The 112,160-nt window shown below is 73.3% G+C and carries 101 protein-coding genes, 1 tRNA gene and 1 pseudogene (2 of these 103 running past the window's edge); 49 read left to right on the top strand and 54 right to left on the bottom strand.

The genetic code is table 11. From position 1 onward, the window contains the following. Positions 1-1,051: the 5' portion of an MFS transporter gene (locus ACFVQZ_RS14470; RefSeq protein ID WP_383622140.1), read on the bottom strand. It extends 395 nt beyond the left edge of the window; 1,051 of the gene's 1,446 nt are visible here — the first part of the coding sequence; its start codon is at positions 1,049-1,051; its stop codon lies off the left edge, out of view. Positions 1,052-1,163: 112 nt separating this feature from the next. On the opposite strand from ACFVQZ_RS14470, the gene ACFVQZ_RS14465 reads away from it, so the two are divergent. Together ACFVQZ_RS14465 and ACFVQZ_RS14460 are read left to right on the top strand one after the other, a co-directional pair. After that, positions 1,164-1,607 (top strand): MarR family transcriptional regulator, encoded by a 444-nt coding sequence (locus ACFVQZ_RS14465; protein WP_051787672.1) that lies wholly within the window; start codon positions 1,164-1,166, stop codon positions 1,605-1,607. A 5-nt stretch (positions 1,608-1,612) separates the two neighbouring features. Next, a complete protein-coding gene (locus ACFVQZ_RS14460; RefSeq protein ID WP_036414321.1) occupies positions 1,613-2,395 on the top strand; it encodes a phosphatase in 783 nt (260 codons plus the stop codon). Here ACFVQZ_RS14460 and ACFVQZ_RS14455 read toward each other — a convergent pair. From ACFVQZ_RS14455 to ACFVQZ_RS14440, 4 genes are all read right to left on the bottom strand, one after another. Further along, complete coding sequence (locus ACFVQZ_RS14455; protein WP_383622135.1) at positions 2,392-3,351, bottom strand: cation diffusion facilitator family transporter; 960 nt, start codon at positions 3,349-3,351, stop codon at positions 2,392-2,394. The two genes, ACFVQZ_RS14460 and ACFVQZ_RS14455, sit on opposite strands and share 4 nt — an antisense overlap. Positions 3,352-3,371: 20 nt before the next feature. Continuing rightward, on the bottom strand, positions 3,372-4,283 hold the full coding sequence (locus ACFVQZ_RS14450) for an acyl-CoA thioesterase II (RefSeq protein WP_030493945.1): 912 nt from the start codon (positions 4,281-4,283) through the stop codon (positions 3,372-3,374). Next, complete coding sequence (locus tag ACFVQZ_RS14445; protein ID WP_030493946.1) at positions 4,284-5,441, bottom strand: acyl-CoA dehydrogenase family protein; 1,158 nt, start codon at positions 5,439-5,441, stop codon at positions 4,284-4,286. 71 nt (positions 5,442-5,512) lie between these two features. Next, positions 5,513-6,616, bottom strand: a complete 1,104-nt coding sequence (locus ACFVQZ_RS14440) for a helix-turn-helix domain-containing protein (protein ID WP_383622131.1) — start codon at positions 6,614-6,616, stop codon at positions 5,513-5,515. A 167-nt stretch (positions 6,617-6,783) separates the two neighbouring features. Here ACFVQZ_RS14440 and ACFVQZ_RS14435 point away from each other — a divergent pair, with 167 nt between their 5' ends. Continuing rightward, positions 6,784-7,389: a hypothetical protein gene (locus ACFVQZ_RS14435; protein WP_030493948.1), complete on the top strand. Its 606-nt coding sequence runs from the start codon at positions 6,784-6,786 to the stop codon at positions 7,387-7,389. A gap of 21 nt (positions 7,390-7,410) precedes the next feature. On the opposite strand, the gene ACFVQZ_RS14430 is transcribed toward ACFVQZ_RS14435, so the two are convergent. Continuing rightward, positions 7,411-8,850 (bottom strand): PucR family transcriptional regulator, encoded by a 1,440-nt coding sequence (locus tag ACFVQZ_RS14430; RefSeq protein WP_383622127.1) that lies wholly within the window; start codon positions 8,848-8,850, stop codon positions 7,411-7,413. A gap of 181 nt (positions 8,851-9,031) precedes the next feature. Between ACFVQZ_RS14430 and ACFVQZ_RS14425 the strand changes: the two genes are divergently transcribed. The 3 genes from ACFVQZ_RS14425 (at position 9,032) to ACFVQZ_RS14415 (ending at position 13,337) form a co-directional block, all read left to right on the top strand. Continuing rightward, entirely contained in the window at positions 9,032-10,507 is a 1,476-nt protein-coding gene (locus tag ACFVQZ_RS14425) for a sodium:solute symporter (RefSeq protein WP_383622124.1), read from the top strand. A 71-nt stretch (positions 10,508-10,578) separates the two neighbouring features. Continuing rightward, a complete protein-coding gene (gene speB / locus ACFVQZ_RS14420) occupies positions 10,579-11,553 on the top strand; it encodes an agmatinase (RefSeq protein WP_030493955.1) in 975 nt (324 codons plus the stop codon). A gap of 101 nt (positions 11,554-11,654) precedes the next feature. Next, positions 11,655-13,337 carry a thiamine pyrophosphate-binding protein gene (locus ACFVQZ_RS14415; RefSeq protein WP_030493956.1) on the top strand — a complete coding sequence of 561 codons (1,683 nt, stop codon included), beginning with the start codon at positions 11,655-11,657 and terminating at the stop codon, positions 13,335-13,337. A 21-nt stretch (positions 13,338-13,358) separates the two neighbouring features. Here ACFVQZ_RS14415 and ACFVQZ_RS14410 read toward each other — a convergent pair whose 3' ends face one another. Further along, on the bottom strand, positions 13,359-13,733 hold the full coding sequence (locus tag ACFVQZ_RS14410; protein ID WP_030493957.1) for a hypothetical protein: 375 nt from the start codon (positions 13,731-13,733) through the stop codon (positions 13,359-13,361). 169 nt (positions 13,734-13,902) lie between these two features. Between ACFVQZ_RS14410 and ACFVQZ_RS14405 the strand changes: the two genes are divergently transcribed. The 4 genes from ACFVQZ_RS14405 (at position 13,903) to ACFVQZ_RS14390 (ending at position 20,227) form a co-directional block, all read left to right on the top strand. Continuing rightward, positions 13,903-17,637: an ABC transporter ATP-binding protein gene (locus tag ACFVQZ_RS14405; protein ID WP_383622264.1), complete on the top strand. Its 3,735-nt coding sequence runs from the start codon at positions 13,903-13,905 to the stop codon at positions 17,635-17,637. Positions 17,638-17,722: 85 nt separating this feature from the next. Continuing rightward, positions 17,723-18,091: a hypothetical protein gene (locus ACFVQZ_RS14400; protein WP_030493959.1), complete on the top strand. Its 369-nt coding sequence runs from the start codon at positions 17,723-17,725 to the stop codon at positions 18,089-18,091. Between the two features lie 85 nt (positions 18,092-18,176). Then, positions 18,177-18,692 (top strand): hypothetical protein, encoded by a 516-nt coding sequence (locus ACFVQZ_RS14395; protein WP_321192630.1) that lies wholly within the window; start codon positions 18,177-18,179, stop codon positions 18,690-18,692. A gap of 86 nt (positions 18,693-18,778) precedes the next feature. After that, the gene (locus ACFVQZ_RS14390; protein WP_383622118.1) at positions 18,779-20,227 is read left to right on the top strand and encodes an aminopeptidase; all 1,449 of its coding nucleotides are present in this window, start codon (positions 18,779-18,781) and stop codon (positions 20,225-20,227) included. 45 nt (positions 20,228-20,272) lie between these two features. Here the strand turns inward: ACFVQZ_RS14390 and ACFVQZ_RS14385 are convergent, their stop codons facing one another. Both ACFVQZ_RS14385 and ACFVQZ_RS14380 read right to left on the bottom strand, forming a co-directional pair. Then, positions 20,273-22,066 carry a glycoside hydrolase family 3 protein gene (locus tag ACFVQZ_RS14385; protein WP_383622261.1) on the bottom strand — a complete coding sequence of 598 codons (1,794 nt, stop codon included), beginning with the start codon at positions 22,064-22,066 and terminating at the stop codon, positions 20,273-20,275. Between the two features lie 293 nt (positions 22,067-22,359). After that, positions 22,360-23,271, bottom strand: a complete 912-nt coding sequence (locus ACFVQZ_RS14380) for a LysR family transcriptional regulator (RefSeq protein WP_030493963.1) — start codon at positions 23,269-23,271, stop codon at positions 22,360-22,362. Between the two features lie 100 nt (positions 23,272-23,371). Here ACFVQZ_RS14380 and ACFVQZ_RS14375 point away from each other — a divergent pair, with 100 nt between their 5' ends. Beyond that, a complete protein-coding gene (locus ACFVQZ_RS14375) occupies positions 23,372-24,379 on the top strand; it encodes an EamA family transporter (protein WP_383622113.1) in 1,008 nt (335 codons plus the stop codon). Then, positions 24,376-24,945 (top strand): AAA family ATPase, encoded by a 570-nt coding sequence (locus ACFVQZ_RS14370; protein WP_030493965.1) that lies wholly within the window; start codon positions 24,376-24,378, stop codon positions 24,943-24,945. Before ACFVQZ_RS14375 ends, ACFVQZ_RS14370 begins: the two co-directional genes overlap by 4 nt. Positions 24,946-25,083: 138 nt before the next feature. On the opposite strand, the gene ACFVQZ_RS14365 is transcribed toward ACFVQZ_RS14370, so the two are convergent. Further along, positions 25,084-26,130, bottom strand: a complete 1,047-nt coding sequence (locus tag ACFVQZ_RS14365; protein ID WP_383622109.1) for a LacI family DNA-binding transcriptional regulator — start codon at positions 26,128-26,130, stop codon at positions 25,084-25,086. Between the two features lie 210 nt (positions 26,131-26,340). Here ACFVQZ_RS14365 and ACFVQZ_RS14360 point away from each other — a divergent pair, with 210 nt between their 5' ends. Together ACFVQZ_RS14360 and ACFVQZ_RS14355 are read left to right on the top strand one after the other, a co-directional pair. Further along, positions 26,341-27,492: a Gfo/Idh/MocA family protein gene (locus ACFVQZ_RS14360; RefSeq protein WP_383622106.1), complete on the top strand. Its 1,152-nt coding sequence runs from the start codon at positions 26,341-26,343 to the stop codon at positions 27,490-27,492. Beyond that, positions 27,489-28,658 (top strand): dihydrodipicolinate synthase family protein, encoded by a 1,170-nt coding sequence (locus tag ACFVQZ_RS14355; protein WP_030493968.1) that lies wholly within the window; start codon positions 27,489-27,491, stop codon positions 28,656-28,658. Before ACFVQZ_RS14360 ends, ACFVQZ_RS14355 begins: the two co-directional genes overlap by 4 nt. A gap of 89 nt (positions 28,659-28,747) precedes the next feature. On the opposite strand, the pseudogene ACFVQZ_RS14350 reads toward ACFVQZ_RS14355, so the two are convergent. After that, positions 28,748-29,904: pseudogene (locus tag ACFVQZ_RS14350) on the bottom strand (RNA-guided endonuclease InsQ/TnpB family protein). Positions 29,905-30,076: 172 nt separating this feature from the next. Here ACFVQZ_RS14350 and ACFVQZ_RS14345 point away from each other — a divergent pair. After that, complete coding sequence (locus ACFVQZ_RS14345; protein ID WP_383622258.1) at positions 30,077-30,850, top strand: sugar phosphate isomerase/epimerase family protein; 774 nt, start codon at positions 30,077-30,079, stop codon at positions 30,848-30,850. 77 nt (positions 30,851-30,927) lie between these two features. Here the strand turns inward: ACFVQZ_RS14345 and ACFVQZ_RS14340 are convergent, their stop codons facing one another. Beyond that, positions 30,928-31,392 (bottom strand): DUF937 domain-containing protein, encoded by a 465-nt coding sequence (locus ACFVQZ_RS14340; RefSeq protein WP_036414325.1) that lies wholly within the window; start codon positions 31,390-31,392, stop codon positions 30,928-30,930. Between the two features lie 99 nt (positions 31,393-31,491). Here ACFVQZ_RS14340 and ACFVQZ_RS14335 point away from each other — a divergent pair, with 99 nt between their 5' ends. Together ACFVQZ_RS14335 and ACFVQZ_RS14330 are read left to right on the top strand one after the other, a co-directional pair. Continuing rightward, the gene (locus ACFVQZ_RS14335) at positions 31,492-33,723 is read left to right on the top strand and encodes an ATP-dependent RecD-like DNA helicase (RefSeq protein WP_383622100.1); all 2,232 of its coding nucleotides are present in this window, start codon (positions 31,492-31,494) and stop codon (positions 33,721-33,723) included. Positions 33,724-33,901: 178 nt separating this feature from the next. After that, positions 33,902-35,191 (top strand): citrate synthase, encoded by a 1,290-nt coding sequence (locus ACFVQZ_RS14330; protein WP_030493973.1) that lies wholly within the window; start codon positions 33,902-33,904, stop codon positions 35,189-35,191. A gap of 553 nt (positions 35,192-35,744) precedes the next feature. On the opposite strand, the gene ACFVQZ_RS14325 is transcribed toward ACFVQZ_RS14330, so the two are convergent. The 3 genes from ACFVQZ_RS14325 to ACFVQZ_RS14315 form a co-directional block, all read right to left on the bottom strand. After that, positions 35,745-37,955, bottom strand: a complete 2,211-nt coding sequence (locus ACFVQZ_RS14325; protein ID WP_383622095.1) for a heavy metal translocating P-type ATPase — start codon at positions 37,953-37,955, stop codon at positions 35,745-35,747. 72 nt (positions 37,956-38,027) lie between these two features. Further along, positions 38,028-38,252 carry a heavy-metal-associated domain-containing protein gene (locus ACFVQZ_RS14320; RefSeq protein ID WP_030493974.1) on the bottom strand — a complete coding sequence of 75 codons (225 nt, stop codon included), beginning with the start codon at positions 38,250-38,252 and terminating at the stop codon, positions 38,028-38,030. A gap of 50 nt (positions 38,253-38,302) precedes the next feature. Beyond that, complete coding sequence (locus ACFVQZ_RS14315) at positions 38,303-39,250, bottom strand: PrsW family intramembrane metalloprotease (protein WP_383622091.1); 948 nt, start codon at positions 39,248-39,250, stop codon at positions 38,303-38,305. 64 nt (positions 39,251-39,314) lie between these two features. On the opposite strand from ACFVQZ_RS14315, the gene ACFVQZ_RS14310 reads away from it, so the two are divergent. Continuing rightward, positions 39,315-40,526 carry a cation:proton antiporter gene (locus tag ACFVQZ_RS14310; RefSeq protein WP_030493976.1) on the top strand — a complete coding sequence of 404 codons (1,212 nt, stop codon included), beginning with the start codon at positions 39,315-39,317 and terminating at the stop codon, positions 40,524-40,526. On the opposite strand, the gene ACFVQZ_RS14305 is transcribed toward ACFVQZ_RS14310, so the two are convergent. Then, the gene (locus ACFVQZ_RS14305) at positions 40,501-41,181 is read right to left on the bottom strand and encodes a TetR/AcrR family transcriptional regulator (RefSeq protein ID WP_383622088.1); all 681 of its coding nucleotides are present in this window, start codon (positions 41,179-41,181) and stop codon (positions 40,501-40,503) included. The genes ACFVQZ_RS14310 and ACFVQZ_RS14305 overlap by 26 nt on opposite strands. A gap of 165 nt (positions 41,182-41,346) precedes the next feature. On the opposite strand from ACFVQZ_RS14305, the gene ACFVQZ_RS14300 reads away from it, so the two are divergent. Next, positions 41,347-43,677: an MMPL family transporter gene (locus ACFVQZ_RS14300; protein WP_383622085.1), complete on the top strand. Its 2,331-nt coding sequence runs from the start codon at positions 41,347-41,349 to the stop codon at positions 43,675-43,677. Positions 43,678-43,790: 113 nt separating this feature from the next. On the opposite strand, the gene ACFVQZ_RS14295 is transcribed toward ACFVQZ_RS14300, so the two are convergent. Then, a complete protein-coding gene (locus ACFVQZ_RS14295; RefSeq protein ID WP_030493979.1) occupies positions 43,791-43,988 on the bottom strand; it encodes a MerR family transcriptional regulator in 198 nt (65 codons plus the stop codon). A 276-nt stretch (positions 43,989-44,264) separates the two neighbouring features. After that, a complete protein-coding gene (locus tag ACFVQZ_RS14290) occupies positions 44,265-45,188 on the bottom strand; it encodes a TIM barrel protein (protein ID WP_030493980.1) in 924 nt (307 codons plus the stop codon). 179 nt (positions 45,189-45,367) lie between these two features. On the opposite strand from ACFVQZ_RS14290, the gene iolC reads away from it, so the two are divergent. The 4 genes from iolC (at position 45,368) to mmsA (ending at position 50,660) form a co-directional block, all read left to right on the top strand. Beyond that, positions 45,368-46,363 (top strand): 5-dehydro-2-deoxygluconokinase, encoded by a 996-nt coding sequence (gene iolC / locus ACFVQZ_RS14285; protein WP_383622255.1) that lies wholly within the window; start codon positions 45,368-45,370, stop codon positions 46,361-46,363. A gap of 84 nt (positions 46,364-46,447) precedes the next feature. After that, positions 46,448-47,266, top strand: coding sequence for a 5-deoxy-glucuronate isomerase (gene iolB, locus ACFVQZ_RS14280; protein WP_383622080.1), 819 nt, complete (start codon positions 46,448-46,450; stop codon positions 47,264-47,266). Continuing rightward, complete coding sequence (iolD, locus tag ACFVQZ_RS14275; RefSeq protein ID WP_383622251.1) at positions 47,257-49,125, top strand: 3D-(3,5/4)-trihydroxycyclohexane-1,2-dione acylhydrolase (decyclizing); 1,869 nt, start codon at positions 47,257-47,259, stop codon at positions 49,123-49,125. The genes iolB and iolD overlap by 10 nt, the downstream gene beginning before the upstream one ends. Positions 49,126-49,157: 32 nt before the next feature. After that, positions 49,158-50,660: a CoA-acylating methylmalonate-semialdehyde dehydrogenase gene (gene mmsA / locus ACFVQZ_RS14270; protein WP_030493984.1), complete on the top strand. Its 1,503-nt coding sequence runs from the start codon at positions 49,158-49,160 to the stop codon at positions 50,658-50,660. 66 nt (positions 50,661-50,726) lie between these two features. Here mmsA and ACFVQZ_RS14265 read toward each other — a convergent pair whose 3' ends face one another. Beyond that, positions 50,727-50,903, bottom strand: coding sequence for a hypothetical protein (locus ACFVQZ_RS14265; RefSeq protein WP_321192633.1), 177 nt, complete (start codon positions 50,901-50,903; stop codon positions 50,727-50,729). 214 nt (positions 50,904-51,117) lie between these two features. Here ACFVQZ_RS14265 and ACFVQZ_RS14260 point away from each other — a divergent pair, with 214 nt between their 5' ends. Both ACFVQZ_RS14260 and ACFVQZ_RS14255 read left to right on the top strand, forming a co-directional pair. Then, positions 51,118-53,763 carry an alpha/beta fold hydrolase gene (locus tag ACFVQZ_RS14260; RefSeq protein WP_383622075.1) on the top strand — a complete coding sequence of 882 codons (2,646 nt, stop codon included), beginning with the start codon at positions 51,118-51,120 and terminating at the stop codon, positions 53,761-53,763. Beyond that, positions 53,760-54,629: an ABC transporter permease gene (locus ACFVQZ_RS14255; RefSeq protein ID WP_383622072.1), complete on the top strand. Its 870-nt coding sequence runs from the start codon at positions 53,760-53,762 to the stop codon at positions 54,627-54,629. Before ACFVQZ_RS14260 ends, ACFVQZ_RS14255 begins: the two co-directional genes overlap by 4 nt. Positions 54,630-54,647: 18 nt before the next feature. Here ACFVQZ_RS14255 and ACFVQZ_RS14250 read toward each other — a convergent pair whose 3' ends face one another. Then, positions 54,648-55,364, bottom strand: coding sequence for a hypothetical protein (locus tag ACFVQZ_RS14250; protein WP_030493987.1), 717 nt, complete (start codon positions 55,362-55,364; stop codon positions 54,648-54,650). A 290-nt stretch (positions 55,365-55,654) separates the two neighbouring features. Between ACFVQZ_RS14250 and ACFVQZ_RS14245 the strand changes: the two genes are divergently transcribed. The 4 genes from ACFVQZ_RS14245 to ACFVQZ_RS14230 all read left to right on the top strand — a co-directional run bounded on the left by ACFVQZ_RS14245 (position 55,655) and on the right by ACFVQZ_RS14230 (position 61,407). Continuing rightward, complete coding sequence (locus tag ACFVQZ_RS14245; RefSeq protein ID WP_383622068.1) at positions 55,655-57,229, top strand: von Willebrand factor type A domain-containing protein; 1,575 nt, start codon at positions 55,655-55,657, stop codon at positions 57,227-57,229. 86 nt (positions 57,230-57,315) lie between these two features. After that, the gene (locus tag ACFVQZ_RS14240; RefSeq protein WP_383622065.1) at positions 57,316-57,783 is read left to right on the top strand and encodes a DUF1772 domain-containing protein; all 468 of its coding nucleotides are present in this window, start codon (positions 57,316-57,318) and stop codon (positions 57,781-57,783) included. 368 nt (positions 57,784-58,151) lie between these two features. Continuing rightward, positions 58,152-59,195, top strand: coding sequence for an AfsR/SARP family transcriptional regulator (locus tag ACFVQZ_RS14235; protein WP_081958980.1), 1,044 nt, complete (start codon positions 58,152-58,154; stop codon positions 59,193-59,195). Between the two features lie 169 nt (positions 59,196-59,364). Further along, the gene (locus tag ACFVQZ_RS14230) at positions 59,365-61,407 is read left to right on the top strand and encodes a GAF domain-containing protein (protein ID WP_030493991.1); all 2,043 of its coding nucleotides are present in this window, start codon (positions 59,365-59,367) and stop codon (positions 61,405-61,407) included. A gap of 119 nt (positions 61,408-61,526) precedes the next feature. Here the strand turns inward: ACFVQZ_RS14230 and ACFVQZ_RS14225 are convergent, their stop codons facing one another. After that, entirely contained in the window at positions 61,527-62,798 is a 1,272-nt protein-coding gene (locus ACFVQZ_RS14225; RefSeq protein WP_383622060.1) for an IS701 family transposase, read from the bottom strand. Between the two features lie 490 nt (positions 62,799-63,288). Between ACFVQZ_RS14225 and crcB (ACFVQZ_RS14220) the strand changes: the two genes are divergently transcribed. Together crcB (ACFVQZ_RS14220) and crcB (ACFVQZ_RS14215) are read left to right on the top strand one after the other, a co-directional pair. Then, positions 63,289-63,705, top strand: a complete 417-nt coding sequence (gene crcB / locus ACFVQZ_RS14220; protein ID WP_030493993.1) for a fluoride efflux transporter CrcB — start codon at positions 63,289-63,291, stop codon at positions 63,703-63,705. Continuing rightward, positions 63,702-64,055 carry a fluoride efflux transporter CrcB gene (crcB, locus tag ACFVQZ_RS14215; protein ID WP_383622057.1) on the top strand — a complete coding sequence of 118 codons (354 nt, stop codon included), beginning with the start codon at positions 63,702-63,704 and terminating at the stop codon, positions 64,053-64,055. The genes crcB (ACFVQZ_RS14220) and crcB (ACFVQZ_RS14215) overlap by 4 nt, the downstream gene beginning before the upstream one ends. 29 nt (positions 64,056-64,084) lie before the next feature. On the opposite strand, the gene pucL is transcribed toward crcB (ACFVQZ_RS14215), so the two are convergent. From pucL to ACFVQZ_RS14200, 3 genes are all read right to left on the bottom strand, one after another. Next, positions 64,085-65,005, bottom strand: coding sequence for a factor-independent urate hydroxylase (pucL, locus tag ACFVQZ_RS14210; protein ID WP_383622054.1), 921 nt, complete (start codon positions 65,003-65,005; stop codon positions 64,085-64,087). Between the two features lie 202 nt (positions 65,006-65,207). Further along, a complete protein-coding gene (locus tag ACFVQZ_RS14205; RefSeq protein WP_383622051.1) occupies positions 65,208-66,380 on the bottom strand; it encodes a winged helix DNA-binding domain-containing protein in 1,173 nt (390 codons plus the stop codon). 89 nt (positions 66,381-66,469) lie between these two features. Next, positions 66,470-68,056, bottom strand: a complete 1,587-nt coding sequence (locus tag ACFVQZ_RS14200) for an MFS transporter (protein WP_030493997.1) — start codon at positions 68,054-68,056, stop codon at positions 66,470-66,472. 167 nt (positions 68,057-68,223) lie between these two features. On the opposite strand from ACFVQZ_RS14200, the gene ACFVQZ_RS14195 reads away from it, so the two are divergent. Continuing rightward, positions 68,224-68,556 (top strand): helix-turn-helix domain-containing protein, encoded by a 333-nt coding sequence (locus ACFVQZ_RS14195; protein WP_030493998.1) that lies wholly within the window; start codon positions 68,224-68,226, stop codon positions 68,554-68,556. 204 nt (positions 68,557-68,760) lie between these two features. Here the strand turns inward: ACFVQZ_RS14195 and ACFVQZ_RS14190 are convergent, their stop codons facing one another. After that, positions 68,761-70,806 (bottom strand): heavy metal translocating P-type ATPase, encoded by a 2,046-nt coding sequence (locus ACFVQZ_RS14190; RefSeq protein ID WP_383622047.1) that lies wholly within the window; start codon positions 70,804-70,806, stop codon positions 68,761-68,763. A 94-nt stretch (positions 70,807-70,900) separates the two neighbouring features. On the opposite strand from ACFVQZ_RS14190, the gene ACFVQZ_RS14185 reads away from it, so the two are divergent. Then, positions 70,901-71,275, top strand: coding sequence for a winged helix-turn-helix domain-containing protein (locus ACFVQZ_RS14185; protein ID WP_030494000.1), 375 nt, complete (start codon positions 70,901-70,903; stop codon positions 71,273-71,275). Positions 71,276-71,393: 118 nt separating this feature from the next. Next, positions 71,394-72,506 carry an ABC transporter substrate-binding protein gene (locus ACFVQZ_RS14180; protein WP_383622043.1) on the top strand — a complete coding sequence of 371 codons (1,113 nt, stop codon included), beginning with the start codon at positions 71,394-71,396 and terminating at the stop codon, positions 72,504-72,506. Here the strand turns inward: ACFVQZ_RS14180 and ACFVQZ_RS14175 are convergent. From ACFVQZ_RS14175 to ACFVQZ_RS14165, 3 genes are all read right to left on the bottom strand, one after another. Further along, complete coding sequence (locus ACFVQZ_RS14175) at positions 72,487-73,548, bottom strand: ArsO family NAD(P)H-dependent flavin-containing monooxygenase (protein WP_383622040.1); 1,062 nt, start codon at positions 73,546-73,548, stop codon at positions 72,487-72,489. The two genes, ACFVQZ_RS14180 and ACFVQZ_RS14175, sit on opposite strands and share 20 nt — an antisense overlap. A gap of 84 nt (positions 73,549-73,632) precedes the next feature. Beyond that, a complete protein-coding gene (arsB, locus tag ACFVQZ_RS14170; protein ID WP_383622037.1) occupies positions 73,633-74,718 on the bottom strand; it encodes an ACR3 family arsenite efflux transporter in 1,086 nt (361 codons plus the stop codon). Next, complete coding sequence (locus ACFVQZ_RS14165) at positions 74,715-75,023, bottom strand: ArsR/SmtB family transcription factor (RefSeq protein WP_383622034.1); 309 nt, start codon at positions 75,021-75,023, stop codon at positions 74,715-74,717. The genes arsB and ACFVQZ_RS14165 overlap by 4 nt, the downstream gene beginning before the upstream one ends. Positions 75,024-75,097: 74 nt before the next feature. Here ACFVQZ_RS14165 and ACFVQZ_RS14160 point away from each other — a divergent pair, with 74 nt between their 5' ends. Both ACFVQZ_RS14160 and trxB read left to right on the top strand, forming a co-directional pair. Next, positions 75,098-75,529 carry an arsenate reductase ArsC gene (locus ACFVQZ_RS14160; protein WP_383622031.1) on the top strand — a complete coding sequence of 144 codons (432 nt, stop codon included), beginning with the start codon at positions 75,098-75,100 and terminating at the stop codon, positions 75,527-75,529. 7 nt (positions 75,530-75,536) lie between these two features. Continuing rightward, positions 75,537-76,538 (top strand): thioredoxin-disulfide reductase, encoded by a 1,002-nt coding sequence (gene trxB, locus ACFVQZ_RS14155; RefSeq protein WP_383622028.1) that lies wholly within the window; start codon positions 75,537-75,539, stop codon positions 76,536-76,538. A gap of 56 nt (positions 76,539-76,594) precedes the next feature. Here the strand turns inward: trxB and ACFVQZ_RS14150 are convergent, their stop codons facing one another. From ACFVQZ_RS14150 to ACFVQZ_RS14140, 3 genes are read right to left on the bottom strand one after another with little or no spacing between them, the layout of a single operon-like run. Further along, entirely contained in the window at positions 76,595-77,308 is a 714-nt protein-coding gene (locus ACFVQZ_RS14150) for an ATP-binding cassette domain-containing protein (protein ID WP_308436596.1), read from the bottom strand. Next, the gene (gene pstC / locus ACFVQZ_RS14145; protein ID WP_383622022.1) at positions 77,296-79,128 is read right to left on the bottom strand and encodes a phosphate ABC transporter permease subunit PstC; all 1,833 of its coding nucleotides are present in this window, start codon (positions 79,126-79,128) and stop codon (positions 77,296-77,298) included. The genes ACFVQZ_RS14150 and pstC overlap by 13 nt, the downstream gene beginning before the upstream one ends. Before the next feature lie 3 nt (positions 79,129-79,131). Then, positions 79,132-80,049 (bottom strand): phosphate ABC transporter substrate-binding protein, encoded by a 918-nt coding sequence (locus ACFVQZ_RS14140; protein ID WP_081959328.1) that lies wholly within the window; start codon positions 80,047-80,049, stop codon positions 79,132-79,134. Between the two features lie 141 nt (positions 80,050-80,190). Between ACFVQZ_RS14140 and ACFVQZ_RS14135 the strand changes: the two genes are divergently transcribed. After that, complete coding sequence (locus tag ACFVQZ_RS14135) at positions 80,191-80,580, top strand: ArsR/SmtB family transcription factor (RefSeq protein WP_383622018.1); 390 nt, start codon at positions 80,191-80,193, stop codon at positions 80,578-80,580. Positions 80,581-80,604: 24 nt separating this feature from the next. Here ACFVQZ_RS14135 and ACFVQZ_RS14130 read toward each other — a convergent pair whose 3' ends face one another. The 5 genes from ACFVQZ_RS14130 to ACFVQZ_RS14110 are packed head-to-tail and all read right to left on the bottom strand — an operon-like array spanning position 80,605 to position 85,033. Continuing rightward, complete coding sequence (locus tag ACFVQZ_RS14130) at positions 80,605-81,312, bottom strand: hypothetical protein (protein ID WP_383622015.1); 708 nt, start codon at positions 81,310-81,312, stop codon at positions 80,605-80,607. Beyond that, the gene (locus tag ACFVQZ_RS14125; RefSeq protein ID WP_383622012.1) at positions 81,309-81,662 is read right to left on the bottom strand and encodes a hypothetical protein; all 354 of its coding nucleotides are present in this window, start codon (positions 81,660-81,662) and stop codon (positions 81,309-81,311) included. The genes ACFVQZ_RS14130 and ACFVQZ_RS14125 overlap by 4 nt, the downstream gene beginning before the upstream one ends. Then, positions 81,659-83,191, bottom strand: coding sequence for a 2,3-bisphosphoglycerate-independent phosphoglycerate mutase (gene gpmI, locus ACFVQZ_RS14120; protein WP_383622009.1), 1,533 nt, complete (start codon positions 83,189-83,191; stop codon positions 81,659-81,661). Before gpmI ends, ACFVQZ_RS14125 begins: the two co-directional genes overlap by 4 nt. Then, positions 83,188-84,489 (bottom strand): 3-phosphoshikimate 1-carboxyvinyltransferase, encoded by a 1,302-nt coding sequence (gene aroA, locus ACFVQZ_RS14115; RefSeq protein WP_383622006.1) that lies wholly within the window; start codon positions 84,487-84,489, stop codon positions 83,188-83,190. The genes gpmI and aroA overlap by 4 nt, the downstream gene beginning before the upstream one ends. Positions 84,490-84,523: 34 nt before the next feature. Continuing rightward, positions 84,524-85,033, bottom strand: a complete 510-nt coding sequence (locus ACFVQZ_RS14110) for a hypothetical protein (RefSeq protein WP_383622003.1) — start codon at positions 85,031-85,033, stop codon at positions 84,524-84,526. 350 nt (positions 85,034-85,383) lie between these two features. Between ACFVQZ_RS14110 and ACFVQZ_RS14105 the strand changes: the two genes are divergently transcribed. Then, a complete protein-coding gene (locus tag ACFVQZ_RS14105) occupies positions 85,384-86,355 on the top strand; it encodes a helix-turn-helix transcriptional regulator (protein ID WP_383622000.1) in 972 nt (323 codons plus the stop codon). A 117-nt stretch (positions 86,356-86,472) separates the two neighbouring features. Here ACFVQZ_RS14105 and ACFVQZ_RS14100 read toward each other — a convergent pair whose 3' ends face one another. From ACFVQZ_RS14100 to ACFVQZ_RS14090, 3 genes are all read right to left on the bottom strand, one after another. Further along, a complete protein-coding gene (locus tag ACFVQZ_RS14100) occupies positions 86,473-88,077 on the bottom strand; it encodes a GNAT family N-acetyltransferase (RefSeq protein ID WP_383621997.1) in 1,605 nt (534 codons plus the stop codon). Between the two features lie 79 nt (positions 88,078-88,156). Then, positions 88,157-88,507 (bottom strand): hypothetical protein, encoded by a 351-nt coding sequence (locus ACFVQZ_RS14095; protein WP_383621994.1) that lies wholly within the window; start codon positions 88,505-88,507, stop codon positions 88,157-88,159. A 250-nt stretch (positions 88,508-88,757) separates the two neighbouring features. Further along, complete coding sequence (locus ACFVQZ_RS14090; RefSeq protein WP_321193066.1) at positions 88,758-89,132, bottom strand: metalloregulator ArsR/SmtB family transcription factor; 375 nt, start codon at positions 89,130-89,132, stop codon at positions 88,758-88,760. A gap of 93 nt (positions 89,133-89,225) precedes the next feature. Between ACFVQZ_RS14090 and ACFVQZ_RS14085 the strand changes: the two genes are divergently transcribed. After that, a complete protein-coding gene (locus tag ACFVQZ_RS14085; protein ID WP_081959314.1) occupies positions 89,226-90,290 on the top strand; it encodes a permease in 1,065 nt (354 codons plus the stop codon). 111 nt (positions 90,291-90,401) lie between these two features. Here ACFVQZ_RS14085 and ACFVQZ_RS14080 read toward each other — a convergent pair whose 3' ends face one another. Beyond that, positions 90,402-90,767 (bottom strand): helix-turn-helix transcriptional regulator, encoded by a 366-nt coding sequence (locus ACFVQZ_RS14080; RefSeq protein WP_063835347.1) that lies wholly within the window; start codon positions 90,765-90,767, stop codon positions 90,402-90,404. Between the two features lie 142 nt (positions 90,768-90,909). On the opposite strand from ACFVQZ_RS14080, the gene ACFVQZ_RS14075 reads away from it, so the two are divergent. Then, positions 90,910-91,083 carry a hypothetical protein gene (locus tag ACFVQZ_RS14075; protein ID WP_321193065.1) on the top strand — a complete coding sequence of 58 codons (174 nt, stop codon included), beginning with the start codon at positions 90,910-90,912 and terminating at the stop codon, positions 91,081-91,083. A gap of 16 nt (positions 91,084-91,099) precedes the next feature. Beyond that, on the top strand, positions 91,100-92,305 hold the full coding sequence (locus tag ACFVQZ_RS14070; protein WP_383621987.1) for a pyridoxal phosphate-dependent aminotransferase: 1,206 nt from the start codon (positions 91,100-91,102) through the stop codon (positions 92,303-92,305). A 55-nt stretch (positions 92,306-92,360) separates the two neighbouring features. Here the strand turns inward: ACFVQZ_RS14070 and ACFVQZ_RS14065 are convergent, their stop codons facing one another. From ACFVQZ_RS14065 to ACFVQZ_RS14055, 3 genes are read right to left on the bottom strand one after another with little or no spacing between them, the layout of a single operon-like run. Next, positions 92,361-93,098 (bottom strand): TIGR02391 family protein, encoded by a 738-nt coding sequence (locus ACFVQZ_RS14065; protein ID WP_383621984.1) that lies wholly within the window; start codon positions 93,096-93,098, stop codon positions 92,361-92,363. A gap of 45 nt (positions 93,099-93,143) precedes the next feature. Continuing rightward, on the bottom strand, positions 93,144-93,509 hold the full coding sequence (locus tag ACFVQZ_RS14060) for a helix-turn-helix transcriptional regulator (RefSeq protein WP_030496237.1): 366 nt from the start codon (positions 93,507-93,509) through the stop codon (positions 93,144-93,146). A 39-nt stretch (positions 93,510-93,548) separates the two neighbouring features. Continuing rightward, entirely contained in the window at positions 93,549-94,604 is a 1,056-nt protein-coding gene (locus ACFVQZ_RS14055; protein WP_383621980.1) for a flavin-containing monooxygenase, read from the bottom strand. A gap of 106 nt (positions 94,605-94,710) precedes the next feature. On the opposite strand from ACFVQZ_RS14055, the gene ACFVQZ_RS14050 reads away from it, so the two are divergent. Beyond that, positions 94,711-96,111, top strand: coding sequence for an NAD(P)-binding domain-containing protein (locus ACFVQZ_RS14050; RefSeq protein WP_383621976.1), 1,401 nt, complete (start codon positions 94,711-94,713; stop codon positions 96,109-96,111). Then, a complete protein-coding gene (locus ACFVQZ_RS14045; protein WP_383621973.1) occupies positions 96,108-97,358 on the top strand; it encodes an MFS transporter in 1,251 nt (416 codons plus the stop codon). The genes ACFVQZ_RS14050 and ACFVQZ_RS14045 overlap by 4 nt, the downstream gene beginning before the upstream one ends. A 159-nt stretch (positions 97,359-97,517) precedes the next feature. Here ACFVQZ_RS14045 and ACFVQZ_RS14040 read toward each other — a convergent pair whose 3' ends face one another. The 7 genes from ACFVQZ_RS14040 to ACFVQZ_RS14010 form a co-directional block, all read right to left on the bottom strand. Continuing rightward, positions 97,518-97,871: a hypothetical protein gene (locus tag ACFVQZ_RS14040; RefSeq protein WP_383621970.1), complete on the bottom strand. Its 354-nt coding sequence runs from the start codon at positions 97,869-97,871 to the stop codon at positions 97,518-97,520. Between the two features lie 20 nt (positions 97,872-97,891). Then, complete coding sequence (locus ACFVQZ_RS14035) at positions 97,892-98,272, bottom strand: hypothetical protein (protein WP_383621967.1); 381 nt, start codon at positions 98,270-98,272, stop codon at positions 97,892-97,894. 102 nt (positions 98,273-98,374) lie between these two features. After that, positions 98,375-100,090 (bottom strand): relaxase/mobilization nuclease domain-containing protein, encoded by a 1,716-nt coding sequence (locus ACFVQZ_RS14030; RefSeq protein ID WP_383621964.1) that lies wholly within the window; start codon positions 100,088-100,090, stop codon positions 98,375-98,377. Then, the gene (locus tag ACFVQZ_RS14025) at positions 100,087-100,731 is read right to left on the bottom strand and encodes a MobC family plasmid mobilization relaxosome protein (RefSeq protein ID WP_383621961.1); all 645 of its coding nucleotides are present in this window, start codon (positions 100,729-100,731) and stop codon (positions 100,087-100,089) included. Before ACFVQZ_RS14025 ends, ACFVQZ_RS14030 begins: the two co-directional genes overlap by 4 nt. Positions 100,732-100,882: 151 nt before the next feature. Beyond that, positions 100,883-101,704: a DUF2637 domain-containing protein gene (locus tag ACFVQZ_RS14020; protein ID WP_036415680.1), complete on the bottom strand. Its 822-nt coding sequence runs from the start codon at positions 101,702-101,704 to the stop codon at positions 100,883-100,885. Between the two features lie 92 nt (positions 101,705-101,796). Then, on the bottom strand, positions 101,797-102,498 hold the full coding sequence (locus tag ACFVQZ_RS14015; protein WP_383622249.1) for an ATP-binding protein: 702 nt from the start codon (positions 102,496-102,498) through the stop codon (positions 101,797-101,799). After that, positions 102,495-103,388: a hypothetical protein gene (locus ACFVQZ_RS14010; protein WP_383622246.1), complete on the bottom strand. Its 894-nt coding sequence runs from the start codon at positions 103,386-103,388 to the stop codon at positions 102,495-102,497. The genes ACFVQZ_RS14015 and ACFVQZ_RS14010 overlap by 4 nt, the downstream gene beginning before the upstream one ends. Before the next feature lie 269 nt (positions 103,389-103,657). Between ACFVQZ_RS14010 and ACFVQZ_RS14005 the strand changes: the two genes are divergently transcribed. From ACFVQZ_RS14005 to ACFVQZ_RS13995, 3 genes are all read left to right on the top strand, one after another. Further along, positions 103,658-103,942 (top strand): helix-turn-helix domain-containing protein, encoded by a 285-nt coding sequence (locus tag ACFVQZ_RS14005; protein ID WP_383621958.1) that lies wholly within the window; start codon positions 103,658-103,660, stop codon positions 103,940-103,942. 111 nt (positions 103,943-104,053) lie between these two features. Further along, the gene (locus ACFVQZ_RS14000; RefSeq protein ID WP_383621955.1) at positions 104,054-104,266 is read left to right on the top strand and encodes a helix-turn-helix transcriptional regulator; all 213 of its coding nucleotides are present in this window, start codon (positions 104,054-104,056) and stop codon (positions 104,264-104,266) included. After that, positions 104,263-105,696: a tyrosine-type recombinase/integrase gene (locus ACFVQZ_RS13995; RefSeq protein ID WP_383621952.1), complete on the top strand. Its 1,434-nt coding sequence runs from the start codon at positions 104,263-104,265 to the stop codon at positions 105,694-105,696. Before ACFVQZ_RS14000 ends, ACFVQZ_RS13995 begins: the two co-directional genes overlap by 4 nt. 79 nt (positions 105,697-105,775) lie before the next feature. On the opposite strand, the gene ACFVQZ_RS13990 is transcribed toward ACFVQZ_RS13995, so the two are convergent. From ACFVQZ_RS13990 to ACFVQZ_RS13980, 3 genes are all read right to left on the bottom strand, one after another. Next, positions 105,776-106,312, bottom strand: coding sequence for a hypothetical protein (locus ACFVQZ_RS13990; protein ID WP_383621949.1), 537 nt, complete (start codon positions 106,310-106,312; stop codon positions 105,776-105,778). Between the two features lie 40 nt (positions 106,313-106,352). Beyond that, positions 106,353-106,841: an Imm21 family immunity protein gene (locus ACFVQZ_RS13985; protein WP_383621946.1), complete on the bottom strand. Its 489-nt coding sequence runs from the start codon at positions 106,839-106,841 to the stop codon at positions 106,353-106,355. Between the two features lie 217 nt (positions 106,842-107,058). Next, positions 107,059-108,270, bottom strand: a complete 1,212-nt coding sequence (locus ACFVQZ_RS13980) for a hypothetical protein (RefSeq protein WP_383621943.1) — start codon at positions 108,268-108,270, stop codon at positions 107,059-107,061. Positions 108,271-108,580: 310 nt separating this feature from the next. On the opposite strand from ACFVQZ_RS13980, the gene ACFVQZ_RS13975 reads away from it, so the two are divergent. Continuing rightward, on the top strand, positions 108,581-109,336 hold the full coding sequence (locus ACFVQZ_RS13975) for a DUF317 domain-containing protein (RefSeq protein WP_383622243.1): 756 nt from the start codon (positions 108,581-108,583) through the stop codon (positions 109,334-109,336). A gap of 189 nt (positions 109,337-109,525) precedes the next feature. On the opposite strand, the gene ACFVQZ_RS13970 is transcribed toward ACFVQZ_RS13975, so the two are convergent. After that, positions 109,526-109,598 (bottom strand) — tRNA-Arg (locus tag ACFVQZ_RS13970). 299 nt (positions 109,599-109,897) lie between these two features. Between ACFVQZ_RS13970 and ACFVQZ_RS13965 the strand changes: the two genes are divergently transcribed. Next, positions 109,898-111,514 (top strand): dynamin family protein, encoded by a 1,617-nt coding sequence (locus ACFVQZ_RS13965; protein WP_383621940.1) that lies wholly within the window; start codon positions 109,898-109,900, stop codon positions 111,512-111,514. A 55-nt stretch (positions 111,515-111,569) separates the two neighbouring features. After that, positions 111,570-112,160: the beginning of a GTPase gene (locus ACFVQZ_RS13960; protein ID WP_383621937.1), read on the top strand. 1,239 nt of this gene lie beyond the right edge of the window; only the first 591 of its 1,830 coding nucleotides appear in the window; it begins with the start codon at positions 111,570-111,572; its stop codon lies off the right edge, out of view.

Genomic DNA, 112,160 nt, shown 5'->3' with positions numbered 1-112,160 from the left:
CGCACCCGAGCGCGTACGTCCCGCCGGGGCCGAGCCGTCCGGCGAGGGCGGGCACGGCCGCGGCCGCGCCGAGCGCCGCGAGGCCCATGGGCAGCAGGGAGAGGCCGGCGGCGAAGGCGCTCATGCCGTGGACCCGCTGGAAGGACTGGCTGGCGAGGTACGAGCTGCTGATCATCACGGCGGCGACCAGCACCAGCCCCGCGCAGGCCAGCGCGTAGCCGGGCCTGCGCAGCAGGTGCAGCGGGAGCAGCGGGTCCGCCGCGCCCAGCTCCCTGCGGGCGACCAGCGTGAGGAGCCCCGCGGCGGCGCCGAGGGCGAGCCAGGCGACGGCGTCGCCGAACCCTTCGTGCAGACGGAGCAGGCCGAAGGAGAGCGCGGCCAGGCCGGCCGTGGCGACGGCCGCGGACGGGAGGCGGAGCCGGCGTCCCGCCCCGGTGCGGAGCGGCGGGGTGGCGCGCAGCGCGCCGGCGAAGGCGGCGGCGCAGACCGGCAGGTTGATGAGGAAGGCCCAGCGCCAGCCGGCCGCGGTGACGATCAGCCCGCCGAAAACGACGCCGAGCGTGGCCCCCACGACGCCGAGTCCGCTCCAGGTGGTCAGCGCGATCCCGCGCCGCTCGCCGTCCCGGTAGACCTCCAGGAGGATCGAGAGGGCGCCCGCGGAGAGCAGGGCCGCGCCGGCCCCCTGGGCGGCGCGGCCGGCGATCAGCGTGCCCGGACCGGCCGCGAGGCCGCAGAGCGCGGAGGCGGCGGCGAAGAGGGCGAGGCCGGAGAGGAAGGTGCGGCGCCGGCCGAAGACGTCCGACATCCGCCCGCCGAGGAGGAGCAGGCTGCCGAACGGCAGCAGATAGGCGCTGATCGTCCACTGGAGGGCCGTCCGGTCCGCGGGCAGGTCCGCTCCGATGGAGGGGAGAGCCACGTTCACGACGGTCGAGTCGAGCATCACCATCAGCTGGGCGACGCCGACCACGACCAGCGGGGTCCAGGGCGGCTGGGCGGGGGCGGCGGGGGGCGGGGCCGGGGGTGCCGGCGTCCGCTGGTTCATGTGGTTCATGGGAGACCCTTCCGTCGGGATATCCATCCATGCGCATGCATGGAATTCGGCCGAACGCTACATCCATGCGCATGCATGGACAAGGGGTGGAGGGGAAGCCTAGGATCGGGGCGTGACCGCTGCACCCCTCACCGACCGCTGGATGGCCACGGTCCGCGCCGGCGCGCAGATCGTCCAGGCCGCGGAACGCCGCCTCTCCGACGCGTACGGCCTGTGCGTCAGCGCCTTCGAGATCATGGACGTCATGGACCGGGAGGGCGACTGGCTCCGGGCCGGCGAGCTGAGCGCGCGCGTCTCCCGGAGCCAGCCCCAGGTCTCCCGGCTGCTCGCGCAGATGGTCGGTGCCGGATACGTCGAGCGCCGGCCCTGCGCCACCGACCGGCGGGGCTTTGACGTGCGGCTCAGCCCTGCCGGGCGGGAGGTCTTCGCCGCCTCCACCGCGACCGTGGAGGAACTGCTGGGCGAACTGGCCGGCGCCGTGCCGGAGGTGCGCGGACTGCTCGCGGCCCGGACTTCCGGCGGCGCCCCCGGGGCGGGGTCCGGCCCGGCAGAATGAGCGGCATGCCGATACTCAGCCGTGACGCCCTCGTCGAGCACCTCGTCCGCAGCCGGATCGCGGGCGACGTCGCCACGCCCCGCGAGAACAACCTCGACCACTACCGGAAGCTCGCCAACGGCGACCGGCACTACTGGCTCGGTCTGGAGCTCGGCGACCGGTGGGCGGACGAGCAGGACGTGCTGGCCGTGATGGCGGAGCGGTGCGGGGTCGTCGACGATCCCGCCCACCGCGCCGGCCAGGACACCATCGACCCCGAGCTGACCGTGGACGCCCTGGACCGGATGGCCGTCCGGCTGAAGCAGGCCGCCGCCGGGCGGGAGCGGGTGCTCTTCGCGACGGGGCACCCGGGCGCGCTGATCGACGCGCACAGCCGGGTCGCCGCCGCCCTCCGGGCGCAGGGCTGCGACATCGTGCGGATCCCGGGCGGGCTGGTCGCCGACGAGGGGTACGTCGTGCAGTTCGCGGACGTCGCCGTCTTCGAGCGCGGCGCCAGCCTCTGGCACACCCACTCGCCCGAGCCCATGAACGCGATCCTCGACGGCCTCCAGGTGCTCGGCGAGCCCGCGCCCGACCTCGTCGTCGCCGACCACGGCTGGGCCGGCCGCGCCGCGCAGCGCGGCATCGACTCCGTCGGCTACGCGGACTGCAACGACCCCGCCCTCTTCCTCGCCGAGGCCGAGGGGACGATGAAGGTGACCGTCCCGCTCGACGACCACGTCGTCGACCCCCGCTTCTACGAGCCGCTGACGGCCTACCTGCTCAACGCCGCCGGGCTGCTCGGCTAGACCGGCCCCCGCGTCGGGCCCGGCGTCGGGCCCGGCGCCGGACCCGGCGTCGGGTCCAGGTACACCCGGCGCACCGAGGGGACGCGGGCCCGCAGCCGCGCCTCGGCCTGTTCGCAGGCCCGCTCGACCTCGGCCGCCGTCACCACGTCCCGGAAGTCGATCTTCGCGGCGATCATGACCTCGCCGGGCCCCTGGATCAGGGTGATCAGGTCCAGCACGTCCACCACGTGCGGGACGGCGAGCAGTTCCGCCCGCACCTCGGCCCGCAGGGACCGGGGGAGCGGGCGGCCGATGAGGAGCTGGGCGTTGGAGCGGCCCAGCACCCAGGCCACGTACACCAGCAGACAGCCGATCAGGATCGAGGCGACGCCGTCCCACACGCCGGAGCCGGTGAGCTGGCCGCCGAGCAGGCCGCCGGCGGCGAGCAGCAGGCCGGCGAGGGCGGCGGAGTCCTCCAGCACGACCGCCTTGACGGTGGTGTCGGGGGTGAGCCGCAGGTAGCGGGCGAACGGCGCCCTCATCCGTTCCGCCTCCGCCTTCACCTGCCGGACACCGGTCCGCAGCGAGAACGCCTCCAGGACGAAGGAGACGCCGAGGACGACGTACGAGACGAGCGGGTCGCCCAGCTCCTCGCCGTGGGTGAGGGTGTGGATCCCGTCGTACACCGAGAAGACGGCGCCGCCGACGAAGGTGGCGACGGCGGCGAGCATCGCCCACACGTACCGCTCGCCCGCGTGCCCGACCGGATGGTCCTCGTCGGCGGGCTTCTCGCTCCGCTTGAGCGCGGTGAGCAGCATGACCTCGGTGACCGTGTCGGCGACCGAGTGGGCCGCCTCCGACAGCATCGCGCTCGATCCGCTGATGACGCCGGCGACGGCCTTGGCCGCCGCGATCCCGAGGTTGGCGCCGGCCGCCACGACCACCGTGACGGTGCTCTCGCCGTTCTGCTGCTCCATGCACCGGACGGTATGTCCGCTCAGCGGCGCGGAACGCGAACGACACCCTCCTGGATGACGGAGATCGCCAGCCGCCCGTCCCGGGTCCAGATCCGGGCCTGGCCGAGGCCGCGCCCGCCGGAGGCGGACGGCGACTCCTGGTCGTAGAGCAGCCATTCGTCGGCCCGGAAGGGCCGGTGGAACCACATGGCGTGGTCGAGCGAGGCGCCGACCACGTCGCCGACGGCCCAGCCGCCGCGCCCGTGGGCGAGCAGCACCGAGTCGAGCAGCGTCATGTCGGAGACGTACGTGGCGAGCACGACGTGCAGCAGGGGGTCGTCCGCGAGCTTGCCGTGGGTGCGGAACCACACCTGCGAGCGCGGTTCGCGCGGCTCCCCGACGGAACCCCACGGCGGGGTCTCCGCGTACCGCAGGTCTACGGCCGCGCGGGCCTCGATCAGCCGCCGGGCCACGTCCTCCGGCAGGTGCCGGGGCAGCATCTCCTCGGCGGTCGGCAGCGTCTCCGGGTCGGGCGCGGCCGGCATCTCCGCCTGGTGGTCGAGCCCGTCCTCGTCCGTCTGGAAGGAGGCGGAGAGGTGGAAGATCGGCTGCCCGTGCTGGATCGCGACGACCCGGCGGGTGGTGAAGGACCGCCCGTCCCGGATCCGGTCGACCTCGTAGACGATCGGCGCGCCTGGGTCGCCCGGCACCAGGAAGTACGCGTGCAGGGAGTGGGCGTGGGGGCCCCTCCCTGCTCGAGCGGAGCCGAGAGCTCGGGGGAGGTGGGCGGGGACGGTCCGGCCCGCCGCCACCAGCGCCTGGGCGGCCACCTGGCCGCCGAAGACGCGGGGGACGAGCGCGGACCGGGACTGCCCCCGGAAGATGTCCTGCTCGATCCGCTCCAGGTCGAGCAGGGCGAGCAGGTCATCCAGTGCGGTGGGGGCTTCGGGCACTTACAGGCCCATCGACTTGGCGATGATGGACTTCATGATCTCGCTGGTGCCGCCGTAGATGCGGTTGACGCGGTTGTCGGCGTACAGGCGGGCGATCGGGTACTCGTTCATGTAGCCGTAGCCGCCGTGCAGCTGGAGGCAGCGGTCGATGACGCGGTGCGCGACCTCGGTGCAGAAGAGCTTGGCGGAGGCGGCCTCGGCCGGGGTCAGCTCGCCGGCGTCCAGGGCCTCCAGGGCGCGGTCGGCGACGGCCTCGGCGGCGTCCACCTCGGCCTGGCAGGCGGCCAGCTCGAACTTGGTGTTCTGGAAGTGGGCGACCGGCTTGCCGAAGACGGTGCGCTCCTGCACGTACTGCTGGGCGAACCGGACGGCGGCCTTGGCCTGCGCGTAGGCGCCGAAGGCGATGCCCCAGCGCTCGGAGGCGAGGTTGTGGCCGAGGTAGGAGAAGCCCTTGCCCTCCTCGCCGAGCAGGTCCTCGACGGGGACCTTGACGTCGACGAAGGCGAGCTCGGCGGTGTCGGAGGTCTTCAGGCCGAGCTTGTCGAGCTTGCGGCCGATCGAGTAGCCCTCGGACTTGGTGTCGACGGCGAAGAGGGAGATGCCGAAGCGGCGGTCGTCCTCGGACGGGGCGGAGGTGCGGGCGCAGACGATGACGCGGTCGGCGTGGACGCCGCCGGTGATGAAGGTCTTGGCGCCGTTGAGGACGTAGTGGGTGCCGTCCTCGGAGAGCTTGGCGGTGGTCTTCATGCCCGCGACGTCGGAGCCGGTGCCCGGCTCGGTCATCGCGAGGGCCCACATCTCCTCGCCGGTGACGAACTTCGGCAGGTAGCGCTTCTTCTGGTCCTCGGTGGCGAGCATCTTGATGTACGGCAGGGCGAGCAGCACGTGCACGCCGGAGCCGCCGAACTGCACGCCCGCGCGGGAGGTCTCCTCGTACAGGACGGCCTCGAACTTGTGGGTGTCGAGGCCGGCGCCCCCGAACTCCTCCGGCACGTTGATGCCGAAGATGCCCAGCTCGCCGAGCTTGTAGTAGAAGTCGCGCGGCGCCTGGCCGGCCGCGAACCACTCGTCGTAGACCGGGACGACCTCGGCCTCGATGAAGGCCCGGATGGTCTCCCGGAAGGCCTCGTGGTCCTCGTTGAATACGGTACGGCGCACGAGCCGCCTCCTTCGTCGCTGCCGGTTTTCTAAGCGCTTGCTCAGCCTGTCCGATCGAAGTTACCCAGCGGTCACCCGCCCTGTCCAGACTCCCCGCCTGTGATCCAGGCCCGTCCCACGGAGTCGTACCCGTGGACCGGCCTTCCCCGCACCCCGCTGGTCCGAAAGGGTCGCCCGTCCTCGTCCCCGATCCGGACCGTGCCCCGGCGCCCCTCCGCGCTCCACTCCAGCTCCAGGTACCAGCGGCAGTCGCAGTCCGCCGTCCGCGCCGCCACCAGCAGCTCCTCCGGATCGGCGGCGGTGACCGCGTACGGGAAGGAGACGGCGGGGAGCGTCCGGCCCTCCTCGCCGGAGGCGTCGTACCCGTCCCGGGGCCGGGCGACCGGGCGCGGCCGGTCCAGGTCCACCTCGAAGCGGCGCGGCGTCACCGCCCCGCCGCACCCGTCGTCCGTCCGGTACGCCGGCCACGGCAGCGGCTCCGCCCGCCCCACCACGCGCACGTGCAGCCCCTGGAGCACGACCGCCGCCGCGCCCTTCCCCTGCACCGACACCCGCACCAGCGTCTCCCCGCCGTGCACCGCCCCCCGCGCCTCCGCCCACCGGCGCGCGTCGGCCGGCTCCGGCGGGGGCGGCGGCGTCCGCTCCACGAGATAGGTGTGCCCGCACCCGTTCGCCCACACGTGGGAGGCGACGGTCCAGGTCAACGGCTCAGGCACCGGAGCCTCGGGTCGTCCGGGCAGGAGTACGGCTCCGAGCGTCACCGCCGCCACGACCGCGACCGCCCCGCCGACCAGGCCCACCCACCCCCACCGCCGCCACCCCGGCACGGACGGGAGGACCGGCGGGGGAGCGGGGACGGGCGCGGGCCCGGGAGCCGGCTCCGGGACGGGTTCCGGGGCGGGTTCCGGCGCGGGCGCCGGCGCCCGGCGGGCCCGGTCGGCGCGGGTCCAGGCGTCCTCCAGCGCGCGGCGCTCCTCCTCGTCCGCGCCGCACAGCACGGCCAGCCGGGCGACGACGCCGAAGTCCTCCGGGACGGTCGCGCCGGTGCAGTAGCGGTGCAGCGAGGAGGCGCTGACGTTCAGGCGCCGGCCCAGCGCCTCGTAACTCCGCCCGTCCCGCGCCTTCAGCGCGCGCACCCGCGCCGCGAACTCCTCGACGGCCCCGTCCTTCGCCATCCCGACCCCCGGTCCTCGGCGTCCCACCCCTGTACATCTTCCCACGTCACCGGGGGTGGGATGGTTCCGGGACGGCGGGCGGGCGCGTCACCGTTGCCCCCGGCGGGCGGCGGCCCGACGCTGGTGTCAGCACCTGACCGAACGACCCACCGGGGGAACGAACCGCCATGACCGAGCTCCGTACCGCACTCGCCGCCACCGCCGCCGCAGCCCTGGGCCTCGCGGCCCTCGCCGCCGCCCCGGCGCAGGCCGCCGCCCAGCCCGCCTTCCTCGCCGCCTCCCAGATGCCGCCGTCGTCGACGCCGTGGACCGCCACGCCCGTCTTCAGCGGCGTCCCGGAGAACGGCGGCGTCCTGTGCGCCCCGTACAAGATCCCGGCGCAGAACACCCGCTACCGCGAGTTCAGCACCGAGCTCGACACCAACGGGGTGCAGGTCACCACCGTCGCCCGCACGGAGGCCGACGCCGTGAAGCTGGTCGACACCCTCCGCAAGGCCCTCGCCGGCTGCGGCCCGCTGCTGGAGCGGCAGAACCCGGGCCTGAAGGCCGTCAGCGCCTTCCACGGCAAGCTCGCCGTGGAGGAGGGCGCCTGGGTCTACAGCCTGGACACCGCCGACCCGCAGATCGGCACCACCGACATCCACCTGTTCTCCGTCGGCCGCGACGGCCGCACCGTCACCCTCGTCCGCTGGGGCCAGATGGGCGACTTCAAGGACGCCCCGCTGACCGCCTTCCGCACCACGACGAAGACCGCCGTCAACAAGCTGTACTGACCCGCGGGCTCGCCGGAGGGCTCACCGCAGCGCGAACCACAGCTCCATCCGCACGTCCGGATCGTCCAGGTCGCGGCCGAGGAGGACCGCGCAGCGGGCGATCCGCTGCCGGACCGTGTTGCGGTGCACGCCCAGCGCGGCGGCCGTGCGGTCCCAGCTGCCGTGCAGGGACAGCCAGGTCCGCAGGGTCTCCGCCTGCGGCTCGCTGAGCGGGGCGAGCAGCACGCGCGCGTGCGCGGCGGCCTCGTCCGGGTCCACCAGCCCGGCGAGGCCGTTCGCGCGGTGCCGCGCCAGCGGGGTGCGGGTCGCCTCCGCGCGGCGCAGCGCCCGCGCGGCCTGGGCGTCCGCCCCGGGCAGGGCGTCGGGGGCGGCGGGGGCGCTCACGCCGAGCGTCCAGCCGGGCTGGGCGGTGACCGCCGCGCCCGGCGGCACCAGGAGCCGTACCGCCGGGGCCCCGGCCGTGTCCACCAGGTCCGTGCCGAGCGCCGCCGCCAGCGTCGCCGCCGCGAACGGCGTGCCGTCGCCGCCCCGGGCGTGCACCACCGTCCACGGGCCGGGGGAGAGGGACGCCGCCGCCTCCGCCGGGGACGCGCCGAGCAGCAGCCGGGTCAGGGCCCCGTCCCGCGCCGACACGTCGGCCGCCCGGTGCGAGGCCGTCAGCAGGGACAGCAGCACCACCGCGACCCCGGCGACCGTGTGGTCGCCGGGGTCGCGCCGCTCCGTCGCCACCCCGAGGACCAGCCCGTCGCCGCCACCGAGCGCGTACGCCGCGAGCCGCAGCCCGCCGCCCTCGCCGCTCGCCGACGCCGGACCGCCCGGCCGGGGCCCCACCACGCCCGCCAGGTCCGCGAGCGCCCGGGCGGCCTCCGGCGGGACACCGCGGCCCGCCGACGCCGACTCCGTGCCGTCCGCGCCGAAGAGGACCGCCCGGCCGCCGAGCCGGGAGGCGAGCGCCCCGAGGACCGCCGGGACCGGCGCCGGACGGGCGGCGGCGGCCGCCAGCGACTGCTGGGCCTCGGTGACCCGGCGCAGCTCGTGCAGCCGGGCCTCCGCCATCAGCCGCCACAGCGCCCGCGCCACCGCCGTGAACGGCGTCCCGGGCGGCACCTCGATCAGCGGCAGCCCCAGCCGCGCGCACGCCGCCACCAGCTCCGCCGGCACCGTGTCGTACACCGGCGTCACGCCGAAGCCGAGCGCCGCGGCGCCCGCCTCCACCACCCGTTCCGCGTACCGCGCCGGGTCCCGCAGCTGCACGCCCGCCGTCATCAGCAGCTCACCGCCGAGCAGGTACGGGTACGGGTCCTCCATCTCCGAGGTGTGCACCCAGTGCAGCGCCACGTCGTCGGGGCCGGTGAGCAGCCGCAGGCCCAGCTCGCGGCGGGCGAGCAGCGCGGCCAGGGTGACCCGGGGGACCGGAGGGGTCGAGGAGGGCTCCCGCGACGCGTCCCGTACAGCGCTCATGGCATGGACCCTTCGCACATCCCCCGCCCCTGCAGTGGAGGAAACGTACACTTCATCGTCGCTTTCCGGCCACCTACTGTCGAGGGATCCAGGGTCACGGGTACGGGCGGATGTCCCCGCGAACAGCTCCTGGGCACATTCCCCGCACGACACGCCACCGAGGTGCGCGAAGGAGGGCCCCATGGCCGTCGACTACACAGTGATCGTCCTGTACTTGGCCGGCATGCTCGCGATGGGCTGGTGGGGCATGCGCCGCGCCAAGTCCAAGAGCGAGTTCCTCGTCGCCGGACGCCGCCTCGGGCCCTGGATGTACTCCGGCACCATGGCGGCGATCGTCCTCGGCGGCGCCTCCACCATCGGCGGCGTCGGCCTCGGCTATAAGTACGGCCTCTCCGGCGCCTGGATGGTCGTCACCATCGGCCTCGGCCTGCTCGCCCTCAGCGTCTTCTTCTCCGCCCGCATCGCGCGGCTGAAGGTCTACACCGTCTCCGAGATGCTGGACCTCCGCTACGGCGGCCGGGCGGGCATGATCTCCGGCGTCGTCATGTGGGCGTACACCCTGATGCTCGCCGTCACCTCGACGATCGCCTACGCCACCATCTTCGACGTCCTCTTCGACCTGCCCCGCACGGTCGCCATCGTCCTCGGCGGCACCATCGTCGTCGCCTACTCGACGCTCGGCGGCATGTGGTCGATCACCATCACCGACATGGTGCAGTTCGTGGTGAAGACCATCGGCGTGCTGCTCCTGCTGCTGCCGATCGCCGTCGTCAAGGCCGGCGGCTTCGCCGAGATGAAGGCCGCGCTGCCCACCTCGTACTTCGAGCCCCTCGGCATCGGCGGCGAGACGATCTTCACCTACGTGCTGATCTACACCTTCGGCATGCTCATCGGGCAGGACATCTGGCAGCGGGTCTTCACCGCCCGCACCGACAAGACCGCCAAGTGGGGCGGCACCGTCGCCGGCACCTACTGCCTCGCGTACGCCGTCGCCGGCGCGGTCATCGGCACCGCCGCCAAGGTCATGTACCCGAACCTGCCGTCCGCCGACGACGCCTTCGCCACCATCGTCAAGGACGAGCTGCCCATGGGCGTGCGCGGCCTGGTCCTCGCCGCCGCGCTCGCCGCCGTCATGTCGACGTCCTCCGGCGCCCTCATCGCCTGCGCCACCGTCGCCAACAACGACATCTGGTCCCGGCTGCGCGGGCTGACCAAGGCCGCCGCGGCCGAGGGCGAGCGGGACGACCACGACGAGGTCAAGGGCAACCGCGCCTTCATCCTCGTCATGGGCGTCGGCGTCATCCTCATCGCCATCGCCCTCAACGACGTCGTCCAGGCCCTCACCGTCGCCTACAACCTGCTCGTCGGCGGCCTCCTCGTGCCCATCCTCGGCGGCCTGCTGTGGAAGCGCGGCACCGTCCAGGGCGCCCTCGCGGCCATCGCCGCCGGCGGCCTCACCGTCGTCGGCCTGATGGCGGCCTTCGGGATCCTCGCGAACGAGCCGATCTACTACGGCCTCCTCGCCTCCCTCGCCGCCTATGTGATCGTCTCCCTGGCGACCCGCCCCACCGACGCCGCGATCCTCGCCGCCTGGCGGGCCCGCCTCGCCGGAGAGAACCCCGCCGACACGCCGGAACCGGCCCCCGTCGGCGCCTGAAGCCCCCGGGCGGCCGAGACCCGGCCGCCCGGCCCACCGAACACCCCACGTCCTCCAGGAGGAAGCCGACCATGAGCAGCGACCAGAACACCCCGCGCGGCCCGATCGACTCGTCCCGCGTCCCGCGGTACGCCGGTCCCGCGACGTTCGCGCGCCTGCCGCGGCTCGACGAGGTCGGCACCGCCGACATCGCCGTGGTCGGCGTCCCCTTCGACTCCGGCGTCTCCTACCGCCCCGGCGCCCGCTTCGGCGGCAACGCCATCCGCGAGGCGTCCCGCCTGCTGCGCCCGTACAACCCCGCGCAGGACGCCTCCCCGTTCGCCCTCGCGCAGGTCGCCGACGGCGGCGACATCGCCGTCAACCCGTTCAACATCAACGAGGCCGTCGAGACCGTCGAGGCCGCCGCCGACGAGATCCTCGGCACCGGCGCCCGCATGATGACCCTCGGCGGCGACCACACCATCGCCCTCCCGCTGCTCCGCTCGGTCGCCAAGAAGCACGGCCCGGTCGCCCTGCTCCACTTCGACGCCCACCTGGACACCTGGGACACCTACTTCGGCGCCGAGTACACCCACGGCACCCCGTTCCGCCGCGCCGTCGAGGAGGGCATCCTCGACACCGAGGCGCTGTCCCACGTCGGCACCCGCGGCCCGCTGTACGGCAAGCAGGACCTGACCGACGACGAGAAGATGGGCTTCGGCATCGTCACCTCCGCGGACATCTACCGCCGCGGCGCCGACGAGGTCGCCGACCAGCTCCGCCAGCGCATCGGCGACCGCCCGCTGTACATCTCCATCGACATCGACTGCCTCGACCCGGCCCACGCCCCCGGCACCGGCACCCCCGAGGCCGGCGGCATGACCTCCCGCGAGCTGCTGGAGATCCTCCGCGGCCTCTCCTCCTGCAACCTCGTCTCCGCCGACGTGGTGGAGGTCGCCCCCGCGTACGACCACGCCGAGATCACGGCCGTCGCCGCTTCCCACACGGCGTACGAGCTGACCACGATCATGAGCCGCCAGATCGCGGCGAGCCGCACGGCACAGTAGAGGCCGACGGCGGCCCGGACGTGCCCGCCCCCCCCCGCCCGGAGCGGGCGGGCACGTCCGCCCACCGCACCGCACCCGACCACGACGCCCAGGGACCCGACATGACCCACGACCACGACCTGGTCCTGCGCCCGACGCCCGCGCAGACGGAGGCCGCCCTCAACCCGCCCGCCGGGCGCAACGGCGGCGACCTCGTCGTCGAGACCCTCGCCGGCCTCGGCGCGACCACCGTCTTCGGCCTCCCCGGCCAGCACGCCCTCGGCATGTTCGACGCCCTGCGCCGCTCGTCGCTGCGGTACGTCGGCCTGCGCGTCGAGAACAACGCGGGCTTCGCCGCCGACGCGTACGGCCGGATCACCGGCGAGGCCGCGCCGCTGCTGCTCTCCACCGGCCCCGGCGCCCTCATGTCGCTCGCCGCGCTCCAGGAGGCCGCCGCGGCCTCCGCGCCGGTCCTCGCCATCGGCAGCCAGATCCCCGCCGCCGGCCTCGGCGGCGGCCGGCACGGCTACCTGCACGAGCTGCGCGACCAGCAGGCCAGCTTCCGGGACGTCGTGAAGTCCGTCCACACGGTCCGCACCCACTCCCAGATCCCGTCCGCGATCGCCGCGGCCTGGGAGTCGGCGCTCACCGCCCCGCACGGCCCGGTCTGGGTCGAGATCCCGCAGGACGTCCTCCTCGCCGGGACGACCCTGCCGGTCGTCACCGCCATGGACGCCACCCCCGAGGACGTCGTCCCGCGCCCGGAGCTGACCGCCGTCGCCGCGCACCTCCTGTCGAACGCCGAGCGGCCCGCGATCATCGCCGGCGGCGGCGTCGTCCGCTCCGACGCCTCCGGCAAGCTGCTCGCGCTCGCCGAGAAGCTGGACGCGCCCGTCGTCACCACCTTCGGCGGCAAGGGCGCCTTCCCGTGGGAGCACCCGCTGTCGCTCCAGTCCTGGCTGGAGGACCGGCACACCACCGACTTCCTGGAGGACGCGGACGTCCTCCTCGTCGTCGGCTCCGGCCTCGGCGAGCTGTCCTCGAACTACCACACCTTCGCGCCGCGCGGCCGGGTGATCCAGATCGAGGCGGACGCCGGGAAGCTGGAGTCCAACCACCCGGCGCTCGGCATCCACGCGGACGCCCGCCTCGCGCTCCAGGCGCTCCTGGAGACGGCGGAGGACCGCACGGACCCCGCCGCCCCGGCCCGCGTCCGTACCGTCCTCGACAAGGTCCGCGCCCGCCTCGACGCCCAGGACCTGGAGCTGGAGCGGCGGATCGTCGCCTCGGTCCGCGAGGCGCTGCCGCCGCGGTCGCCCAGCTTCTGGGACATGACGATCCTGGCGTACTGGGCGTGGTCGGCCTTCGACCCCCGCCACCCCAACACGATGCACTCCGCGCAAGGTGCCGGCGGCCTCGGCTACGGCTTCCCCGCCGCCCTCGGCGCCGCCGCCGCCGACCCGACGACCCCGGTCCTCGCGGTCTCCGGCGACGGCGGCGCGATGTACTCGATCGCGGAGCTGGCGACGGCGAAGCAGTACGGCCTCGACGTCACCTGGCTGATCGTCGACGACGGCGGCTACGGCATCCTCCGCGAGTACATGACGGACGCCTTCGGCGAGCCCACCGGCACCGAACTGGCCCGCCCCGACTTCGTCGCCCTCGCGGAGTCCTTCGGCGTCCCGGCCACCCTCACCACCCCCGACACCCTCACCGCCGACCTGGCGAAGTCCCTCGCCACCCCCGGCCCCTCGGTCGTCGTCCTCCCGGCCCTCCTGAAAATGTTCGAACCGACCCACCTCTGACGGGCCCGGCCCGGGAGGACGTCAGTCCACGATGTCCTCCCACGCCTCCCGGTAGGCGGCGATCCGCTCCTCGTAGCCCTGGCGGAACTCCGGCGTCAGCCGGGGGGCGAGGCCGGCCCAGCTCATGCGGCCCGGCGGGATCCGCCGGCCGATGTCGGCGAAGGCCGCCGCCGCCGCGTCCGCGACCGCCCCGCCCCTCTGGCGGGCGGCGAGGATCTGCTCCCCGACGTCCGGCAGCAGTGCCTCGAACGTGCCCAGCGGCTTTCCGGCCGCCTTCGTGACCTCCCGTTCGGTCACCGGCGCGATGCGGCCGTGCTCCGCCAGGCCCTTCATCGCGACCAGCGCCGCGTACACCTGGCCCCAGCGGTACGGCGTCCCGTCCTCGGCCTGCCCCACGCGCGTCCCCTTCCCGTCGTGTCCCGTCGCACGATCGCGTCGGCGGGTTCCTACCCAGCCGCCGGCGGTCCTAGGACTTCCGGCCCGTCTTTGTTGCCGCGGGATGAAATCGCACGTCGGGCACGTTGTCGCCTTCCGGTAGACCAGGACGGACGGGAGGCGCCACGTGGTGGTGGAGCGGGAACAGGGGTGGGCGCGGCGGCTGTGGTCGTACGCCTGGCGGTACAAGGCGGACGTGGTGCTCGCGCTCGGCTCGTCGCTCGCCGGCATGGCGCTGCTGGCGCTGGTGCCGCTCATCACCAAGGTGATCATCGACGACGTGATCGGGACCGGGACCCGGTCCCTCGCCGTGTGGACCGGGCTGCTGCTCGGCGCCGCCGTCCTCGTGTACGTGCTCACGTACATCCGGCGCTACTACGGCGGCCGGCTCGCGCTCGACGTGCAGCGGGACCTCCGTGACGACATGTACGGGACGATCCTGCGGCTCGACGGACGGCGGCAGGACGAGCTGTCGACCGGGCAGGTCGTCGGGCGGGCCACCAGCGACCTCCAGCTGATCCAGGGCCTGCTCTTCATGCTCCCCATGACGATCGGCAACATCCTGCTGTTCGTCATCTCGCTGGCCGTCATGGCCTGGCTGTCGATCCCGCTGACCCTCGTCGCCCTCGCCGTCGCCCCCGCCCTCTGGTGGATCGCCAAGCGGAGCCGCACCCGGCTGCACCCGGCCACCTGGGCGGCCCAGCAGGAGGCCGCCGGGGTCGCCGGCGTCGTCGACGGGGCCGTCACCGGCGTCCGGGTCGTCAAGGGCTTCGGGCAGGAGGACCAGGAGACCGGGAAGATCCGGGAGGCCGGCCGGAAGCTGTTCGCCGCCCGGCTGCGCACCATCCGGCTGAACGCCCGCTACACCCCCGCCCTCCAGGCCGTCCCCGCCCTCGGCCAGGTCGCCGTCCTCGCGCTCGGCGGCTGGCTCGCGTACAAGGGCCAGATCACCCTCGGCACCTTCGTCGCCTTCTCCTCGTACCTGGCGTCCCTGGTCGGCCCGGTCCGGATGCTCGCCATGGTCCTCACCGTCGGCCAGCAGGCACGCGCGGGCGTGGAGCGGGTCGTCGAGCTGATCGACACCGAGCCGGCCCTCGCGGACGGCACGAAGGAGCTGCCGGCCGACGCCCCGGCGACCGTCGAGTTCGACGGCGTGAGCTTCGGCTACGGCGACGGCAGGCCCGTCCTCGACGGGTTCTCGCTGGAGCTGCGGGAGGGCGAGACCGTCGCCCTCGTCGGCTCCTCCGGCTCCGGCAAGTCGACCGTCTCCCTCCTCCTGCCCCGCTTCTACGACGTCGACCGCGGCGCCGTCCTCGTCGGCGGCCACGACGTCCGCGAGCTGACCCTGGAGTCGCTGCGGGCCGCGATCGGCCTCGTCCCCGAGGACTCCTTCCTCTTCTCCGACACCGTCCGCGCCAACATCGCGTACGGCGTCCCCGACGCCACCGACCAGCAGGTCGAGGCCGCCGCCCGCGCCGCCCGCGCCGACCGGTTCATCGCCGAGCTGCCCGACGGCTACGCCACCAAGGTCGGCGAGCACGGCCTCACCCTCTCCGGCGGCCAGCGCCAGCGCATCGCGCTCGCCCGCGCGATCCTCACCGACCCCCGCCTGCTCGTCCTCGACGACGCCACCTCCGCCGTCGACGCCAAGGTCGAGCACGAGATCCACGAGGCGCTGAAGGCGGTGATGGCGGGCCGGACGACCCTCCTCATCGCGCACCGCCGCTCCACCCTCGGCCTCGCCGACCGGATCGCCGTCCTCGACGGCGGCCGGCTCGCCGACCTCGGCACCCACGAGGAGCTGGAGGAGCGCTCCGCGCTCTACCGCCGGCTCCTCACCGACCCCGACGAGCTCGGCGGCGTCTCGCCCGGGCACCTCCCGGCCGCCGGCGCCGAACCCGCCGGCGACGACGCGCTGCGGGCCGAGCTGGACGCCGAGTTCGACGCCGAGCGCGGCATCACCCCCGCCCTGTGGGTCCGTGACGAGAACCCCGACCGGGACGCCAAGGCCGCCGGCGCCACGCCCGAGCTGCTCGCCGCCGTCGCCGCCCTGCCGCCCGCCGCCGACACCCCCGACGTCGACGAGGCCCGCGCCGTCCGGCCCGAGTCCGACTACGGGCTCCGCCGGCTGCTGCGCGGCTTCGGCGCGCCGCTGCTCATCAGCCTCGGCCTGGTCGCGCTCGACGCGGGCGCGGGCCTGCTGCTGCCGGTCCTGATCCGGCACGGCATCGACGAGGGCGTGAACCGGCTGGCGATCGGCGCCGTCTGGGCCGCGTCCGCGCTCGCGCTGGTCACCGTCCTCGTGCAGTGGGCCGCGCAGACCGCCGAGATCCGGATGACCGGCCGCACCGGCGAGCGGGTCCTGTACGCGCTCCGCCTGAAGATCTTCGCGCAGCTCCAGCGCCTCGGCCTGGACTACTACGAGCGCGAGCTCACCGGCCGGATCATGACCCGGATGACGACGGACGTCGACGCCATGTCGACCTTCCTCCAGACGGGCCTGGTCACCGCCTTCGTCTCGGTCGTCACCTTCTTCGGGATCATGGTGGCGCTGCTGGTCCTCGACCTCCAGCTGGCCCTGGTCGTCTTCGTGACCCTGCCGGTCCTCGCCGTCGCCACGTACTTCTTCCGCCGCTCCAGCGTGAAGGCGTACGAGCTGGCCCGGGAGCGGATCAGCGTCGTCAACGCCGACCTCCAGGAGTCCGTCGCCGGCCTGCGGATCGTGCAGGCGTTCGGCCGCGAGCGGTCGGGCGCCGCCCGGTTCGCCGAGCGCGGCGACGCCTACCGGGACGCGCGCGTGCGCGGCCAGTGGCTGATCTCGGTCTACTTCCCGTTCGTCACCCTGCTGTCGTCGGTGGCCGCCGCGGCCGTCATGATCGTCGGCGCGAACCGGATCGAGGCCGGCACCCTCACGACCGGCGCCCTCGTCGCGTACCTCCTCTACATCGACCTCTTCTTCGCCCCCGTGCAGCAGCTCTCCCAGGTCTTCGACGGCTACCAGCAGGCCGCCGTCTCGCTCGGCCGGATGCGGGAACTGCTCCAGGAGCCGACGTCGACGGCCGCCGCGGCCGAGCCCCGCGAGGTGCTGTCGCTGCGCGGCGAGATCGCCTTCGAGGACGTCTCCTTCGCCTACGGGGAGGAGGAGGCGGCCCTCACCGGCGTCGACCTGCGGATCCCGGCCGGGCAGACCGTCGCGTTCGTCGGCGAGACCGGCGCCGGCAAGTCCACGCTGGTCAAGCTGGTCGCCCGGTTCTACGACCCGACCTTGGGCCGGGTCACCGCCGACGGCACCGACCTGCGGGACCTCGACCTCACCTCGTACCGGCACCGGCTCGGCGTCGTCCCCCAGGAGGCGTACCTCTTCGCCGGGACGATCCGCGACGCCATCGCCTACGGGCGGCCCGGCGCCACCGACGCCGAGGTGGAGGCGGCGGCCCGCGCGGCCGGCGCGCACGACATGATCGCCACCCTGGACGGCGGCTACCTCCACGAGGTCGCCGAACGCGGCCGGAACCTGTCGGCCGGCCAGCGCCAGCTGATCGCCCTGGCCCGCGCCGAGCTGGTGAACCCGGACGTCCTGCTCCTCGACGAGGCCACCGCCGCGCTGGACCTCGCCACGGAGGCCCAGGTGAACGCCGCCACCGAGCGGCTCGCCGGCCGCCGCACCACCCTGATCGTCGCCCACCGCCTCACCACGGCGGCCCGCGCGGACCGGGTGGTCGTCATGGACCACGGCCGCGTCGCCGAGGACGGCACCCACGACGAACTCCTCGCCCGGAACGGCCGCTACGCCGCCCTCTGGCGCACCTTCATCGGCGCGCCGGACCCGAAGGCCGAGCCGGAGGAGGAGCCGGCGTCGCTGTGACGCGCGGGCCGCGCAGGTCGCTGAGTACGCCGGCTGAGTACGGGCGCTCATGCCGGGGCCCGGCGGCCGGGGTGGAATCGGGGGCATGAGCACCAGCGCCCCCACCCCTGCCCCCACTGCCCCCGCCCCCGCGACCGACCCCGGAGCGGACGCGCGCCGGCTCCGCCTCCGGGCGCTCGGGGCCGGGCTGGCGCTGGTCCCGGCGACCGTGGTCGCCGTGTTCCTCGCCCTGGCCACCGACAAGGGCGGCCACTGCGTGATGCGGGGCACCTGCGGTGACGTGCCCGGGTGGCTCTACCAGGCCGCCCTGGCCGTCGCCGGGGCCGCCTGGCTGGTCGCCCTCACCACGCCGGGCGGGCGCCCGCCCGCGCCGGTCCGGCGGGCCGCCCTGAGGACGCTGCTCGGCGCCGAGGCGGTCTTCCTCCTGCTCGTCCTGGCGCACTACCTGGGGTGAGAGCCGTCCCACACAGGCAACCGTACGGACGTCCGGGGCGTCGTAAGGACGTACGGCCACGGGGAGAGGCGGGGGAGGAACGGGCATGTCCGGAAGCACTGCGGTCCGACCGTCCGCGCGACGCACGCGCGCGCACGGCCCGGTCGCCGGGCGCACGCGCGCGTCCGTCCGGCGGGCCGCCGCGCACGCGCGCGCGTACCTGGCGGGCGCCGTCGCCCGCCTGCGCCCGCACCCCGTCGCGTACGGGCTCGTGCTCGTCCTCGCGGCCGGGCTGCTGACGCTGGCCGGGCCCGGCGGCGGCACCGCCGACGCGGCCTCCGTCTGCACCGGGCGCCCCGCCCGCACGGTCGCCTTCGCCACCGGCGAGCTGCGCCTCTACCGCAACCGCCACTACGCCTGCGCGCTGGTCCTCGCCAAGCGGCCGGGCGCCCCGCGCCCCATGAAGGTCACCCTCCAGCCGCGCGGCGGCCGGGCCGCCGTCGTCAGCGGGCGCTGGGGACGGCAGGCCGGGCCGGTGACCGTGCACGCCCTGAACCGCTGCGTCCGCGCCTCCGCGACCGTCGCGAACCGGTCCACCGCCACCGGCTGGATCCTGTGCTGAACCACAGGTAAGACTCAACCGGGTCTGGCGGCCCGGACGTTCACCCCGCTAGGTTCACGGCACCGTTGTGAATCATGGGAGGGTGCATGCGCAAGTCGCTGAGACTGATGCTGTCGCTTTCGGTGCTCATAGGCACCGTGGGCTCCACCGGCGTGGCCACCGCCACCGCCGCGGACACGGAGTCCGTCAGCGCGGTCGCGGAGGCGCAGGGCTCGGACATCAAGGACCGCCTGCTGGCGATCCCCGGGATGAGCCTGATCGAGGAGAAGCCGTACGCCGGCTACCGCTTCTTCGTCCTCAACTACGAGCAGCCGATCGACCACAAGCGCCCCTGGGCAGGAACGTTCCAGCAGCGGATCTCGGTCCTCCACAAGGGCACCGACCGCCCCACCGTCTTCCGCACCAGCGGCTACGGCCTGAGCACCACCCCGAGCCGGGCCGAGCCGACCCGGATCATCGACGGCAACCAGGTCTCCCTGGAGTACCGCTTCTTCACGCCGTCCCGCCCCGCCCCCGCCGACTGGTCCAAGCTCGACATCTGGCAGGCCGCCAGCGACCAGCACCGCGTCTTCACCGCCCTGAAGAAGGTCTACGGCGAGAACTGGCTCTCCACCGGCGGCTCCAAGGGCGGCATGACCGCCACCTACTACGAGCGCTTCTACCCGCGCGACATGGACGGCGTCGTCGCCTACGTGGCCCCCAACGACGTCGTCAACAAGGAGGACTCGGCCTACGACCGGTTCTTCGCGAACGTCGGCACGAAGGAGTGCCGCGACCGCCTGAACTCCATGCAGCGCGAGGCCCTGCTCCGCCGCGCCCCGCTCCAGGAGAAGTTCAAGGCGTGGGCCGAGACCGAGGGCGCCACCTTCAACACCGTCGGCTCGCTCGACAAGGCGTGGGAGGCGACCGTCCTCGACTTCGTCTGGGGCTTCTGGCAGTACTACGGCGAGGACGTCTGCGACACGATCCCGGACGCCAAGACCGCGAGCGACGACACCGTCTACGAGACGATCGACGCCTACGCCGGCTGGTCCGCCTACACCGACCAGGGCCTGGAGTACTACACGCCGTACTACTACCAGGCGGCCACCGAGCTCGGCTCGCCGTCCATCAAGCAGCCGCACCTCGACGGCCTGAACCGCTACGGCTACCAGCCCGCCTCGAACTTCGTGCCCCGCGAGATCCTCATGAAGTTCAAGCCGTGGGTCATGCGCGACGTCGACGACTGGGTCCGCAAGAACGCGAACCGGATGCTCTTCGTCTACGGCGAGAACGACCCGTGGGGCGCCGAGCCGTTCCGCGTCGACAAGGGCGCCCGGGACAGCTACGTCTACTACGCGCCCGGCGGCAACCACGGCGCCAACGTCGCCGGACTCGTCGACGCCGAGCGGGAGAAGGCCACCGCCCGCATCCTCGCCTGGGCCGGGGTCGAGGCCCCCGCCGTCGAGGCGGCCCGGCCGCTGGCGCGCTTCGACGCCCGCCTGGACCGGCCCGTGGACGAGGACGTGACGAAGGAGCACGGCCTGCGCCCCTGACCCCCGGTGGGGGTGCGGCCCCGCGCGAGGCCGCACCCCCGTCCGTCAGCGGTCGTACGACAGCCCGTACCCGACCGGGTAGAGCGTCACCGCCGGGTCCTCCGCGCTGCGCACCGGCACCGGGAGCCGCCCGCGCGGCTTCGCCCGCCCGGCCAGCACCCGGACGGCGGCGCGGAGTTCCACGTCCGTCCAGGAGTAGGCGGCCAGCGTGGCCCGCTGCCCGGAGATCCGGGCGACGTCGTACGGGTTGCGGATCGCGACCGTCACCACCGGCACCCCGGTCGCCACCAGCCGGGCCACCAGCGTCCGCTGCGGGCTCGCGGCGGTCAGGTTGTACGTGCCCACCACGACCACGTCCTGCCCGGCGGCGGCGGCCACCGCCTCCTCGATCCGGGCCGCCGTCGGCGTGATCCCGGTGGACAGCACCGTCGGGGTGAAGCCCAGCTCGCGCAGGGCGGCGCCGAGCGTGGTCGTCGGCGGCCCGGTCGTCCCGGACGGGGAGGCCGGGTCGGCGCCGACCACCAGCACCTTCCCGTGCGCGGCCGGACCCAGCGGCAGGAAACCGCCCTCGTTGACCAGCAGCGTGGTGGTCCGCTCGGCGATCCGGTCGGCCTCGGCGAGGTGCCGCGGCGTGCCGACGGTCGCGTCCACCTCCGCCCGGTCCGGGTACGGGTCGGCGAAGAGCCCGCGTCGCGCCTTCAGCCGCAGGATCCGCAGAACCGATTCCTCGATCCGCTCCTCCGTCAGCTCCCCGTCCCGCACCGCCGCCAGGACCGCGTTCCAGGCCACCGCCAGCTGCGGCGGGTTCAGCAGCTGGTCCACCCCCGCCTTCAGCGCGAGCACCGGCACCCGGTCGTCGCCGTACTTGGTGCGCACCCCCTGCATGTCCAGGGCGTCCGTCACCACCACCCCGTCGTAGCCGAGCTGTTCGCGCAGCACCCCGGTGAGGATCGGGTACGAGAGCGTGGCCGGGTCCTCGGACGGGTCGAGCGCCGGGACGACGAGGTGCGCGGTCATGATCGCGTCGATACCGGCGGCGATCGCGGCCCGGAACGGCGGGGCGTCCAGCTCCGCCCACTGCTCGCGGGTGTGGGTGATGACCGGCAGGCCGTAGTGGCTGTCGACGGCGGTGTCGCCGTGGCCGGGGAAGTGCTTGGCGGTGGCCGCCACGCCCGCGCCCTGGTAGCCGCGGATCTGGGCGGTGACGAGACCGGACACCGCGGCGGGGTCCGAGCCGAAGGAGCGGACGCCGATGACCGGGTTGGCCGGGTTGACGTTGACGTCGGCGACCGGGGCATAGTTCTGCCGGATGCCGAGCGCGGCCAGTTCGGCGCCGGCGATCCGGGCCGCCTTGCGGGTGTCCGCCGGCGAGCCGCCCGCGCCCAGCGCCATCGCGCCGGGCAGCAGCGTGGCGGGCTCGCCGATCCGGCAGACGATGCCGTGCTCCTGGTCGGTGGAGATCAGGACGGGCACGGGCGTGCCGTGGGAGAGCGCGGCGGCCTGGATGCCGTGGGAGAGCGCGGCGATCTGGTGCGGGTCGCGGGTGTTGTGGGCCCAGGCGAAGTAGATGATGCCGCCGAGGTGGTAGCGCTCCAGCAGCTCGGCGGCGGTGCGGACGCCGAACTCGCGGAGGTTGGCGTCGGCGTCGGCCGGGTCCGGGTCGGTCGCCGAGTGCCCGTACACCCGGCTGACGAAGAGCTGGCCGACCTTCTCCTCCAGCGACATCCGCCCGACGATCCGGCGCAGCCGGTCCTCGGTCCGGGCGTCGGTGGCGTGCGCGGCGGGGGCGACGGCCCCGGTGACGGCCGCGGCGGCGGCTGCGGCGGTGACGGAGAGCAGGGTGCGGCGGGTGGGAGCTGGAGGGGTGCGGCGGGTGGGGGTGGGAGGGGGAGTGGGGGTGGCGGAGGCGGGGTGGGGCACTGGTGCTCCTTCCGGCCGTGCGTGGGTGAGTGAGCAGGGGTGAAGGAAACTGCCAAGGTGCACGGATAGCCTGAAAGTAACTGCCAGGTCAAGGATTCCCGCACGAATCGCCGAAGCGACCGCGGCGGCGCCCGCCGGACGTACGGGGGTCGGCGGGCGGTGCGGCCATGCTCCTGTCTGCCGGACGCGCGGAACCGGCGGAAGCCCGTCGCTCAGGCCGCCGACGCGATCGACGGCCACAGTTCCTGGAGCGTACGGACCGTCTCCACGATCGCCGGGCGGCGCGCCGCGCCCGTGCGCCACAGCGCGTGCAGCCGGCGCGTCGGCGCCGGGTCCAGCCGGAGCGGGGCCACCTCGGGCGGCAGCCCGCCGCGCCCCAGACGGGGGACGAGCGCGATGCCGAGGCCGGCCGCGACCAGCGCGACCTGGGTGTGGTTCTCCTCCGCCTGGTGCACGACCAGCGGCTCGGCCCCGGCCGCCCGCAGCGTGCGCATCAGCCAGTCGTGGCACACCGTCCCCGGCGGCTGCGAGATCCACCGCTCGTCCGCCAGCTCCTCCCGCCGCACCGACCGCCGGGCCGCCAGCGGATGGTCCCGGTGGACGAGGATGTCGCAGCCGTCGTCGCCGATCACCGCCTGCTCGACCCCGGGCGGCGCCGGCAGCGGGGCGATGTCCCAGTCGTGGGCGACGGCCAGGTCGAGCACCCCGCGCGCCACCAGGTCCACCGACAGGTGCGGGTCGACCTCCGTCAGCCGCGCGTCCAGCCCGGGGTGACGGACCGCCAGGTCCGCCAGCACCCGGGGCATCAGACCGCGCGCCGCGCTCGGGAAGCAGCCGACCGCCAGCCGTCCGGCGGGCAGCCCGCGCCGCTCTTCGAGCCGTACCTCCGCCTCCTCCACGATCGCCAGCAACCGGCGCGCCGTGGAGGCGAGCTGGCAGGCCTCGTCGGTGAGCCGGACGCCCCGCCCGCTGCGTTCGAGCAGGGTCGTACGGGTCTCCCGCTCCAGCTTCGCGATCTGCTGGGAGACCGCCGACGGGGTGTAGCCGAGCGCCGTCGCGGCGGCGCCGACGCTGCCGTGGACGGAGACGGCGTGCAGGGCGCGCAGACGGCCGAGATCGAGCACGGGAACCTCCGGCGGACACTCACGGATTCAGCAACGCTTCATCCAACCATGAAGAGACCTGTGCTGGTGCTACACGGTCACGGCCGGTCATGCTCCGTGCATGCGCCCCGCACACATCGCCCTCGCCGCGCTCGTCGCCGCGGTCTGGGGAGTCAACTTCGTCGTCATCGAGATCGGTCTCGACCACTTCCCGCCGCTGCTCTTCTCCGCCCTCCGCTTCCTCGCCGCCGCCCTCCCCGCGGTCTTCCTCGTCGGCCGCCCCAAGGTCGCCTGGAAGTGGATCATCGCCGTCGGACTCGCCCTCGGTGTCGCCAAGTTCGGCCTGCTCTTCACCGGCATGGACCTGGGCGCCCCCGCCGGCCTCTCCTCCCTCGTCCTCCAGGTGCAGGCCGTCTTCACCGCCCTCTTCGCCTTCGCCGCCCTCGGCGAGCGACCCGCCCGCCGCGCCGTCGCCGGCATGGCCGTCGCGCTCGCCGGCATCGGCGTCGCCGCCGTCGACGAGGGCGCCTCCGGGCCGGTCACCGGTTTCGTCCTGGTCATCGCGGCCGCCGCCTGCTGGGGCGTCTCCAACGTCCTCACCCGCAAGGCCGCCCCGCCCGACCCGCTCAACTGGATGGTCTGGGTCAGCACCGTCCCCGTCCTCCCGCTGCTCGCCCTCTCCCTGCTCCTGGAGGGCCCCGAGCGGGACCTCGCCGCGCTCCGCGCCCTCGACTGGACCGGCGCCGGCGTCATCCTGTACGTCGCCTGGGTCACGACCGTCTTCGGTTTCGGCGCCTGGGGCTGGCTGCTCCGCCGCCACCCCGCCTCCTCCGTCGCCCCCTTCTCGCTCCTGGTCCCCGTCTTCGGCATGTCCTCCGCCGCGCTGTTCCTCGGCGAGTCGGTGAGCCCCCTGCGCTGGGTCGCGGCGGCCCTCCTCGTCGGCGGTGTGGCCCTGACGTCGCTGTCCCCCCGGAAGCCGGCCGCCGCGCCGGGAGCGGGACCCGAAGGGGAGCCGGGACCCGGGCGCGAACCGGCCGCCGGGCCGCCGGCGGGCCCGGAATCCCTGGTGCGGGAGGCGCCCGTTCCCGTATCGTCCGTGGGTCCCGCCGACGACGAAAGGCCCGCATGACCTTCGAGCACGTGACCGTCGACGCCCCCGTCCCCGCGCCCGCCGCGCTGCTCCTCGCCGGCATCCCCGGCAGCGGCAAGTCGACGGTCTCGGCCGCCCTCGCCGCCCGCTTCGCCCGCGCCGCGCACATCGAGGTCGACCACCTCCAGGAGCTGATCGTCAGCGGCGGCCGCTGGCCCACCCCGGAGGGCGACCCGGAGGCGGACCGGCAGATCCTCCTCCGCGCCCGCAACGCCTGCCTCCTGGCGGGCAGTCTCGCCGCCGCCGGCTTCCTCCCGGTCATGGACGACGTCGTGGTCCGCCGCTCCCACCTGCGGTACTACCGCGAACAGATGACGGCGGGCCCGCTGCACGTGGTCTTCCTCGCGCCCGGCCCCGACACGGCGTGGGAGCGCAACAACGCCCGCCACAAGCGCCTCACCACCAACTGGGCCTTCCTCGACGAGGCGATGCGCGAGGAACTGTCCGGCGAGGGCGTCTGGATCGACAACTCCGCACAGACGGTGGAGGAGACGGTCGACGCGGTCCTCGCCGCGACGGGCCTGGACACCTCCGCGGACGCGTAGGACGCGTAGGACGCGTAGGACGGGTCGGCGGCCGAAGGCGGTCGGTCGCCGCCGGCGCCGGCCCCCCCCCGCCGCCGGTCCGCCCGAACCGGCGGAGAGGGCGGGCGGGAGGCGCCGCCGGGCCGGTACCCGTCACGGTCAGCCCCGCGGCGCCCCCGTCGAGTCCCGTACCACCAGCTCGCCCGGGACCGTCTCGGTGCCGTCGGCCGGGGCGTCCTGGGTGCCCATCGCCAGGCGGCCCGCGCGGGCGCCGGTGTCGTGCAGCGGGAGGCGGACGGTGGTCAGGGCGGGGACCGCGTCGACCGAGAAGGGGAGGTCGTCGAAGCCGGCCACCGACACGTCGCCGGGGATCGACAGGCCCCGCTCCCGCAGCGCCGCGCAGACGCCCAGCGCGACCGTGTCGTTGGCGGCGACGATCGCCGTGAGGTCCGGGTCGCTGGCCAGGAGCTCCGCGACGGCCGCGTGGCCGGAGGGGCGGTCGTACGGGCCGTGCACGGTCGGCCCCTCGGCGACGCCCGCCGCCGCCAGCGCCTCCCGGTGGCCCTCCAGGCGGTGCCGGGTGGTCGTGCGGTCGGCGGGGCCCGCGACGTAACCGATCCGCCGGTGGCCGAGGCCGAGCAGGTGCTCGGTGAGGCGGCGGCCCCCGGCGCGGTTGTCGAAGACGAGCGCGGCGGTGTGCGCGTCCCCCGGCACCGGCGGCCGGCCGCACAGCACGACCCGGGTGCCGGCCTCGGCCATCCGGGACAGCTTGGCGGCGGTCGCGTCCAGGTGCCGCGGGTCCTCCAGCGAGCCGCCCATGAGGATCACGGCGGCGGCGCGCTGCCGCTGGAGCAGCGTCAGGTAGGTGAGCTCGCGCTCGGGGGAGCCGCCGGTGTTGCAGACGACGGCCAGCTTCTCGCCGCCCGCCCGGCCGGACCCGCCCTCGCCGATCGCGCTCTGCGCCGCGCTCGCCATGATCCCGAAGAAGGGGTCGGCGATGTCGTTGACCAGCACCCCGACCAGGTCGGAGGTGGCGGCGGCGAGCGAGCTGGCGGGCCCGTTGAGGACGTAGTCCAGCTCCTCGACGGCCTTCAGGACCCGCTCCCGCGTGGAGGCGGCCACCGGGTAGTTGCCGTTCAGGACCCGGGAGACGGTCGCGGGGGAGACCCGGGCGCGGGCGGCCACGTCCGACAGGGTGACGGTCATCGCGTGCGTACCTCCGACATCGCGTGCACAGCTCCGAGGCCGTAGGCGCGGGGGCCTTGTCCGGCGTGATGTCGGCAGGCTAGCGTCATCCGTGGCAGAAAGCGCTTTCTACCGTCGCGCCGAAAGCGCTTTCTGCCCTGCATGGCGTTGTCCCGTCGTGCTGTCACGCGGTGAACGAGGGCGCAGCCCGCCGGAGAGAGGAAACCTTCCATGACACGCAGGACCGTCCGCATCGCCATGAACGGCGTCACCGGGCGCATGGGCTACCGCCAGCACCTCGTCCGCTCGATCCTCGCGCTGCGCGAGCAGGGCGGCCTCGACCTCGGCAACGGCGAGGTCCTCTGGCCCGAGCCCGTCCTCGTCGGCCGCCGCGAGCACGCCCTGCGCGCCCTCGCCGAGAAGCACGGCCTCACCGAGTGGTCCACCGACCTCGACGCCGTCCTCGCCGACGACTCGATCGACGTCTACTTCGACGCCCAGGTCACCTCCGCCCGCGCCGACGCCCTCACCAAGGCCATCGCCGCCGGCAAGCACCTCTACACCGAGAAGCCCACCGCCGCCGACTTCGCCGGCGCCCTCGCCCTCGCCCGCCTCGCCGCCGAGAAGGGCGTCAAGCACGGCGTCGTCCAGGACAAGCTCTTCCTCCCCGGCCTGCTGAAGCTCAAGCGGCTCGTCGACGGCGGCTTCTTCGGCGAGATCCTGTCCGTGCGCGGCGAGTTCGGCTACTGGGTCTTCGAGGGCGACTGGCAGGAGGCCCAGCGCCCCAGCTGGAACTACCGCGCCGAGGACGGCGGCGGCATCGTCGTCGACATGTTCCCGCACTGGGAGTACGTGCTCCACGAGCTCTTCGGCCGGGTCACCTCCGTCTCCGCCGAGGTCGCCACCCACGTCCCGCGCCGCTGGGACGAGGAGGGCAAGCCGTACGACGCGACCGCCGACGACGCCGCCTACGGCACCTTCCACCTGGAGGGCGGCGCCATCGCCCAGATCAACTCCTCCTGGGCGGTCCGCGTCCACCGCGACGAACTCGTCGAGTTCCAGGTCGACGGCACCGAGGGCTCCGCCGTCGCGGGCCTGCGCACCTGCCGCGTCCAGCACCGCAGCGCCACCCCCAAGCCGGTCTGGAACCCCGATATCCCCGCCACCTACTCCTTCCGCGACCAGTGGCAGGAGGTCCCCGACAACGCCGACTTCGACAACGGCTTCAAGGCCCAGTGGGAGCTGTTCCTCCGGCACGTCGTCCTCGACGAGCCGTACCACTGGGACCTCCTCGCCGGCGCCCGCGGCGTCCAGCTCGCCGAACTCGGCCTGAGGTCCGCCGCCGAGGGCCGCCGCCTCGACGTCCCGGAGGTGTCCCTGTGACGCTCCGCCTCCCGCTCCCCGGCGGCGGCACGCGCGCGTACCGGCCCCGGACCGAACCGTTCGCCTCCGCCGCGTCCGGCCCGCTCACCTCCCGTACGGTCTTCTCCGCCGCGCACGTCGTCGCCGACCCGTACGCCGACACCACCCCCGACGGCCCCGCCGCCGTCGACTGGGACGCCACCCTCGCCTTCCGCCGCCACCTCTGGTCCCACGGCCTCGGCGTCGCGGAGGCCATGGACACCGCCCAGCGCGGCATGGGCCTCGACTGGGCCGGCGCCGCCGAACTCGTCCGCCGCTCCGCCGCCGAGGCGAAGGCCGAGGGCGGCCGGATCGCCTGCGGCGCCGGCACCGACCAGCTCACCGGACCCGCCACGCTCGCGGAGATTCGGGCCGCGTACGAGGAACAGCTCGCCGTCGTCGAGGAGTCCGGCGCCCAGGCCGTCCTCATGGCCTCCCGCGCGCTCGCCGCCGCGGCCGGCGGCCCCGAGGACTACCTCGACCTGTACGGCCACCTGCTCCGCCAGGCCGCCGAACCGGTGATCCTCCACTGGCTCGGCCCGATGTTCGACCCGGCCCTGGAGGGGTACTGGGGCTCCGCCGACCTCGACGCGGCCACCGAGACCTTCCTGGAGGTCATCGCCGCCCACCCCGACAAGGTCGACGGCGTCAAGATCTCCCTCCTCGACGCGGGCCGCGAGGTCGCCCTGCGCCGCCGCCTCCCGGAGGGCGTCCGCTGCTACACCGGCGACGACTTCCACTACCCCGAGCTGATCGCCGGTGACGACCAGGGCTTCAGCCACGCCCTGCTGGGGATCTTCGACCCGCTCGGCCCGCTGGCGGCGGAGGCGGTCCGGGTCCTGGACACCGGCGACACGGCCGGTTTCCGCACGCTCCTCGACCCGACGGTGGCGCTCTCCCGCCACCTCTTCGCGCCGCCCACCCGCTACTACAAGACGGGCGTGGTCCTGCTCGCCTGGCTCGCCGGCCACCAGGACCACTTCACCATGGTCGGCGGCCTCCAGTCGGCCCGCTCCCTGCCGCACCTGGCCCGCGCCTACGAACTCGCCGACGGCCTCGGCCTGTTCCCGGACCCGGCCCGCGCGGAGTCCCGGATGCGGTCCCTGCTCACGGTGTACGGAGTCCCCCAGTCAACTTCTCGGTCCTGAGGGACCGAGCTTGTCACCCGATCCCTGAAAGGCCGTGATTGCAAGTGGAGCGCGACTGGCTGCCGCGTGGTCCCCTGCGTCCGGTACGGCTATGCCGTACGGGGGCGATTGACCGCGCCCCGCTTCCACGCAGCCTCGCCGCGGTGGGCGATGTTGCGGGAGCCGTTGTGGTCCGCGTGCATCACGGTCCCGCAGGACCGGCACACGAACCGTGCTTGATCCACCCTGTTCGTGCGGTGGGTGTGCCAGCACTCGGAGCACTGACGGGAGGTGTTGCGGGGGTCGACGAACACCACGGGCACCCCCGCCCTGCGTGCCTTGTACTCGACGAATCCGCCGAGCTGGGCGAATGCCCACGAGTGCAGTCGTGCCCGCTGGTCCTTCTTGGCCGTGACCCTCTGCCGGATACCGCTCAGGTCTTCCAGGGCGATTCCACGCGAGGTGCGTTCAGCGGTGGCGACGAGCTGATTGGCGATGATGTGGTTGGCGTTCGCCGCGTGCCGGGACTCGCGGCGACGGATGCGCTTCAAGGCCCGCTTGGCCGACTTGGTGCGCTTCTTCTGGAGCTTGCTGCGCAGGTTCAGCATCCGCCTGCGGTAGTGGTTGAGCCGGCGTCCGGACATGATCTGGCCGTCCGAGGTGGTGGCGATGTTCACGATGCCCAGGTCCACCCCGAGGAACCGTCCGGCTCAGACACGTCGGGCTCGGGCACGTGGATGGTGGCGATCAGGAAGAACATCCCGTCGCGCATCACCAGGTCCGACTCGCCCTTGCGGGACGCCAACAGCTTCAGCGTCTCCGAGGAACACACGAACGGGATGTGCTTGATCCGCCCGGCCACCGTCCAGATCGACACCGTCCGGGCATCGAGGTTCCACGTCAGGATCCGGTCGTCGAACGGCTGCGCCGCGTCCTCCCGGAAACGGATCGGCTTCGACTCTGCCCGCAGGCGACGCTTCGAGCCCTCCCGGCCGAGATTCCCTGCATTGATGTTGCCCTTCAGGGTGGCGTAGGCGTCGCAAACCTTCTTCACCACCCGCACGGCAGGCTGGGCTCCGAGGTCGTAGTCCGCCTTGAGGGCGAAGTACACCTCTTTCTGCAACACGTTCCGCCGCTTCAGGCCCTTGGCGAACGCCACTTGGGATGTGTGGTTCGCCGCCCGGTTGCAGGCACGCAGGGTCGCCGCCAGCGCATCCGCGTCATGCGCGGACGTAGGCGGCAACTTCACCTGCACCACAATTTTCACGCAAAGCACCTTAGTGGGGCGGATCGCGGGAGAGTGAATTGAGGAACCGCCAAATAATGAGTGGAATCGGTGATTTCATGCATTCGGAAAAAGGTCCTGTTTCTCGCTGGGCTGAAGCCCTGAGCCCCGGAGGGGAGATCAAGTGAACCTCGACCGCTTCAGCATCAACCAGATGACGGTGAAGCAGCTCCCGCTCCCCGAACTGGTCGCGGAGTGCGTCCGCCTCGGCGTGCCCGGGATCGGCCTGTGGCGCGACCCGGTGAAGGAGTACGGCGTCGACGAGACGGCGGCCCTGATCCAGGAGGCGGGCCTGAAGGTCACCACCCTGTGCCGGGGCGGGTTCTTCACCAGTGACGGCTGGGAGGCCGACAACCGGGCGGCGATCGACGAGGCGGCGGCGCTCGGCACCGACACCCTCGTCCTGGTCTCCGGCGGCCTGCCCGCCGGCAGCCGCGACCTGCCCGGGGCACGCGCGCGTATCGCCGCCGCCATCGGCGCCCTCGCCCCCTACGCGGGCGAACGCGGCGTCCGGCTCGCCATCGAACCCCTCCACCCCATGTACGCCTCCGACCGCTGCGCGATCTCCACCCTGGACCAGGCCCTGGACATCGCGGAGCGCCACCCGGCCGAGCAGGTCGGCGTCACCGTCGACACGTACCACCTGTGGTGGGACGAGAACGCCCCGGCGGCGGTGGAGCGGGCGGCGGCCGGCGGCCGCGTCCACGCCTTCCAGCTCGCCGACTGGACGACGCCCCTCCCGGAGGGCGTCCTCAACGGCCGGGGCCGGCTCGGCACGGGCTCCATCGACCTCACGTGGTGGGCGGCCCTCCTCGAACGGGTCGGCTACACGGGCCCGGTGGAGGTCGAACTCTTCAACGACGCCCTGTGGACGAGGGACGGCGTCGAGGTCCTGGAGGAGATCCTGGAGGACTTCCTCAAGGTCTGACCGCGTCCCGCCGAACCGGGCCCCGGCGTGCGCGGCGGGGGCCCTCCGGGCCCGGCCCCGTGTGCGGCGGGGCCGGGCTACTTCTTCCCGCCGCCCAGCAGGTCGCCGAGGCCGCCGCCCTTCTTCGCGGCGGCGCGCTTCGTGAGGACCGCGAGGATCACCGGGACCAGGAGGTCGACCGCGCGGTTCACGGTGGCCGGGGGGAGGCCGGTGCGCTTGGCGACGGCGTTGGCGGCGGGCTTCGCCAGCCTGCCGAGGACGCCGGCCATCAGGCCCCCGGCCGCGAGGCCGCCGAAGGCGGCGACGCCCTGGAGGGGCGGTTCGGCGGAGGCGACCTCGTCGACGGCGGCCTTCACGTCGGCGGCGCTGCCCGGCTCGGCCGCCGCCTGCCGCAGGTTGCCCGAGAGTTCCGCGACCGAGCCGCCCACGAGGGCCCGGGCGCCCGCCGTGTCGGTGCCGGTGAGGGCGGCGATCTCCGCCAGCCGGTCCTCGCCGAGCTCGGCCAGGACCTCGTCCTGGAAGGAGTCACTGCTTTCGTTCATGTCCGAAACGCTACGGTTCATCCCGGTGACCGGCACCCCGGAGCCGGAGTTGTCCACAGCCCCGCCCCCGCTGTCGGCGGGCTTCGCTACGGTCGGTCCATGTCCAACGAGGGTCAGCCGTACCGCCCCGCCGTCCTGGAGGGCGTGCTGGAGAGGATCACGTACGCCAACGAGGAGAGCGGGTACACGGTCGCCCGGGTCGACACCGGCCGGGGGGCCGGGGACCTGCTCACCGTCGTCGGCGCGCTGCTCGGCGCCCAGCCGGGGGAGTCGCTGCGGATGGAGGGGCGCTGGGGCTCGCACCCGCAGTACGGGCGGCAGTTCCAGGTCGACAACTACACCACCGTCCTGCCCGCCACCATCCAGGGCATCCGCCGCTACCTCGGATCCGGCCTGGTCAAGGGCATCGGCCCCGTCTTCGCCGACCGCATCACCACCCACTTCGGCCTGGACACCCTCGACATCCTCGAGAAGGCCCCCGCCCGGCTCGTCGAGGTCCCCGGCCTCGGCCCGAAGCGCACTAAGAAGATCACCGCCGCCTGGGAGGAACAGAAGGCGATCAAGGAGGTGATGCTCTTCCTCCAGACCGTCGGCGTCTCCACCTCCATCGCCGTCCGCATCTACAAGGAGTACGGCGACGCGTCGATCTCCGTCGTGCGCGAGCAGCCGTACCGGCTCGCCGCCGACGTCTGGGGCATCGGCTTCCTCACCGCCGACCGGATCGCCCAGTCCGTCGGCATCCCGCACGACAGCCCCGAGCGGGTGAAGGCCGGCCTCCAGTACGCCCTCTCCCAGTCCGCCGACCAGGGGCACTGCTTCCTGCCCGAGGAGCGGCTGATCGCCGACTCCGTGAAGCTGCTCCAGGTCGACACCGGGCTCGTCATCGAATGCCTCGCCGAACTGGCCGAGGACCCCGAGGGGGTCGTCCGGGAGACGGTCCCCGGCCCGGAGGGCGAGCCGGTGACGGCCGTCTACCTGATCCCCTTCCACCGGGCGGAGCTGTCCCTCGCCGGGCAGCTGCGCCGGCTGCTGCGCGCCCCGGAGGACCGCATGCCCGCCTTCGCGGACGTGGCCTGGGACAGGGCGCTGGCGTGGCTCGCGGCGCGGACCGGCGCCACCCTGGCGCCCGAGCAGGAGCAGGCGGTCAGGCTGGCGCTGACCGAGAAGGTCGCGGTGCTCACCGGCGGCCCCGGCTGCGGCAAGTCCTTCACCGTGCGGTCCGTCGTGGAGCTGGCGCGCGCGAAGAAGGCGAAGGTGGTCCTGGCGGCGCCGACCGGCCGCGCCGCCAAGCGGCTCGCCGAGCTGACCGGCGCCGAGGCGTCCACGGTCCACCGGCTGCTCGAACTGAAGCCGGGCGGGGACGCGGCGTACGACCGGGACCGGCCGCTCGACGCCGACCTGGTGGTGGTGGACGAGGCGTCGATGCTCGACCTGCTGCTCGCGAACAAGCTGGTCAAGGCGGTCGCGCCGGGCGCCCATCTGCTGCTGGTCGGGGACGTGGACCAGCTGCCGTCGGTCGGGGCGGGGGAGGTGCTGGCCGATCTGCTGGCCCCGGGCAGTCCGGTTCCGGCCGTCCGGCTGACCCGGATCTTCCGGCAGGCCCAGCAGTCCGGCGTGGTCACCAACGCGCACCGGATCAACGAGGGCCTGCCGCCGGCGACCACCGGTCTGCCGGACTTCTTCCTCTTCGCGGAGGAGGAGACGGAGGACGCGGCCCGCGTCGCCGTCGAGGTCGCCGCGCGGCGCATTCCCGCGAAGTTCGGCCTCGACCCGCGCCGCGACGTCCAGGTCCTGGCCCCCATGCACCGCGGCCCGGCCGGCGCCGGCGCGCTGAACGGGCTGCTCCAGCAGGCGATCACCCCGGCCCGCCCGGACCTCCCGGAGAAGCGCTTCGGCGGCCGGGTGTTCCGCGTGGGGGACAAGGTCACCCAGATCCGGAACAACTACGACAAGGGGGAGAACGGGGTCTTCAACGGAACGGTCGGGGTGGTGACCGCGCTGGACCCGGTGGAGCAGCGCCTGACCGTCCGGACGGACGAGGACGAGGAGGTGCCGTACGGCTTCGACGAGCTGGACGAGCTGTCCCACGCGTACGCGGTCACCATCCACCGTTCGCAGGGCAGCGAGTATCCGGCCGTGGTGATCCCGGTCACCATGAGTGCGTGGATGATGCTCCAGCGGAACCTGCTGTACACGGCCGTGACCCGCGCGCGGAAGCTCGTGGTGCTGGTCGGCTCGCGCCGCGCGATCGCCCAGGCGGTCCGTACGGTCTCGGCGGGCAGGCGCTTTACCGCACTGGCCCACCGGCTCACAGGGGGTGCCCCCGTGTGAAAGATCACGGAGGACTTCCGGAACCGGGGCGAAGGGGGCAGGATGAGCAGGTTGGCGGCACTGAGTGCCGCCGATTGGCCCAATGGCGACCCCGAGTGCACTCTCCTGAGCCAAGTGGGGGATGGTAGAGACAGTCAGGGCACCTCGAAGAAGAGGCACTACGTCGGTGAGGGATGACGTGAGCGACAACTCTGTAGTACTGCGGTACGCGGACGGTGAATACACCTACCCGGTGGTCGAGAGCACCGTCGGCGACAAGGGCTTCGACATCGGAAAGCTGCGAGCCCAGACCGGTCTGGTCACCCTGGACAGCGGATACGGCAACACCGCCGCCTACAAATCCGCGATCACCTACCTCGACGGTGAGCAGGGCATCCTGCGGTACCGCGGCTACCCCATCGAGCAGCTGGCCGAGCAGTCCACCTTCCTGGAGGTGGCGTACCTGCTGATCAACGGCGAGCTGCCGAAGGCGGAGGAGCTCGCCGTCTTCCAGAACGAGATCACCCAGCACACGCTGGTCCACGAGGACGTCAAGAACTTCTTCCGCGGCTTCCCGCGGGACGCCCACCCGATGGCGATGCTGTCCTCGGTGGTCTCCGCGCTGTCCACCTTCTACCAGGACAGCCACAACCCGTTCGACGAGACGCAGCGCCACCTGTCGACGATCCGGCTGCTCGCGAAGCTGCCGACGATCGCGGCGTACGCGTACAAGAAGTCGATCGGCCACCCGTTCGTCTACCCGCGGAACGACCTCGGCTACGTCGAGAACTTCCTGCGCATGACGTTCTCGGTGCCGGCCCAGGAGTACGAGCTCGACCCGGTCGTCGTCTCGGCGCTGGACAAGCTGCTCATCCTGCACGCGGACCACGAGCAGAACTGTTCGACCTCCACCGTGCGCCTGGTCGGCTCCTCGCAGGCGAACATGTTCGCCTCGATCTCGGCCGGCATCTCCGCGCTGTGGGGCCCCCTGCACGGCGGCGCCAACCAGTCCGTCCTGGAGATGCTGGAGGGCATCCAGGCGAACGGCGGCGACGTCGACTCCTTCATCCGCAAGGTGAAGAACAAGGAGGACGGCGTCCGCCTGATGGGCTTCGGCCACCGGGTGTACAAGTCCTTCGACCCGCGCGCCAAGATCATCAAGGCGGCGGCGCACGACGTCCTCTCGGCCCTCGGCAAGTCCGACGAGCTGCTGGACATCGCGCTCAAGCTGGAGGAGCACGCGCTCTCCGACGAGTACTTCGTCTCGCGCAACCTCTACCCGAACGTGGACTTCTACACGGGCCTCATCTACCGCGCGATGGGCTTCCCGACCGAGATGTTCACCGTGCTCTTCGCGCTCGGCCGCCTCCCCGGCTGGATCGCCCAGTGGCACGAGATGATCAAGGAGCCGGGCTCCCGCATCGGCCGCCCGCGCCAGATCTACACCGGTGAGGTCCTCCGCGACTTCGTCCCGGTCGACGAGCGCTGAGCCGACCCCGCACAGGTCGACTGAGGCGTGACACAGGGTCCCCCGGCGAGAGCCGGGGGGCCCTGTCGCATGTGAGGGGTGAGCGCGGTGCCGGCGAGTGAGCCGAAGGGGCGCGGCGGTGTCGAGGTGACGAGCGCGCGCAGGCCCGACGGAGGAGGGCCGAGCACGGTCGTCACCTCGACACCGTCACGAAGCGCCCCGGAGGCGAACCGAGCCCCTGAAAAAGCAGAAGCGCCCCGCTCTCCGATCCCCCCACGGGTCGGCGAGCGGGGCGCTTCCCATATCCCCGGTGCGGATTCCCCCCACGGGATCCGGGCCGGGCGTCCGGTGCGCGGTCTGCCGGGGTACGTACGGGAGGGCCGCTCAAGCTCCCCGCTGCACGTGCCCCGGCCGCGCTTGCCTGTCGGGACGTCCCCCAAGACCTCCCGGCGAACGTCCCCCAAGACGTTCTGGCATCGCCCACTTAGACTCGCGAACAGCCCAGATGGTTACCCCCCAATATCTGTGATCTAGGTCTCTTTGTGAAGGACTTGTGCGTCACGTGTAGGTGAAATCAACGGAACCGCCGCAGGCGCAGGCTGTTGGTGACGACGAAGACGGACGAGAAGGCCATGGCCAGACCGGCGATCATCGGGTTGAGCAGGCCGGCCGCGGCGAGCGGCAGCGCGGCCACGTTGTAGCCGAAGGCCCAGGCCAGATTGCCCTTGATCGTCGCGAGGGTGCGGCGGGAGAGCCGGATCGCGTCGGCGGCCACCCGCAGGTCGCCCCGTACGAGGGTGAGGTCGCCGGCCTCGATGGCCGCGTCGGTGCCGGTGCCCATCGCCAGGCCCAGGTCGGCCTGGGCGAGCGCGGCGGCGTCGTTGACGCCGTCGCCGACCATGGCGACCGTCCGGCCCTCGGCCTGGAGCCGCCGGACCACCCCGGCCTTCTCCTCGGGCAGCACCTCGGCGATCACCTCGTCGACGCCGACCTCGGCGGCGACGGTCTCGGCGACGGACCGGTGGTCGCCGGTGAGGAGCACCGGCCGCAGCCCGAGGCCGCGGAGCCGGGCGACGGCCTCGGCGCTGGTGTCCTTGACGGCGTCGGCGACGGTGAGGGAGCCGCGCAGGGCCCCGTCCCAGGCGACGAGCACCGCCCCGGCCCCGGCGGTGTCCGGCACCGGCACGCCCTCGGAGGTGAGCAGCGCGGCCCGTCCGGCGAGGACGCGCCGGCCGTCGACGGTGCCGCGGACGCCGAGCCCGGGGACGTTCTCGAACCGCTCGGGGACCGGCAGCGCGCCGGCGGGGAGACCGAGCCGTTCGGCGGCCCCGGCGGCGACCGCGCGGGCGACGGGGTGCTCGGAGGCGTGCTCCAGGGCGCCGGCGAGCCGCAGCAGCTCCTTCTCGTCGGTGTCGCCGGCGGGGTGGACGCCGGTGAGGGTCATCCGGCCGGTGGTGACGGTGCCGGTCTTGTCGAGGACGACGGTGTCGACGCGGCGGGTGGACTCCAGGACCTCGGGGCCCTTGACGATGATGCCGAGCTGGGCGCCGCGTCCGGTGCCGACGAGCAGGGCGGTCGGGGTGGCCAGGCCGAGGGCGCAGGGGCAGGCGATGATCAGGACGGCGACGGCGGCGGTGAACGCGGCGGTCGCCCCGGCGCCGGCGCCGAGCCAGAAGCCGAGGGTGGCGAGGGCGATCAGCAGGACGACGGGGACGAAGACGGCGGAGACCCGGTCGGCGAGCCGCTGGACCTCGGCCTTGCCGCTCTGCGCCTCCTCGACGAGCTTGGCCATCCGGGCGAGCCGGGTGTCGGCGCCGACGCGGGCGGCGCGGACGACGAGCCGGCCGGAGACGTTGACGCAGCCGCCGGTGACGGGGTCGCCGGCGGCGACGTCGGCGGGCAGGGACTCGCCGGTGAGGAGGGAGGCGTCGACGGCGGAGGCGCCCTCGGTGACGGTGCCGTCGGTGGCGATCTTCTCGCCGGGGCGTACGACGAAGAGGTCGCCGGCGCGCAGGTCGGCGACCGGCACCCGTACCTCGGCTCCGGCGCGCAGTACGGCCACGTCCTTGGCGCCGAGCTCCATCAGGGCCCGCAGGGCGGCGCCGGCCTTCCGCTTCGCGCGGGCCTCCAGCCAGCGGCCGAGGAGGATGAAGGTGACGACGCCGGCGGCGACCTCCAGGTAGAGCGCGGAGGAGGCGTCGGCGCGGTCCGCGGTGAGGTCGAAGCCGTGCCGCATGCCGGGCGCGCCGGCGTCGCCGAGGAAGAGCGCCCACAGGGACCAGCCGTAGGCGGCGAGGGTGCCGGCCGAGACGAGGGTGTCCATGGTGGCGGCGCCGTGCCGGAGGTTGGTCCAGGCGGCCCGGTGGAAGGGGAGGCCGCCCCAGACGACGACGGGGGAGGCGAGGGTGAGGGAGAGCCACTGCCAGTGGTCGAACTGGAGGGCGGGGACCATGGCGAGCAGGACGACGGGGGCGGCGAGGACGGCGGAGACGACGAGGCGGCGGCGCAGCGCGGCGAGCTCGGGGTCGGCGTCCGGCGCGTCGGGCGCCTCCGGCTCCGGTGCCGGCGGTGCGGGTTCCTCGGCGGTGTAGCCGGTCTTCACCACGGTGGCGATGAGGGCGTCGACGCCGATCTCGGGTGGGTGCTCGACGCGGGCCTTCTCGGTGGCGTAGTTGACGGTGGCGGTGACGCCGTCCATCCGGTTGAGCTTCTTCTCGACGCGGGCCGCGCAGGAGGCGCAGGTCATCCCGCCGATGGTCAGCTCGGTGACGGTGGTGCTGGGCATGTGCGGTTCCAAAGGGGAGCAGGGCCGTACCCGTAACGGTACGACCCTGCCCGGACGGCCCGCGGCGGGCGGTCAGACCAGCTCGTAGCCGGCCTCGTCGACGGCGGCGGCGACGGCCTCGCGGTCGAGGGGGGCGGTGGAGACGACGGTGACCTCGCCGGTCGCGGCGACGGCGGTCACGGAGGTGACGCCGGGGATCGCGGAGATCTCGCCGGAGACGGCGCCCTCGCAGTGGCCGCAGGTCATGCCCTTGACGTGGTAGACGGTGGTGAGTTCGGTCTGCGTCTCGGCGGCCATGGCGGTCTCTCCTCATTCGGTTCGGAGTCGTACAGCTCGATGCTATACCCCTAGGGGGTATGAATTCCAGTCGGACCGGGCTCGCGCCGCGCGAGGGCGCGCAGCCACGCCAGCCCCGTCAGTGTCACCAGCACCAGCCCGCCCACCGAGAAGAGGGTGAACAGGTGCTCCTGCGCGGCGGTGGGCTCGGGGAGGTACCCCTGGGCGAACAGGGAGCGGTCCAGGCTCGTGGTGGTCAGCTGGAGCACCAGCCACAGCGCGATCCCGTGCATCGAGTCCCAGAGGGCGTGCAGCACCGCCACGCCCAGGTAGGTGCCGACGACCGGGCCGGCGAGCCGGAAGCGGCCGTCGGGCCGGCGGAAGGAGAAGAGCACCGCGCCCGCGATCGCCGTCCACAGACCGTGCCCGAACGGGGCGAGCAGCCCGCGCAGGATCTCCGTCTCCAGCAGGGAGCGCAGGTCGATGCCGTCCATGGTGACCGCGGCGTTGAACGCGTACCCCGCGCTCTCGAAGGCGGCGAAGCCGAACCCGACCGTCCCGCCGAGCACCAGACCGGCCCGCCGGCCGCGCAGGTACGGGCGGTGCCGGACGACGAACATCAGGGCGGCGAGCTTCACCGCCTCCTCGATCAGCCCCACCCCGAGGAACATCCACAGCGAGGGGTGGAGCAGGTAGTACTCCATGACGGAGGCGCCGAGGACGCCCAGCACGCCGCCGGTGACGAAGCAGCCGAGGATCACCGGCAGCCCGAGGTCGCGGCCGTGCCGCTCGTACGCCCACAGGACGAAGACGCCCGGGACCAGGAAGCTGCCGAGCAGGATCAGCGTCGGCAGCAGGGTGGTGTTGGCGGTGGCGTACGTGACCACCGCGGTCAGCGCCCACAGGGCGAGCCCGCCCCCGAGGCACCGCTTCCACAGCCCGGGGCGCGGCCCGGCCGCCTCGGGGGGTGCCGGGGGCGGCGGGGGAGGGGTCTGGGGGGTGGGCCAATACTCGTGCATCCGCGGGCCTCCACGTCCCTCCGCCGACAGGGCATCTGACCGGAGCTTATGGTAGATACCCGATATGTCGCATTCGGGGAGCACGCTCGTCCTGATCATGGTGATCGCCGTCCTGGCGCCGCTGCTGGCGTACTGGGCGGGGCGCCGCGTCCCCGTCCCGCTCGCCGTCTTCGAGATCCTGCTCGGCATCGTCATCGGCCCCGACGTCCTCGGCTGGGCCCACGCGGACGAGCTGATCGACGGCCTCTCGGAACTCGGCCTCGCGATGCTGATCTTCCTGGCCGGGTACGAGATCGAGTTCGGCAAGGTCCGCGGCGACACCCTCCGGCGCTCCGTCTGGGCCTGGCTGGCCGCGCTCGCCCTCGGCCTCACCGCCGGCGTCCTGCTCGGCGGCGGCTACTCCACCGGCGTCTTCATCGGGGTGGCGCTCACCAGCACCGCCCTCGGCACCGTCCTGCCCGTGCTGCGCGACTCCGGCGGGCTGCGCGGGCGCTTCGGCTCGGTCGTGATGGCCTTCGGCGCGGTCGGCGAGTTCGGGCCCATCATCGCCATGGCGCTGCTGCTCAGCGGACGCACCGCCGCCCAGTCGACGGTCCTGCTCGCGGTCTTCGCCGCGCTCACCGCCGCCGCCGTGTACTGGGCGCTGCGGCCGCGCCCGCCGTGGTTCTCCGCCGTCATCGCCCGCACCCTGCACACCAGCGGGCAGTTCGCGGTCCGCTTCGTCTTCCTGCTGCTCGCGCTGATGCTCGGCGCCTCGACCGCGCTCGGCCTCGACGTGCTGCTCGGCGCCTTCGCCGCCGGGCTGATCACCCGGCTGGTGCTCACCGGGGCGGCGCCCGAGGCCGGCCCGCAGATCCTGGAGAAGGTCGAGGGGGTCGGCTTCGGCTTCCTGGTGCCGGTCTTCTTCGTCGTCACCGGCATCGAGTTCGACCTGGACTCGCTGCTGTCCGGCGGGCGCGCGCTGCTGCTCCTGCCGGTCTTCCTGCTGCTCTTCCTGGTGGTGCGCGGCGGCCCGATGTGGTTCCTCGCCCCCCGCGACCTCGACCGGAAGGACCGCGGGGCGCTGGTGCTGTACGGCTCCACCGCGCTGCCGCTCGTCGTCGCCATCACCACCATCGGCCTGGACGACAAGGCGCTCTCGGCGGGCGAGGCGGCGGCGCTCGTCGGCGCCGGGATGGTCTCCGTCCTGGTCTTCCCGCTGCTCGCGACGCGGGTGCGGGCGGGCCGGGACCGGGCGCCGGAGGAGACGGTCAGCGGCGGCTCGGAGGCGTGGTGACGGGCGCGCCGGCGGCGGCTTCTCCGCCGGCGGGTTCCTCGCCGAGGACCGGGGCGAGGTAGCGGAGCATCACCTTCTTCAGCTCGCCGACGGCCGCGTCCCGCACCGGGCCCTCGGGGGCGGCGACGATCAGCGCGAGACCGCCCTTGAAGACGGCGAAGGTCATGTCGGCGATCCGGTCCAGCTCGGCGTCGCCGAGCGCCGGGACGGCCCGCGCGCCGATCGTCTCGCGGATCTGGGTGAGCAGCGAGGCGTGCAGCGCGTCGTGCTCCTCGGCGATCCGGCCGGGGACGTCGGAGCCGTGCATCAGGGCGAGGAAGGCCGGGTTGAGGCAGTTGAACTCGATCAGCGGGTCGAGCACCGCGTCGATCAGCTCCGGCAGCGGCAGCGCCAGGTTGGCGGGGGTGAAGACCTGGCCGTGGGCCTCCCGCATCTGCTGGATGAGCCGGCCGCCGAGCTCGATGGCGATCGCTTCCTTGTTCGGGAAGTACTGGTAGAGCGTGCCCGGCGAGACCTTCGCCTCGCGGGCGATCGCGTTGGTGCTGCTGGCCGTGTAGCCGTGCGCGCAGAACACGTCGGCGGCGGCCTGGAGCAGCTGGGCGATGCGGCGCTCGCCGCGGGCCTGCCGGCGGCGCGGCTTCGGGTCCTCGGGCATGGCTGTCCCCGGTCCTCCTCGATACGCGTTGACAAACACGAGAGGTCGCTCGCATTCTTAGATAACGCGAGCGATCACTCGTGTTTGCCAGTCTATGGCAATGGACGGCCCCCGCGACCTGCCGGGAAGCGAGAGCGGGGGCCACGGTGAAGGGGACACCGCGTGATGTCCGAAGTCAAGAATTCGGCCCCGCCGCGCACCGGCAAACGGGACGGAAGCCCAGGTCGCGGGCCGGGTGCGGGCGGGGGATGGACCCGGTTCACGACCGCCCGGCCCCGGCTCACCCTGCTCGTCGCGCTCGTCCTCACCGCCCTCGCGGTCCTCGCCGGCGGCGGGGTCGCCGACCGGATGGGCAGCGGCGGGTGGGAGGACCCGGCGGCCGAGTCCAGTTACGCCACGGGGGTCCTGGAGCGGGAGTTCCCCGGCTCCCAGCCGAACCTGCTGCTCCTCGTCGACGCGGGGAAGGCCGGGGTCGACGACCCCGCCGTCGCCGCCGAGGCCCGCCGGCTCACCGAGCGGCTGGCCGCCGAGCCCGGCGTCGAGGGCGTCGGCTCCTACTGGGCCGGACGCTCGCCCGCCCTCCGGTCCGAGGACGGCACCAAGGCCGTCGTCGCCGCCCGGATCGCCGGCGAGGAGAAGGCCGCCGGCGAACTCCTCGACCGCATCGCCCCCGCCTACCGGGGCAGCCACGGCCCCGTCGACGTCACCCTCGGCGGCGGCCTTGCCGTCCGCCACGAGATGCAGACGATCATCCAGGAGGACCTGCTGCGGGCCGAGCTCATCGCCCTGCCCGTCACCCTCGTCCTGCTCGTCATGGTCTTCGGCAGCGCCGTCGCCGCCCTGCTGCCGCTCGGCGTCGGCATCGTCGCCATCCTGGGCACCAACGCGGTGCTGCGCGGCATCACCGAGTTCACCGACGTCTCCGTCTTCGCGCAGAACCTCACCACCGCGCTCGGCCTCGGCCTCGCCATCGACTACGCGCTCTTCGTCGTCCGCCGCTACCGCGAGGAGCTGGCCACGGGCGCCGCGCCGCACGCCGCCGTCCGCACCACCCTGCGCACCGCCGGGCGGACCGTGCTCTTCTCCGCCCTCACCGTCGCCGTGTCGCTCGCCGCGATGCTCGTCTTCCCGCAGTACTTCCTGCGCTCCTTCGCGTACGCGGGCATCGCCGTCGTCCTGCTCGCCGCCGCGGCCGCCCTCACCCTCCTGCCGGCCGCCCTCGTGCTGCTCGGCGACCGCGTCAACGCCCTCGACCTGCGCCGGCTCCTCCGCCGCCGCGCCCCCGCACGGGACGCGGGGGACGTGCGGGCGGCCGGGGACGGCGGGCGAGCCAGGGACGGCGGGGAGGCCGGGAAGGCCGCCGGCTGGACCCGGACGGCCGGGCTGGTGATGCGCCGGGCCCCCGCCTTCGCCGTCCTCACCACCGCCGGCCTCGTGCTGCTCGGACTGCCCTTCCTCGGCGTGAAGTTCGGCACCGCCGACGACCGGCAGCTGCCCGCCGACGCCTCCTCCCGGATCGTCCAGGAAGAGCTTCGCGCCGGCTTCCCCGGCGACCCCGGCGGCACCCTCACGATCCTCGCCGAGGGCCCCGCCACCCCCGCCGAGTACGGGGCCTACCGCGAGCGCGTCGCCGCTCTCGACGGCGTCGTGCGGGTCGACGGCCCCGTGGTCTCCGGCACCGGCGCGGACACCCGCGCCTACTACAGCGTCGTCCCCGACGGGCCCGCCGTCGGCGACGCGGCCCAGCGCGCGGTCGGCGAACTGCGCGCCGCCGACGCCCCCTTCGCCACCTCCGTCACCGGCCAGGCCGCCGTCCTCGTCGACTCCAAGGACGCCATCGCCGACCGGCTGCCCTGGGCCGCCGCCGTCATCGTCCTCGTCACCCTGCTGCTGGTCTTCCTGCTCACCGGCAGCGTCCTCATCCCCGTGCAGGCCGTCGTCCTCAACGCCCTCAGCCTCACCGCCATGTTCGGCGCCGTCGTCTGGGTCTTCCAGGACGGACACCTGTCCGGCCTGCTCGGCTTCACCGCCACCGGCGACATCGAGACGACCCTGCCCGTCCTCATGTTCTGCGTCGCCTTCGGCCTCTCCATGGACTACGGCGTCTTCCTGCTCTCCCGCATCAAGGAGGAGTACGACGCCACCGGCGACCACGAGGGCGCCGTCCGCTTCGGCCTCGCCCGCACCGGCGGGCTCATCACCGCCGCCGCCGTCATCCTCGCCGTCGTCATGATCGCCATCGGCACCTCCCGGGTCACCAACACCAAGATGCTCGGCCTCGGCGTCGCCCTCGCCGTCGTCATGGACGCCATGGTGGTCCGCAGCCTCCTCGTCCCCGCCGTGATGAAACTGACCGGCCGCCTCACCTGGTGGGCCCCCGCACCGCTGCGCCGCTTCCACGACCGCTTCGGCATCAGCGAGTCCGACGACGAGCCGCCCGCCCCCGGGGCCGGCGCCCCGGAGGAGATACCCGAGCCGGTCGGCGCCCGGGGATAGCCCCGGACACCGGCCCCCGGACGCGGGCCCCCGGACACCGGCCCCCGGACGCGGCGCGGCGCCGCCCCCGGACTCCACCGGAGGACGGCGCCGCGCGGGCGGACGGACCCGGGTCAGTCGCGCCGCGCCCGGTTTCCCGGACGGCTCGCGACCCAGGCGCGGACGGTGTCCGCGTACCAGAAGGGCTTGCCGCCCTCGACGTGGTCGGGCGGCGGCAGCAGCCCGTGCTTCCGGTAGGACCGCACCGTGTCCGGCTGCACCCGGATGTGCGCGGCGATGTCCTTGTACGACCAGAGGCTTCTGTCCGTCATGCCTGTACCTCCCTCACGCCCCGTGCCGCGCAGCGGTGGCGGGGGGTGCCGTTCGGGGGCGCTGCGGGCGGTGGCGTCGGTGATCACTGAGCCTGTGCCCGCTGAACGACCCGGTCGGACGGCCGGGAAGCGGCTGTCGAACGCCTGTGACACGGAACCCGCGTAACCGCGACATGCGTGACGCGGGCGCGACCGCCGTGACAGAAGTGACGAACGGTCACAGCGGCGCGCCCGCGTGCGTCCGGAGGCGCCGGGGGCCCGCTGCCCGGCGGCCGGCTACAGGCCGCAGGAGCGGAGGTAGTCCCGGGTGCGCAGGGCGATCGGGTAGGGCGCGTCCGGCTCGCACGGGTACATGTCCTGCTCCACGATCGCGAAGAGGTCCACGTCCAGCGCCGCCGCCGCGGCCAGCACCGGCTCCAGGGCCGGCACCCCCGACGGCGGCTCGCACATCACGCCCCGCGCCACCGCGGGACCGAACGGCAGGCCCTCGGCCCGTACCGCCGCGAGCACCGCCGGATCCACCTGCTTCAGATGGAGGTAGCCGATGCGCTCCCCGTAGGTCTCGATCAGCTTGACGCTGTCCCCGCCCGCGTACGCGTAGTGCCCGGTGTCCAGGCACAGCGCGACCGCCTCCGGGTCGGTGGCGTCCAGGAAGCGGGTCACGCTCTCCTCGTCGTCCAGGTGCGTGTCGGCGTGCGGATGGACCACGATCCGCAGCCCGTACCGCTCCCGCACCTCACGGCCCAGACGCTCCGTCAGCGCCGTCAGGTCCCGCCACTGCTCCGCCGTCAGCACCCGGTCCTCCAGGACCTCGCCGGTCCTGTCGTCCCGCCAGAAGGAAGGGATCACCACCAGATGCCCGGCGCCCATCGCCTGGGCCAGGGCCGCGTTCTCCGCGACGTGCGCCCAGGTCCGCTCCCACACCGCCGGCCCGTGGTGCAGCCCGGTGAAGACCGTGCCCGCCGACACCCGCAGCCCGCGCCGCGAGGTCTCCTCGGCGAGCACCGCCGGATCGGTGGGCAGATAGCCGTACGGACCCAGCTCGATCCACGCGTAGCCGGCCCCCGCCACCTCGTCCAGGAACCGCTGCCACGGCACCTGACGGGGGTCGTCGGAGAACCACACCCCCCAGGAGTCCGGGGCGGAACCGATCCGGATGCGGGCGGGCGACGGGGGCGACGGCGGCGACGGCTTCGTCATGCCAGCCACCTTGACCGCGCCCCGGAGCAGCGTCAAGACAGCCGCCGGACGCGCCGGGCATCCGTCCGAATGTCCGGACATGTCGTTGACACGCCTCCCGGCGGACGGCTAGACCTGGGAAGGGACGCCGGAGGCGAGAGGTGGCACGGGTGGAGTCGGAGCCGTACGACCTGATCACCATGGGGCGGCTCGGCGTCGACCTTTACCCCCTCCAGAGCGGCGTGGACCTCGACCGGGTCGAGACGTTCCGGCGCTTCCTCGGCGGCTCCCCGGCCAACGTGGCGGTCGCCGCCGCCCGCCTCGGCCGCCGTACCGCCCTGATCAGCCGCACCGGCGCCGACGCCTTCGGCCGCTACCTCCGGCGCGAGCTCGACGCGTTCGGGGTCGACAGCCGCTGGGTCACCGAGGTCCCCGACCACCCCACCCCCGTCACCTTCTGCGCCCTCTTCCCGCCCGACGACTTCCCGCTCACCTTCTACCGCCGCCCCAAGGCCCCCGACCTGGAGATCCACCCGCACGAGCTGGACCTCGACGCCCTCCGCGCCGCCCGCGTCCTGTGGACCACCGGCACCGGCCTCAGCGAGGAACCCAGCCGCGCCGCCACCCTCGCCGCCCTGCGGGCCCGCGCCGGCCGCGCCCCCACCGTCCTCGACCTCGACTGGCGGCCCGCCTTCTGGCCCGACCCGGCCACCGCCCGCCCCCTCTACACCGAGGCCCTGCGGCACGCCACCGTCGCCGTCGGCAACGCCGAGGAGTGCGAGGTCGCCACCGGCGAACGCGACCCGGAAGCCGCCGCCCGCGCCCTGCTCCGGCTGCTCGGCCCCGGCACCCCCGGCGACCTCGCGGGCGGGCCGCTCGCCGTCGTCAAACGGGGGCCCGAGGGAGTCCTCGCGCTCGCCGCCGACGGGCGCCGCGCCGTCGTGCCGCCGCTGCCGGTCGAGGTCGTCAACGGGCTCGGCGCCGGCGACGCCTTCGGCGGCGCCCTCGTCGACGGCCTCCTCGCCGGCCTCCCGCTGGAGGAGACCCTGCGCCGCGCGAACGCCGCCGGCGCCCTCGTCGCCGGCCGCCTGGCCTGCGCCCCCGCCATGCCCGAGCCCGCCGAGATCGACCGCGCCCTCGCCACCGGCTCGGCCACCCTCCCGCCCCGGCGCCCGCAGCCCGCCCCCTCCCGCTGACCGCACCCCACGAACCCCCGTACGCCCGCACCCGCCCCGCGACGCCCGCCCCGCCGGGCGCCCTCCCGCCAAGGACGACCCACGGTGACGACCACCCGCCGCCTCCACCTCCCCGCCGGCGCCGCCGCCCGGGGGCCCTACGCGCTGGACATCGACCCCGGGGCGGCCGGATGGAGCCGTTCCGCGCTCCGGGTCCTCGACCTGCCGGCCGGCGGGAGCCACGCCTTCGACAGCGCGGACGCCGAATGGGTGGTGCTTCCGCTCGCCGGGGGCGGTACCGTGCGCGTCGACGGGGAGCTTTTCGAACTCGGGGGCCGTGAGAGCGTGTTCGCCTCCGTGACCGACTTCGTCTACGTACCGCGCGACGCCCACGCCCAGATCGCCTCCGGCGCGGGAGGCCGCTTCGCTTTGGCAGGAGCGAAGTGCGAGCGACGACTCCCCGCCCGCTACGGCCCCGCGCCGGAGGTCCCCGTCGAGGACCGCGGCAGCGGCGACCGCGCCCGCCGGGTGCGGAACTTCGCCTCCGCCGACGCGTTCCCCTGCGACCGGCTGATCGCCGTCGAGGTCGTCACCCCCGGCGGCCACTGGTCGTCCTACCCGCCGCACAAGCACGACGAGCACCGCCCCGGGACCGAGTCCGTCCTGGAGGAGATCTACTACTACGAGATCGCGGACCCGCGCGGCTACGCCTACCAGCGGATCTCGCCCTCGCGGCCGGGCGGCGCCGACCTCCTCGCCGAGGTCCGGCACGGCGACGCCGTCCTCGTCCCCGACGGCTGGCACGGCCCCTCGATCGCCCAGCCGGGCCACGACCTCTACTACCTCAACGTCATGGCGGGCCCCGGCCCCGAACGGGAGTGGAAGATCAGCTTCCACCCGGATCACACGGAGGGATACCAGTGAGGCTCACCGTGGCACAGGCCCTGGTCCGCTTCCTCGCCGCTCAGTACGCCGAACGCGACGGCGCCCGGCACCGGCTCATCGCCGCCACCTGGGGCATCTTCGGCCACGGCAACGTCGCGGGGATCGGCCAGGCGCTGGTCGAGGAGGACGGCATGCCGTTCCACCAGGGCCGCAGCGAACAGGCCATGGTGCACGCCGCCGTCGGCTACGCCCGCCAGTCGAACCGGCTCTCCGCGCACGCCGTCACCACCTCCATCGGCCCCGGCGCCACCAACCTCGTCACCGGCGCCGCCCTCGCCACCGTCAACCACCTCCCGGTCCTCCTCCTGCCCGGCGACACCTTCTCCGGCCGCCCCGCCGACCCCGTCCTCCAGCAGCTCCAGGTGCCGTCCGCGGGCGACGTCTCCGTCAACGACTGCCTGCGCCCCGTCTCCCGCTACTTCGACCGGATCGTCCGCCCCGAAGCCCTGATCCCCGCCGCCCTGGAGGCCATGCGGGTCCTCACCGACCCCGCCGCGACCGGCGCCGTCACCCTCGCGCTCCCGCAGGACGTGCAGGCCGAGGCGTACGACTGGCCCGAGGCGTTCTTCGCCGAACGGACCTGGCGGATCCGCCGCGCCGCACCCGACGAGGCCGAACTCGACGCGGCCGTCGCGGCGATCGCCGGGGCCGACCGGCCGCTGATCGTCGCCGGCGGCGGCGTCCGGTACAGCGCCGCCGAGGACGCCCTCGCCGAGTTCGCCTCGCTCACCGGCATCCCCGTCGCCGTCACCCAGGCCGGCAAGGGCGCCCTGCCCCACGGCCACCCCCAGGACGTCGGAGCCGTCGGCCACACCGGCACCGCCGTCGCCGACCACCTGGCCCGCACCGCCGACGTGGTCCTCGGCGTCGGCACCCGATGGACCGACTTCACCACCGCCTCCGGGACCCTCTTCGGCCACCCCTCCGTCCGCTTCGTCAACCTCAACACCGCCGCCTTCGACGCCCACAAGCAGGCCGCCCTGCCGCTCGTCGCCGACGCCCGCGAGGGCCTCGAACAGCTCCACGCCCTCCTCGACCCGCACCACGTCCCCGCCCACTACGTCCACGAGTACGCCGAGGAGAAGCTGCGCTGGGAGGCCCGCGTCACCGCCGCCTACGCCACCCCCGACGAGGACGCCCGCCCCACCCAGACCCAGGTCCTCGGCGTCCTCGACACCCTGGTCGACCACCGCGACATCCTGATCAACGCCGCCGGCTCGCTCCCCGGCGACCTCCACAAGCTGTGGCGGACCCGCTCCCGCGACCAGTACCACGTCGAGTACGGCTACTCCTGCATGGGCTACGAGATCCCCGCCGCGATCGGCGTCCTCCTCGCCGCCCCCGGCCGGCCCGTCTGGGCGCTCGTCGGGGACGGGACGTACCTGATGAACCCCACCGAGATCGTCACCGCCGTCCAGGAACGCCTGCCGCTGCGGCTCGTCGTCCTCCAGAACCACGGGTACGCCTCCATCGGCGGCCTCTCCGAGGCCGTCGGCGCCGAACGGTACGGCACCGACTACCGGCAGCGGACCGCCGGCGGAGACTTCACCGGCCCCCCGCTCCCCGTCGACCTCGGAGCCAACGCGGCGTCCCTCGGGATGCGGGTGCTGCGCCCCCGCACCATCCGTGACCTGCGGGAAGCCCTCGCGGACGCGCGGGCCGCCACGGATCCCACATGTGTCTACGTCGAGACCGAAACGGCAGACAGTGTGTCGGGCGCGCCCCCGGCGCAGGCGTGGTGGGATGTGCCCGTGGCCGAGACGTCGACCCGCCCGTCGGCGGTCAAGGCCCGCGAGGAGTACGAACGGCACGTCACCGCCCGACGCCGCCGGCTCTGAAGGCACCGAAGGCTCTGAAGGAGTAACACGTCATGACGAAGAGCGTGCACCACTGGATCGGTGGCAAGACCGTCGAGGGCACGTCGGGCAACTGGGGCCCGGTCACCGACCCGGCCACCGGCGCCGTCACCACCCGGGTCGCCCTCGCCTCGGTCGAGGAGGTCGACGCGGCCGTCGCCGCCGCGAAGGACGCCTTCGCCACCTGGGGCACCTCCTCGCTGGCCCAGCGCACCACGATCCTCTTCACGTTCCGCGCGCTCCTCGACGCCAACCGCGACGCCATCGCCGAGCTGATCGTCGCCGAGCACGGCAAGGTCCACTCCGACGCGCTCGGCGAGGTCGCCCGCGGCCTGGAGATCGTCGACCTGGCCTGCGGCATCACCACCCAGCTCAAGGGCGAGCTGTCCACCCAGGTCTCCAACCGCGTGGACGTGGCGTCGATCCGCCAGCCCGTCGGCGTCGTCGCCGGCATCACGCCCTTCAACTTCCCGGCCATGGTGCCGATGTGGATGTTCCCGATCGCCATCGCGACCGGCAACACCTTCATCCTCAAGCCCAGCGAGAAGGACCCCTCGCCCTCCCTGAAGATCGCCGAGCTGCTCGCCGAGGCCGGCCTGCCGGACGGCGTGTTCAACGTCGTCCACGGCGACAAGGTCGCCGTGGACCGCCTCCTGGAGCACCCGGACGTCGCCGCGATCTCGTTCGTCGGCTCGACCCCGATCGCCAAGTACATCCACACCACCGCCTCCGCCAACGGCAAGCGCGTGCAGGCGCTCGGCGGCGCCAAGAACCACATGCTGGTCCTCCCGGACGCCGACCTCGACGCCGCCGCCGACGCCGCCGTCTCCGCCGCGTACGGCTCCGCCGGCGAGCGCTGCATGGCGATCTCCGCCGTCGTCGCGGTCGGCGCCATCGGCGACGAGCTGGTCGAGAAGATCCGCGAGCGCGCCGAGAAGATCAAGATCGGCCCCGGCACCGACCCGACCTCCGAGATGGGCCCGCTCATCACGGCCGCCCACCGCGACAAGGTCGCCTCCTACGTGCACGGCGCCGCGGCCGAGGGCTGCCAGGTCGTCCTCGACGGCACCGGCTACACGGTCGAGGGCCACGAGAACGGCCACTGGATCGGCCTCTCGCTCCTCGACCACGTGCCCACCACCGCCCAGGCGTACCAGGACGAGATCTTCGGCCCGGTCCTGTGCGTGCTGCGCGCCGAGACCTACGAGGAGGGCCTCGCCCTCATCAACGCCTCGAAGTTCGGCAACGGCACCGCGATCTTCACCCGTGACGGCGGCGCCGCCCGCCGCTTCCAGCTGGAGGTCGAGGCCGGCATGGTCGGCGTGAACGTGCCGATCCCGGTGCCGGTCGGCTACCACTCCTTCGGCGGCTGGAAGGACTCGCTCTTCGGCGACCACCACATCTACGGCAACGACGGCGTGCACTTCTACACCCGCGGCAAGGTCGTCACCACCCGCTGGCCCGACCCGGCCGACGCCCCCGCCGGCGTGGACCTGGGCTTCCCGCGCAACCACTGACCCCGCGCGGGCGTACGACGGCCCCCGGTGCGCGCAACGCACCGGGGGCCGCCGGCCCGACCGGGGTCAGCCCACGTGCCAGCAGGTGGCGTCGAAGTCCGCCACGTGGACGCTGCCCGCCGAGGCTTCGACCGCGCTGAACCAGCAGCCCTTCACGTCACCGCCGTGCGCGGCGGCGGGGGAGGCGGCGATGAAGCCGACCGCGAGCAGACCGGCCAGAGCGATCGAGATGCGCCGAAGCATGTTCTCTCCTTCGAGTGGGGGGTGGACTCGCCACGACTCTTCGGCACCTCCCGGCCCGCCGCACGCCGGGCGACGCGATCGGGTGGAGCCGTACGGCCGTTCCGGGCGTACCGCGACCGCGGTACGCCCGCCCGCCGCGTACGACTCCAGGAGGCGGCGGATCTCCCTCCCCGGACCGCCGCCGGTCACAGGCGGCCCGCCTAGGCTCGGGGGCATGCGACTCCGACTTCCCCGGTGGGCCGCGGTCACCGCCGTCCTCACCGTCCTCGCCGGCGCCGGCACCTGGACCGCCGTCGCCCGGGACGAACCCCCGCCCGTGCAGCGCGCGGACCGGGCCCTCGACCTCGACGGGGTGCGGATCGACACCTCGTACTTCACCGGCACCGGCTCCGGCCGCCGCCCCGCCGTCCTGCTCGCGCACGGCTTCGGCGGCTCCAAGGACGACGTCCGCCCGCAGGCGGAACGGCTCGCCCGCGACGGCTACGCGGTCCTCACCTGGTCCGCCCGCGGCTTCGGCGCTTCCGGCGGGACGATCGGCCTCAACGACCCCGAGCGCGAGGTCCGGGACGTGCGCAAGCTCGTCGACTGGCTCGCCGCCCGCCCCGAGGTCCTCCTCGACCGGTCCGGCGACCCGCGCGTCGGCGTCTCCGGCGCCTCGTACGGCGGCGCGCTCGCGCTCCTCGCGGCCGGCCACGACCCGCGCGTCGACGCCATCGCCCCGCAGATCACCTACTGGAACCTCGCCGACGCCCTCTTCCCCCAGGGCGTCTACAAGAAGCTCTGGTCCGGGATCCTCTTCTCGATGGGCACCGGCCCCGGCGGCGGCGCCTGCGGGCGCTTCGCCCCGGAGATCTGCGCGCTGAAGGAACGCGTCGCCGTCTCCGGCCGGCCCGACGCCACCGCCCGCGCCCTCCTGGAGTCCCGCAGCCCCTCCGCCGTCGGCGACCGGATCAAGGTCCCCACCCTGATCGTGCAGGGCCAGACCGACTCCCTCTTCACCCTCGACCAGGCCGACGCGATGGCTCGGGCCCTCACCGCCAACGGGGCCCCCGTCGCCGTCGACTGGGCGGCCGGCGGCCACGACGGCGGCGACCGGGAGACCGGGCGGGTCGAGGACCGGATCGGCGCCTGGTTCGACCGCTGGCTGAAGCGGGACGCCTCCGTCGACACCGGCCCCGCCTTCCGGGTCAGCCGCACCGGCGGCGTCGACTCCACCGACGGCCGCGCCACCCTCCGCGCGGCCACCGCCGACCGCTACCCGGGCCTGCGCGCCGGCACCCGCGCCATCCCGCTGGCCGGCCCGCCGCAGCGCTTCACCAACCCGGCGGGCGCCGCCCCGCCGGCCGTCTCCGCCGTCCCCGGGCTCGGCGGCGGCCTCTCCGGCCTCTCCTCGTCCCTCGGCGTCGGCGTCGCCCTCGACTTCCCCGGCCAGCACGCCCGCTTCGACGCGGCCCCGCAGCCGGAGCCGCTGCGCGTCACCGGAACCCCGACCGTCCGGGTCAGGGTCACGTCCACCGCCGCCGACGGCTCCGCGGTCCTCTTCGCCAAGGTGTACGACGTCGGGCCCGACGGACGGCAGCAGGTGCTGCCCGCCCAGCTCGTCACCCCGGTGCGCGTCGAGGACGCGGCCGAGGGCCGGGCGGTCACCCTGACCCTGCCCGCGATCGACCACGAGGTGGAGGCCGGCCACCGGCTGCGGCTGGTCGTCTCGGCCACCGACCTCGGCTACGCCTCCCCGGTCGCCACCGCCGGCTACACCGTCGCCGTCGAGGGCCCCCTCACCGTGCCGACCGCGCCCGCCGTCACCACCCGGGCCGCGGCCCTGCCCTGGTGGGTGTGGGGCCTGCCGCTCGCCGGACTCGCCGTCGCCGCCGTCCTCCTGCTGACCGCCCGCCGCCGCGCGGCGGCCCCGGCGCCGGACCCGGAACTCGCCTCCGTACCCCTCCAGATCACCGGCCTGTCGAAGAAGTACAAGGGCGGCGAACGGTACTCGGTCCGCGACCTCTCCTTCCGCGTCGAACAGGGCCAGGTCCTCGGCCTCCTCGGCCCCAACGGGGCCGGGAAGACCACCACCCTGCGCATGCTGATGGGCCTGATCACCCCCGACGAGGGCGAGATCCGGGTCTTCGGCCAGGCGATCCGCCCCGGCGCCCCGGTCCTCTCCCGGGTCGGCTCCTTCGTCGAGGGCGCCGGCTTCCTGCCGCACCTCACCGGCCGGGAGAACCTGGAGCTGTACTGGAAGGCCACCGGCCGTCCCGCCGAGGACGCCCACGTCGACGAGGCCCTGCGCATCGCCAACCTGGGCGGCGCCCTCGAACGGGCCGTCCGCACCTACTCGCAGGGCATGCGGCAGCGCCTCGCCATCGCCCAGGCCATGCTCGGCCTGCCGGACCTCCTCATCCTCGACGAACCCACCAACGGCCTCGACCCGCCGCAGATCCGAGAGATGCGGGAGGTGATGATCCGGTACGCCGCCGGCGGCCGCACCGTCATCGTCTCCAGCCACCTCCTCGCGGAGGTCGAGCAGTCCTGCACCCACCTCGTCGTCATGGACCGCGGGCAGCTCGTCCAGGCCGGCCCGGTCGCCGAGATCACGGGCGCGGGCGACACCCTGCTCGTCACCCTGGGCGCCCCCGTCCCCGACGCGCTGGTCGAGAAGATCGGCGCTCTGCCGGGCGTCGGCTCCGCGGTCCGCGCCGACGACGGCCTCCTGGTCCGCCTCGACGCCCCGGACGGCGGCGCCGCCGACCCGACCGCGCTGATCGGCGAACTCGTCCGGCTGGACGTCCCGCTGACCGGCGTCGGCCCGCACCGACGCCTGGAGGACGCCTTCCTCACCCTCATCGGAGGATCCGCATGACCGCGACGGCCACCGGCCCCGAGACCCACGCCCCCGGCTACCGCCCCGGGCGCACCCTGCCGCTGCGCGTCGAGGCCCTGCGCCAGTGGAAGCGCCGCCGCACCCTGGTGATGGCCGGGGTGCTCGCCGCCCTGCCCTTCGTGCTGCTCGTCGCCTTCGCGATCGGCGGCCCGGACGCCGACGACCGCGGCGGCCGGATCACCCTCATCGACACGGCGACCGCCTCGGCCGCCAACTTCGCGGCGACCTGCCTCTTCGTCTCCGCCGGTTTCCTCCTCGTCATCCCCGTCGCCCTCTTCTGCGGCGACACCGTCGCCTCCGAGGCCGGCTGGTCCTCGCTGCGCTATCTGCTCGCCGCGCCCGTGCCGCGCGCCCGGCTGCTCGCCGCCAAACTGACGGTCGCGCTCGGCTACAGCGCCGCGGCGCTCTTCCTCCTCCCGCTGCTCGCCCTCGCCGTCGGCGCGGCCGCCTACGGCTGGGGCCCGCTCCAGCTGCCCACCGGCGGCTCGCTCCCGGCGGGGGAGTCCGTCCTCCGGCTGCTCGTCGCCACCTCCTTCATCCTCGTCTCCCAACTGGTCACCGCCGGCCTGGCCTTCTGGCTGTCGACCCGCACCGACGCCCCGCTCGGTGCGGTCGGCGGCGCCGTCGGCCTGACCATCGTCGGCAACGTCCTGGACGCCGTCACGGCCCTCGGCGACTGGCGCGACTTCCTGCCCGCGCACTGGCAGTTCGCCTGGATCGACGCCCTCCAGCCCCGGCTGGAGTGGGGCGGGATGGCGCAGGGCGCGGCGATCTCCGTCACGTACGCCCTGGTGCTCTTCGCGCTCGCCTTCCGGGGCTTCGCCCGCAAGGACATCGTGTCCTGAGCCCCGGCCCGGCCGGGCTCACAACCACCCCCTCCGAGCCGCTTCCGCGCCCGCGCGGAAGCGGCTCGTCGTCCCCAGGGCCGCCATCAGCTCGCCCACCCGCCGGCTGTACGTCCGCGCCGACATGCCGAGCCGGGCCGCGGCGGCCTCGTCCGTCAGCCCCGACACCAGCGCCTCCAGGACCGGCCGCAGCTGCTCCGGCGGCCCGCCGGACGACCGCGGCGGCGGGATGCGGCTCAGCTCGTCGGCCGCCGCCCAGCAGGCGTGATGGGTCCGCACCAGGGCCTGCACCACCACCGGGTCCCGGATCAGCAGCAGCCCGTTGTAGAGCAGTTCCAGATCGAGCGGGACCGCCGCCACCGTCCGGTCCACCACGATCAGCTTGAACGGGATCGCGTCGGCGAACCGCGCCCGCCCCGGTATCCGCGGCCCGTCCTCCAGCCGGGGCAGCGCGTGCCGCGGCACGATCCGCCGCACCTCGCCCGCCCGCTCCGCCGCCGCCCGCATGCACGCCCCCGCCAGCTCCAGGAACGGCTCCGGGATCGCCCGCTCCGCCGACGCCACCGGATCGTCGAACGTCAGCAGCTCGTGCCGGGTCGAGGCCGCCAGCCCGGCGAGCGCCGCGCTGATGCGCCGCGCCCCCCGGACCGGGCGCCCCGCCGGCCGCTGTCCCTCGGTCGCGGCCCGGTTCATCGCCGACCGGGCGAGCACCACGGAGCCCGCGCTCTCTGCCACCGCTGACCACCCCCGCCCGATCGATGTCCACTCCATGTACGCATGCGACTGCGCACGGTGACAACCCCTGTGGACAAACCTGGCGACTCCATGCCATCACCCCTCGTTCCGCCCCCGCCGTCCCCCTGCTCCGCCTCGCCGTTGCCACATCGAGATCCATCCGCAACCCCCTCGCGGGGTCCCGCCGCGCCCTCCGCTCGTCACAGTCACAGGAGCCGGACGCGGCTCCCGCCGCACCCGACGGCCCGCCGCGCCCGGCACAAGGTCCGCGACCGAACGGGGAGTTGTCCATGAACCGTGCTCACAGGAGAAGAGGCGTCCTCGCCGCGGCGCTCGCCGCCGGGCTGCTCCTCGGCGGCTGCGCCGGCGCAGGCGGGTCGGGCGAGGCGACGAGCGACCACCGCAAGGCCCTCCCCGACGGCGGCCGGACCGCGGCGCCCGCCCCGACCGCCCCCGCCGACGGGCGCGCCACGGACGCCCCCGAGGGCGAGCAGCGCGCCCCCAGCCGCGCCCCCGACTACCTCTCCACGTTCGCGCTGGACGTCGACACCGCCTCCTACGGCTACGCCCGCCGCGCGCTCGCGGAGGGCCGGCTGCCGGACCCGGCGACCGTGCGGCCCGAGGAGTTCGTCAACAGCTTCCGCCCCGACTACCCGCGCCCGGCCGACGACGGCTTCAGCGTCACCGTCGACGGCGCCGCGACCGGCGCCGAGGGCTGGTCGCTGGTGCGGGTCGGCCTCGCCACCCGGCCGGCCGACCGGGCGGCCCGCCCGCCGGCCGCCCTCACCTTCGTCGTCGACGTGTCCGGCTCGATGGGCGAGCCCGGCCGCCTCGACCTGGTCCAGCACTCCCTGCGGCTCGCCGCCGACGAACTGCGCGACGACGACTCCGTCGCCCTGGTCGCCTTCAGCGACGAGGCCGAGACCGTGCTGCCGATGACCCGCCTCGGCGACGCCCGGCACCGGGTCCGCGAGGCCGTCGACTCCCTCGCCGTCCGCTCCTCCACCAACCTGGAGGCGGGTCTGCGCGCCGGCTACGACGTGGCGTCCGAGGGCCGGCGCGACGGCGCCGCCAACCGGGTCGTGCTGCTCTCCGACGCCCTCGCCAACACCGGCGAGACCTCCGCCGACGCCCTCCTCGGCCGCGTCGACCGGCAGCGCAGGGAGCACGGCATCACCCTCTTCGGGGTGGGCGTCGGCAGCGAGTACGGCGACGCGCTCATGGAACGGCTCGCCGACAAGGGCGACGGGCGGACCGCGTACGTCTCCACCCGGGAGCAGGCCCGGAAGGTCTTCGTCGACCAGCTGCCCGCCCAGGTCGAGCTGCGCGCCCGGGACGCCAAGGCGCAGGTGGCCTTCGACCGGGCGACGGTGGAGCGGTTCCGGCTGATCGGGTACGAGAACCGCGAGGTCGCCGACGAGGACTTCCGGAACGACCGGGTCGACGGCGGCGAGATCGGAGCCGGGCACACGGTCACCGCGCTGTACGCGGTGAAGACCCGGCCCGGCGCGAGCGGCCGGATCGCCACCGCCACCGTCCGCTGGCTCGACCCCGACTCCCGCTCCCCGCAGGAGCGTTCGGGCACCGTCGACGCCGCCGCGCTGCGCGCCGGCCTCTGGGACGGCGGCCACGACAGCCTGCGGCTCTCCGCGATCGCGGCCTACTTCGCCGACCGGCTGCGCGGCGGCTCGCTGCCGGGCGCGCCGGGCCTCGCCGAGCTCGCCGGACACGCGGACGGCATCCGGGCCCGGTCCGGCTCCGCGGTCGTCGGCGAACTGGCCGAGGCGCTGCGGCAGGCCGACCGGCTGATGGGCGATACGCCGCTGGAGGAAGGGGAGTTCAGGTCCTCCGATCCGTACGCGTGAGCCTCCCGGGGTCCCGCCACGCGCGCGTGCCGGGACCTCCGGAAGGGAACGGGCGGCTCCGCCCGCAGGGCGGCATCATGACCCCCATGGCCACCCTGCTGCTCGCCCTCGCCGTCGGAAGCACCGGCCTCTACGCCGGTTTCCTCCTCGTCTTCCTCACCGGGATCATGCCCGCCCTGGGCCGCCTCACCGACGCCGCGTTCGTCACCGCGATGCGCCGGGTGAACGAGGCGGTACCCAGGGCGGTCTTCCTCACCGTCTTCGCCGGCGTCGCCGTGCTCCCCCTGGCCGCCTATCTGGTGCCGGTCGACGGCCGGACCGGCACGCAGCGCTGGCTGGTCCTGGCCGGCTTCGTCTGCGCGGTCCTCAACCACCTGGTCACCGTCGTCGGCAACGTCCCCCTCAACAACGCGCTGGCCGCCGCCGAGGGCCCCGGCGAGGACCCGGCCGCGACCCGCGCCGCCTTCGAGACGCGCTGGAACGCCTTCCACCGGATCCGCACCCTCCTGATCCTGGCGGCCTTCGGTCTGCTCACGGCCGCCGCCGTCGGCTGACGGCCGCGTGCCCCGGCCGGCGGCGGCCCTGCCGCGCGCCCCAGCACCACCCCGTCGCCGCCCGGCCGGCAAACAGACCGCCGGGTCGGCTTGGGCTCCCGGATGGCGCGATCTCGTCGAAGATCGCCCTCCCCGCATCCACAGGGACCCTTCAAAACCAAACTACCGAGTCCGAAAGCTGCCCCTGAGACCCCTCGACTTCTGGCCCTTGGCGAAAACTTGACGTCCTTATATCCCGGCAAAGGGGGTGAATCACCCCGATTTCAGGGATCCGGATTCCATACCTTCCGGTTTCTTATTGACATGACCAGGGGGGTCTTTTTTTAATCAACCCGAGGATCCGCGTGCGCAGACACCGAGGGGGCATAGTGGACGTCCACATCCTGGGGGGACTGTCCGTCCGTGAGGGCGGGGTGTCGATCACCCCGACCGCCGCCGCGCCGCGCCAGGTGCTCGCCCTGCTCACCGCCTTCGCCGGCCAGGTCGTGCCCGTCACCGTCCTCACCGAGGAGCTCTGGCCGTCCGGCGCCCCGCGCGGAGCCCGTACCGAACTCGCCGCCCACATAGCCGAGCTGCGCGCACTCCTCACCCGCGCCCTCCAGGCGTCCCAGGACGCCGACGCCGCGGGCGGCTGGACCGAGCCGCGCACCGCCGACTCCGTCCTCGTGTCGCTTCCCGGCGGCTACCGCCTCGACACCGGCGTCGGCACCCACGACATCGGGCAGTTCGAGCGCGCGGCCGGCGCCGGCTACCGCGCCATGGACGCCGGCGACCTGGCCCGCGCCTCCCTGCGGCTCGGCGAGGCCCTGGCGCTGTGGCGCGGCGACCCGTACGCGGGCGTGGCCGCGGGCCCCTGCCTCCGCCGCGAGATCGCCCGGCTGGAGACCGCCCGCCTCAGCGTCCTCGACCAGTGGGTCGAGGCCCAGCTCGGCCTCGGCCGGCACGAGGAGATCCTCTCCGAACTCCCCGGCCTCGCCGCCCGCTACGCCACCAACGAACCGCTCCAGGCCCACCTCATGGTCGCCCTGCTCCGCTGCGGCCGCCACGAGGAGGCCCTGGCGGTCTACGAACGGCTCCGCACGGTCCTCCACCGGGAGACCGGCATGGAGCCCTCCGCGCGGCTCCGCCGCCTCCAGCACTCGGTCCTCGCCGTCCGCCACACGCGCGTGGGCGCCGCGACCGGCCCGGTCGCCCGCACCGCCGTCACCGCCGCCGCCTTCGGCCCCGGCCACGCCCCGGGCCACGCACCCGCCGTGCCCGCGGTGAGCGCCGTACCCGCCGCGACCGCCGTGCGCGCCGAGGGCACGCCGCCGGTCATCTGGTACGGGCCCGTGCAGCCGCGGGTCCCCGTCCAGCCGCAGCCGGTCAGGGCCGCGGACACCGCCGCCAAGGGCGTGGCCGTCGCCGTCTGACGGCCCGTCGCCTCCGCCCGGGGCGGGACCCGGAGCGGGAATCGGGACGGCGGGGAACGAAGTGCCGCACGTCACCGTTGACCCACTCCTGGGACCGAATTAGTTTCGGCCGTCAGGACGGGTTTCCTCCGAGGTGCCCGATTTAAGCTCGACGACGGGGGTGGGGGCCATGGACACGCACGGCGCGGACGGGGGCGCGGGCGCCGACGCGCTGCTCGCCGTCCTGGAACTGCTCGCCGGAGAGGGCCTGCCCGGCCAGTTCGAGGCCCTGCTCGACGAGGCCCGCATCGCCGGGCTCGACCAGGCCGGACTCGACCGGCTCGAACGGGCCGTCGCCCTCGCCCGCACCCTGCACACGGAGCGCGCCGCCGCCCGCGCCCGCGCCGACCTCAGCGGCGCCTCCCTCGCCGCCCTCACCGACACCGCGCGCGACCTGACGCTCAGTTACGACCTGGACGGCCTGCTCCGCATCGTCACCCGCCGCGCCCGCCGGCTCCTCGGCCTCGACATGGCGTACGTGACCCTGCGCGGCCCGCAGGGCGCCTGCTACATCCGCGTCACCGAGGGCTCCCGCACCGGCGGCGACACCGGCGACCCCACCGGGCCCGGCCTCAGCGTCGGCCTGCGGATCGGCGCCGGCAACTGCCTCGGCGGTGTCGTCCAGCGCTCCGGCGAACCCGTCTGGACCCCCGACTACCCGGCCGACGAACGGTTCACCAGCGGCCAGGCCCCCGACCCGGCCGCCGCCCTCGACGACGCCGAGGTCGTCGACCCCGGCGACGAGGCCGTCCGCGCCGAAGGGCTGCGCGCCATCATCGCCGTCCCGCTCCGCAGCGGCGACTCCGTCATCGGCGCCCTCTTCGGCGCCGACCGCCGGGTCCGCGAGCACACCCCGCAGGAGATCGCCCTGCTCGGCGCCCTCGCCGACCTCGCCGCCCTCGCCGTCGAGAAGGCCGGCCTCCTCGACCGCACCCGCGCCGAACTCACCGAACTGGAACGGGACGGCGCCCGCGTCCGCACCAGCCTCACCCGGATGCGGCACGTCAGCGAGGCCCACGGCCGGATCATGAACCTGGTCCTGGCCGGCGGCGACCTCCCGCACGTCGCCAAGGCAGCGGGCGACGCCCTCGACGCCACCGTCATGGTCTGCGACCCCGGCGGCCGGCGCCTCGCCGCCAGCGGAGACGTCCCCGGCCTCGACGAGGACGCCGTCGCCAAGGCGTCCCTCGACGCCCACGCCCTGCGCCGGCCCGTTCTCGCCGCCGACTCCGTCTGGGTCGCCCCCGTCATCGCCGGCTCCGAGGACCTCGGCGGCCTCGTGGTCCGCGCCGAGGGCGGCCTCACCGAGGAGGACGAACGGCTCCTCGAACTCGTCGCCCAGTCCGTCGCCCTGCTCCTCCTCATGCAGCGCTCCACCGCCGTCGCCGAGGGACCCGTCCGCGACGAACTCCTCGACGACCTCATCGCCGACCCGCCGCACGCCCCCCAGCAGAGCGCCCGGCGCGCCCGCCGCCTCGGCGTGGACCTGCGCAAACCGCACGTCCTCGTGGTCGCCCGGCCGGAGGGCGGCGAGCAGGGCCGGGCGGTCGTGTGGGCGTCCTCGTACGCGTACCGCCTCTCCGGCCTCAAGACCGTGCAGGGCGGCTGCATCGTGCTGCTGCTGCCCGGCGTGGACGCGTCCGCCGCCGCCGCGGCCGTCTCCGAGGAGCTCACCCCGCTCCTCGGCCACCCGGTCTCTGTCGCCGCCGCGGGCCCCGGCGGCAGCCCCGACGCCGTCGGGCCGATGTACGCGGAGGCGCTGCGCTGCCTGGACGCGATGAGCGCCCTCGGCGGTACGGGCTCCGCCGCCGCCGTCACCGACCTCGGTTTCCTCGGGATGCTGCTCTCCGACGACCACGACGTGGACGGATTCGTGGAGAACGCGATCGGCCCCGTCCTCGACTACGACGCGGAACGGCTCACCGACCTCACCCGCACCCTGGAGGCGTACTTCGCCTCCGGCGCCAGCCCCACCAACGCGGCCGAGGCGTTGCACGTCCACCCCAACACGGTCTCCCGCCGGCTGGAGCGGATCGGCGAACTCCTCGGCCCCGAGTGGCAGAAGCCCGGGCAGGTCCTGGAGGTCCAGCTCGCGTTGCGGCTCCAGCGGACCCGCGAGGTGCTGGCCCGCCGCCGGGCCGCCACCGCCCCGGCCGCCCGCCCCGCCGACTGACTCCCCCCGGAACAGGACGCCTCCGGCACAGGGCGCCCCCGGACGACCAGGGCGCCCCGGTCCAGGGCGCCCGGACCAGGGCCCCTCGGATCAGGGACCGGCGGCTGTCCGGCGTGCCGTCAGCCGGCCGCCCGGCGGGTGCCGTAGCCCGCGCCGTACCCCGCCGCCTCGCCCGCGGACCCCAGCACCGTCGCCGTGTGCGCGGCCGACGCCAGCGTGATGTGCCGGTGCCAGCCCCGGTACGAGCGGCCCACGAAGTCCCGCAGCCCCGCCTCCTCGCCGACCGCGGCGAAGTCCCGGTCCACCCGCTGCGCCAGCTTCGTCAGCCGCAGCAGCGAACCGACCGTCGCCTGCGTCAGATCGCTGATCCACACCCGGGCCGGACCCCGGCGCGGGTCGTCCCACTCGCCGAGCAGCATCAGCGGACGCATCCGCTCCCCGCCGGGGGAGGGCAGCGCGACCCGGACGGCGGTCGCCAGCGAGGTGCGCGAGGTCCGCGCGCCGCCCACCGTGTCCACCCAGCTCACCGGCCTGCGCAGGCCCTTCAGCGAGTCCAGTATCTGCGCCGCCGGCAGCGGGCCCGCGCCGAAGCCGGGCAGCGAGCGGTCCGCGATCGCCAGCCGCGAACCGGCCCCGATCCGCGCCACCACCGGCACCCCGGTCGCGGCGAGCCGGGCCAGCGCCGACCGGCCCGCGCCGCCCCGTATGTCGAGCAGCACCGGCTTGCGGGTGATGTCGGTCCAGCGGGCGGTGTCCAGGGCGGCGGCGACCGCGCACTCCTCCAGCGTCTCCTCGCCGGCCTCGTCGGGCACCTCCGCGCGGTCGCGCCGGGTCCGGTCCTTCACCCACGGGTCCGGCAGGAACAGCCGCCAGTTCACCGGCGCGCTCAGCTCCTCGCCGGCGAACCACACGCCGAACGCCTGCTGCCCCTGGAAGACCTGGCCGCGCTCCGGGTCGAAGCGCCGGTCCACGCCCACCGAGTGCTCGCCGGCCTTCGGGATCGGCATCGGCCGCACCACCCACGCCTGCGGGTGCCCGGTGCGCTCCAGGAACCGCCCGAGCGACGCCCGCATCGGCTGCCAGTCCCAGGTGGAGCTGGAGATGAAGTGGTGCAGGCTCTGCTCGGCGGCCGGACCGCCGATCTGCGCGGCGATGTTGCGGATCGACTTGCGGCCCTGCGCGGTCAGCAGCCCGTGCAGGTACTGCTCCGCCTTCAGCCGCTGGTCGCGGCGGGCGAAACCGGAGAACAGCGCGGTCGACAGCTCGGTGAAGACGTCCTCGCCGGGACGGGGGGCGGCGGCCCGGGGGACGGCGCGGACCCGGGGCCGCGGCACGGTCAGCGGAGCGGCCGCGGCGGCGGTTCCGTACTTCATGGCGACGGATGTACTCACGACACTCCTGCCCGTCCTGTCCGAAGGTGCGCAGCTGCCTCCCGCTGCACCACCACCGTCGCCCGGGCACCCCCTCCCCGACGAGGTGGACCCGGCACCCGATTCGGCCCCCGGATGGTGGCCGGACCACCGTCCCGCCCCTGACCTGCGCTTCCGCACCCTCCGACGGGCCGCCGAACCCGCCCCGGACGGCTCCCGGGGGTGTCGGCGCACCCCTCCCGACCGGCCGCCGGTGGTCCGGCCACCACCCCCGGGCCGGACCGCTTCTGGCCGGTACGCCACCCCCGGGCGACCGGTTCCGGACAGCTCCCGGCCGCGCCCCCGGGGGAACTGACAGACTCGCGGGACCGGCTTTGACCCGTCGCTCAGCGTCGCCGGACCATCGCAGAGCGAGGCGACACGGGCCCCCGGTTAATGCCCCAGGCCGGGACCGCCCGTGGCGCCTCGCACCGTGCCGCGCGCCGCCGCGACCAGCCCCTAACCTGGGGGGATGGGAATGCGGGACGAGGCACCGGTGGTCGCCGCGGTCGCGGCCGGCGGAGTGCTCGGCGCGTCCGCCCGCTACGCCGCCACCCTCCTGTGGCCTGCCGCGCCCGGCGCCTTCCCCTGGACGACGCTCGCCGTCAACACGGCCGGCTGCGCCCTGCTCGGGCTCCTCATGGTCCTCGCCACCGAGGCGCCCGCCGCGCCGCACCCGCTGCTGCGGCCCTTCCTCGGCACCGGGTTCTGCGGCGGCTTCACCACCTTCTCGGCGTACGCGCTCGACACCCGGCGGCTCCTCGGCGCGGACCGCGCCGCCGAGGCCGTCCTCTACCTGGGCGGCACCCTGCTCGCCGCGCTCGCCGCCGTCGTCGCGGGCGTCGCCGCCGGCCGGGCGCTGGGGACGCGGAGGGGACCGGCGGAGTGAACTGGCTGCTCGTGGCGCTCGGCGCCGCAGTGGGAGCGCCGCTGCGCTACCTCACCGACCGGGCCGTGCGGCTCCGCCACGGCACCGCCTTCCCGTGGGGGACGTTCGCCGTCAACGTCGCCGGCTCGTTCGCGCTCGGCCTGCTCACCGGCGTCGCGTCGGCGCGGGCCCAGCTGCTGCTCGGCACCGGCCTGTGCGGCGCCCTCACCACGTACTCGACCTTCTCGTACGAGACGCTGAAGCTGTACGAGAGCGGGGCGCGGCGGTACGCGGTGCTGAACGCGGCCGGCAGCCTGGCCGCCGGGCTCGGAGCCGTCTGGCTCGGAACCGAGGCGGCCCGGCTGCTCTAGGGCGGGGACCAGACGGGATCAGGCGGGGATCAGGCGGTGATCCAGTCCGAGGTGGCGATCACCGGCTGGACGCCGTCGCGGTGCACGGTGCCCTCGATGAGGCCGTACATGCGGTCCGCCGCGAAGTACACCTCGTTCTCGTTCTTCAGGCCGAACGGCTCCAGGTCCACCAGGAAGTGGTGCTTGTTCGGCAGGTTCAGCCGCACCTCGTTGACCGACGGCACGTGGTCGAGGACCCGGCAGGCCATCGCGTGCAGGGTCTGCTGGAGCGAGTAGCTGTACGTCTCCGCGAACGCCTCCAGCAGGTGCCGGCGGGCCTTCTGGTACGAGCGGTCCCAGTCGTGCTCCGGGTCCGCCGCCGCGGTGGCCGAGTGCGCCCAGCGGGCGGTGACCTTGGTGGCCAGGATGCGGTCGTACGCCTCCTGGAGCGTCGTGTACTCGTCCTTGATGAAGCCGTGGAACTCGGAGTTGGTCGAGTTCATCACCGTCAGGTCCCTGAGCCCGGACAGCACCTGGAGGCCGGTGGTCTCGCTGTACGTGATCTGCGCGGTGCGGACCTCCTGGCCCTTGCGGACGAAGGAGTGCTGCTCCTTGCGGGTCGGCACCGGGATCCGCTCCCAGGCGAACTCCTCGACGCGGATCTGCGCCTCGCGGATCACCTCCTGCGAGGTCACGAAGTGCTTCGCGAGCAGGATCCCGAACGCCTCGGGGGAGTCGACGCCGTGCTCCTTGGCGAAGGCGTAGACCGTGTTCTTGGTGGTGTCGGTGGGCAGGCAGTTGGCGTTGTCACCGGTCAGGTGCACGTCGCGGTACTCGCCGCGCAGCGCCACCGACACGTTCAGGTCGCGGATCTCGTGCCAGGCGCCGTCCTCGCCGCCCCTGCGGGCGATCCTGACGATGCGGTTCTCGGCCTTGCCGTACTGGTTCTGGGCCAGAACGTGCTTGCTCATTGCAGCTCAGCTCCTGCGGGTACGCGGATACGGGTATCCCGTACGCCCGGCGTCCAGCGCGCCCGCGTCCCGCGGTGGTGCGCTCCCCGCCGTCCGGCCCGTGAACGGCGGACCGCCCCGGGACTGACGAGCATCCCGGTCCGTAGGTGTGGCTCGAAGATAGAGCCCGTACCGGTGGCTGGCAATGGGGGAGCGCGCGAGGTCAGCAGGGCAGCACCCGCGTCTGCGCCGCCGGCAGGCCCTTCGCCCACCAGTGGTCGTACCGCCCGTACACGCGCGGATCGCGGGCGGCCAGCAGCCGTCCCAGCGACGCCGCCTCGGCCGCGAGCCCGTCCCAGACGGCGCCCGTCAGCGGATGGAACGCGGTGGCCTCGATCCCGCCGCCGACCGGCCGCCACACCCCGGCGACGTACCCGTCGACCAGCAGCGTCGGTAGCACGTCGCCGTTGACCCGTATCACGTGCGCCCGGTACGCCGCCGGCACGATCCGGCTCCGGTCCTCGTACGCCAGCAGCGTGCTGTCCCACATCGCCATCAGGCGCGGCGGCGCGGCCGTGTCGCCGGCCGGGCGGGCCGCGTCGGGCAGGTCGTACAGCACCGCGCCGTCCGGACCGGCCAGGAGTTCGGCCGCGCCCGCCAGGACCAGCGCGTCGAGCGCCGCCCGCGCCCGGCCGCGCTGCACCAGGCCGAACCGGGCCAGGTCCGCCGCCGTCGCGGGCCCGAAGCCGGCCAGATAGCGGCGGGCCAGGGTCTCCAGGCCGCGGGCGGCCGTCTCCGGGTCGGTGCGCACCGGGTCCGGTCCGGCCGCGACGAACCCGGGCGAGGCGGTGAACTGCCACGGCGGGCCGCTCGGCACGTGCCACAGCGGCGCGTACTGCCGCAGCAGCCGGCCGGCCGCCGGGGTGAGGCCGCCGCCGCCCCACGACTCCTCGGCGAACGCGCGCAGTTCGGCGCCGGTGCGCGGCCGGGCGGCGTGGCGGAGCAGTCCGGGCAGCAGGGCGTCGGCGTCCTCCAGGGTGATGCCGGTGTCCGTGAACCGCCGGTCGCGCAGCCGGCTGCCGCGCAGCGTCGGCTCCACCGCCTCCCGGAACGGGCGGTAGTCGCCGGCGTGCACGAGGTGCAGGGTGATCCGCATCAGCGTCGAGCGGACCAGCCGGAACCCCTCGACGGCCGCGTCGAGTGCGGCCGGGTCGAAGTCCGCCACCCGGTTCCACAGCGCCACGTACGGCGACCCCGGCTGCTGCGCCTGGAGCGCCACCGCCCGCCGCACCGCCTCCTCGACCCCGACCGGCTCCCGCGCCAGCAGCGACTGCCGGGCGAGCGTCGCCCTGTTGAGGGCGCGGGCGGAGAGCGCGTGCTGCGCGGCTGTGGTCATGCCCCCGATTGTGGCGGGCACCACTGACAACGCACCGGCCACGGGCGCGGTGGCCGGTTCCCGGTGCCGGGTGGGGGACCGCGGTGGGGTCAGTTCGCGGCCGGGGCGGCGGACTTGCCGCCCCGCAGCAGGAGGGCGATGACCGCGAGCAGCACCAGGCAGGTCGCGGCGAGCACCCACAGCACGGTGTGGAACGAGCTGTCGTAGGCGTCGACGAGGAAGGCGACGAAGCCCTCGCGCTGCGAGGCGGCGACGGCCTCGGCCGGGCCGGTGATGTTGCCGCCGGCCGCGGTGCCGGCCACCGTGGCGGCGTCGCCGGCGCCCGGGAAGGCGGCGATGCCGTCGCTGGTGCGGCCGGTGAGGAGGGTGGCGAGCAGCGAGCCGTAGACGGCGACGGCGATGGCCTCGCTGCCGAGGCGCAGGGTGTTGAGGAAGCCCGCGGCCATGCCGGCCCGCTCGGGGGCGATCAGGCTCAGCGCCTCGCCGTCGACGAGACCGGCGGCCAGCGCGTATCCGGCGCCGGTGATGAGCATCGGCAGGGCGACCAGCGCGATGTCGACGTCCGGGGAGAAGAGCGAGAGTCCGGCGACGCCGACGACCAGGCAGACCAGGCTGACGAAGATGATGGTCATCGCGGAGACGCCCTTGGCGACCAGCTTGGCGGCGATCAGCGGGAAGACCAGCATCGGGAAGGTCAGCAGCACCATGATCAGGCCGGCCGAGCCGCTGGAGTGGCCGCCGGCGGCGGTGAGGTAGCTCGGCAGGTACGTCAGCATGGTGACGAAGGCGAACGAGCCGGCCACCGGCACCAGGCACAGGGCGAGGAAGCGGCGGTTGGCGACGGCGCCCAGGTCGAGCATGGGGTGCGGGTGGCGCTTCTCCACGGCGGCGAAGACGATCAGCGCCACGACGGTGCCGGCGAAGAGGCCGAGCACGCCGGGGCCGGCCCAGCCCCACTGCGAGCCCTGGGCGATGCCGGTGGTGAGGAGCAGCATCGCGACGACGAAGAGCGCGGTGCCGGGGACGTCGACGCGGGCGTCCGGGTTGCGGGTCTCGGTGACGCCCTTGCTCATCGCGGGGACGGTGAGCAGGACGAGGGCGAGGACGACGGCGTGGAGGGCGAAGACCCAGCGCCAGCCGGCGGTCTCGATGAGCAGGCCGGAGAGGGACGGGCCGAAGGAGACGCCGAGTCCGGCGACGGTGCCGAAGAGGGCGAACGCCCTGCCCCGTGCGGGGCCTTCGAAGACGGTGGAGAGCAGGGCCGCGCCGCAGGCGAAGATCGCGGCGCCGCCGATGCCGGCGAGCGCGCGGGCGGCGTCGAGGACGTAGACGTTCCCGGCGAAGACGCTGACCAGGGAGGCGGCGGCGTAGATCGCGGCGCCGATGGTGAAGGCGCGGACGCGGCCGATGATGTCGGCGATCGAGCCCCAGGCGAGCGTCAGGCAGGCGAAGGCCACGTTGAAGGCGTTGACCACCCACTGCAGCGGGACCAGGCTCGCGTCGGTGTCGGCGCCGATGTACGGCAGGGCCACGCCGGTGCCGGAGATCGAGGTGGGGACGACGAAGATCGCCAGGAGGACCGCGGTGAGGATCAGCGTCTGCCGCTGGGGGGCGGCCTGGCCCGGCGCGGGGGAGGCGGTCTCGCCCCCGGCGGGGACGGACTCGGTCTGTGCCATGGGGGGCAAACTCCTGTAGTTCCAGCAGCGTTGAGCAAGGTTCGGAATTCTTCGAACCTAGGTTGGCAGAGGCGGAGGTACGATGCAAGCGAAACCTGACAAGGGCGGGAGCCTCCGGACGAGACGCTTCCGCCCGCCGGCGGTGGACGAGCGAAGGAGCCGACGCGATGCCCGACGAGGAAGGCCACCCGAGCCGGAGCGAGATGGACCTGCTCACGGTCCTGAACGCGCTCTCCGACCCCCTCCGGTACGAGGTGATCCAGACCTTCCTCACGCTCCCGGACGGCACCGAGCGGACCTGCCTGTCCTTCGGCTTCCCGGTGTCCAAGTCCACGCTCAGCCACCACTTCCGGATCCTGCGCGAGTCCGGCCTGGTGCAGCAGGTCAACCGCGGCAACAGCCGCAAGGCGCACCTCCGCAGGGAGGACCTGGAGGCCCGGTTCCCCGGCCTCCTCGACCTGCTGGCGGACAACCCGTCGGGCCGCACGCCCGGCCGCTGAAGCTGAACGGGCCCCGGGGCGGGCCTGGCCCGTACCGGGTACCGGGGCGGCGGCGCACGCGCGCGTACGCGAGGTGGCGCTCGACCCCGACAGGGGCGGGCGCGTCGCGGCGCACGCGCGCGCGTACGCGAAGGGCGCCCGCCTCCGTGGGAGGCGGGCGCCCTGGGTGGTGGCGCGGTCGGGGGTCCGTGCGCGGTGGCGCCGTCAGGCGTCCGTCGTGGTGCGAGGCCAGGCGGAGGCGCGGAGGAGGCGGAGGCCGTTGAGGCCCACGAGGACCGTGGAGCCCTCGTGGCCGGCCACGCCGAGCGGCAGCGGTAGCGTGCCGATCAGGTCCCAGGCGACCAGTACGGCGATGAACGCGCCCGCGATCACCAGGTTCTGCACGACCAGCCGGTGCGCGGTGCGGGAGAGCGCCACGACCGCGGGCACGGCGGCCAGTTCGTCGCGTACGACGACCGCGTCGGCCGTCTCCAGCGCGAGGTCCGAACCGGCCCGGCCCATCGCGACCCCCATGTGCGCGGCGGCCAGCGCCGGCGCGTCGTTGACGCCGTCGCCGGCGACCAGCACCCGCCGCCCCTCCGCCTCCCAGGCCCGCACGGCCGCCACCTTCTCCTCCGGCAGCAGACCGGCGCGCACGTCGGTGATGCCGACCCGTTCGGCCACGAGCCGCGCCGCCCGCTCGTTGTCGCCGGTCAGCAGCGCGGGGGCGCGCCCGGTCAGCCGGGTGAGCGCGGCGACCGTCGCGGCGGCGTCCGGGCGGAGCCGGTCGGCGACGCCGAGGACCCCGACGGGCCGCCCGTCGCACAGCACCGCCACCGCCGTCCGCCCCGCCTCCTCCAGCTCCCGCACCACGCGCGCGGGCCCGTCGGGGTCCCCGGGGTCTCCGGCGTCGCCGGACAGCAGCCGCGCGGGCGAGCCGGCCTCGATCCGCCGGCCCTCGACGGTCGCGGTGACGCCCCGCCCCGGCGCGGCCGTGAAGTCCTCGGCGGCGGCGAGCGCGAGACCGCGCTCCCGTGCCGCGCCGACGACGGCCCGGGCCAGCGGGTGCTCGCTGGCGTGCTCGGCCGAGGCCGCGAGCCGCAGCAGCGCGTCCGCGTCCAGGCCGCCGCCCGGCAGCGGACGGACGTCGGTGACGCGGGGCGTGCCCTCGGTGAGGGTGCCGGTCTTGTCCAGCGCCACCGCGTCGACCTGCCCCAGGCGCTCCATGACGACGGCGGACTTGGCGAGGACGCCGTGCCGGCCGGCGTTGGCGATGGCGGAGAGCAGCGGCGGCATCGTGGAGAGGACCACCGCGCACGGCGACGCGACGATCATGAAGGTCATCGCCCGGAGCAGGGCGGAGGTCAGGTCGTCGCCGAAGGCGAGCGGCACGCCGAAGACGGCGAGGGTCGCGAGGACCATGCCCACCGAGTACCGCTGCTCGATCTTCTCGATGAACAGCTGCGTCGGCGCCTTCGTCCGGGACGCCTCCTCGACCATCCGCACGATCCGGGCGATCACCGAGTCCGAGGCGTCGCGCCCGACCCGTACGCGCAGGGCGCCGGTGCCGTTGACGGTGCCGGCGAACACCTCGTCGCCGGTCTCCTTGACCACCGGCAGCGGTTCGCCGGTGATCGTGGCCTGGTCGACCTCGCTCGCCCCGCCGGTGACCCGCCCGTCCGCGCCGATCCGCTCGCCGGGCCGGACGAGGACGGTGTCGCCGACCGCGAGGAGTTCCGCGTCCACGGTCTCCTCGGAGCCGTCGGGCAGCAGCCGGGTCGCGGTGGCGGGCGCGAGGTCGAGCAGCCCGCGCACCGAGTCCGCGGTACGGGCGGTGGCCAGCGCCTCCAGGGCGCCGGAGGTGGCGAAGATGACGATGAGCAGCGCGCCGTCGAGGACCTGCCCGATCGCGGCGGCGCCCAGCGCGGCGACGACCATCAGCAGGTCCACGTCGAGGGTCCGCTCCCGCAGCGCCTTCAGCCCCTCCCAGCCGGGCTCCCAGCCGCCGGTGGCGTAGGCGGCGGCGAAGAGCGCGCCCCAGAGCCAGCCGGGGCCGCCGCCCAGGTAGGGGACGAGGGCGAGCAGGAACAGCCCGAGCGAGGCCAGCGCCCAGCGCACCTCGGGAAGCGCGAGGGCGCGGGTGCGGCCGGCCGGGCGGGGGTCCCGGCGCGGCGCGTCCGCCGCGCGCCGGCCGCCTTCGCCGGGCCCGTCGCGCTGCTCCAGGAAAGAAGGCTCGTCCAGCGAGGACGGCTGGTCCAGGGAGGAAGACATGACAAAGCGCCCCTTCGCGGGCAGGTGGCATCGACCCCCACACCATATCGGAACACTTGAACACCTATTCATGTGTCATCCGTATGATGGGCGCATGGGCCACGGAATCGACACCGCCACCGGCGCGACCCCCCGCGAACGGCTCGACGCCGTCGGCACCGCCGACGTCGCCGCCACCCTCCAGGCCCTCGCCACCCCCTCCCGCCTGTACATCCTCGCCAGGCTCCAGGAAGGCCCCTGCTCGGTCGGCGACCTCGCCGACGCCGTCGGCATGGAGCCCTCCGCCTGCTCCCACCAGCTGCGCCTGCTGCGCAACCTCGGCCTGGTCACCGGCGAGCGCCACGGCCGCTCGATCGTCTACGCCCTGTACGACAACCACGTCGCCGAGCTCCTCGACCAGGCGCTCTACCACGTGGAGCACCTCCGCCTGGGCGTCCGCGACGCCACCGCGGAGCCCTCCGCCACCTGACGCGACGCCACCGCGGAGCCCTCCGCCACCTGACGCGGCGCGCCGCGGGCCGGCCGCCCGCTCCCGTACGAAGAATGGGGTGGAACCGTACGAACCACCCCGCGGGAGACGCCCGTCCATGTGCCCGACGCCCCCACCCCCCGTCCGGATCGGCGCCCTCGCCCCGCTCACCCGCCCCGGCTGGACCGACGCCGGCCGGCATCTGCTGGCGGGCCTCGAACTGGCCGCCGGGGAGGTGAACGCCTCCGGCGGAATCGGCGGACGGCCGCTGGAACTCGTGGTCAGGGACACCGCCGCCGACCCGCACCGCGCCGAGACGGCGGTGGACGAGCTGGCCGGGCTCGGCGTGACGGCGCTGGCCGGCGAGTACCACAGCGTCGCGGCCCGCGCGGCGGCCGACCGGGCGGACGCCCTCGGCCTGCCGTTCCTCTGCTCCTCGGCGGTCCTCGACGCCCTCACCGAGCGGCCGACGGACCGGGTCGCGCGGCTCGCCCCGGCGCAGTCCCACGGCTGGCGCGTCTACGCCGACTTCCTGCTCGCCGCCGGCCACACCCGCGTGGCGGTCGCCGCCGAACCGAGCCTCTACTGGGCCGCCGGCACCCGCATCCTCCGCGACCGCCTGGCCCCCCGGGGCGGCACGGTCACCGCACTCGACGCGCGCGCCCTGCCGCCCGAAGCCCTCTGCGACGAACTGGCCGCCCGCTCAACCGAGGTGACGGCCCTGCTCCTCCTGACCGGCTTCCCCGACCCGGCCGTCCCGCTCGTCCGGGCGGTCCGCCGGGACCCCCGCCTGGACGGCCTCCTGCTCGGCGCCCCCGCCGGCCAGCCGGAGTTCCCGGCCTGGGAGGCCCTGCTCGGCGCGGACGGCGCGGCGGTCCCGTTCCTCCGCTACCTTCCCGTCCGCCCCACCCCGCTCGGCGCGCGCGTGGAGTCCGCCCTCCGCGCCCGCCTCGGCACCACCCCGTCCTTCGTCGCCTTCGAGGGGTACGACACGATCGCCGTGCTCACCGCGGCCCTCCGCGCCCACGGCGCCGATCCCGCGGCCCTCGCCGGCGGCTGGCCCGACGTGACCGTGTCCGGCACCCGCGGCCCCATCCGCCTCACCCGCCCCGCCGGCACCCCCGTCCGCCAGTGGACCTGGCCCCCCGTCCAGATCACCGACCGCGACCCCGCCGCCCCCGGACGCTTCCGCACCCTCCACCCGGAGCTGGTCAGCGCAGCAGTGCGGTGAGTTCCCGGGCCGCTTCCCGGGCGGGGCGGCCGGTGCCGATGAGCGTGGCGGAGGCGGGGCCGGTCCAGTCGCCGTAGCCGAGGAGGTGCAGCCGGGGCTCGCCGACCGCCCGGGTGCCGCTGAGGGGGACGCGGCCCCCGGGGCCGCGCAGGGCGAGCGGGGCCAGGTGGGAGAGGGCGGGGCGGAAGCCGGTGCACCAGACGATCGCGTCGGCGCCGGTCGTGGTGCCGTCGGGCCAGACGACCCCGGTGGCCGTGACGCGGGTGAACATCGGCCGGGCCGCGAGGAGCCCCGCGTCGCGGGCCGCGCGGACCGGCGGGACGGCCACGATGTCGCCGAGGGAGGCGACGCCGCCGGTGTCGGCGCGGCCCTCGTCGAGGGCCTTGCGGCGGGCGGTGGCATGGTGGAAGAGGGCGCGGCCGTCGATGTCGTCGGCGAGGTAGCGGGGTGCGCGGAGGGTGGCCCAGGTCAGCTCGGAGCCGTACGCGAGGTCGGCGGCGATCTGGGCGCCGGAGTTGCCGCCGCCGACGACGATCACCTTCCGGCCGGCGAAGTCGGACGCCCGCCGGTACTCCGCGGAGTGGAGCTGGGCGCCCCGGAACTCGGTGCGGCCGGGGACGGCCGGGACGAAGGGGCGGGACCAGGTGCCGGTGGCGCTGATCACCGCGCGGGCCCGCCACGTACCGGAGTCGGTCGCGACGCGGAGGCGGTCGCCGTCGCGGTGGACCCCCGAGACGCGTACGGGCCGGTGGACTGGGAGGTCGTAGCGCTGCTCGTAGTCGGTGAGGTAGTCGACGACGTGGGCGGCGTCCGGGTACGTCTCGCCCGGCTGCGGCGGCATGAGGCGGCCGGGGAGGGAGGAGTACGCGGCGGGGGAGAAGAGGTGGAGGGAGTCCCAGGTGTGCTGCCAGGCGCCGCCCGCGGCGGCCCCAGCGTCCAGGACGACGAAGTCCAGGCCGGCCCGGCGCAGGTGGTAGCCGGCGGCGAGGCCCGCCTGGCCTCCGCCGATGACGACCACGTCGACGGCCTGGTGCTGGGTCATGCCCGGGTTTCCCTTCTCGACGGCGGTGCCCCGGCCCGCGTGGCGGCGGGACGGGGCACCTCGGTGGTGACGGCGGGACTATGCCTACTGTTGGGCGGGGGCGAACTTCCTGCGCCAGGCCAGCGACACGTAGACCAGGGCGACGAGGACGGGGACCTCGATCAGCGGGCCGACGACGCCGGAGAGGGCCTGGCCGCTGGTGACGCCGAAGGTGGCGATGGCGACGGCGATGGCGAGCTCGAAGTTGTTGCCGGCGGCGGTGAAGGCGAGGGTGGCGGTGCGGTCGTAGCGCAGGCCGATCGCCTTGCCGAGCGCGAAGGTGCCGAACCACATGATCGCGAAGTAGACGAGGAGGGGGAGCGCGATGCGTGCGACGTCGAGGGGCTGCGAGGTGATCGTCTTTCCCTGGAGGGCGAAGAGGATGACGATCGTGAAGAGCAGGCCGTAGAGGGCCCAGGGGCCGATCTTCGGCAGGAACTTCTGCTCGTAGGACTCCCGGCCCAGTTTCTTCTCGCCGATGCGGCGGGTGAGGAAGCCGGCGAGGAGCGGGACGCCGAGGAAGATGACGACGTTCAGCGCGATCTTCCACATCGAGATGTCCAGCGCCTCGCCGTCGCCCAGGCCGAGCCAGTCGGGGAGGAGGTCGAGGTAGAACCAGCCCAGCAGGCCGAAGGCCAGGACCTGGAAGACGCTGTTCAGGGCGACGAGGACGGCGGCGGCCTCGCGGTCGCCGCAGGCGAGGTCGTTCCAGATGATGACCATGGCGATGCAGCGGGCGAGGCCGACGATGATCAGGCCGGTGCGGTACTCGGGCAGGTCCGGCAGGAAGATCCAGGCGAGCGCGAACATCACCGCCGGTCCGAGGACCCAGTTGACGACCAGTGACGAGACCATGAGCTTCTTGTCGCCGGTGACGGCGTCGAGCTTGTCGTAGCGGACCTTGGCGAGGACCGGGTACATCATGATCAGCAGGCCGACGGCGATGGGCAGGGAGATGCCGCCGATCTCGACCTTCGCCAGGGCGTCGTTCAGGCCGGGGATCAGGCGCCCCAGACCGAGGCCGAGGACCATGGCGAGGAGGATCCAGACGGCGAGGAAGCGGTCGAGCGTCGACAGCTTCGCGACGACCGAGGTCTCCTCGGCGGTGGTGGCAGGGGCGGCGGGGGTCACGGGCAGGACCTCTTGGAGTCGGCGTTGGCGCGGGCGGTGGCGGCGAGGCCGGCGAACCCGCCGGCGAGCGTGTCGAGGACCTCGGGCTTCAGTCGGTAGTACGTGAACCGGCCGCAGGGCTCGGTCTCTACGACCCCCGCCTCGCGCAGGACCCTGAGGTGGTTGGAGAGGTTGGTCTGTCTTGCTCCCGTCTCCTCCACCAGGTGCGTGGTGCACAGGGTCTCGCGGGCCAGCAGGGTCACGATCTGGAACCTGAGCGGGTCGGCCAGGACCCGCATCAGCTCAGTGTCGACTGACGTCAGCATGGGCTGATACTCTCACATCATTGAGGGCTGATGCCAGCCCGGGCTGATAGCTGCCTGCTGTGAAGGAAGAACCGATGTCCGAGTCCCCGCTCGCGTCCGTGCTGTTCGTCTGCGTCCACAACGCCGGCCGCTCCCAGATGGCCGCCGGATTTCTCCGGCACCTCGCGGGCGACCGGGTGGAGGTCCGGTCCGCCGGCTCCCTCCCCGGTGACCAGGTCAACCCGGCCGCCGTCGCCGCCATGGCCGAGCTCGGCATCGACATCTCCGACCAGAAGCCGAAGGTCCTCACCGTCGAGGCCGCGCAGGCGTCGGACTACATCATCACCATGGGCTGCGGCGACGCCTGCCCCTACTTCCCCGGCAAGACCTACCTCGACTGGGTCCTGGAGGACCCGGCCGGCCAGGGGGTCGAGGCCGTCCGTCCCATCCGGGACGAGATCAAGGGGCTCATCGAGGGCCTCATCGCAGAGATCGACTCCAAGAACGCCGAGAAGCAGGAGAACTGACCTCACCATGACGACCACCACGACCGGCGCCGAGAACGACGTCCGCGAGGTCATCATCATCGGCTCCGGCCCCGCCGGCTACACCGCCGCGCTCTACACCGCCCGCGCCCAGCTGAAGCCTCTTCTCTTCGGCAGCTCCATATTCGTCGGCGGCTCCCTCACCACGACCACCGAGGTCGAGAACTTCCCCGGCTTCCCCACCGGTATCAACGGCCCGGACCTCATGGACAACATGCGGGCCCAGGCCGAGCGGTTCGGCGCCGAGATGATCGATGACGACATCGTCTCCGTCGACCTGACCGGTGACATCAAGCTCCTCACCGACTCCGCCGGCACCGTCCACCGCGCCAAGGCCGTGATCGTCGCCACCGGCTCTGGCTACCGCAAGCTCGGCCTTCCCAAGGAGGACGAGCTGTCCGGACGCGGTGTCTCCTGGTGCGCCACCTGTGACGGCTTCTTCTTCCGCGACCGCGACATCGTCGTGGTCGGCGGCGGCGACACCGCCATGGAGGAGGCCACCTTCCTCACCCGCTTCGCCCGCTCGGTCACCGTTGTCCACCGCCGCTCGACCTTGCGCGCCTCCAAGGCCATGCAGAACCGGGCCTTCGCGGACGACAAGATCTCCTTCGCCTTCGACAGCGAGGTCGCCGAGATCAAGGAGACGAACGGCATGCTGTCCGGCGTCGTCCTGCGCGACGTCCTCACGGGCGAGACCCGTGAGCTGGACGCGACCGGCCTGTTCATCGCCATCGGCCACGACCCGCGCACCGAGCTCTTCGCCGACCAGCTCGACCTCGACGACGAGGGCTACCTGAAGACCGAGGCCCCGTCGACCCGTACGAGCCTGCCGGGCGTCTTCGGCGCCGGCGACGTCGTCGACCACACCTACCGCCAGGCGATCACCGCCGCCGGCTCCGGCTGCTCCGCCGCCCTGGATGCCGAGCGGTACCTTGCCGCTCTCCGGGACGCCGAACCGGTCGACGGGACCGAACTCGTCGCCGCGGGCTGAACAGACGCCGGGCCCGGGCCATCGTGCTTTCTCCACGACGGACCGTGCCCGGTTCATCATGCCGGTACGAGCGAAGCCGTCTCGGGCAGCTCCAGTCGCACCGTGCGGTCGCACAGCCGCTCCACCTGGCCGGGGTCGTGCGAGACCAGCAGGACCGTACGGTTGCCGCGCAGGGCGGCGACCGACTCCTCGACCGTGTCCCGGCTGCGCTCGTCCAGGGCGCTGGTCGGCTCGTCGAGCAGGAGCGCCGCCGGCTCCAGAGCGAGGGCCCGGGCGAGGCAGAGGCGCTGGCGCTGGCCGTTGGAGAGCGACTGCGCCGGGGTGTCCAGCCGGTCGCGGACCTCGTTCCACAGACCCGACTCCCGCAGCGCCTTCTCCATCCGGTCCCGCATCTCCGTACGGGAGGCGCGGACCAGGTGGCGCAGGCCGAACAGGGCGTTGTCCATGATGCTTCCGCCGAAGACCACCGGCGTCTGCGGCACCAGGACGACGGTGCTCCGCAGCGACGCGTCCCCCTTGCCGCAGCAGATCGTGCGTCCCTGCACGTCCACCTCGCCGTCGCGGCGCAGGCCGTGCGGGAGGAGGTCGACCAGGGCGCGCAGCACCGTGGACTTTCCGGCGCCCGACGGGCCGCACAGGCCGGTGGTGGAGCCGGCGGGCAGCTCGAAGGTGACCGGGCCGACCAGGGTCTTCTTTCCGTCGAGGACGCGCAGATCGCGGACGGCGATCACGTTCTGCGGGTGCGCGTTCCCCGTCTTCACGTTGTCCAACGTCGTGCTCCTTCGAATCGGTTGCGCAGGAAGACGGCCAGGGTGAGCAGTCCGGCGGTGATCAGGACCAGGACGAGGGCGCTGCCCCACGCCTGGGCGATGGCCTCGGGGGCGCCGGAGTCCTGCGACAGGGTGAAGATGTGCGTGGGCAGGGCCTGGACCGGTGCGTTGACGATGCCGGTCGGGAGGGCGGGGGCCCCGAAGAACACGGTGGCCGTGAAGATCAGGGGCGCCGTCTCGCCTGCCGCGCGGGCCAGGCCGAGCAGTAGGCCGGTGAGCGTGGCCGGCCAGGTGTAGGGGATGACCACGGAGCGGATGTACTGCGAGCGAGTCAGACCCAGTGCGAGCGCGCTCTCGGTGAGTTCGCCCGGCATGCCGCGCACGCGGCCGGCGGTGGTGAGGGCGACGACCGGGACCACGACTGGCACCAGGACCACGGCGCCGGCCAGCCAGGAACGGCCCCAGCCCATGGTCGTGCACAGGAGGACGTATCCGGCGAGGCCGAGCAGGATGGTGGGTGTTCCGCCGACCGCCACGGTCAGCGTCTCCAGGATCCGGGAGGTCTTGGCGGAGGCGCGGGTGCCGATCACGATGCCCGCTCCGTAGCCGAGGGGCAGCGCGATCAGCGCCGTGGTCGCGAGCAGCAGGAGTGTGCCGACGATCTGGTCGCGGATGCCTCCGTCGGCGGCGCCGGCGGACGGGGTGAACCAGAAGGCCGGGTTGAGGGCCGCGCCGCCGCGGGCCAGCAGGATGCCGAGCATGCCGAGCAGGAGGGCGGTCGGCAGCAGCAGGGCGCCGTAGCGGACGGCCGTGGTCAGCCGGTCCTTGGGGCCGCGCATCCATGCGGAGGTCCGCCGGACGCGCGGTCCGCGCCGGACCCGGGCCGAGGTGCCGCGGGTGCCCCACACGGTGGCGGCGGCGACGAGGGCCAGCAGGATGATGCCGAGTCCGCAGAGGGCGGCGAAGTACGGGCCCGAGGTGCCGGCGAGCATGGGTTCGGGGCCGGCGAGCTTGGTGGTGAGCGTCTGGCCGGGGCGGACGAGCGAGGAGAAGAAGTCGCCGAACGACTCCGGGAGGCGCCCGTCGGCGCGGCCGATGACCATGAAGACCGCGATGGCCTCGCCGAGCGCCCGGGCCAGGCCAAGGAGGACGCCGGCGCGCATGCCCGAACGGGCCTGGGGCAGGACGGCGGAGCGGACGACCTCCCGGCGGGTGAGGCCGAGGGAGTACGCGGCCTCCCGGTAGCGGCCGGGTACTGCGGCGAGGGCGTCCACGCTGACCGCCACGATCGTCGGCATGATCATCACGGCGAGGACGATGCCGGCGGCGAGGATGCTGTCGCCGCCCGGCACGTTCCCCAGTCCGGCGACGAACGGCCGGATCACCATGATGCCGATGAGGCCGTAGACGATGGAGGGAACGGCCGCGAGGAGTTCGATGCTCAGGCGCAGCGGCTTCGCGAGGCGGGGCGGCAGGTACTCGGACAGGGCGACGGCCGCCGCCCAGCCGACGGGTACGGCGAGCACGAGCGCCAGGACGCAGACGACCGCCGATCCGTAGATCATGGCCAGGCCGCCGAAGGCCAGGTTCCCCGGGCTCCAGACGGAGTCCGTGAGGAGGGCTCCCCAGTCGACCGTGCCGCTCGTGATGCCGTCGGCCAGGTAACCGATCAGGACCACGAGGGCGAGGACGACGGACAGGACGCCGCTGTAGGCCCAGCCCCAGACCCATCTCGCCCGGCCGGGGCGGCCGCCCTTTTCGGGCGGCCGCGTCGCGGTGGTTCCGGGCGCCTTGGCGGGGCGCTCCAGAGTGAGGCTCATCGGTCAGAGCCCCATCTGCTGACGGGTCAGGTACCCGTGCTTCGGGAGCAGCTTCTGGCCCTCGGCGGAGAGGATGTAGTCGATGTACTGCTTGGCGGCGCCCTTGGGCTGACCGTTGGTGATCATGTACAGCGGGCGGGTCATCGGGTACTTCCCGGAGGCCACGTTCTCCAGGCTGGGGGCGATGCCGTCCAGCGGCACGGCGACCAGGTCGGGGTGGCCGTCGATGAAGCCGGTCGACAGCGGGGCGATGGAACCGCGGGTGGACTTCAGCTTGTTGCGGGTCTCGGTGTTGCCGCCGACGACGGCGTAGTTCGCGGACTGCGGCGGGGCAGGCGGCTCGCCCTTGCCGTAGACGAACTTGTCGAGGACCTCGCGGGTGCCGCGGCCGGGCTCCTTGTCGTACACGAAGACCTGCAGGTCGGGGCCGCCGACCTCCTTCCAGTTGGTGATCTTCCCTTCGAACAGGCCCTGCACCTGTGCCTTGGAGAGGCTCTTGACCCCGCCGTCGGCGACCTCCTTGGTGATGATGACGCCGACCGCGTCCGCGCCGATCTGCGTGGTCACGAAGTCGGCGTCCGGGTACGCCTTGCTGTCCTTGTCGGAGAGCGGCTTGGAGCTCAGCGCGATCTCGATCTGGCCGGTGCCGAGCTGGGAGATGCCGCCGGCGGAGCCGCCCTGGGTGGCGACGGTGATGTTCAGGCCCTTGGACTTGAGCGCCTCGGCGGCGTCGGAGGCCACCGGGGCGACCGTGGTGGATCCGCTGGCCTGCAAGGCCCCCGTGTCGGCCTTCGCGGCACCGGCGCAGCCGGTGAGGACGGCGGCGAGGACGAGGCCGGCGGATGCGGCGGCTCCCTGCCGCATCCGGCGCGAGGCGAAGGCCGGCACGGTGCTTCGGAACGTGGTGGAGGTGACAGACATGGCGGTGCCTTTGCGGTGGTGGGGAAGGAAGAAGGAGACGTGCGGGAGCTGTTCGGACACTCGCTGAATGACAGGCGAACAGTGAGTGAACTCGCTCGATGTGACTCAGCCGACCGGCCGGGCGGACATAGGGTGATCGTCATGTCAGCAGAACAAGCGACCGACCATCGCTCGGGGTTGCTGCCCTTCGTCGACGAGGATCCGACCTGCGGGCCGCCTCTCGACGTGGAACCGCTGCCCCGGGAGCGGGCTGAGGCGCTGGCCCGGAACGTGAAGGGCATCGCCGACCCGACCCGGTTGCAGATCCTCAGCGTGCTGCTGGCCGCTCCGGACGGCGAGGCGTGCGTGTGCGACATGACGCCGCTGCTGGATCTCGCTCAGCCGACCGTCAGTTACCACATGAAGATCCTGGTGGACACCGGCCTCGTGAGCCGCAGGAAGCGGGGCACGTGGGCTTGGTACGCGATCCGGCCCGAGCACCGGGCCGTACTCGACGCGCTGATCTGGGGCGAGGGCCCGGCGGAGGCGTGAGCCGCCCCGGCCGGGCGCACCGCCTCAGACGGCGACGGCCGCCCGGGCGCTCACCTCGGCCGTGAAGGCCGTGATCAGCCGGTGGATCCGGCCCGGCCCCGAAACCAGCTCGGGCTGGAACAGGGTGCCGATGAAGAACGGGTGGCCCGGCACCTCGGCGGCCCGCGGGGCGCCTTCCTCGTCCCAGCCGCTGAACAGCACGCCCGCACCGGTGAGCAGCTCGACGAACTCCGCGTTCAGGCCGTACTTGCAGTGGTACGTCTCCGTCGAGCGCTCGGCGCCGTCGTAGACCGCCGCCAGCCGGCTGCCGACGGTCAGCAGCAGGGGCGCCTGCTCGCCGGCGAGGCAGCAGGTGAGCGGCACGATCAGCGGGGTGGCCGCCTCCGGGTCGTACTGGACGTCGTCGGCGTCGGTGAGACCGGCGACGCTGCGGGCGTACTCGATCAGCGCGTGCTGGAAGCCGCCGCAGGTGCCCAGGTACGGGACGCCGTTCTCGCGGGCGTGTCGGACGGCGGCGAGGACGCCGTCCTTGTTCTCGTACGGGGAGCCGGGCACGACCCACAGGCCGTCGAAGCCGTCGAACGACTCCGGGCCGGTGATCGTCTCGGTGGGCACCCACACGGTGTCCACCTCCAGCTCGGCGCGGAAGTTGTCGAGCCTGGCGTGCGCGGGGGACTTGCCGTGGTCCCCGATCAGCGCCACGCGCGGGCGCGGTCCGGTGACGGTGGTCATGAGGTGTGCTCCTGGTCGGTGTCGAGGGCGCGTCCGAGGCGGACGAACCCGTGGGGGGCGAGGCGGGCGACGAGCAGTCCGTCGCGCTCGGCGGTGGTGGACGCACCACCGAGGAACAGCAGCGGTCCGTCGCCGGGCGGCAGCAGCGGCTCGGGAAGCAGCTCCTGGGCCTCGGAGGTGAGGTTGGTGACGGTCAGCACGTGGGCCGAGCCGTCGGCGCTGACGAGCACCTCGGCGGCCAGCGCGGGGCCCGCGTCCGGCTCGTGGCGGACGGCGCCGTCGGCGTAGGCGCCGGCGAAGCGGGTGCCGCCGGGCGTTGCGCTCTGGGCGAGCGGGGGCGCGAGGGTCACAGCAGGCTCCTTCCGGTCATGGCGGGACCGCTCGGACGGCCGAGCAGGGCGAGCACGGTGGGCGCGATGTCGGCGAGGCTGCCGCCGTCACGGAGGGCGTCGGGCAGGAGCTGCCCGGGCGCCGGGACGACGACCGCGGGGACCGGGTTGGTGGTGTGGCCGCCGTACGGGAGCGGGGTTCCGTCCGGGCCGGGCTTGGACATCCGTTCGGCGTTCCCGTGGTCGCCGACCAGGACCACCCAGCGGCCGGTGGCCGCGGCGGCGGTCAGGATCCGGTCGACCTGCCCGTCGGTGTACTCGGCGGCCTTCACGGTGGCGTCGTGGTCGCCGGTGTGGCCGACGACGTCGATGTTGGCGAGGTTGGCCGCCACGAGGGCGACGTCGGTCCGGCCGGCGGCCGCGATCACCGCGTCGGCGACCCGGTCGAGGTTCATCTCGGGCCGCGCGGTGTACTCGGGCGCCTCGTCCGACGTGATCCGGACGTGCTCCTCGACCTCACGGCGCCGCTCGTCCCGCCCGTTCAGGTAGTAGGTGACGTGCTCGAACTTCTCCTGCTCCGCGATCCGTACGGACCGCAGGCCGTGGGCCTCCAGTTGGTCCGCGAGGCCGCCGGAGGCGTCGGCGCGGCCGACCAGGGCGGGGATGTCCGCCTCGGTGTCGTACTGGGTGAGGGAGAGGATCCGTACGTCGCTCTCGGCCAGGTGCTTCACCAGGTCGTCGGCGAGCTGCTGGATGCGGTCGCTGCGGAAGTTGGCGAACAGGATCGCGTCCCCGTCCCGCACAGTTGCCAGCGGTTCGCCATCGGGGTCGGTGAGGACGGTCGGGGTGACCCACACGTCGCCGTCGCCGGCGCCCGCCAGGACCTGGCCGTGGTCGCGGGCCAGGGCTCCGCGGCCGTCCGCCACCGCCTGGGTGACCTTCGCGGTCAGCTCCAGGTCGCCGCTCTTGTCGAGGGCGTAGCCGCGTCCGGAGACCGTGGCCAGGCGGCCGACACCGGTCGTCGCGAAGAACTCCTCGACCCGGCCGAGGTAGTGGCCGGCCGTGCGGTCGGCGACGTCCCGGCCGTCGGTGATCGCGTGCACCCAGACCCGCTCGACGCCGCGGGCGGCGGCGATCGAGAGCAACTCGTGCAGGTGGTCGACGTGGGCGTGGATCTGCCCGTCGGAGGCCAGCCCGATCAGGTGCAGGGCGCCGCCGCCGGCCGCGAGCGCGTCGAGCGCCTCGGTCAGGCGCGGGTTGTCGCGCAGACCGCCGGAGTCGATCTGTCGCTGGACGAGCACGCTGTCGTAGTCCAGCGGGCGTCCGGCGCCGATGACCATGTGGCCGATCTCGGAGTTGCCGACCGTGCCGGGCAGCAGGCCGACGTGCTCGCCGGACGCCTCCACGAGGGTGGCGGGGTACTTGGCTCGGATGCCGTCCAGGACGGGGGTGTCCGCGACCGCGAGGGCGTTGCCGGGGCCCGGCTCGGTGTGGCCCCAGCCGTCGAGGACGAGCAGGATGCCGGGACGGGTGTCGGGGGACTCGGTCATCGCAGGGTGTCCAGGGTCTGCCAGAAGGCGGGGAAGGACTTGGCGACGCAGCCGGGGTCCTTGATGACGACGCCGGGGGTGCGCAGGCCCATGATCGCGAAGGTCATGGCGATGCGGTGGTCGTCGTAGGTGTCGATGACCGCGCCGTGCGAGGGGCCGCCGTGGACGGTCATGGCGTCGTCGTACTCGTCGACCTTGACACCCATCTTGCGCAGCTCGGTGGTGACGGCCGCGATGCGGTCGCACTCCTTCACCCGCAGGCTGGCGATGTTGGTGATGTGGGTCGGGCCCTCGGCGAAGGCGGCGACGGCGGCGAGTGAGGGGACGACGTCGGGCATGGCGTCCATGTCGACCTCGATGCCTCGCAGCTGCCCGCCCTTGACGGTGACCGAGTTCTCGGTGACCTCGGTGTGCGCGCCCATCCGGCCGAGGACCTCGACCAGGCCGACGTCACCCTGGTGGGAGGTGGAGCCGATGCCGGGGATGGTGACCCGGCCGCCGAGGATCGCGGCGGCGGCGATGAAGTACGACAGGCCCGAGGCGTCCGGCTCGACGATCGCGTGGCCGCCCTTGAAGGACTGGCCGGCGGGCACCTTGAACCAGCGGTAGCCGTCGCGCTCGACGGTGATGCCGTGCTCGGCGAGGGTCGCCAGGGTCATCTCGACGTACGGCTTGGAGACCAGCTCGTCGACGATCTCGATCTCCGTGTCCTGCTTCGCCAGCACCGAGCTGATGAGGAGCGAGGAGGTGTACTGGCTGGAGACGGCGCCGGAGATCTTCGTCTTCCCGCCGACGAAGTTGCCGCCGGTGACGCGGATCGGCGGGGAGTCGTTGCCGCGCACGGCGACCGCCTCGACGCCGAGGCCCGGGAGGGCCGCGAGCAGGTCGCCGAACGGGCGCTCCTGCATCCGGGCGTTGCCGGTGATGGTGGTGGTGCCCTCGGCGAGGCCCGCCATGGAGATGAGGAAGCGCAGCGGGGTGCCCGCGCCGCCGACGAAGATCTCCTCCTGCGGGGCCGTCATCGGCTTGCCCGTGGGGGTGAACGAGATGCGCGCGGCCTCGTGGTCGATCTCGGCGCTGACGTGCCCGAAGGACTCGACGGCCTTGGTGAAGAAGACGGTGTCGTCGGAGATGAGCGCGCCGTCGATCACGCCTTCCTTGCCGGACAGGGCGGCGACGGCGATCTGCCGGTTGGTGTAGCTCTTCGAACCGAGGACCTTCACGTCGTGGTCGATGGCGGCCAGCGGCTCGACGGTGAGCTCTTCGGCCTTGAGACGGGGGTCGTTGATGCCGCTCATGGGTGGTACTCCTCGCAGGGGTGTGTGATCTGGATCACGCAGGAAGGGCGTCCGAGCCGGGGAGGGCGTCGGGAAGGCGGGGGGTGGCGGTAATCCGCCAATGAGCCAGAGAAGGGCTGGAATTCAGCGCGCGCAGGCAGATTTCCCACGCGGCGGAAATCGCCTCGGCGGGGTTGCGCGTCCGATGGAAGAAGGTCAGCTCTATTCGACCGGGAGCGGAACTGGCGTGGACATGCTCAAGGTCGTCCTCGGTCATCGCGGACGCCCAGACGATGTCCGTCACCGTCGCCGCCGCCAGGTCTCGGTGCGTGGCGGCGTCGGTGGCGACGAGGGTGGCGGTGGCCATGAGCACGGGGCCTCCCGGTCGGGCGGCGAGCCCGGGTACGGACCACACGTGCTGGTCGGCCACGGCGGGGGCGACCTCGCCGTACAGGTGGGCGTGGCGGCACTTGGGACCGCAGCCGTGCCCGCCGGCGGGCGAGAAGCCCAGGGCGACGGCGGCGGCCCTGTTGGCCAGGCGCAGCAGACTCCGCGCAGCGGACATGGCTGTCCTCCGTGTGTGGTGGATGGAATGCCCCGCGAAAAGGGGCGTGAGGAGAGGTGCGGAATCCGTCGTGCCGGCCTGCCGAACCTTTGTGATCACCAGTCTGCTGAGCCGTCGGGGAAGGCGGAAGGGATATCCCTTGGCATGAACTGCGTCCGGCAACGACCTGCCTGAGAGGGCTAATTCCGGCCGCCGTGAGCGAGGGGGGTGAGGCGTGGCGGCGTCCGATCGCAGGGTGGACGCATCTTGTCGACGGATGTCCTGAGCTGCAAAGATCGGCGCTCGCCGATGGACTGATGAGTATGTCTCGCATATTGAGACGTGGCCGGGGGGTCGCTGTGCTGGCGAGTTTGGGACTGGATGCGGACGCCGAGACGGTCTATCGCCTGATGCTCACGCACCAGGACTGGGGTGTCGGAGAGCTCGCCTCTCATCTGGCCCGTCCTGAGGCGGACATACGTGAGGCCCTGGACCGGCTCGCCGAGCTCAACCTCCTGCGCCGCTCGCTCCAGGCGCCCGGCGGCGTACGGCCCGTCAGCCCCAACCTGGGCTTCCAGCTCCTGCTTCAGCGACAGCAGGCGGAACTTCTCGCGCAGCAGCAGCAGTTCGCGGAATCACAGGCGGCCATCAGCACGCTGCTCGCCGAGTACGCCGAGCTGCGGACCGGTGAACGACACGGCGTCGAGTACCTCCAGGGCATCGACGCCATCCAGGCCCGGCTCGAGGAGCTGGCCCATCGCAGCACCACCGAGTGCCTGTCCTTCATGCCCGGTGGCGCTCAGTCCGCGGCCAGTCTGGAGGCGAGCCGGCCCCTCGACGAGCAGCTGATGCGGCGCGGCGTGCGCGTCCTGACCGCCTACCTCGACAGCGTCCGCAACGACACCCCCACCGTCGAGTACGCGCACTGGCTGCACGACAACGGCGGCGAGGTGCGCACCGTCCCGGCCCTCCCGCTGCGGATGGTGCTCTTCGACCGCGAGGTCGCCCTGCTTCCCGTCGACCCGGACAACACCAAGAAGGGCGCCGTCCAGCTGACCGGCCCCGGCGTCATGACCGCTCTGGTCGCCCTGTTCGATCAGGTCTGGGAGCTCGCGGCTCCCCTCGGCAGCGTCCGTGACCGGGACGAGGCCGGCCTGACCGCGCAGGAACGCGAACTCCTGCGCCAGCTGACGCAGGGGGCCACCGACGAGATCGCCGCGAAGAAGCTCGGCATCGGCCTGCGCACGGAGCGCCGGATCATGTCCGAGCTGATGGCACGGCTCGGCGCCCGCAGCCGCTTCGAGGCGGGGGTCCTCGCGGCGAAGGCGGGCTGGACGGACTGACGGACCTACCGGCGGCTCCTCCCCGCCGGGAAACACCAGACCGGTCCGGTGCGCGAGGCACCGGACCGGTCTGGGGGCGTGAGGGAGTGGTGGTGAGGAGAGGGCTCGATCCGCGGGTCAGCCGCAGCAGCCGCCCTCAGGCTGGAGGGGCTTGATCGGCTCGTAGGCCGTGCTGCCGAGCAGCTTCGCCTTCAGGCGGCCGATCGCCGTCGCCGGCGCCGCTTCCTCGGCGGCCGCGCCGAGCGTCTCGCGGCGGGCCTGGCCGTAGGCGGCGTGCAGCTCGGCGACCTTCGGCCGGAGCGCGGTGTCGGTGACCAGGACGACGGAGCGGATCTGCCCCGGTCGGAAGCCGCGCAGCCGCTTGGCCTCGTCCGCGCCCGGGCCCGCCTCGATCGCGGTGAGGCCCTCGGCGAAGGCGTCGCGCAGCGGGCGGTCGAGCGCGATCTCGAAGTAGACACCGCTGCGCTCGCCCAGCGCGTCGTAGTCGAAGCCGGCCCACTTCACGAAGAGGCGCTTGCCCCGTCGGACCACCACCGAGGCCGCGACCACGGCCTCGTCCTTGTGGACGAGGTACGCGCGGATGTCGGCGCCGCCCTCGACGAGCGCGGTCAGCAGGGCGCCGATGTGCGCCTCGTCCTCGCCGCCCTCGTACTTCTGGCGGTTCTGCGTGACGAGCTCGGTGATCCGCCCGATCAGCGGGCGGAGCTCCTCGCGGTCCTTGCGCTCGATGCGGGTGCCGGAGTTGTCCGCGCGCTCGCGGTCCTCCTTCACGCGGCGCCGCTTCCGGGCCGGGAGCGAGGCGAGGTAGGCGTCGTAGCTGTCGTGCTGGAGGTCGAGCAGGTTGTTCTCGCCGTGGAAGGCGATGTCACCGCCGTACGCCTGGAGCGCCAGGGCGAGGACGTCGCTGTAGGCGCTGTTGTGCAGCCACGGGGCGGTGATCGAGCGGATGCCGGCCTCGATCGCGGCCGGGACGATGCGGTCGACCAGGTCAGCGACGAGCAGCGGGTCCTCGACGGACGCGGTCGCCTCGGAGCGGTAGCCGAGCGGCGAGCCGAGCAGCAGTGACGGGAAGAACGCGTCGGTGCCGAGGGCCTCGACGGCGTCGGTGGCGGACTCGCAGCACGAGGTGGTGGCCGAGCAGCAGGCCGCGGTGCCGTCCTTCGGCTGCCAGCCGAGCAGCGTACGGGGGTCGGCGTCCACGATCGGGTCGGCGTCGAAGACGTACCCCGGCAGGAAGGCGATGTCGCCCTCGCCGCGGTCGGCGACGGTGTGCCACGCCTTGGCGCCCTGCAGGCTCTCCTCGGTCGCCCTCAGCCAGTCGACCTGAGCGTACGGGGTGGGGTCGGTGGCCTGCGGGATGCCGCCGCCGAGCGCCGTGATCGCGTCGTCGAGGGAGAGGCCGGTGCGCACCTGGGCGGGTTCGGCCTGCTCCTCCTGCGGGCCGCAGCAGCCGGAGGCCGCGACCGGCTCGGGCTCCTCCGGGCCGCAGCAGCCCGACGTGGCGGGCTCGGCCTCCGGCTCGGCGGCCGGGGTGGTGCAGCAGCCGGACGCCTCGACGGGCTCGGGCTCGGCGGTTTCGCTGCCGCAGCAGGAGGACTCCTGCTCCTCGGCGGCCTTTTCAGCCGGCTCGGGGGTCGAGCAGCAGCCGGTGGAGGCGGTCTCGACGACCGGGAGGGCCGGGGAGGGTTCCTCGGCGGTGGTGCTGCAGCAGGTGGTGCTCATGGGGTGCTCTCCTCGTGGGGTCGGCGGTGCGCGGGGGTGCGGGGTGGGTTGCCCGGCGGGAAGGGCGAGGGCGGGCTGGTCAGTCCCAGCCGGCGCCGTCGGTGGAGGGGTCGGTCGGGGCCGAGTCCCAGCCGGCGCCGTTGGAGCCGTCGTTCGTCGTGGCGGGGGCCACGTCCCAGCCGGCGCCGTCGGTCGTGGTGGGAGCCACGTCCCAGCCCGCCCCGTCGGTGGAGGAGGCGAGGACGACGGTCGGGGCCACGTCCCACCCCGCGCCGTCCGTGGAGTCGGTGGGCGCGGTGGGGGCGGTGTCCCAGCCCGCTCCGGCGAGGGTGGGGAAGGCGCCGGCGCCCAGGGTCGAGGTGGCACCGAGTCCGATCGCGGCGACGAGTGCGGCGGTGGCAAGACGCATCGAGGTACGCGAAACAGACATGGCTCTCCCCTGGTGATGACGGTGACTTTTTCGGCGGCCGGCGGCCTCGATGGCCTTTCCGGTGTCCCGGGGGCTTGTCGCCCTTCCGGTGTTCATGAGTCTGTCCGAGGTCACCCAGGGTGTGGAAGGGATCACCGCTGGCAGGAAACGCGTCCGGCATCCACCTGCCTGAAGATGCCGAAGGGCCGGTTCCGCGCGCGTGACGCGCGCATGAACCGGCCCTTGGTGGAAGGTGAGTTGGCGAGGCTCCTCAGCCCGTGGCGAGGAGCTGGGGCGACGGGTCCAGTGCCTGGCAGAGCACGCTCATGCTCTCCGGAGCGATCCGGTAGTAGGTCTGGCGCCCGCGCTTCTCGCGCTCCAGGAACCCGGCCTCGTACAGCACCCGCAGGTGGTGCGTGACGGTCGGCTGGGTGAGTCCCAGGGGTTCGGTGAGGTCGCAGGTGCACGCCTCGCCGCTCGGCTGGGAGCGGATCAGGCCGAGCAGGCGCAGGCGGGTGGCGTCGGCGACCACCTTCAGGGCGGTCGCGAGATCGTCGGCGGCCTCGGGCGTGAGCGGGCCGGCGAGCACGGGGGAGCAGCACAGCTCCGAGATCGACGTGGGCATACCGAATCCAACGACGGTCATCTATGAATTGTTCCCGGTATCCATTGACAGTCATCTATGAGTTCCGGCAGAGTCTGACCCATCGACAGCCGTCTATGAATTGCTGGAGCCCCCGTGATCGACACCGTCCTCGACGTCCTGTGGCGCACCGCCCAGGACGTCGGCCACTCCCTCGCCGCCAACTGGCCGTTCCTGCTGATCAGTGTGGTGCTGGCCTCGGCCATCCCCGTCTACATCGGGGCGGACCGCCTGTCGGCGTGGATGCGCCGCAAGACCGCGGTCGCGGTGCTCGGTGCGATCGTCCTGGCGACCCTCACCCCCTTCTGCTCCTGCGGCACGACCGCGGTGGTGCTCGGGGCGCTCGCCTCCAGCGTTCCGTGGGCCCCGGTGGTCACCTTCATGGTGGCCTCGCCCCTGACCAGCCCCGAGGAGTACGTGCTGTCGACCGGCCTCTTCGGCTTCGACTTCGCCACCACCTTCTTCGTGGCCGCGATGGTCCTCGGCGTCTTCGCCGGCGTCATCACCTGGCTCATCGAGAAGACCGGCTGGCTGGAGGGCCAGGCGCGTCTCACCGCGAACCAGGCGGAGGAGAAGGCGTCCGAGAGCTGCTGCAGCGACGAGGGCGAGACCGAGGGCGGCTTCGGTGGTGGCGTCTCGGCCGGTGGCGGCGTCCCTGCCGGTGGCGGCGGCCTGGCCCGTACGGCCCTGCTCACCCGCCCGGTCGCGCCGAAGCCGGCCCCGGCACCGGCCCCTGTCGGCGTCGTGGAGCGCCTGAAGCTCAAGGAGTTCGGCGAGGAGCTGAAGGTCAACGTCAAGCGCCTTGCCCTCTACTTCCTGGGCTTCGCCACCCTTGGCTTCCTGCTCATCAACTCGATCCCGACGCACTACCTCACCGAGTTCCTCGGTGACGGCAACGTCTTCGCGGTCCCGGTCGCCGCCCTCATCGGCATCCCGGTCTACCTGAACTCCGACGGCTCGCTCCCGCTGGTCGCCACCCTGATGCAGGGCGGCATGGGCCCCGGCCCGGCGCTCGCCTTCCTCGTGACCGGCGCGGGCACCAGCATCGGCGCCATCAGCGGCATGCTCCTCATCGCCCGCTGGCGCGTCGTCGCCCTGGTCGTCGGCATCCTCTTCGCCGGCGCGCTCGTCCTGGGCTACACGGCCCCCATCTGGCTCTGACTCCGGCGGGCCGGCACCCGGCACCGCAAGCGCCACCGGCGCCAGCACGCGTAAGACGGCATCGGCCCGCCCCCAGGCTTCGGGGCGGGCCGCAGCCGTTTCCGCGGGTTCTCAGCAGCGTGACGGTTCACGGGCCGCGCTCCGCATTCCCGCCAGCGGGCCTATCAGGTGCTCGATCCGGTCCGGGCGGACGAAGTAGTAGACCTCGTTCGCGCGCCGTTCCGAGGCGAGGATGCCGGCCTCGCGCAGCTTGCGCAGGTGGTGGCTGATGGTCGGCCCGGTCAGGTCGAACTCGGCGGCGATCTCTCCCATGCACACCTCGCCCGCAGGGCAGCAGGCCACGATGCTGGCGATCCGCAGGCGCACCGGATCCGCCAGGGCCTTGAACATCCCCGACAGCTCCTCTGCCTGATCCGGCGTCATGGGGACGGGGCAGCAGGAACCGGACGGCGTCACGGTGGTCAAGGGCTCGATCATGCGGCCCAATGTGGCCGATGGTGACGCGCCGCGTCCAGAGTCGACCGCCTCCCGGACCCGTCGTGGACGATGCATTGACAGTCATCTATGGGTTGGGCCATACTCGTCTCATAGATGAGCGTCTATGAATTGAGGTCGCGTCATGTCGTCCCTTCTCGCCTCCTTCCGTCGCCTGCGCGTCACCCGCCGCCCCACCCGCACGACCGACGTGCGGTTCTGCGACAGCTGCGTGGAGGTCGTCGACCGGGGCGCCCGCGCGGCGGCCCTCCGGCGCGGCCACGAGGCCACGCTCACCCACCTCGCCGTCCGCCTCTGACCCCGTAGGGAACCCCGTGAACCCGCTCCGTCCCTCCGCGCGCGCCGCCGCCGTTCCGCCCTCGGCCACCGCCGCGCTCGACGCCCACGCCAAGGCGCTCGTTGCCGCGGGCGCCGACGTCATCAACCTGACCAGCGGCGAGCCGGCGTTCCCCACCGTCGAACCCGCCGCACGCGCGGCGGAACAGGCCGTCGCCGAGGACTTCACCCGCTACACCCCGGCTGCCGGCATCCCCGAACTCCGTACGGCGATCGCCGCGCACCTCAACCGCCACGGCACCGCGTACGAGGCGTCGCATCTCGTCGTGACGGCGGGCGCCAAGCAGGCCCTCCACTACGCCTTCACCGCCCTCCTCGAACCGGGCGACGAGGTGCTCGTCCCGGCCCCGTACTGGGTCAGCTACCCCCACCTCATCGCCTTGGCCGGCGGAACCCTGGTCCCCGTGCGCCCCGCCGTCGGCGCCGGCCTGAAGGTCACGCCCGAGCAGGTGCGGGAAGCGGTCACCGACCGCACGCGGGTCCTCCTCCTCAACAGCCCCGCCAACCCCTCCGGCGTCGTCTACAGCCGCTACGAACTGGCCGCCCTGGCCGAAGTGGCCGTGGAACACGACCTCGTCATCGTCAGCGACGAGATCTGCGACCACTGGGTCTTCGGTGACGCCCGCTTCGCCTCAGTGGCGGCGTTGGGCGCCGAGATCGCCGCCCGCACCGTCACCACCGGCGGCGTCTCCAAGACCTTCGCCATGACCGGCTGGCGCATCGGCTGGCTCGCCGCCTCCGCCGAACTGGCCTCCACCGTCACGGCCCTTCAGAGCCACACCGCCTCGGCCCCGTCCTCCATCGCCCAGCGGGCGGCCCTCGGCGCGCTGACGGCCGACCTCGGCGCCGAACTGGAGCGCCGCCGCTCCGCGCTCGACGCCCGCCGCCTCGCGACCGTCAAGGCGATCGGCGACACCCTCGGCCTGCGGGTCGACGGCAACCCCGAGGGCGCCTTCTTCCTTCTCGCCGACGTCACCGGCCTGTACGGGAAGGCGAGCGCAGGCTGCACCATCACCTCCGCCGCCGACTTCGCGGAACTCCTTCTGAGCGAAGCCCAGGTGGCGGTCGTCCCCGGCGCGGACTTCGCGGCCCCGGACCACGTCCGCATCTCGTACACGGTCCCGCCCGAGCAGCTCGACGAGGCGCTCGGACGCCTGGCGGGGTTCGTGGGCGCGCTGTCCTGAGGCGGGGGCCCCGCTGCAGCTTCCTGGGGGCGTTGGTCGTGACGGTCGGTGCCCCTCAGTCACACCGCTCGACGGCGGCCGACTCGACCCATCGCGCGAGCACGCTGAATGCGGCCAACTGTTCCAGCGCCTCGTGTTCGGGAAGCTCGGGCAGCCCGTCCTCGTGGCTGTTGGGGTTGCGGATGCCTGCGAAGCATCCCTCGGCGAAGGCCGCCGCGCCCCGATGGACGCTTTTGAAGGTGTCGCTGCCGTCGTCCGCCATCAACCGAAGCCGGGGCTGGCCAGGCTTCGGTGAGTCCTTGGAGAAGACGTTCAGAAAGAGGGGCGTCTCGCCGGTGTCTCGCCGCTCCACCTTGTTCTGCGTCTCGGCATTCACCTTTCGGGCGGCTGCTGTTACCGCCTCCCGGAAGTGGCCGCTCTGCCACAACGCGCGAGCCCCTTCCCAGGCCCATGGGTGCATGGTCGAGGCGCTGAGCTGCGGTGCGTCGTCGCCGAGATGCTTGCGGATCTCTGCATCCCGCCGGAGGGTGACATCGGCTCGCTGGGCGGCTTCCCGATGCTGGCACCAGCGATTGACCAGTTCGTTGTCCTCTGACGGGACGCTGGTGCGCCACGTGGGTATGACCCGGTCCAGGATCTGCTCGACTACCTGTGCGCTGGCGACGATCTCCTCGTCAGAGCCAAAAGTTGTCATGTGGAAGCTGATGAAGCTCGGATCCGACGGCGAGCGCATCGTCGTCAGCACCAGGAAGTTGGCGATCTCGGATCGCGCCCATTCGACATCGATGGCCATGCCGCCATCATCCGCCCGACCGCTGACAGCCGGGGACGAATTTCCTCAGGCCGAGGTCGCCGCCGGAGTCAGAAGCCGCCCCATCGCCGCCAGCACCCCCGGCTCCACCCGGTAGTACACCCAGGTCCCGCGCCGCTCGGAGGTGAGCAGGCCGGCTTCCTTCAGTTTCTTCAGGTGGTGGGAGACGGTGGGCTGGGAGACGCCGACGTCGGAGATGTCGCAGACGCACGCCTCGCCGCCCTCGTGGGAGGCGACGGCGGAGAAGAGTCGCAGGCGCACCGGGTCGCCGAGCGCTTTGAACATCAGGGCGGTCCGCTCGGCCTCCTCGGCGGTCAGGGGCCGCTCGGTGAGCGGCGGGCAGCACGGTTCGACGGCGGGCTCCAGCAGCGGCAACACCTTCGCGTTCGACATATGTCTATGTTGACACACGTCAAAGCAAAGGTCCCGGGGTCATGGGAGACGCAGCTCGCGCGCCAGACGCGCGGCGACGCGTCGGGCGTCGCGGCCGACCCCGCGGAGGGATGCGGACGACAGGCTGCGCTGCCATTCCAGCCCCACGTGCGCCAGACGGGGGTGGGCGAGTGAGGCGCCGCCTCGGTGTCGGGGCCCGCCAACGAGGTCGAGGGCGCTGAGCGCGGTGAGGTAGCCGAGGTCGGGCCGGTAGCCGGTGGCCAGGATGATCGCGTCCACCTCTTCCGTCACGCCGTCGGCCCAGGTTACGGCCGGACCGTCGATACGGGCGAAGAGGGGGCGTCGATCGGGCCGGCCGACGGCGAGGGCGGCGCGGTAGCGGCCGTCGTCGATGACCGCCATCGTCGCCGGACGCCGCTGGAAACGGCCCAGCGGCGCCGCGTCCACGCCGCTGACCGCGAGCCAGAAGTGCAGGTCCCGCCCGAACGGCCGCTGCGGAAACCAGCGCACCGGAGCCCGGCTCGCCAGGCTCACCCGCGCCACCCCCGCAAGCTCGACCGCGACCTGCACCGCAGAGTTCCCCGCGCCCACCACCACGACCCGCTGCCCCGCGAACGGGGCCGGGGTGCGGTACTCCGAGACGTGCGTCACCGTGCCGGTGAAGGAGTCCAGTCCGGGCAGTGCGGGCCGGTTCGGCCGCCCGAAGCCGCCGGTCGCCGTGACCACCGCATCGGCACCCAGTGTCCGCCCGTCGGCGAAGTCGAGTTCAAAGCCCTTCCCGGCCGTGCGCACCGCGGTCACGCGGTGTCCGGTGCGCAGGTCGGCGCCCAGGCGCTCGGCGTACCGCAGCAGGTAGGCCACCACCTCGTCCCGGTGGGGATAGCGGTCCGGGTCGTCCCCGAAGGGCAGTCCCGGCAGCGAGCTGTACCGGGCGGGCGAGAACAGGGTGAGGCTGTCGTAGTACCGCGACCACGAACCGGTCGCCCGGTCGGAAGCCTCCAGGATCACCGGGGTCCGCCCTTCGCGCAGGAGGTGGTGCGCCGAGGCGAGGCCCGACTGCCCGGCTCCGATGACGGCCACGTCGACGTGCTCCACGAACACTTCTCCGTTTCGATGAATGTCTATGTTGACGTCTATCGATATCCGATGCATGCTGAGAGCGTAAGAGATCGACGGACGTCGAAACACAAGGGGACTCGTCATGAACGCCACCGCCACCGAGCACCTGCCCGTCGTGGTCGTCGGAGCCGGCCCCGCCGGCCTGGCTGCCGCCGCCCACCTCGTCGACCGCGGCCTGAAGCCCCTGGTCCTGGAGGCCGGTGCGCGGGCGGGTGCGGCGGTACGCGAGTGGGCGCACGTGCGGCTCTTCTCCACCTGGAGCGAGCTCACCGACCCGGCGGCCGAGAAGCTGCTGGCCCCGACCGGCTGGACGAAGCCGGACCCGGCGACGTACCCCACCGGCGGCGACTGGGCGGACCGCTACCTCCAGCCGCTCGCCGACGTCCTCGGTGACCGCGTCCGCACCGGCGCCCGCGTCACCGGCGTCTCCCGCGCCGGCCGGGACCGGCTCGTCGACGCCGACCGCGACGCCCAGCCATTCACCGTGCACGTCGCCCACGCCGACGGCCGCGAGGAGCGGATCCTCGCCCGCGCCGTCATCGACGCCTCCGGCACCTGGGCGGCCCCGAGCCCGGCGGGCGCCGACGGCCTCCCGGCCCTCGGCGAACGGGCCGCCGCCGACCGGATCTCCTACCGCGTCCCCGACCTCGCCGACCCCGCCGTCCGCGCCCGGTACGCGGGCAGGCGCACCGCCGTCATCGGCTCCGGCGCCTCCGCCTTCACCGCCCTCGCCTCCCTCGCCGCGCTCGCCCGCGAGGAGGCGGCCACGAAGGCGCTCTGGATCCTCCGCCGGGGTCTTTCCGGCTCCACGTTCGGTGGCGGCAGCGCCGACCAGCTCCCCGCTCGCGGCGCCCTCGGCCTCGCCGCCAAGGCGGCCGTCGACGAGGGCCACGCCGACGCCGTCACCGGCTTCCGCACCGAGGCCATCGAGCGGGACGCCGAAGGCCGTCTCGTCCTGGTCGCCGAGGACGGCCGCCGTCTCGACCCCGTCGACCAGGTGATCGTCCTCACCGGCCTGCGCCCCGACCTGTCCTTCCTCGACGAGCTCCGCCTCGGCCTGGACGACCGCCTCCAGGCCCCGACGGCCCTCGCCCCGCTCATCGACCCCAACCAGCACTCCTGCGGCACGGTCTACCCCCACGGCCACCGCGAACTCGCCCACCCGGAACCGGGCGTGTACCTCGTCGGCATGAAGTCCTACGGCCGCGCCCCCACCTTCCTCGCCCTCACCGGCTACGAGCAGGTCCGCTCCGTCGCCGCCGCCCTCGCCGGCGACCTCGACTCCGCCGACCGCGTCGAACTCACCCTCCCCGAGACCGGAGTCTGCGGCGGCTCCGGCCTCTACGACGCCCCCGCCCCCCAGCCCGGCGCCACCGACGGCTGCTGCGCACCGGAGCCGGCACCCCACCTCGTACAGCTCGGCGCTCCGGCCGCCCTGCCCCTCGCCACCGAGCAGCCCGCGGGTGGATGCTGCGGCGCGTGACCAGCCCCGACACCCCGCCGCACGGGGCCGTGACCGTCTCGAAGGAGCGGTCGCGGCCCCGCGCCGTCCTGCCCGCGCTCTGCCTCACGCAGATCACCGGCTGGGGGATCGTCTACTACGCCTTCCCGGTCTTGAACCCGCAGATCACGGCCGCCACCGGCTGGTCCACGAGCCTCACCACAGCCGCTTTCTCGCTCGCCTTGGTCGTCTCGGGCATCGCCGGCATCGGTGTGGGTCGGATCATCGACCGGCAGGGTCCCCGCGCCGTCATGACGGCGGGTTCGGTGTCGGGAGCGACCGGCCTGACGGTCATCGCCCTCGCCCCGAACCCGCCCGTCTTCTTCGCGGGCTGGCTCCTGGCCGGACTCAGCATGGCGGCCACCTTCTACCAGCCCGCCTTCGCCGCCCTCACCCGCTGGTGGGCGCCCGATCACGTCCGCGCCCTCACGGTCGTCACCCTCGCGGGCGGTCTGGCCTCCACGGTCTTCGCCCCGCTCACCGCGACCCTCGCAACTCACCTGACCTGGCGCGACACCTACCTCGTGCTCGCCGCGATCCTCGCGGCCCTCACGATTCCCGCCCACGCCCTCGCTCTCCGGGCCCCCTGGCCACCGGCACCGGCCGCCCTGGCCACCACGTCCGACGACCCACCGGCCGCGATCGTCCGCAGCCGTCCCTTCGTCCTCCTCGGCGTGGCCTTCACCCTCTCCGCGTTCACGATGCACGCCGCCGTCATCACGCTCGTCCCCCTCCTCGTCGAACGGGGCTACACCACCACCCAGGCCGCCTGGGCCCTCGGTCTCGGCGGCGCCGGGCAGACCCTCGGACGCCTCCTCTACGCCCCGCTGGCCCGCCGCACCGGCACCACTCCGCGCACGGTGATCTTCGTCGCCCTCGGCAGCCTGACCACCGCTGCCCTCGCCCTCATCCCCGGCCCGTACGGCCTCCTGGTCGCAGCCTCCGTCGTCGCCGGCACGGTCCGCGGCAACCTCACCCTCCTCCAGGCCACCGCCGTCACCGACCGCTGGGGCGCCCGGCACTACGGCCACCTCTCCGGCCTGCTCGGTGCACCCGCGATGGCGGCCTCCGCCCTGGCACCCTTCGCCGCGGCCTTCTTCGCGGCCCCGCTCGGCGGTTACCCCGCGCTCTTCCTGGTCCTGGCGGCCCTGGCCGGGGGAGCCGCCGTCATTGCCACTGGTTCATCGGTCCGGAAGACGGCGCCGGCCGGCTCTACTCAGGGCTCGTGACCTCGGGGGTAGCTCCGGCTGATTCGGCAGGCCGCTTCCGGGGATGGGCCGGGTGGAGTCCCGGCCCCCCGGACAGAGCGCGGCCGGTGGCGGGGAGGGCGCCGCCACCGGCCGGTTCTTCCGCAGGGGATCTGGTCCGTTTCTGCTGTTTCTCTTGGGTTAAAAACCGGCGTCTGCGGTGATGATGCCGCACAGCCGGTCGTATTCGAGCCTGTCCTCGTGGGTCATGAACTGGACGAGGGCCATGTGATGGTCCAGGGCGTAGGAATAGATCAACTTGGCGAGTTCGGTGACGGCTGCTTCGGCTTCGGTTCCTGCTTCGGGGTCGTGGATACGAACGCCGGCGGCCTGGAATTCTTCGAGAGTCGCGTCATCGGCGATTGCCTGCTCTTCGTCGGTGAAGGGGCGGCCGTCGAGATGACGGAAGGTGCGGATGCCCCACGGCCGGTCGAAGTCCGTGTCGAACAGCAGGGCCATGATGTGGGGGCGAGGCGTGGATGCGGGGGTGGGCATGAGGAACTCCTTGTACCTGGTCAGAAGGTGTACGGGGTGAAGGGGCGAGCGGGTTCGACCATGGGCCTGAGCAGGCGGTCGAACTCGGCTCGCTCGCCCTCCGTCATGAGGGCGTGGGCGTTGCCGAGGTTCTTCTCGTCGAGCTGTTCCATGAACGGGGCGAGGAAACGCTGGATGGCTTCGGGTGCTTCCTCGTACTTCTGGAGGTACTTCAGGTAGCGCGAGTGCTGGGACTTCAGCTCTTCGAGGTCGGCACGGGTGGCCTTGAAGACCGCTTCTCGTTCCTCCGGGGTGAAGGGGCGGCCGTCTCGGTGGGACCAGGCGCCGGTTTCGCGGAAGTGCTGGAAGTTCGCGTCGCAGAGCAGGGCGACGATCTCGGGGCGGGCTTCGGACGGGGGCATGCGGGATTCCTTCCGGGGGTTGGTCGGAAGGTCAATTGTTGGGAGAATCGCCGGTTAGGCTAACCGGCGATTCTGGGCTATCTTTCCGCCTCGTTTCGCGGGTCAGCGCTGCCTTCGGGTGTCGTTCGAGGGCCTGGCGTCGAGGTGCGCCACACGTTGCTGCGAGGAGGCGGCAGCGCTGCCTCGTCCATGCGTGCTGCGGGAGTTCTGGGGATCGGCGGGAAGGTCGGCCATCCGTCGTAGCCGCCACACGAGCACGTCACTCATGCGCGCCGCCGTGTCCAACTCCCTCCGGGCGGCTGCCTGCACCAGCAGAGCGGTGGGGTCGTGGCCGGTGGTCCGGACTTCGTCGAGGGTGGCTGCGAGGGCGGGCCATCCGCGTTCGGCGAGGACCTGGTCGGCCAGCTCGGGCAGGGCTTGGCGCAGGGTGGCGACGTGATGGCGTTGCCAGGCAGGGGTCAGGCGGCTGCCCCGCTGGTGGAGGAAGGCCATGGGGTGGTCGGCTGCGGCGGGATAGGCGGCGCGGAGGTGCGCGGCGGCCCGGTGGGCGGCTTCGGCCTGCTGGAAGTGCTGCTTCCTGGCGTGCCAGTGGGCGGCGGCGGTGACCAGGAAGAACAGCATGTCGATGACCATGGCTGTCGTGGCGCCGTCCTCGCCCCGGCCGAGGGCCGGACCGCTGTGGACGAGGTCGTGGGCGGCTCGGCGCAGGGCGTGATCGTGGCCGCGCGCGGCGCGGATGTGGGAGCGGGAGGCGCGTTCGAAGGAGGATGCTGCGGCCTGGAGTTCGTGGCGGGTGTGGGCGGCGGAGGTTTTGGCAAGGGCATCGAGGACTTCCCCTGCGGCGGCGATCTGCGCGGCGATCACAATGTCGTCGCTCTGGTCGATGACGAGCAGGGCTTGCCAGGCGGCCGTGGTGGCGCGTCGGCGTGCGGACGCGGGCCCGGTCACCCACGGCTGGGACGGCTCCGGGGAGGGGGCTTCCGCGGACGTGGTCCAGCGTTCACGGATCCGGGGCAGCGAGAGGTCCGGGGCGAGCTTGGAGCCCGAGTAGAAGACCGGATCGCCCTTGCCGTTGCGGTCGCCGGGGAGGGCAACGGTGTAGCCGAGGGTGTCGCCAGAGGGCGCGATGCGGCGCCGGACGAGCAGACCGGCCGAGGTGAGGCGGTCGAAGAATTCCTCCTCACCGGCTGCGCCGGCCGCCGATCGGCGGACCGCCTCGCGCAGTTCCTCGCGTGGCGTGCGCTGTCGGCCGAGGCGGTCGGCTTTGTGGCGTTCGGGGCTGGTGGGCCGCTTGGCGGCGGTGCCGTCCCCGGCTGCCACGCGGTGGAGATCGTAGTCGACTTCGATCTGCCGGCATTCGGTCTGGGCGCGCTTGGCGGAGCGGTGGTGGCTCGGGCGGCGGCCGTCTTCGCGGACCAGGGTGGCGATGAGGTGGATGTGGTCGTCGGCGTGGCGGACGGCTGCCCAGCGGCAGCCCGCGCCGTCGCCGGGGTCGATGCCGGTGGCGGCGATGACGCGGCGGGCGATGTCCGCCCATTCGGCGTCGGTGAGAGTGCGGTCGCCGGGGGCGGAGCGGACGGAGGTGTGCCACACGTGGGTGGTGGGGCGGGCGTCTCCGTCGAGGAGGTGCAGAGGCTCGTCCAGGAGCTGGGCGAGGTCGACGATGGTGGTGCTCCGGTCGCGGCCGGGGTCGGGGGCGAGGCCGTCGAAGGAAGCGACGAGGTGGGGGTCGGTGTGTTCCTCGCGGCGGCCGGGGCCGTAGAGGTAGGCGAGCAGGCGGACGGTGTTGCGGCCCTGCTTGTGGATGCGGGGTATCAAGCGGCGGTGCCTTCGGAGTTCGGGTCGGTGAGGCGGGCGGTGACGTGGCGGACGGCGTCGACGGCGTGGCGGACGGCGGCGATGGTGTCCTCCAGGCCGTCGGGGTAGGTGCCGCTGTTGAGCGCGTGGGCGGCCTGGTTGAGGTTGTTGTTCGCGTGCCCGAGCTGGCGCCGGAGCGTGAAGAGGGTGGTCAGGGTGTCCTGGCGGGTGGCGATGGCGGCTGCGGTGCGGTCGAGGTCGCGGGCGGCGGCGAGTCCGCTGTGGGAGAGGAAGCCGGCGATGCTCATGCCGACCGCTTCAGCTCCGGCGGCGACGGTCGCGTGCTCGGCGTCGCTGAGACGGACGCTGTGCGCGCGACGCTGCGTACGAGCGCGTACACGGGATTTGCCCCGGCGACGTCGCACCGGCTGCGGTCCGCCCTCGGCCGCAGACCCGTCCTCCCGCGCCCCCTGGTGTGGGAGGGAGCCCGCCACCCCCGGGGCGGGGACGGGTTCGGACGCACCCCCGACGGGGGAGTGTCCGAACCTCCAACTTGCTCCGCCCGGGGCAGGGCCGGTGGGCACCTGCGGCGGTGCGGGCCAGTCGTTCGGCTGGGGCGGGATCGTCGAGGCAGGGGTGGGGTGCTGCGGGGCGGGTGCCATGTGGGGATCCTTCGGTGGGGCGGCGGGAGGAAAAGTCCGTGCTTCGTGGACGTCTCGACGGGGCTGGAGACTGTCCGGCAAGGCGGAGGGGACGAGCCGGTCGGTCCGGGTTGGGGCAACCCGGACCGACCGGAATGGGGTTGACCTGCGGTTATTTCCGGTCAGTGGTGCTCGGTGTTTCGGACGGCCCCTTGGGGACCGTTCCGTCGAGGCGGTTTACAAGCTCCGTGAGCCGTCCGTTGCTGATGGTGTGGCCGGCGGCGCGGAGGGTTGCCCGGATGGCCTTTCGGGTCTGCTCGCCCTCCATCTGCTCGACGATTCGCACGAACTCGTCGAGGTCTCCGGTCGGAGGGCGGCCGACCTTGCGCGGACGTACCGGGGGCTCGACGGCAGTGGCTGCCTCGGTGGCGCGGTTTGGGCCTTCGGCAGCGGACGGGGCGGGGAGGGGATGTGGGCGGGGACGGTCCCCTTCCCGCGGGTGCTCGGTCACCGCAGGTCCGGCTACCCGAAGATGGCCAAGGTGCGCCTTACGGTTCGGGTAGGCGAGGTGCTGGTGGATCTGGCGCATGAGGACGCCGAAGGCGAGGAGCGCTGCGGTCGGGGGTATGGCGGCGACGACGTAGTCGAGGACGGGGACGTCGGCGGGATCACGGGTGCCGGTGACGCCGGCGACGTTGAGGGCGATGGAGCCGAGGGATCCGGTGGCGGTGAGGGCGATGGCCCACCAGTCGGGCCTGTGGTGCAGACCGGCCCGGAGCATGAGGAGTTCACCGGCGACGACGAAGGCGTCGAGGGTGGCGGGCCAGGCCCACATGCGGGCGGGGGAGTTGCCGAGGCCGTGTTCTCCGGCGACCTCGGCGAGGTGGGCGTAGGAGAGCCAGAAAGAGACGGCGGTGAGGGCGATGATCACGGCACCGGCGGCGAGGAGGACGTACCAGTCGGCGCGGTGCGGGGCAGGGGAAGGCGTGGGCAAGCGGAGACGCTCCAAGGGCAGGGCAGGGTGGTGAGACGTCCGTGGTGAGGGGCCGGACGGCTGGGGGAGAAACCGTGGCATAGCGGCGGGCGTCAGGCGGCGGGTCTGGTGCGGCGGCGGTCGGGGCCGTCGAGAGTGACGCGCTCGGTCATCTGGGCCAGGCGGGAGGCGACGCGGTCGCCGAGGGCCGCACGCAGCGCGTCGGTGGCGAGGTTGCTGGTGATCAGGGTGGGGCGCAGGTGCTCGTACCGGTGGTTGATCAGCCGGTAGGTGAGTTCCTCGGTCCACTCGCTGGTCTTCGCCGCGCCGAGGTCGTCCAGGAGCAGCAGCGGGCAGCGCATCAGGCCCTGCAGGTCGCGCTCGCTGTCGAAGCCGGGGCGTGGGCGCAGGCGGGCATACAGGTCGGCGGCGGTGACGGCTTCCCAGCGCAGGCGGACCCCGGCAGCCAGCAGGGTGCGGATGGCGCCGTATGCCTGGTGGGTCTTGCCGGTGCCGGTCGGGCCGACGATCCGCAGCGAGGGTCCCTCCGCGATGCCCAGTGCGCCGGCGGGGCCGGGGCGTCCGGAGCGGGCGATCTCGTCCGCCCAGGCGGTGACCTGGGGGTGGTCGGCGAGGGCGTGGCGGTAGCGGGCGGAGATACGGCCTTCGGCCAGTTCCAGTGCGGTGACCGGCTCAGGTGCCGGCTCCTGGGCGGCGGCGTCGGGGGCGATGCCGCGCCGGGCCAGGATGTCGCCGAGTCGGCCGGTGATCCGGGCGGGCTGCTGGGGAGCGCGGGTGAGGGCGGTGGCGGTCAGAGGTCGCCTCCGTAGGCAGCGGCTGTGTCGGCGGGGTTGGTCCACGGCTGGTGGGCAGCGGCGGCGGGGGTGGCGTTCATGGCCTCGTGCACGAGGCTGGGCAGGGTGCTCGGGTGCAGGCCCTTGGCGCGGTGGCGGTCGAGGCCGGCGCGGATGTGGTCCGGGGCGATGCCCTCGGCGAGGAGCTTCCTCACCTCGCGGCCGAGGTGACCGAGCACGTCCTGCGGCGGGCGGTGGGGGCACGCGGCGGCGTACTCGCCGATCAGGTCCTTCGCCGAGACCGAGCCCGAGTCGGGTGCGGGGGCGCATGTGCCCCCCAACGGGGTAGATCCTAGATCCCTGTTCCTAGGTCCTAGATCCGGACGGTGAGGGCTCACGGAGAGCTCGGTGAGCCCTCCCTGCGGCTGCGGTGAATGCTCAGGGAATCGGCTCTGACCTGCGGATTTGTCGTTCGCGGAGGGCTCCGTGAGTCCTCCTGGACGACTCGCGGAGGACTCCGCGAGGGCTCCCTGCGTCTGCGATGAGGGCTCGCGTGGAATCCCGAGATCGTGGTGCGGGCACGGGGGAGTGCGGACGCCGCTGGGCCGGTTGATCTTCTGGTGCTTGGCGAAGGTGGCGATGTGCAGGTACCGCTTGCCGTCGGCCCCCTCGTAACGGCAGATCAGCCCGGCATGGTCGAGCTGGATGAGGTCGTCCTCGACCGCCTCCGGCCCGTGCTCGCGGCGCAGCGACCACAGCTGGCCGGCGATGACCGCTGCCTGGTCGCGGAACCGGCCCTGGTCGTCCGCCTGGGTGAGCAGTCCGAAGACGGTCCGCTCGGCGGACAGGGACACCGCCGCGAGGGACTCGGACGAGAACGCCTCGGGCTTGATGGTGCGGATACGGGCGATGGCGATCGACCGCCTTTCGGGAGGGGGTGGGGGAATCCGGCTTCGCCGGGGTGCATGGCCAACACAGCCACACCTGGTGCGCAGAAGTCCAGACTTTTCTAGGAATTCTGAGCAACTCGTCGACGCGCCGTGCCGGCAGGTCCGGTTACTTTAGGGCCGGATTCCCGGTTGGCGAAATCACCACCGGAAATCACTACGCGGTCCGCATCGCTCACGGCAGACAGGAATGCCCTTCCGAACCGGTCGGCGCGCAAGCTACAACACCACCCATGCCGCCACGCCCCCTCGCCATCGGACCCGCCGGACACGCCGCCGCCCACGCCATCGAACGCACCCGCACCGCCCGCGGCTACTCCCAGCGCCAGCTCGCCGCCCGGGTCACCGCACTGGGCCGGCCCATGACCTTCACCGCACTCTCCCGCATCGAACGCACCGTCCGCCGCTGCGACATCGACGATCTCGTCGCCATCGCCACAGCCCTCGGAATCTCCCCACAGATGCTTCTCGTCGACGCCCTCGCGTGCTCAGGGGCGGCCGGGCTGGGCGAAACATAGCCGACGATCCCCGGTTTCCCTAACCGGGGATTCTCCGGATCATTGTGGGTCCCGGAACGCCCGTCGATCCGATCCCTGCCAGAGTCATGCCCATTTATCGAAAGGGAAACCTTGCGCCGATCCCCGATAACCGCCGCCCGCCGCTCCGAAGAAAAGCTCACCGTCGACGAGCTCTGCGAAGAGCTGCGGATTTCCCGGTCTACCTTCTACGACTGGCGCCAGAAGGGACGCGCGCCCCAGTGCGTGAAACTCCCGAACGGCAGCCTGCGCGTCCGCCGCAGCGACCTGGAGAACTGGCTCATCGACTGTGAGGCCGCTGCGTGACCAACCGGTCCTACAAGGTCCGCTTCTACAAGACGGAGGTCTACGAGGGGAAGCGCGGCACCACCTGCACCGTCCGGTGGTCCGTCGACGGTCGACGGCACGGCGAGACGTTCAAGAAGAGCGCGCTCGCCGAGTCCTTCCGCGCCACCCTGCTCGTCGCCGCCAACAACGGCGAGCCCTTCGACCGGGACACCGGCCGTCCGGCCTCCCACGCCGCGCCGTCCACCGAGATCACCTGGTACGAGTTCGCCCTCCAGTACGTCGACATGAAGTGGTCCCGCATCTCGGCGAACAACCGCATCAGCACTGCCAAAGCCCTGACCAAGGCCACGCTCGCGCTCCTCCGCGTCGAGCCGGTCCAGTACGAGGGCGTCGACGTCCGCAAGGCGCTGCGCGAGTACGCCTTCAACAAGAACCGCCGGGACGAGGCCCCGCCCGAGTACCGGGCGATCCTGGCCTGGATCCGGCGCCCCTCGCTCCCGATGAGCGCCTGGGAGGACACCAAGCACGTCGATGCCGTCCTCCATGCACTCGATACCGTCCTCGACGGCACGCCGGCTGCCGCCAGCTCAGCCAAGCGCTACCGCCGCATCCTCAACGTGGCCCTGCGCCACGCCGTCCGCCAGAACGTCCTTCGGGCCAACCCCATGCCCAAGGGAAAGGAGGAGAACGCTGCCCCGAAAACCTCCGGCGCCGTCGACAAGCGATCCCTCCTCAACCCCCACCAGGTGGCCGCCCTGCTCCTTTGGATCGCCGCCCGCCCTCGCACCGGCCACCGGCTCACCGTGTTCTTCGCGACCCTGTACTACGCCGGCCTACGCCCCGAGGAAGCGGTCGCCCTGCGGGTCGAGGACGCCGTCCTGCCCGTGACCGGCTGGGGCGAGCTCCGTGTCCACACGGCCGAGCCCGAGGTCGGCAGCCACTGGACCGACGACGGCGAGGTCCACGAGACCCGTAACCTCAAGGGCCGCGCATCCGGAGACACCCGCACCGTCCCCGTTCACCCCGACTTGGTCGCGAGCCTCCGGGACCTGATCGCACGCGAGCAGCTCAAGCCCGGCGACCTGCTCTTCCCCGGAGAGAAGGGTGGTCTCCTGGCCGGCTCCGTCTACCGGCGGATCTGGGCCAAGGCCCGCAAGGCCGTCCTGCCCGAGCACGAGTTCAAGTCGCCTGTCGGGAAGCGCGTGTACGACCTCCGGCACACCTGTCTCACGACCTGGCTCAACAACGGCATCCCGCCCGCCCAGGTCGCCGAATGGGCCGGCAACAGCGTCCCCGTCCTGCTCTCCACCTACGCCCGCTGCATCACCGGGCAGATCGCCGAACTCCAGCAACGCATCGAAGGTCCCCAGAAGCTCCCCGGGCTCGTGGCGCCGACTGCCACGGTGCCTTCTCCTCGGACTCCCAAAACGCCGGGGCGCGCTCGCTGAAGTGGGCGGCCGCTTTCTCGAGGCCGATCCGGCTTCCTCCGAGATCCGGGCCCTCCGCTTGTGCTGTCGCCGCCCGATCTCACCCGACCAAGGCGTCGTACAGCTCGGCGTCGTCGGGGATCCAGGGGAAGGCGATCGAGGGAAAGGCTGTCGAGCGGTCCTGGAGGTCGAAGGCGAGGACGGCGTCGACGAACTCCCGGGGTGGCAGGTATCCGTGGTCGAGTACGTAGTGCCCGATGAGGGAGGGTGCCGCATAGACAGTCCCCGGAGCCCCGGGCACGCGGATCTCGCCCGTGCCGGCGCTCGCGCGGCGCTGTCCCGGCCGGGGTTCGTACCAGGGGTGGGCGTCGTCGAGCGGTTCGGGACACAGGCCACATTCGTGCAGGCCGAGGGCTTCGTTCACGGCCTGCGTCTCCAGCACTGCCAGCAGCTTGGACGCGAACTCCGCAGGTGTCGGCCCAGCGGTCCAGGGCCGTCCGGTCTCCAGCCAGCCGACGTTGAGCCGCCGGTAAGCGCCCCGCACGGTGACGAACAGTGTGCCGGTGCTGACCTCAGTGAACACGTCGCCTTCCTCTGCGGGGGAGTAGGCGTAGGGGCTGAGGTCGTCGTAGTACATGACCGCATCCCACCAGAGGGAGGATCCGTCGGCGGACCGGTTATTCGGGCAGCAGCCGGTCCAGCATGAACTGAGTGTTCGGGTCGGGATCGATGGTCAGCGACTGGACCCGACAGCGGCCCGACGGCAGTTCGACGCGGAACGCCTCCGCCGGTCGCTGCTGTGCGTCCCGTAGTGAGCAGAGGATCCTGTCGGCCTCGTAGGCGACGTCGGCCAAGACGTACCGTCCTCCGAGTTCGAGGGAGAGTACGTCCTTCCAGTCGTTGGATTCCGTGGCGGTCCGGACGGCGGAGGGCAGGCCCGTGTCGTCGTCGGCGTAGCACCAGCGTGCGAATGTGAGGTGCTCGGCGAGCCAGGTGACGGAGAGTGGCTCGACTCCGAGCGTCAGGACGTCCCGCCCGGTCAGCCGGAAGACCGAGACGTATTCGTCGATCACGTCGTCAGCCTCGGTCCCTTCCCATGCCGGAAGCAGTTCCTCGGGGATGAGCGCGTAGCGGGCGAAATCGGTGCCATCGAGCCATGTAGCCATGCGAAGGATCATCACACCCGCGTCCGACAGGCATGGAGAACGGCTGTGCCACCGGACCGGAGGGGCTTGGCTGCCGCGGCCGAGCCCCTCTGCTGTGTCAGTTGTCCGTTGACAGCGCAGTTAGTCCGCTTCCGGTCTGTGACCTGGGCGGACTAACTTGGCTGGCAGGAAGATCCCACGACTGACCCCCTGAGAGATCCCGAGCTGGAGGCCGCGCCTAGGTAGTCACCGTCCACGCGCAGTTCGGCAGGTTCGCCGCGAACCACCCGTCGGCCAATTCCAGCACTCGGTCAGTATGCGCAGCATCGAAATACTCGAAGCCCATCACCGGACGGATACCCTGGCTGGCCAAGCAGTCCAGGACATGCCGCTCGACATCGCGAGCTGCTCCAGCGGGCAGGTCGGTTATGAGCCTGCGGACTCGCCCCAGACCGTGCTCGATGCGGTGGGTATCAAGTCGTCCTCGCCCGTCACCTGAGGAGATGCCGGGCTTCACTATGGCCCCATCGGTCACCACGTAATACACGGTTGGTTCAGGGCGAATGCCCCCTCCGCTGCATCGGGTGCACAGCAGCTCGCGCTTCAACCCGGTGTTGATGCTCACCGAGGTCAGGTGACCGGCAACGCAGCACAGGCGCATCGTTTGGAGGATTCGATCCGACATGGCGTCCAGGATCATTACGTTCTGCTCGCGGGCGCGGCGCCGGAATTCAACGAGTTTGGGTGTCTGCGAGATACGATGGCAGGTAGCGCAGGGGTTGTCCGCGCTGCCAGGACCTGCTGTGAATCCGTGGTTGCCCTCCGGTAAGCGCCCAGGGGGAAGCGGATCAAACGAGATCGTGTAGTCACGCCAGGTGAGTTCGTGTCCGTAGTTGCGACCGAAGCCTGGCGAGCGCTTAGGGGTACGTGGATCTATTGCAGTGATGGTGAACTCATGCCCGTGCAGACAGCGAACCTCCTTTGCTGGCAACCCGCTGCGCGGTGGGGCGTCGGCCACGATGCGGAGATTGGTCTCGATCGCGTAGGCAGCGAACGACTCATGGGCGGCTTCTTTCCATTGCTTTTGCGCGCAGGGCTCGCACTCCTCCAGCGCCATGGGGAAGGCAGCCCGATCTGTCGTTCCTGGCACCGCCATGTGTTTCATCCCTGCATCCAGGAGGAACACGCTCCCCTCGGGTGCTCGGACGATTGTGCTGCCTAGTGTTGGGTGCAATGCGGTCACGGGGGTTACCTGAGTCGTATGCCCCGCGTCGCAGGACAGCGTGACGTGGTCCAAGATGCCGTTCGGTTTGGTCCGTACCGTCCAGCCCAGTTCGTAGGCCCGCGCGGTGAAGAGCGCCACGACGGCCGCCTCAGCACGGGCAAGCAGCCGGGCAGAGCGCAGCGCTTCCTCCGGCGAAGGTGAGGCGGTCCCTGTTTCGTCACTCATCTCGTCCCTCATCTCAACGGGCGCGTCGGGTGTACGGGCGCCTAAACGAAGTCGAGGGTTGCATGGCGCACTGACAGCGGGCGCAGGTGCTCACACCGGATCGGCAACGTAACTTCCCCGCTGGGGTGACGATCCTGCGGAGGAAGGCATCAAGGACCGGGTTCGTTGTCAAACGCCTCGATTGGATGACGAAGGGCATCAGTTCGCCGGAGGCAGACGAGGAAGGAGCCGACAGGACTGGATACGGCTCCGCACCCATGTCAACGTGGACGACCGTCCGGAATCCCAAGCACATGGAGGTGCTCTGTACCTGCACCATCGCGACGAGCATTCCCACTCCAACCCGACCTACTGGGTCACCCCTCGCCACCTGGCGGGCGACGACGAGTCTCTCGCCGACCAGGTGGCCGCGACCCTCTCGTATGCCGGCTGGCGGATGTGGCCGACTGCCCGCGACACCCTTCTCTACACGAGCCCCAACGGGCTGTGTGGTGCCGAGTGGACACGCGCCGCCTGTTCGTTCGAACTGGGAGACCTTCCGGTTGCCTGGCAGATCTTCGCCCGGTCCCATCCCGATAGCGGCCTGCCTGAGTGGAACGCGTACTTCACCGCCGGCGTCCCCCACGAGGCGCTGACTGACTTCCTTCTCGCCCTCGAGGCCCGCACGGACCCCGCCTTCTCCTTCGATGGCCCAGAGATCGTCCTCTCGGCGGCCTGTGCCCAAGGATGGGTACGCGACATCGACCGCCCGCTCATCGCCGCTCTCGCCCCCGGGCTCTCCGCCAGCATCTCGCTGGAGGAAGTGCCCCCGCTCGTTCGCGATGCCGATCCGCGGCCTGGTCGCTTCGGCTGGCAGGCGTGGGCGGAACCTTCTGTCGGCACCTCGTATCTCTGGTGCGCGACCTTCAGTGGCAGCACGCCTCACGATCTGGTCGCGATCTTCGCCGCCTCGCTCGCCTCCCCCCATCCCGTGCCGCGCTCTTGCCTGCCCGCCGGCGTCGAGGGGCAGCTCGACGTCATCCACCCAGGCACCCGGCGGCGGAGGAGAGCACGCGGATCCGATTGAGGCAGGACAGCGGGCGACGTCAAAACTTCGGGAAGTTTTCGGGAAATCCAGCCGCCAGGGTCCGCCTCTGACCGGATTCAGCCGGACAGATCCAGTCACTGGGGGAGCCTTCCCCGACCCCCTCACCCCCGACCGAAAACCGCCCCTGACCAGCGAAAAGGCCCCTCCCGAAGGAGGGGCCTCGCTGTGCGCCCCCGGCAGGACTCGAACCTGCGGCCAAGTGCTTAGAAGGCACCTGCTCTATCCGCTGAGCTACGGGGGCCGGTGGTGGCCGTGGGCCTGGTGGCCCTGGTGGGTGGGGTGGGGCTGCCGGGACAAGGATAGGGGTCCTGGCGGCTCGGGCCCCGTGCTTCACCTGCGTGGCACGATGTGGAGGTTCGGTGAAGCGAACCGATAATCGCAGGCAGGTGCGATTCGCGCAGCGCTTTTCGCGTCGCTCGGGGCGGGTGTTGTGCAGTCGTTATGCCCGGGCTTCCGGTCGGGCTTCCCTTCTTCGGCGCGCAGGGCCGCCATACGCTTCAAAAACGCTCATAAATTGGGCATTCTTCGCATGTGGTGACCTTGGACGAACGGCCTCAGCTGATCGACGCACTCTCGGCCCTCCGCGACCGAGTCGCGGCCGTGCGTCTTCCCCTGCCCCTGCCGGACGTGCCGCGCGCCCGGCAGACCCGGGCCGAACTGCTCGCGCAGCTCGACGACTACCTGGTGCCCCGGCTGAAGGACCCCGACGCGCCGCTGCTCGCCGTCGTCGGCGGGTCGACCGGTGCCGGGAAGTCCACGCTGGTGAACTCGCTCGTCGGGCGGCGGGTGAGCGAGGCCGGGGTGCTGCGGCCGACCACCCGGACGCCGGTGCTCGTCTGCCACCCGGAGGACCACCACTGGTTCGCCGGCCTCCGGGTGCTGCCGCAGCTCACCCGGGTCTGGCTGCCGCAGGCCGACGAGGAGCACCCCGCGGAGCCGGCCGACGACGGGGACAACGCGCTGCGCGTCGAGACCGCCGCCACCCTGCCGCGCGGCCTCGCGCTCCTCGACGCCCCCGACATCGACTCGCTCGTCGTCGAGAACCGTCTGCTGGCCGCCGAGTTGATCTGCGCCGCCGACATCTGGGTGATGGTCACCACCGCGTCCCGCTACGCCGACGCGGTGCCCTGGCATCTGCTCCGTACCGCCAAGGAGTACGACGCCACCCTCGTCACCGTCCTCGACCGGGTGCCCCACCAGGTCATCGGCGAGGTGTCCCGGCAGTTCTCGGCGCTGCTCGACAAGGCCGGGCTCGGGGACGTCCCCCGCTTCACCATCCCCGAGCTGCCCGAGTCCACCGGCGGCGGCAGCGGACTGCTGCCGGACAGCGCCGTCGCCCCGCTGCGCGGGTGGCTCACCCACCGGGCCGAGGACCCCGCCGCGCGCCAGCAGGCCGTCTCCCGTACCGCCTCCGGGGTCATCGACTCCCTCGACACCCGCCTCCCCGAGCTGGCCGGCGCCGTCGCCGCCCAGTACGCCGCCGCCGTACGCCTCGGGGGCGCCGTCGAGACCGCCTACGCCCGCCAGGGCGCGCGGGTGCGCAAGGAGCTCGGCAAGGGCGCCGTGCTCGCGGGGGACGCCCGGGCCCGCTGGCGCGCCTACCCCCGCGACAGCACCGCCGACGAACTCCTCGACGCCCTCACCGAGTCCCTCGCCGCCCTCCTCCACTGCGCCGTCTCGGCCGCCGAGGAGGCGATCCGGGACGCCCACCGGCGCGAGCCCGCCGCCGCCGCCCTCCGGGCCGTCGCCGGCGCCGACCGGGAGGTCGCCGAGCGGATCGGGATGGAGGTGCGGCGCTGGCGGCGGGTCCTGGAGGAGCTGGCCGACGACGAGGTGCGGTCCGTGGAGAAGCCCTCCGGGCGCGGCGCCGCCCGCACCGCCGTGCCCGACGCCGAGACCGTCGCCGCCCTGCTCGCCACCTCCCTCCTCGGCGGACGCCGCGGCCGCCCGGCGGGCGAACGGCTCGCCGAACTCCTCGGCGCCCAGGCCGCCCTGCGCCTGCGCGACAAGGGCGGCGACCTGGTCCTCACCCACGTCGACCGCGTCCTGCACGCCGAGCGCGACCGCCGCCTCGCGCCCCTCGACGCCCTCGACGTCACCCCTGAGCCGCAGGCGGAGCTGATCGCCGCGCTCTCCGTACTGCAGAAGGAGAAGTGACGTGGCCGAGAAGTCGGTCGGGACGGTCGGGACCGTCGGGACGGATGAGAGTGATGTGACCAGCAGGACGGGCGGGACGGTCGGGACGGACGAGCGCGAGCGGGAGCGGTGGGACGACGGGCTGATCGCCCGGCGGGCCGCCGCGCGGACCACCCCCGAGGAGCCGGCCGCCGGCGACGCCGAGGACGCCGCATCCGCCTCCGAGGACGCCCGGGGATTCGGCGGGAGTTACGGCGGCGGGCTGCGGAGCCGGCTCGACGCGCTGCACGAGCTCGTCGGGCTCTCCCGTACGCGGGTCGAGAGCGACGCCCTCGCCGAGGCCGGACGGGTGCTGGACGAGGCCGCCGCCCGGCAGCGGCTCTCCTCCCGGCACACCGTCGTCGCCCTCGCCGGCGCCACCGGCAGCGGCAAGTCCACCCTCTTCAACGCCCTCGCCGGCGTCGCCGTCTCCGAGACCGGACTGCGCCGCCCGACCACCTCCGCGCCGCTCGCCCTCACCTGGTCGGAGGGGGCCGCCGGGCTCCTCGACCGGCTCGGGGTGCCCGGGCGGCTGCGCCGGCGCCCCCTCGCGGGCGGGGCCGCCGACGCCGACCTCGCCCCGCTCGTCCTCATCGACCTGCCCGACCACGACTCCGCCGTCACCGCT

This window comes from Streptomyces sp. NPDC057854, from assembly GCF_042797055.1.
In the GTDB taxonomy this organism is placed as follows: Bacteria; Actinomycetota; Actinomycetes; order Streptomycetales; family Streptomycetaceae; genus Streptomyces.
The sequence above is the reverse complement of the archived record's forward strand: the minus strand, read 5'-3'. Positions and strand labels throughout refer to the sequence as shown.

Coding starts and splice junctions, on each gene's coding strand:
- ACFVQZ_RS14415 (WP_030493956.1), top strand. CDS start 11,655: ATGACCCACGACCACGACCTGGTCCTGCGCCCGACGCCCGCGCAGACG.
- ACFVQZ_RS14090 (WP_321193066.1), bottom strand. CDS start 89,132: ATGACCGTCGTTGGATTCGGTATGCCCACGTCGATCTCGGAGCTGTGC.
- aroA (WP_383622006.1), bottom strand. CDS start 84,489: ATGAGCGGCATCAACGACCCCCGTCTCAAGGCCGAAGAGCTCACCGTC.
- ACFVQZ_RS14190 (WP_383622047.1), bottom strand. CDS start 70,806: ATGTCTTCCTCCCTGGACCAGCCGTCCTCGCTGGACGAGCCTTCTTTC.
- ACFVQZ_RS14295 (WP_030493979.1), bottom strand. CDS start 43,988: ATGACGGACAGAAGCCTCTGGTCGTACAAGGACATCGCCGCGCACATC.
- trxB (WP_383622028.1), top strand. CDS start 75,537: ATGACGACCACCACGACCGGCGCCGAGAACGACGTCCGCGAGGTCATC.
- ACFVQZ_RS14100 (WP_383621997.1), bottom strand. CDS start 88,077: ATGAGCACCACCTGCTGCAGCACCACCGCCGAGGAACCCTCCCCGGCC.
- ACFVQZ_RS14305 (WP_383622088.1), bottom strand. CDS start 41,181: ATGCCCGAGGACCCGAAGCCGCGCCGCCGGCAGGCCCGCGGCGAGCGC.
- ACFVQZ_RS13990 (WP_383621949.1), bottom strand. CDS start 106,312: ATGTACTACGACGACCTCAGCCCCTACGCCTACTCCCCCGCAGAGGAA.
- ACFVQZ_RS14060 (WP_030496237.1), bottom strand. CDS start 93,509: ATGTCGAACGCGAAGGTGTTGCCGCTGCTGGAGCCCGCCGTCGAACCG.
- ACFVQZ_RS14130 (WP_383622015.1), bottom strand. CDS start 81,312: ATGACCACCGTCACCGGACCGCGCCCGCGCGTGGCGCTGATCGGGGAC.
- ACFVQZ_RS14315 (WP_383622091.1), bottom strand. CDS start 39,250: ATGCACGAGTATTGGCCCACCCCCCAGACCCCTCCCCCGCCGCCCCCG.
- ACFVQZ_RS14320 (WP_030493974.1), bottom strand. CDS start 38,252: ATGGCCGCCGAGACGCAGACCGAACTCACCACCGTCTACCACGTCAAG.
- ACFVQZ_RS14255 (WP_383622072.1), top strand. CDS start 53,760: ATGACCGCGACGGCCACCGGCCCCGAGACCCACGCCCCCGGCTACCGC.
- speB (WP_030493955.1), top strand. CDS start 10,579: ATGAGCAGCGACCAGAACACCCCGCGCGGCCCGATCGACTCGTCCCGC.
- ACFVQZ_RS14400 (WP_030493959.1), top strand. CDS start 17,723: ATGAGCACCAGCGCCCCCACCCCTGCCCCCACTGCCCCCGCCCCCGCG.
- ACFVQZ_RS14040 (WP_383621970.1), bottom strand. CDS start 97,871: ATGCCCACCCCCGCATCCACGCCTCGCCCCCACATCATGGCCCTGCTG.
- ACFVQZ_RS14180 (WP_383622043.1), top strand. CDS start 71,394: ATGTGCCCGACGCCCCCACCCCCCGTCCGGATCGGCGCCCTCGCCCCG.
- ACFVQZ_RS14455 (WP_383622135.1), bottom strand. CDS start 3,351: ATGGAGCAGCAGAACGGCGAGAGCACCGTCACGGTGGTCGTGGCGGCC.
- ACFVQZ_RS14095 (WP_383621994.1), bottom strand. CDS start 88,507: ATGTCTGTTTCGCGTACCTCGATGCGTCTTGCCACCGCCGCACTCGTC.
- ACFVQZ_RS14395 (WP_321192630.1), top strand. CDS start 18,177: ATGTCCGGAAGCACTGCGGTCCGACCGTCCGCGCGACGCACGCGCGCG.
- ACFVQZ_RS14005 (WP_383621958.1), top strand. CDS start 103,658: ATGCCGCCACGCCCCCTCGCCATCGGACCCGCCGGACACGCCGCCGCC.
- ACFVQZ_RS14200 (WP_030493997.1), bottom strand. CDS start 68,056: ATGGCACAGACCGAGTCCGTCCCCGCCGGGGGCGAGACCGCCTCCCCC.
- ACFVQZ_RS14240 (WP_383622065.1), top strand. CDS start 57,316: ATGGCCACCCTGCTGCTCGCCCTCGCCGTCGGAAGCACCGGCCTCTAC.
- ACFVQZ_RS14335 (WP_383622100.1), top strand. CDS start 31,492: ATGTCCAACGAGGGTCAGCCGTACCGCCCCGCCGTCCTGGAGGGCGTG.
- ACFVQZ_RS14365 (WP_383622109.1), bottom strand. CDS start 26,130: ATGACCGTCACCCTGTCGGACGTGGCCGCCCGCGCCCGGGTCTCCCCC.
- ACFVQZ_RS14140 (WP_081959328.1), bottom strand. CDS start 80,049: ATGTCTGTCACCTCCACCACGTTCCGAAGCACCGTGCCGGCCTTCGCC.
- ACFVQZ_RS14175 (WP_383622040.1), bottom strand. CDS start 73,548: ATGACCCAGCACCAGGCCGTCGACGTGGTCGTCATCGGCGGAGGCCAG.
- ACFVQZ_RS14035 (WP_383621967.1), bottom strand. CDS start 98,272: ATGCCCCCGTCCGAAGCCCGCCCCGAGATCGTCGCCCTGCTCTGCGAC.
- ACFVQZ_RS14185 (WP_030494000.1), top strand. CDS start 70,901: ATGGGCCACGGAATCGACACCGCCACCGGCGCGACCCCCCGCGAACGG.
- ACFVQZ_RS14160 (WP_383622031.1), top strand. CDS start 75,098: ATGTCCGAGTCCCCGCTCGCGTCCGTGCTGTTCGTCTGCGTCCACAAC.
- ACFVQZ_RS14265 (WP_321192633.1), bottom strand. CDS start 50,903: ATGCTTCGGCGCATCTCGATCGCTCTGGCCGGTCTGCTCGCGGTCGGC.
- ACFVQZ_RS14110 (WP_383622003.1), bottom strand. CDS start 85,033: ATGTCCGCTGCGCGGAGTCTGCTGCGCCTGGCCAACAGGGCCGCCGCC.
- ACFVQZ_RS14260 (WP_383622075.1), top strand. CDS start 51,118: ATGCGACTCCGACTTCCCCGGTGGGCCGCGGTCACCGCCGTCCTCACC.
- ACFVQZ_RS14430 (WP_383622127.1), bottom strand. CDS start 8,850: ATGAGCGCTGTACGGGACGCGTCGCGGGAGCCCTCCTCGACCCCTCCG.
- ACFVQZ_RS14135 (WP_383622018.1), top strand. CDS start 80,191: ATGTCAGCAGAACAAGCGACCGACCATCGCTCGGGGTTGCTGCCCTTC.
- ACFVQZ_RS14065 (WP_383621984.1), bottom strand. CDS start 93,098: ATGGCCATCGATGTCGAATGGGCGCGATCCGAGATCGCCAACTTCCTG.
- ACFVQZ_RS14360 (WP_383622106.1), top strand. CDS start 26,341: ATGACACGCAGGACCGTCCGCATCGCCATGAACGGCGTCACCGGGCGC.
- ACFVQZ_RS14245 (WP_383622068.1), top strand. CDS start 55,655: ATGAACCGTGCTCACAGGAGAAGAGGCGTCCTCGCCGCGGCGCTCGCC.
- ACFVQZ_RS14205 (WP_383622051.1), bottom strand. CDS start 66,380: ATGACCACAGCCGCGCAGCACGCGCTCTCCGCCCGCGCCCTCAACAGG.
- ACFVQZ_RS14370 (WP_030493965.1), top strand. CDS start 24,376: ATGACCTTCGAGCACGTGACCGTCGACGCCCCCGTCCCCGCGCCCGCC.
- ACFVQZ_RS14460 (WP_036414321.1), top strand. CDS start 1,613: ATGCCGATACTCAGCCGTGACGCCCTCGTCGAGCACCTCGTCCGCAGC.
- ACFVQZ_RS14340 (WP_036414325.1), bottom strand. CDS start 31,392: ATGAACGAAAGCAGTGACTCCTTCCAGGACGAGGTCCTGGCCGAGCTC.
- pstC (WP_383622022.1), bottom strand. CDS start 79,128: ATGAGCCTCACTCTGGAGCGCCCCGCCAAGGCGCCCGGAACCACCGCG.
- ACFVQZ_RS14230 (WP_030493991.1), top strand. CDS start 59,365: ATGGACACGCACGGCGCGGACGGGGGCGCGGGCGCCGACGCGCTGCTC.
- ACFVQZ_RS14050 (WP_383621976.1), top strand. CDS start 94,711: ATGAACGCCACCGCCACCGAGCACCTGCCCGTCGTGGTCGTCGGAGCC.
- ACFVQZ_RS14025 (WP_383621961.1), bottom strand. CDS start 100,731: ATGGCACCCGCCCCGCAGCACCCCACCCCTGCCTCGACGATCCCGCCC.
- ACFVQZ_RS14080 (WP_063835347.1), bottom strand. CDS start 90,767: ATGATCGAGCCCTTGACCACCGTGACGCCGTCCGGTTCCTGCTGCCCC.
- crcB (WP_030493993.1), top strand. CDS start 63,289: ATGGGAATGCGGGACGAGGCACCGGTGGTCGCCGCGGTCGCGGCCGGC.
- ACFVQZ_RS14440 (WP_383622131.1), bottom strand. CDS start 6,616: ATGGCGAAGGACGGGGCCGTCGAGGAGTTCGCGGCGCGGGTGCGCGCG.
- ACFVQZ_RS14325 (WP_383622095.1), bottom strand. CDS start 37,955: ATGCCCAGCACCACCGTCACCGAGCTGACCATCGGCGGGATGACCTGC.
- ACFVQZ_RS14425 (WP_383622124.1), top strand. CDS start 9,032: ATGGCCGTCGACTACACAGTGATCGTCCTGTACTTGGCCGGCATGCTC.
- pucL (WP_383622054.1), bottom strand. CDS start 65,005: ATGAGCAAGCACGTTCTGGCCCAGAACCAGTACGGCAAGGCCGAGAAC.
- ACFVQZ_RS14300 (WP_383622085.1), top strand. CDS start 41,347: ATGTCCGAAGTCAAGAATTCGGCCCCGCCGCGCACCGGCAAACGGGAC.
- ACFVQZ_RS13985 (WP_383621946.1), bottom strand. CDS start 106,841: ATGGCTACATGGCTCGATGGCACCGATTTCGCCCGCTACGCGCTCATC.
- ACFVQZ_RS14195 (WP_030493998.1), top strand. CDS start 68,224: ATGCCCGACGAGGAAGGCCACCCGAGCCGGAGCGAGATGGACCTGCTC.
- ACFVQZ_RS13980 (WP_383621943.1), bottom strand. CDS start 108,270: ATGAGTGACGAAACAGGGACCGCCTCACCTTCGCCGGAGGAAGCGCTG.
- ACFVQZ_RS14375 (WP_383622113.1), top strand. CDS start 23,372: ATGCGCCCCGCACACATCGCCCTCGCCGCGCTCGTCGCCGCGGTCTGG.
- mmsA (WP_030493984.1), top strand. CDS start 49,158: ATGACGAAGAGCGTGCACCACTGGATCGGTGGCAAGACCGTCGAGGGC.
- ACFVQZ_RS14390 (WP_383622118.1), top strand. CDS start 18,779: ATGCGCAAGTCGCTGAGACTGATGCTGTCGCTTTCGGTGCTCATAGGC.
- ACFVQZ_RS14165 (WP_383622034.1), bottom strand. CDS start 75,023: ATGCTGACGTCAGTCGACACTGAGCTGATGCGGGTCCTGGCCGACCCG.
- ACFVQZ_RS14345 (WP_383622258.1), top strand. CDS start 30,077: ATGACGGTGAAGCAGCTCCCGCTCCCCGAACTGGTCGCGGAGTGCGTC.
- ACFVQZ_RS14290 (WP_030493980.1), bottom strand. CDS start 45,188: ATGACGAAGCCGTCGCCGCCGTCGCCCCCGTCGCCCGCCCGCATCCGG.
- gpmI (WP_383622009.1), bottom strand. CDS start 83,191: ATGACCGAGTCCCCCGACACCCGTCCCGGCATCCTGCTCGTCCTCGAC.
- iolC (WP_383622255.1), top strand. CDS start 45,368: ATGGGGCGGCTCGGCGTCGACCTTTACCCCCTCCAGAGCGGCGTGGAC.
- ACFVQZ_RS14435 (WP_030493948.1), top strand. CDS start 6,784: ATGACCGAGCTCCGTACCGCACTCGCCGCCACCGCCGCCGCAGCCCTG.
- ACFVQZ_RS14310 (WP_030493976.1), top strand. CDS start 39,315: ATGTCGCATTCGGGGAGCACGCTCGTCCTGATCATGGTGATCGCCGTC.
- ACFVQZ_RS14075 (WP_321193065.1), top strand. CDS start 90,910: ATGTCGTCCCTTCTCGCCTCCTTCCGTCGCCTGCGCGTCACCCGCCGC.